102 protein-coding genes, 1 tRNA gene and 5 pseudogenes (1 of these 108 running past the window's edge) are annotated in these 113,536 nt (G+C 60.7%); 45 read left to right on the top strand and 63 right to left on the bottom strand.

What is annotated here, in order from left to right; genetic code table 11:
* Positions 1-93 precede the first annotated feature (93 nt).
* On the top strand, positions 94-741 hold the full coding sequence (locus tag N2A41_RS09895; RefSeq protein WP_017964283.1) for a MarC family protein: 648 nt from the start codon (positions 94-96) through the stop codon (positions 739-741).
* 120 nt (positions 742-861) lie between these two features.
* Here the strand turns inward: N2A41_RS09895 and N2A41_RS09890 are convergent, their stop codons facing one another.
* Complete coding sequence (locus N2A41_RS09890; protein ID WP_222383952.1) at positions 862-1,371, bottom strand: single-stranded DNA-binding protein; 510 nt, start codon at positions 1,369-1,371, stop codon at positions 862-864.
* 283 nt (positions 1,372-1,654) lie between these two features.
* On the opposite strand from N2A41_RS09890, the gene uvrA reads away from it, so the two are divergent.
* From uvrA to N2A41_RS09875, 3 genes are read left to right on the top strand one after another with little or no spacing between them, the layout of a single operon-like run.
* Positions 1,655-4,576 (top strand): excinuclease ABC subunit UvrA, encoded by a 2,922-nt coding sequence (gene uvrA, locus N2A41_RS09885; RefSeq protein WP_260110828.1) that lies wholly within the window; start codon positions 1,655-1,657, stop codon positions 4,574-4,576.
* Entirely contained in the window at positions 4,573-5,034 is a 462-nt protein-coding gene (locus tag N2A41_RS09880) for a GNAT family N-acetyltransferase (protein WP_260110827.1), read from the top strand. The genes uvrA and N2A41_RS09880 overlap by 4 nt, the downstream gene beginning before the upstream one ends.
* Positions 5,035-5,058: 24 nt before the next feature.
* On the top strand, positions 5,059-5,865 hold the full coding sequence (locus N2A41_RS09875; protein ID WP_222383949.1) for a DUF72 domain-containing protein: 807 nt from the start codon (positions 5,059-5,061) through the stop codon (positions 5,863-5,865).
* A 30-nt stretch (positions 5,866-5,895) separates the two neighbouring features.
* Here N2A41_RS09875 and N2A41_RS09870 read toward each other — a convergent pair whose 3' ends face one another.
* On the bottom strand, positions 5,896-6,915 hold the full coding sequence (locus N2A41_RS09870; protein WP_260110826.1) for a DUF808 domain-containing protein: 1,020 nt from the start codon (positions 6,913-6,915) through the stop codon (positions 5,896-5,898).
* A 257-nt stretch (positions 6,916-7,172) separates the two neighbouring features.
* The gene (locus N2A41_RS09865) at positions 7,173-8,645 is read right to left on the bottom strand and encodes an NAD(P)H-hydrate dehydratase (protein ID WP_260110825.1); all 1,473 of its coding nucleotides are present in this window, start codon (positions 8,643-8,645) and stop codon (positions 7,173-7,175) included.
* 343 nt (positions 8,646-8,988) lie between these two features.
* On the opposite strand from N2A41_RS09865, the gene N2A41_RS09860 reads away from it, so the two are divergent.
* The 3 genes from N2A41_RS09860 to hspQ all read left to right on the top strand — a co-directional run bounded on the left by N2A41_RS09860 (position 8,989) and on the right by hspQ (position 11,305).
* On the top strand, positions 8,989-9,327 hold the full coding sequence (locus N2A41_RS09860; RefSeq protein ID WP_015339877.1) for a P-II family nitrogen regulator: 339 nt from the start codon (positions 8,989-8,991) through the stop codon (positions 9,325-9,327).
* A 78-nt stretch (positions 9,328-9,405) separates the two neighbouring features.
* Positions 9,406-10,815, top strand: coding sequence for a type I glutamate--ammonia ligase (glnA, locus tag N2A41_RS09855; RefSeq protein WP_017964276.1), 1,410 nt, complete (start codon positions 9,406-9,408; stop codon positions 10,813-10,815).
* Between the two features lie 160 nt (positions 10,816-10,975).
* Positions 10,976-11,305, top strand: coding sequence for a heat shock protein HspQ (hspQ, locus tag N2A41_RS09850; RefSeq protein WP_222383946.1), 330 nt, complete (start codon positions 10,976-10,978; stop codon positions 11,303-11,305).
* Between the two features lie 113 nt (positions 11,306-11,418).
* Here the strand turns inward: hspQ and N2A41_RS09845 are convergent, their stop codons facing one another.
* On the bottom strand, positions 11,419-12,081 hold the full coding sequence (locus N2A41_RS09845; RefSeq protein WP_222383945.1) for an invasion associated locus B family protein: 663 nt from the start codon (positions 12,079-12,081) through the stop codon (positions 11,419-11,421).
* Between the two features lie 284 nt (positions 12,082-12,365).
* On the opposite strand from N2A41_RS09845, the gene N2A41_RS09840 reads away from it, so the two are divergent.
* Positions 12,366-14,168 carry an extracellular solute-binding protein gene (locus N2A41_RS09840; protein WP_260110824.1) on the top strand — a complete coding sequence of 601 codons (1,803 nt, stop codon included), beginning with the start codon at positions 12,366-12,368 and terminating at the stop codon, positions 14,166-14,168.
* A gap of 60 nt (positions 14,169-14,228) precedes the next feature.
* Positions 14,229-14,900 (top strand): DsbA family oxidoreductase, encoded by a 672-nt coding sequence (locus N2A41_RS09835; RefSeq protein WP_162118611.1) that lies wholly within the window; start codon positions 14,229-14,231, stop codon positions 14,898-14,900.
* 147 nt (positions 14,901-15,047) lie between these two features.
* On the opposite strand, the gene N2A41_RS09830 is transcribed toward N2A41_RS09835, so the two are convergent.
* The 4 genes from N2A41_RS09830 to N2A41_RS09815 form a co-directional block, all read right to left on the bottom strand.
* Positions 15,048-15,380: a DUF6572 domain-containing protein gene (locus N2A41_RS09830; protein WP_260110823.1), complete on the bottom strand. Its 333-nt coding sequence runs from the start codon at positions 15,378-15,380 to the stop codon at positions 15,048-15,050.
* 107 nt (positions 15,381-15,487) lie between these two features.
* Positions 15,488-15,955 (bottom strand): OsmC family protein, encoded by a 468-nt coding sequence (locus N2A41_RS09825; RefSeq protein ID WP_260110822.1) that lies wholly within the window; start codon positions 15,953-15,955, stop codon positions 15,488-15,490.
* A 15-nt stretch (positions 15,956-15,970) separates the two neighbouring features.
* On the bottom strand, positions 15,971-19,471 hold the full coding sequence (gene mfd / locus N2A41_RS09820; protein ID WP_260110821.1) for a transcription-repair coupling factor: 3,501 nt from the start codon (positions 19,469-19,471) through the stop codon (positions 15,971-15,973).
* Positions 19,468-19,773: an FAD assembly factor SdhE gene (locus tag N2A41_RS09815; RefSeq protein ID WP_012757428.1), complete on the bottom strand. Its 306-nt coding sequence runs from the start codon at positions 19,771-19,773 to the stop codon at positions 19,468-19,470. The genes mfd and N2A41_RS09815 overlap by 4 nt, the downstream gene beginning before the upstream one ends.
* 92 nt (positions 19,774-19,865) lie before the next feature.
* On the opposite strand from N2A41_RS09815, the gene recG reads away from it, so the two are divergent.
* Positions 19,866-21,971 (top strand): ATP-dependent DNA helicase RecG, encoded by a 2,106-nt coding sequence (gene recG, locus N2A41_RS09810; RefSeq protein ID WP_260110820.1) that lies wholly within the window; start codon positions 19,866-19,868, stop codon positions 21,969-21,971.
* An 81-nt stretch (positions 21,972-22,052) separates the two neighbouring features.
* Here the strand turns inward: recG and N2A41_RS09805 are convergent, their stop codons facing one another.
* From N2A41_RS09805 to pcsA, 14 genes are all read right to left on the bottom strand, one after another.
* Positions 22,053-22,760, bottom strand: a complete 708-nt coding sequence (locus tag N2A41_RS09805; RefSeq protein ID WP_260110819.1) for a DUF502 domain-containing protein — start codon at positions 22,758-22,760, stop codon at positions 22,053-22,055.
* Positions 22,761-22,895: 135 nt separating this feature from the next.
* Positions 22,896-24,722, bottom strand: coding sequence for a glutamine--fructose-6-phosphate transaminase (isomerizing) (gene glmS / locus N2A41_RS09800; protein WP_260110818.1), 1,827 nt, complete (start codon positions 24,720-24,722; stop codon positions 22,896-22,898).
* A gap of 109 nt (positions 24,723-24,831) precedes the next feature.
* Complete coding sequence (gene glmU / locus N2A41_RS09795) at positions 24,832-26,193, bottom strand: bifunctional UDP-N-acetylglucosamine diphosphorylase/glucosamine-1-phosphate N-acetyltransferase GlmU (protein ID WP_222279564.1); 1,362 nt, start codon at positions 26,191-26,193, stop codon at positions 24,832-24,834.
* Positions 26,194-26,357: 164 nt separating this feature from the next.
* A complete protein-coding gene (locus N2A41_RS09790; RefSeq protein WP_170258081.1) occupies positions 26,358-27,143 on the bottom strand; it encodes a FadR/GntR family transcriptional regulator in 786 nt (261 codons plus the stop codon).
* A gap of 15 nt (positions 27,144-27,158) precedes the next feature.
* Positions 27,159-28,127: a galactofuranose ABC transporter, permease protein YjfF gene (gene yjfF / locus N2A41_RS09785; RefSeq protein ID WP_260110817.1), complete on the bottom strand. Its 969-nt coding sequence runs from the start codon at positions 28,125-28,127 to the stop codon at positions 27,159-27,161.
* Between the two features lie 5 nt (positions 28,128-28,132).
* Complete coding sequence (locus tag N2A41_RS09780) at positions 28,133-29,137, bottom strand: ABC transporter permease (RefSeq protein ID WP_222279568.1); 1,005 nt, start codon at positions 29,135-29,137, stop codon at positions 28,133-28,135.
* A complete protein-coding gene (gene ytfR, locus N2A41_RS09775) occupies positions 29,134-30,657 on the bottom strand; it encodes a galactofuranose ABC transporter, ATP-binding protein YtfR (RefSeq protein ID WP_222279571.1) in 1,524 nt (507 codons plus the stop codon). The genes N2A41_RS09780 and ytfR overlap by 4 nt, the downstream gene beginning before the upstream one ends.
* 218 nt (positions 30,658-30,875) lie before the next feature.
* Positions 30,876-31,838 carry a galactofuranose ABC transporter, galactofuranose-binding protein YtfQ gene (gene ytfQ, locus N2A41_RS09770; RefSeq protein ID WP_017964262.1) on the bottom strand — a complete coding sequence of 321 codons (963 nt, stop codon included), beginning with the start codon at positions 31,836-31,838 and terminating at the stop codon, positions 30,876-30,878.
* Positions 31,839-31,981: 143 nt separating this feature from the next.
* A complete protein-coding gene (locus N2A41_RS09765) occupies positions 31,982-33,058 on the bottom strand; it encodes a BMP family ABC transporter substrate-binding protein (RefSeq protein ID WP_170262549.1) in 1,077 nt (358 codons plus the stop codon).
* A gap of 52 nt (positions 33,059-33,110) precedes the next feature.
* Positions 33,111-34,031, bottom strand: a complete 921-nt coding sequence (locus N2A41_RS09760; protein WP_017964260.1) for an ABC transporter permease — start codon at positions 34,029-34,031, stop codon at positions 33,111-33,113.
* Positions 34,028-35,113: an ABC transporter permease gene (locus N2A41_RS09755; protein WP_260110816.1), complete on the bottom strand. Its 1,086-nt coding sequence runs from the start codon at positions 35,111-35,113 to the stop codon at positions 34,028-34,030. Before N2A41_RS09755 ends, N2A41_RS09760 begins: the two co-directional genes overlap by 4 nt.
* Positions 35,103-36,671 carry an ABC transporter ATP-binding protein gene (locus tag N2A41_RS09750; protein WP_260110815.1) on the bottom strand — a complete coding sequence of 523 codons (1,569 nt, stop codon included), beginning with the start codon at positions 36,669-36,671 and terminating at the stop codon, positions 35,103-35,105. The genes N2A41_RS09755 and N2A41_RS09750 overlap by 11 nt, the downstream gene beginning before the upstream one ends.
* A 39-nt stretch (positions 36,672-36,710) precedes the next feature.
* Positions 36,711-37,691 carry a quinone oxidoreductase family protein gene (locus N2A41_RS09745; protein ID WP_260110814.1) on the bottom strand — a complete coding sequence of 327 codons (981 nt, stop codon included), beginning with the start codon at positions 37,689-37,691 and terminating at the stop codon, positions 36,711-36,713.
* A 10-nt stretch (positions 37,692-37,701) separates the two neighbouring features.
* Positions 37,702-38,430 (bottom strand): phosphatidylcholine synthase, encoded by a 729-nt coding sequence (pcsA, locus tag N2A41_RS09740; RefSeq protein ID WP_222383931.1) that lies wholly within the window; start codon positions 38,428-38,430, stop codon positions 37,702-37,704.
* A gap of 350 nt (positions 38,431-38,780) precedes the next feature.
* Between pcsA and N2A41_RS09735 the strand changes: the two genes are divergently transcribed.
* Positions 38,781-39,593 carry a ferredoxin--NADP reductase gene (locus N2A41_RS09735; protein ID WP_017964255.1) on the top strand — a complete coding sequence of 271 codons (813 nt, stop codon included), beginning with the start codon at positions 38,781-38,783 and terminating at the stop codon, positions 39,591-39,593.
* Positions 39,594-39,643: 50 nt separating this feature from the next.
* Here N2A41_RS09735 and N2A41_RS09730 read toward each other — a convergent pair whose 3' ends face one another.
* A complete protein-coding gene (locus N2A41_RS09730; protein WP_260110813.1) occupies positions 39,644-40,258 on the bottom strand; it encodes a GntR family transcriptional regulator in 615 nt (204 codons plus the stop codon).
* Between the two features lie 252 nt (positions 40,259-40,510).
* Here N2A41_RS09730 and N2A41_RS09725 point away from each other — a divergent pair, with 252 nt between their 5' ends.
* The 5 genes from N2A41_RS09725 to N2A41_RS09705 all read left to right on the top strand — a co-directional run bounded on the left by N2A41_RS09725 (position 40,511) and on the right by N2A41_RS09705 (position 46,391).
* Positions 40,511-41,464, top strand: a complete 954-nt coding sequence (locus N2A41_RS09725; protein WP_260110812.1) for a LysR family transcriptional regulator — start codon at positions 40,511-40,513, stop codon at positions 41,462-41,464.
* Positions 41,465-41,628: 164 nt separating this feature from the next.
* Positions 41,629-42,642, top strand: a complete 1,014-nt coding sequence (locus N2A41_RS09720) for an amino acid ABC transporter substrate-binding protein (protein WP_222383990.1) — start codon at positions 41,629-41,631, stop codon at positions 42,640-42,642.
* A gap of 50 nt (positions 42,643-42,692) precedes the next feature.
* On the top strand, positions 42,693-43,880 hold the full coding sequence (locus N2A41_RS09715) for an amino acid ABC transporter permease (RefSeq protein WP_222383930.1): 1,188 nt from the start codon (positions 42,693-42,695) through the stop codon (positions 43,878-43,880).
* A 1-nt stretch (position 43,881) separates the two neighbouring features.
* Positions 43,882-45,021, top strand: coding sequence for an amino acid ABC transporter permease (locus N2A41_RS09710; protein WP_260110811.1), 1,140 nt, complete (start codon positions 43,882-43,884; stop codon positions 45,019-45,021).
* A gap of 143 nt (positions 45,022-45,164) precedes the next feature.
* Positions 45,165-46,391: a MalY/PatB family protein gene (locus N2A41_RS09705; protein ID WP_260110810.1), complete on the top strand. Its 1,227-nt coding sequence runs from the start codon at positions 45,165-45,167 to the stop codon at positions 46,389-46,391.
* 15 nt (positions 46,392-46,406) lie between these two features.
* Here N2A41_RS09705 and N2A41_RS09700 read toward each other — a convergent pair whose 3' ends face one another.
* The 5 genes from N2A41_RS09700 to N2A41_RS09680 all read right to left on the bottom strand — a co-directional run bounded on the left by N2A41_RS09700 (position 46,407) and on the right by N2A41_RS09680 (position 50,398).
* On the bottom strand, positions 46,407-47,609 hold the full coding sequence (locus tag N2A41_RS09700) for an ABC transporter permease (RefSeq protein ID WP_222383927.1): 1,203 nt from the start codon (positions 47,607-47,609) through the stop codon (positions 46,407-46,409).
* Positions 47,599-48,315 carry an ABC transporter ATP-binding protein gene (locus N2A41_RS09695; protein ID WP_017964247.1) on the bottom strand — a complete coding sequence of 239 codons (717 nt, stop codon included), beginning with the start codon at positions 48,313-48,315 and terminating at the stop codon, positions 47,599-47,601. The genes N2A41_RS09700 and N2A41_RS09695 overlap by 11 nt, the downstream gene beginning before the upstream one ends.
* Positions 48,316-48,327: 12 nt before the next feature.
* A complete protein-coding gene (locus N2A41_RS09690; RefSeq protein ID WP_260110809.1) occupies positions 48,328-49,620 on the bottom strand; it encodes an efflux RND transporter periplasmic adaptor subunit in 1,293 nt (430 codons plus the stop codon).
* A 184-nt stretch (positions 49,621-49,804) separates the two neighbouring features.
* A complete protein-coding gene (locus N2A41_RS09685) occupies positions 49,805-50,179 on the bottom strand; it encodes a GFA family protein (RefSeq protein ID WP_170262558.1) in 375 nt (124 codons plus the stop codon).
* 9 nt (positions 50,180-50,188) lie between these two features.
* Positions 50,189-50,398 (bottom strand): hypothetical protein, encoded by a 210-nt coding sequence (locus N2A41_RS09680; protein WP_260110808.1) that lies wholly within the window; start codon positions 50,396-50,398, stop codon positions 50,189-50,191.
* A gap of 378 nt (positions 50,399-50,776) precedes the next feature.
* Here N2A41_RS09680 and N2A41_RS09675 point away from each other — a divergent pair, with 378 nt between their 5' ends.
* Positions 50,777-50,959, top strand: a complete 183-nt coding sequence (locus N2A41_RS09675) for a hypothetical protein (RefSeq protein WP_017964243.1) — start codon at positions 50,777-50,779, stop codon at positions 50,957-50,959.
* A 115-nt stretch (positions 50,960-51,074) separates the two neighbouring features.
* Here N2A41_RS09675 and N2A41_RS09670 read toward each other — a convergent pair whose 3' ends face one another.
* The 5 genes from N2A41_RS09670 to N2A41_RS09650 all read right to left on the bottom strand — a co-directional run bounded on the left by N2A41_RS09670 (position 51,075) and on the right by N2A41_RS09650 (position 58,147).
* Positions 51,075-52,154, bottom strand: coding sequence for an ABC transporter ATP-binding protein (locus tag N2A41_RS09670; protein WP_260110807.1), 1,080 nt, complete (start codon positions 52,152-52,154; stop codon positions 51,075-51,077).
* 50 nt (positions 52,155-52,204) lie between these two features.
* The gene (locus tag N2A41_RS09665) at positions 52,205-53,254 is read right to left on the bottom strand and encodes a carbohydrate ABC transporter permease (protein WP_017964241.1); all 1,050 of its coding nucleotides are present in this window, start codon (positions 53,252-53,254) and stop codon (positions 52,205-52,207) included.
* A complete protein-coding gene (locus N2A41_RS09660; protein ID WP_017964240.1) occupies positions 53,251-54,288 on the bottom strand; it encodes a carbohydrate ABC transporter permease in 1,038 nt (345 codons plus the stop codon). Before N2A41_RS09660 ends, N2A41_RS09665 begins: the two co-directional genes overlap by 4 nt.
* An 11-nt stretch (positions 54,289-54,299) precedes the next feature.
* The gene (locus N2A41_RS09655; protein WP_260110806.1) at positions 54,300-55,559 is read right to left on the bottom strand and encodes an ABC transporter substrate-binding protein; all 1,260 of its coding nucleotides are present in this window, start codon (positions 55,557-55,559) and stop codon (positions 54,300-54,302) included.
* Positions 55,560-55,624: 65 nt separating this feature from the next.
* The gene (locus N2A41_RS09650) at positions 55,625-58,147 is read right to left on the bottom strand and encodes a hypothetical protein (protein ID WP_260110805.1); all 2,523 of its coding nucleotides are present in this window, start codon (positions 58,145-58,147) and stop codon (positions 55,625-55,627) included.
* Between the two features lie 186 nt (positions 58,148-58,333).
* On the opposite strand from N2A41_RS09650, the gene N2A41_RS09645 reads away from it, so the two are divergent.
* Both N2A41_RS09645 and N2A41_RS09640 read left to right on the top strand, forming a co-directional pair.
* The gene (locus N2A41_RS09645) at positions 58,334-59,389 is read left to right on the top strand and encodes a LacI family DNA-binding transcriptional regulator (protein ID WP_260110804.1); all 1,056 of its coding nucleotides are present in this window, start codon (positions 58,334-58,336) and stop codon (positions 59,387-59,389) included.
* Between the two features lie 246 nt (positions 59,390-59,635).
* The gene (locus N2A41_RS09640; protein WP_260110004.1) at positions 59,636-60,574 is read left to right on the top strand and encodes an IS110 family transposase; all 939 of its coding nucleotides are present in this window, start codon (positions 59,636-59,638) and stop codon (positions 60,572-60,574) included.
* 235 nt (positions 60,575-60,809) lie between these two features.
* Here the strand turns inward: N2A41_RS09640 and N2A41_RS09635 are convergent, their stop codons facing one another.
* The 5 genes from N2A41_RS09635 to N2A41_RS09615 are packed head-to-tail and all read right to left on the bottom strand — an operon-like array spanning position 60,810 to position 65,925.
* Positions 60,810-61,553 (bottom strand): ABC transporter ATP-binding protein, encoded by a 744-nt coding sequence (locus N2A41_RS09635; protein WP_017964236.1) that lies wholly within the window; start codon positions 61,551-61,553, stop codon positions 60,810-60,812.
* Positions 61,550-62,395: an ABC transporter ATP-binding protein gene (locus N2A41_RS09630; RefSeq protein WP_260110803.1), complete on the bottom strand. Its 846-nt coding sequence runs from the start codon at positions 62,393-62,395 to the stop codon at positions 61,550-61,552. Before N2A41_RS09630 ends, N2A41_RS09635 begins: the two co-directional genes overlap by 4 nt.
* A complete protein-coding gene (locus N2A41_RS09625) occupies positions 62,382-63,284 on the bottom strand; it encodes an ABC transporter permease (protein ID WP_170258059.1) in 903 nt (300 codons plus the stop codon). The genes N2A41_RS09630 and N2A41_RS09625 overlap by 14 nt, the downstream gene beginning before the upstream one ends.
* Positions 63,281-64,309: an ABC transporter permease gene (locus N2A41_RS09620; protein WP_260110802.1), complete on the bottom strand. Its 1,029-nt coding sequence runs from the start codon at positions 64,307-64,309 to the stop codon at positions 63,281-63,283. Before N2A41_RS09620 ends, N2A41_RS09625 begins: the two co-directional genes overlap by 4 nt.
* Positions 64,310-64,329: 20 nt before the next feature.
* Positions 64,330-65,925 carry an ABC transporter substrate-binding protein gene (locus N2A41_RS09615; RefSeq protein ID WP_260110801.1) on the bottom strand — a complete coding sequence of 532 codons (1,596 nt, stop codon included), beginning with the start codon at positions 65,923-65,925 and terminating at the stop codon, positions 64,330-64,332.
* Between the two features lie 135 nt (positions 65,926-66,060).
* On the opposite strand from N2A41_RS09615, the gene N2A41_RS09610 reads away from it, so the two are divergent.
* The 3 genes from N2A41_RS09610 to kdgD all read left to right on the top strand — a co-directional run bounded on the left by N2A41_RS09610 (position 66,061) and on the right by kdgD (position 68,770).
* Positions 66,061-66,771: a FadR/GntR family transcriptional regulator gene (locus N2A41_RS09610; RefSeq protein ID WP_260110800.1), complete on the top strand. Its 711-nt coding sequence runs from the start codon at positions 66,061-66,063 to the stop codon at positions 66,769-66,771.
* 65 nt (positions 66,772-66,836) lie between these two features.
* Positions 66,837-67,811 (top strand): mannonate dehydratase, encoded by a 975-nt coding sequence (locus tag N2A41_RS09605; protein WP_260110799.1) that lies wholly within the window; start codon positions 66,837-66,839, stop codon positions 67,809-67,811.
* 32 nt (positions 67,812-67,843) lie between these two features.
* Positions 67,844-68,770 carry a 5-dehydro-4-deoxyglucarate dehydratase gene (kdgD, locus tag N2A41_RS09600; protein ID WP_260110798.1) on the top strand — a complete coding sequence of 309 codons (927 nt, stop codon included), beginning with the start codon at positions 67,844-67,846 and terminating at the stop codon, positions 68,768-68,770.
* 270 nt (positions 68,771-69,040) lie between these two features.
* Here the strand turns inward: kdgD and N2A41_RS09595 are convergent, their stop codons facing one another.
* The 6 genes from N2A41_RS09595 to N2A41_RS09570 form a co-directional block, all read right to left on the bottom strand.
* Positions 69,041-69,541, bottom strand: a complete 501-nt coding sequence (locus tag N2A41_RS09595) for a GFA family protein (RefSeq protein WP_130688225.1) — start codon at positions 69,539-69,541, stop codon at positions 69,041-69,043.
* A gap of 87 nt (positions 69,542-69,628) precedes the next feature.
* Entirely contained in the window at positions 69,629-70,387 is a 759-nt protein-coding gene (locus N2A41_RS09590) for an alpha/beta hydrolase family protein (RefSeq protein ID WP_222383915.1), read from the bottom strand.
* A 320-nt stretch (positions 70,388-70,707) separates the two neighbouring features.
* Positions 70,708-71,781, bottom strand: coding sequence for an ABC transporter ATP-binding protein (locus N2A41_RS09585; RefSeq protein ID WP_222383914.1), 1,074 nt, complete (start codon positions 71,779-71,781; stop codon positions 70,708-70,710).
* Positions 71,782-71,803: 22 nt separating this feature from the next.
* The gene (locus N2A41_RS09580; RefSeq protein WP_018241950.1) at positions 71,804-72,652 is read right to left on the bottom strand and encodes a carbohydrate ABC transporter permease; all 849 of its coding nucleotides are present in this window, start codon (positions 72,650-72,652) and stop codon (positions 71,804-71,806) included.
* Complete coding sequence (locus tag N2A41_RS09575) at positions 72,645-73,583, bottom strand: carbohydrate ABC transporter permease (RefSeq protein WP_260110797.1); 939 nt, start codon at positions 73,581-73,583, stop codon at positions 72,645-72,647. The genes N2A41_RS09580 and N2A41_RS09575 overlap by 8 nt, the downstream gene beginning before the upstream one ends.
* A gap of 79 nt (positions 73,584-73,662) precedes the next feature.
* Entirely contained in the window at positions 73,663-74,967 is a 1,305-nt protein-coding gene (locus N2A41_RS09570; RefSeq protein ID WP_017964226.1) for an extracellular solute-binding protein, read from the bottom strand.
* A 198-nt stretch (positions 74,968-75,165) separates the two neighbouring features.
* Between N2A41_RS09570 and N2A41_RS09565 the strand changes: the two genes are divergently transcribed.
* Genes N2A41_RS09565 through N2A41_RS09555 form a run of 3 tightly spaced genes read left to right on the top strand, consistent with a single transcriptional unit; the run spans position 75,166 to position 78,159 of the window.
* Positions 75,166-76,365 carry an ROK family transcriptional regulator gene (locus N2A41_RS09565; RefSeq protein ID WP_017964225.1) on the top strand — a complete coding sequence of 400 codons (1,200 nt, stop codon included), beginning with the start codon at positions 75,166-75,168 and terminating at the stop codon, positions 76,363-76,365.
* A gap of 33 nt (positions 76,366-76,398) precedes the next feature.
* Positions 76,399-77,499 carry a Gfo/Idh/MocA family protein gene (locus tag N2A41_RS09560; RefSeq protein WP_222383913.1) on the top strand — a complete coding sequence of 367 codons (1,101 nt, stop codon included), beginning with the start codon at positions 76,399-76,401 and terminating at the stop codon, positions 77,497-77,499.
* A gap of 18 nt (positions 77,500-77,517) precedes the next feature.
* A complete protein-coding gene (locus N2A41_RS09555; RefSeq protein ID WP_260110796.1) occupies positions 77,518-78,159 on the top strand; it encodes a ThuA domain-containing protein in 642 nt (213 codons plus the stop codon).
* Between the two features lie 185 nt (positions 78,160-78,344).
* On the opposite strand, the gene N2A41_RS09550 is transcribed toward N2A41_RS09555, so the two are convergent.
* Both N2A41_RS09550 and N2A41_RS09545 read right to left on the bottom strand, forming a co-directional pair.
* On the bottom strand, positions 78,345-78,821 hold the full coding sequence (locus N2A41_RS09550) for a DUF2938 domain-containing protein (protein ID WP_222383912.1): 477 nt from the start codon (positions 78,819-78,821) through the stop codon (positions 78,345-78,347).
* Between the two features lie 135 nt (positions 78,822-78,956).
* Positions 78,957-79,046: pseudogene (locus tag N2A41_RS09545) on the bottom strand (MarR family transcriptional regulator); the annotation flags it as partial.
* On the opposite strand from N2A41_RS09545, the pseudogene N2A41_RS09540 reads away from it, so the two are divergent.
* Positions 79,035-79,368 (top strand): annotated as a pseudogene (locus N2A41_RS09540) (FAD-dependent monooxygenase); the annotation flags it as partial. The pseudogenes N2A41_RS09545 and N2A41_RS09540 overlap by 12 nt on opposite strands.
* A 97-nt stretch (positions 79,369-79,465) precedes the next feature.
* On the opposite strand, the gene N2A41_RS09535 reads toward N2A41_RS09540, so the two are convergent.
* The 3 genes from N2A41_RS09535 to N2A41_RS09525 all read right to left on the bottom strand — a co-directional run bounded on the left by N2A41_RS09535 (position 79,466) and on the right by N2A41_RS09525 (position 80,287).
* The gene (locus N2A41_RS09535) at positions 79,466-79,732 is read right to left on the bottom strand and encodes a hypothetical protein (RefSeq protein WP_017964219.1); all 267 of its coding nucleotides are present in this window, start codon (positions 79,730-79,732) and stop codon (positions 79,466-79,468) included.
* Positions 79,732-79,902 carry a hypothetical protein gene (locus tag N2A41_RS09530; RefSeq protein WP_162039352.1) on the bottom strand — a complete coding sequence of 57 codons (171 nt, stop codon included), beginning with the start codon at positions 79,900-79,902 and terminating at the stop codon, positions 79,732-79,734. Before N2A41_RS09530 ends, N2A41_RS09535 begins: the two co-directional genes overlap by 1 nt.
* Before the next feature lie 127 nt (positions 79,903-80,029).
* On the bottom strand, positions 80,030-80,287 hold the full coding sequence (locus N2A41_RS09525) for a DUF982 domain-containing protein (protein WP_017964218.1): 258 nt from the start codon (positions 80,285-80,287) through the stop codon (positions 80,030-80,032).
* Between the two features lie 440 nt (positions 80,288-80,727).
* Between N2A41_RS09525 and N2A41_RS09520 the strand changes: the two genes are divergently transcribed.
* The gene (locus N2A41_RS09520) at positions 80,728-81,555 is read left to right on the top strand and encodes a nickel-binding protein (protein ID WP_017964217.1); all 828 of its coding nucleotides are present in this window, start codon (positions 80,728-80,730) and stop codon (positions 81,553-81,555) included.
* A gap of 282 nt (positions 81,556-81,837) precedes the next feature.
* Here the strand turns inward: N2A41_RS09520 and N2A41_RS09515 are convergent, their stop codons facing one another.
* Complete coding sequence (locus tag N2A41_RS09515) at positions 81,838-82,128, bottom strand: DUF982 domain-containing protein (RefSeq protein ID WP_017964215.1); 291 nt, start codon at positions 82,126-82,128, stop codon at positions 81,838-81,840.
* A gap of 859 nt (positions 82,129-82,987) precedes the next feature.
* Positions 82,988-83,467 carry a hypothetical protein gene (locus N2A41_RS09510; protein WP_026154139.1) on the bottom strand — a complete coding sequence of 160 codons (480 nt, stop codon included), beginning with the start codon at positions 83,465-83,467 and terminating at the stop codon, positions 82,988-82,990.
* Positions 83,468-83,742: 275 nt separating this feature from the next.
* On the opposite strand from N2A41_RS09510, the gene N2A41_RS09505 reads away from it, so the two are divergent.
* Positions 83,743-84,480: a hypothetical protein gene (locus tag N2A41_RS09505; protein ID WP_017964212.1), complete on the top strand. Its 738-nt coding sequence runs from the start codon at positions 83,743-83,745 to the stop codon at positions 84,478-84,480.
* Between the two features lie 18 nt (positions 84,481-84,498).
* Here N2A41_RS09505 and N2A41_RS09500 read toward each other — a convergent pair whose 3' ends face one another.
* Entirely contained in the window at positions 84,499-85,992 is a 1,494-nt protein-coding gene (locus N2A41_RS09500; protein WP_260110795.1) for an FAD-dependent monooxygenase, read from the bottom strand.
* A 658-nt stretch (positions 85,993-86,650) separates the two neighbouring features.
* On the opposite strand from N2A41_RS09500, the gene N2A41_RS09495 reads away from it, so the two are divergent.
* On the top strand, positions 86,651-86,878 hold the full coding sequence (locus N2A41_RS09495; RefSeq protein WP_017964209.1) for a hypothetical protein: 228 nt from the start codon (positions 86,651-86,653) through the stop codon (positions 86,876-86,878).
* 74 nt (positions 86,879-86,952) lie between these two features.
* Here the strand turns inward: N2A41_RS09495 and N2A41_RS09490 are convergent, their stop codons facing one another.
* The gene (locus N2A41_RS09490) at positions 86,953-87,156 is read right to left on the bottom strand and encodes a CsbD family protein (protein WP_026154138.1); all 204 of its coding nucleotides are present in this window, start codon (positions 87,154-87,156) and stop codon (positions 86,953-86,955) included.
* A gap of 685 nt (positions 87,157-87,841) precedes the next feature.
* Between N2A41_RS09490 and N2A41_RS09485 the strand changes: the two genes are divergently transcribed.
* Both N2A41_RS09485 and N2A41_RS09480 read left to right on the top strand, forming a co-directional pair.
* On the top strand, positions 87,842-89,773 hold the full coding sequence (locus N2A41_RS09485) for a membrane protein (RefSeq protein ID WP_020486083.1): 1,932 nt from the start codon (positions 87,842-87,844) through the stop codon (positions 89,771-89,773).
* 24 nt (positions 89,774-89,797) lie between these two features.
* Entirely contained in the window at positions 89,798-90,016 is a 219-nt protein-coding gene (locus tag N2A41_RS09480) for a hypothetical protein (protein ID WP_017964206.1), read from the top strand.
* Positions 90,017-90,432: 416 nt separating this feature from the next.
* On the opposite strand, the gene N2A41_RS09475 is transcribed toward N2A41_RS09480, so the two are convergent.
* Positions 90,433-90,660, bottom strand: a complete 228-nt coding sequence (locus tag N2A41_RS09475; RefSeq protein ID WP_017964205.1) for a hypothetical protein — start codon at positions 90,658-90,660, stop codon at positions 90,433-90,435.
* Positions 90,661-90,763: 103 nt separating this feature from the next.
* On the opposite strand from N2A41_RS09475, the gene N2A41_RS33315 reads away from it, so the two are divergent.
* Both N2A41_RS33315 and N2A41_RS09470 read left to right on the top strand, forming a co-directional pair.
* Positions 90,764-91,000, top strand: coding sequence for a hypothetical protein (locus tag N2A41_RS33315; RefSeq protein WP_085991555.1), 237 nt, complete (start codon positions 90,764-90,766; stop codon positions 90,998-91,000).
* Between the two features lie 91 nt (positions 91,001-91,091).
* Entirely contained in the window at positions 91,092-91,292 is a 201-nt protein-coding gene (locus tag N2A41_RS09470; RefSeq protein ID WP_017964203.1) for a hypothetical protein, read from the top strand.
* A gap of 395 nt (positions 91,293-91,687) precedes the next feature.
* Here N2A41_RS09470 and N2A41_RS09460 read toward each other — a convergent pair whose 3' ends face one another.
* The 3 genes from N2A41_RS09460 to N2A41_RS09450 are packed head-to-tail and all read right to left on the bottom strand — an operon-like array spanning position 91,688 to position 96,545.
* Positions 91,688-92,311, bottom strand: coding sequence for a TetR/AcrR family transcriptional regulator (locus N2A41_RS09460; RefSeq protein WP_311202880.1), 624 nt, complete (start codon positions 92,309-92,311; stop codon positions 91,688-91,690).
* Positions 92,312-92,319: 8 nt separating this feature from the next.
* On the bottom strand, positions 92,320-95,430 hold the full coding sequence (locus tag N2A41_RS09455) for an efflux RND transporter permease subunit (protein WP_260110794.1): 3,111 nt from the start codon (positions 95,428-95,430) through the stop codon (positions 92,320-92,322).
* Positions 95,430-96,545 (bottom strand): efflux RND transporter periplasmic adaptor subunit, encoded by a 1,116-nt coding sequence (locus N2A41_RS09450; protein ID WP_260110793.1) that lies wholly within the window; start codon positions 96,543-96,545, stop codon positions 95,430-95,432. The genes N2A41_RS09455 and N2A41_RS09450 overlap by 1 nt, the downstream gene beginning before the upstream one ends.
* Before the next feature lie 98 nt (positions 96,546-96,643).
* Here N2A41_RS09450 and N2A41_RS09445 point away from each other — a divergent pair, with 98 nt between their 5' ends.
* Positions 96,644-97,237 carry a TetR/AcrR family transcriptional regulator gene (locus N2A41_RS09445; protein WP_017964199.1) on the top strand — a complete coding sequence of 198 codons (594 nt, stop codon included), beginning with the start codon at positions 96,644-96,646 and terminating at the stop codon, positions 97,235-97,237.
* 229 nt (positions 97,238-97,466) lie between these two features.
* A pseudogene (locus N2A41_RS09440) lies at positions 97,467-98,275 on the top strand (oxidoreductase).
* Between the two features lie 216 nt (positions 98,276-98,491).
* On the opposite strand, the gene N2A41_RS09435 reads toward N2A41_RS09440, so the two are convergent.
* A tRNA-Lys gene (locus N2A41_RS09435) sits at positions 98,492-98,567 on the bottom strand.
* Positions 98,568-98,799: 232 nt separating this feature from the next.
* Here N2A41_RS09435 and N2A41_RS09430 point away from each other — a divergent pair.
* The 9 genes and pseudogenes from N2A41_RS09430 to N2A41_RS09390 form a co-directional block, all read left to right on the top strand.
* Positions 98,800-99,549, top strand: a complete 750-nt coding sequence (locus tag N2A41_RS09430; protein ID WP_260110792.1) for a cytochrome c biogenesis CcdA family protein — start codon at positions 98,800-98,802, stop codon at positions 99,547-99,549.
* A 227-nt stretch (positions 99,550-99,776) separates the two neighbouring features.
* A complete protein-coding gene (locus N2A41_RS09425; RefSeq protein ID WP_026154136.1) occupies positions 99,777-100,547 on the top strand; it encodes an SDR family NAD(P)-dependent oxidoreductase in 771 nt (256 codons plus the stop codon).
* Positions 100,548-100,570: 23 nt separating this feature from the next.
* Positions 100,571-100,936, top strand: a pseudogene (locus N2A41_RS09420) (alpha/beta hydrolase); the annotation flags it as partial.
* A 272-nt stretch (positions 100,937-101,208) separates the two neighbouring features.
* Positions 101,209-102,246 (top strand): LLM class flavin-dependent oxidoreductase, encoded by a 1,038-nt coding sequence (locus N2A41_RS09415; protein WP_260110791.1) that lies wholly within the window; start codon positions 101,209-101,211, stop codon positions 102,244-102,246.
* 493 nt (positions 102,247-102,739) lie between these two features.
* Positions 102,740-104,269 (top strand): aldehyde dehydrogenase (NADP(+)), encoded by a 1,530-nt coding sequence (locus tag N2A41_RS09410; protein WP_260110790.1) that lies wholly within the window; start codon positions 102,740-102,742, stop codon positions 104,267-104,269.
* A 378-nt stretch (positions 104,270-104,647) separates the two neighbouring features.
* Positions 104,648-105,439 carry an SDR family NAD(P)-dependent oxidoreductase gene (locus N2A41_RS09405; protein WP_260110789.1) on the top strand — a complete coding sequence of 264 codons (792 nt, stop codon included), beginning with the start codon at positions 104,648-104,650 and terminating at the stop codon, positions 105,437-105,439.
* A gap of 454 nt (positions 105,440-105,893) precedes the next feature.
* Entirely contained in the window at positions 105,894-106,382 is a 489-nt protein-coding gene (locus N2A41_RS09400) for a cupin (protein WP_260110788.1), read from the top strand.
* Between the two features lie 210 nt (positions 106,383-106,592).
* Positions 106,593-107,528 (top strand): MBL fold metallo-hydrolase, encoded by a 936-nt coding sequence (locus tag N2A41_RS09395; RefSeq protein ID WP_260110786.1) that lies wholly within the window; start codon positions 106,593-106,595, stop codon positions 107,526-107,528.
* A gap of 240 nt (positions 107,529-107,768) precedes the next feature.
* Positions 107,769-107,927: pseudogene (locus tag N2A41_RS09390) on the top strand (AEC family transporter); the annotation flags it as partial.
* Here the strand turns inward: N2A41_RS09390 and N2A41_RS09385 are convergent.
* From N2A41_RS09385 to cysG, 5 genes are read right to left on the bottom strand one after another with little or no spacing between them, the layout of a single operon-like run.
* Positions 107,895-109,106: a UbiH/UbiF family hydroxylase gene (locus N2A41_RS09385; RefSeq protein ID WP_260110785.1), complete on the bottom strand. Its 1,212-nt coding sequence runs from the start codon at positions 109,104-109,106 to the stop codon at positions 107,895-107,897. The pseudogene N2A41_RS09390 and the gene N2A41_RS09385 sit on opposite strands and share 33 nt — an antisense overlap.
* Positions 109,107-109,145: 39 nt before the next feature.
* Positions 109,146-109,658: a DUF934 domain-containing protein gene (locus tag N2A41_RS09380; protein WP_260111122.1), complete on the bottom strand. Its 513-nt coding sequence runs from the start codon at positions 109,656-109,658 to the stop codon at positions 109,146-109,148.
* Positions 109,659-109,668: 10 nt separating this feature from the next.
* The gene (locus tag N2A41_RS09375; RefSeq protein ID WP_222383903.1) at positions 109,669-111,339 is read right to left on the bottom strand and encodes a nitrite/sulfite reductase; all 1,671 of its coding nucleotides are present in this window, start codon (positions 111,337-111,339) and stop codon (positions 109,669-109,671) included.
* 8 nt (positions 111,340-111,347) lie between these two features.
* Positions 111,348-111,662: a DUF2849 domain-containing protein gene (locus tag N2A41_RS09370; protein WP_011651871.1), complete on the bottom strand. Its 315-nt coding sequence runs from the start codon at positions 111,660-111,662 to the stop codon at positions 111,348-111,350.
* A 2-nt stretch (positions 111,663-111,664) separates the two neighbouring features.
* Complete coding sequence (cysG, locus tag N2A41_RS09365) at positions 111,665-113,101, bottom strand: siroheme synthase CysG (RefSeq protein WP_260111121.1); 1,437 nt, start codon at positions 113,099-113,101, stop codon at positions 111,665-111,667.
* 269 nt (positions 113,102-113,370) lie between these two features.
* On the opposite strand from cysG, the gene N2A41_RS09360 reads away from it, so the two are divergent.
* Positions 113,371-113,536, top strand: partial view of a deaminase gene (locus N2A41_RS09360; RefSeq protein ID WP_222383901.1) — the 5' end (the start) only. Its footprint extends 422 nt past the window's final position; 166 of the gene's 588 nt are visible here — the first part of the coding sequence; the start codon lies at positions 113,371-113,373; its stop codon lies beyond the right edge, outside the window.

Here is a 113,536-nt window from a genome sequence, read left to right as displayed (position 1 = left end):
TCCGCCGCGGGCCGCCGCGGGATATTTGCCAAATCGAAATCCCCGCTTCACAATCATTTGAACCACGCACCCATATGGGGTTCCGGAGAGCCGATGGCAAGCGCCGACCAATTGATCAACGCCTTCACGACGCTGCTCGTCACCATCGATCCACCGGGGCTTGCGCCGATCTTTCTGGGCCTGACGACAGGCATGAGCCGGACCGAGCGCAAGCAGGTGGCGCTGCGCGGCTCGGTCATCGCCTTCATCATCCTTGCCGTCTTCGCGCTGTTTGGCGCCGGCGTGCTAGGCGTGCTCGGAATTTCGATCGGCGCCTTCCGCATCGCCGGCGGCCTGCTGCTGTTCTGGATCGCCTTCGAGATGGTGTTCGAGAGGCGGCAGGAGCGCAAGGAGAAGGCGACCGAGGCGGCGATCACCAAGGATCATATCGAGAATATCGCCGTCTTTCCCCTCGCCTTGCCGCTGATATCAGGTCCGGGTGCGATCTCGGCGACGATCCTGCTAGCCGGCACGCTCGCCACCTCGATCGGGAAAGCCCAGCTGATCGGCGTCCTTGCCGCCAATCTGCTGCTGACCTTCGTCATGCTGCTCATCGCCGAAAGGCTGGACCGTTTCCTCGGCGTCACCGGCCGGGCCATCCTGACACGGCTCCTCGGCGTCATCCTGGCCGCCCTTGCCGCACAGTTCGTCGTCGACGGGGCTAAGTCGGCGTTCAATCTGATCAGCGCGACGCCGCACTGAAACGGCCGTAGACGATTGAGGCCGCGGTCTGAACGATCTGCCGCGAGAACAAAGAAGAGCATGACGCCGTTATGGACGTCATGCTCTCCAGTCTTTCACAAAACTGCGAAAGCCTAACGATCAGAACGGGATGTCGTCGTCGAGATCCCGCGAGAAGTTGCCGCCGCCGCCACCGCCGCGGCTGGGTGATGAGGAGGGAGCCGGGGCGCCGTAGTCGTCGCCATAATCGTTGCCGCCACCGGCGCTGCCACGGCCGCCGCTCGCACCGCCGCCTTCGCCGCGGCCGTCGAGCATCGTCAGCGTCGAACCGAAACCCTGCAGCACCACTTCCGTGCTGTAACGGTCCTGGCCCTGCTGGTCCTGCCATTTGCGGGTCTGCAGCTGGCCTTCGATATAGAGCTTGGCGCCCTTCTTCACATATTGCTCGACGACCTTGCAGAGGCCTTCGTTGAAGACGACGATCGCGTGCCATTCGGTCTTTTCGCGGCGCTCGCCGGAATTGCGGTCGCGCCAGGTCTCCGAGGTTGCAAGACGGATATTGGCGATCGGCCGGCCATCCTGAGTGCGGCGGATTTCCGGGTCCGCGCCGACGTTTCCAATCAGAATTACCTTATTCACACTACCAGCCATGCTTCTCACCCTGCCTGCCGCCCTGCCCGGCGGCGTTTAATCGATCGGCGCACCTTAAACCATCACGGACCGCCGATGCGCATGGGCGGCATTTAATCCACATGTTTATCCATCAGAACGCCGCATGCATCCATCAGGATTTTTGTTCTTTATTTGTTCTAGGTTATCCGTATGATCCTGTCAACAGAATCGAAAACCTTGAGCCCTTGCGGATATTCAGCCTCGACTCGCCCGTCGGCATCACTAAATAAGGGCTGTTATCCAGAAAACCAAAGCAGAGACGATGAGCGAACTGAAGACGATCTCCATCCGCGGCGCGCGCGAGCATAATCTCAAGAGCATCGATCTCGATCTGCCGCGTAACAAGCTGATCGTCATGACCGGGCTTTCGGGTTCCGGCAAATCCTCGCTTGCTTTCGACACGATCTATGCCGAGGGCCAACGGCGCTATGTCGAGAGCCTGTCGGCCTATGCCCGGCAGTTCCTCGAGATGATGCAGAAGCCCGATGTCGACCAGATCGACGGGCTGTCGCCGGCGATCTCGATCGAGCAGAAGACCACCTCGCGTAACCCGCGCTCGACGGTCGGCACCGTCACCGAGATCTACGACTATATGCGCCTGCTCTTTGCCCGCGTCGGCGTTCCCTATTCGCCGGCAACCGGCCTGCCGATCGAGAGCCAGACCGTCAGCCAGATGGTCGACCGTACCCTCGATTTCGGCGAGGGCACCCGGCTTTATATCCTTGCGCCGCTCGTGCGCGGGCGCAAGGGCGAATACAAGAAGGAACTGGCGGAGCTGATGAAGAAGGGCTTCCAGCGCGTCAAGGTCGACGGCCAGTTCTACGAGATCGCCGAGGCGCCGGTGCTCGACAAGAAATACAAGCACGACATCGACGTGGTGGTCGACCGCATCGTCGTGCGTTCGGATGTCTCGGCACGCCTGGCGGATAGTCTGGAGACCTGCCTGAAGCTCGCCGACGGGCTGGCGGTTGCCGAATTCGCCGACAAGCCGCTGCCGCCGGAAGAGACGTCGGCCGGCGGTTCGGCCAACAAGTCGCTGAACGAGACGCATGAACGCGTGCTGTTTTCGGAGAAATTCGCCTGCCCAGTCTCGGGCTTTACCATTCCCGAGATCGAACCCAGGCTCTTCTCCTTCAACAACCCGTTCGGCGCCTGCCCGACCTGCGACGGCCTCGGCGCCCAACAGAAGATCGATGCGGATCTGATCGTGCCCGAGCCCGAACGGACGCTGCGCGACGGGGCGATCGCGCCCTGGGCCAAGTCGACCTCGCCCTATTACAACCAGACGCTGGAAGCGCTCGGCAAACATTACGGCTTCAAGCTCGGCACCCGCTGGAACGATCTCTCCGACGAGGCCAAGGACGTCATCCTCAACGGCACCAACGACAAGATCGAATTCCATTATGCCGATGGCGCCCGCTCCTATACGACGCAGAAGAATTTCGAAGGCATCATCACCAACCTCGAGCGCCGCTGGAAGGAGACCGATTCCGCTTGGGCGCGCGAGGATATCGAACGCTTCATGTCGGCTGCCCCCTGCCCTTCCTGCAACGGATTCCGCCTGAAGCCGGAGGCGTTGGCGGTGAAGATCGACACGCTGCATATCGGCGAAGTGACCGCGATGTCGATCCGCGTCGCCCGTGACTGGTTCGAGACGCTGCCGGCAAGCTTCAACGCCAAGCAGAACGAGATCGCCGTGCGCATCCTCAAGGAAATCCGCGACCGGCTGCGCTTCCTCAATGACGTCGGCCTGGAATATCTCAGCCTGTCGCGCAATTCCGGCACGCTGTCGGGCGGCGAAAGCCAGCGCATCCGGCTTGCCTCGCAGATCGGCTCGGGGCTGACAGGCGTGCTTTACGTGCTCGACGAGCCGTCGATCGGCCTGCATCAGCGCGACAACGCCCGGCTGCTCGACACGCTGAAGCACTTGCGCGACATCGGCAACACCGTCATCGTCGTCGAACATGACGAGGATGCGATCCTATCGGCCGACGACGTGGTCGATATCGGCCCGGCAGCCGGCATTCACGGCGGCCAGGTGATCGCCCACGGCACGCCGCAGGATATCATGGACAATCCAAACTCGCTGACCGGCAAATATCTGTCGGGCGAGCTCGGCGTTCCGGTTCCCAATGAGCGCCGCAAGCCGAAGAAGGGCCGCGAGATCAAGGTAGTCGGGGCGCGTGGCAACAATCTCAAGAACGTCACGGCGTCGATCCCGCTCGGGGTGTTTACGGCGGTAACCGGCGTTTCCGGCGGCGGCAAATCCACCTTCCTGGTCGAAACGCTCTATAAATCGGCGGCAAGGCGCGTCATGGGCGCGCGTGAAAACCCAGCCGATCACGACCGCATCGACGGCTTCGAGCATATCGACAAGGTGATCGATATCGACCAATCGCCGATCGGCCGCACCCCGCGCTCGAACCCGGCGACCTATACCGGCGCCTTCACGCCGATCCGAGATTGGTTCGCCGGTCTGCCGGAGGCAAAGGCCCGCGGCTACCAGCCGGGCCGCTTCTCCTTCAACGTCAAGGGCGGACGCTGCGAGGCCTGCCAGGGAGACGGCGTCATCAAGATCGAGATGCACTTCCTGCCCGATGTCTACGTCACCTGCGACGTCTGCCACGGCAAGCGCTACAATCGCGAGACACTCGACGTCACCTTCAAACAGAGGTCTATCGCCGACGTGCTCGACATGACGGTGGAGGAAGGCGTCGATTTCTTCACGGCGGTGCCTGCCGTGCGCGACAAGCTGCAATCATTGAAGGATGTCGGCCTCGGTTATATCAAGGTCGGCCAGCAGGCGAATACGCTTTCGGGCGGCGAGGCGCAGCGCGTCAAGCTTGCCAAGGAACTGTCGAAACGCTCGACGGGACGCACGCTCTACATTCTCGACGAACCGACAACCGGCCTGCATTTCCACGACGTCGCCAAGCTGCTCGAAATGCTGCACGAACTGGTCAACCAGGGCAATTCGGTGGTGGTGATCGAACACAATCTCGAAGTCATCAAGACGGCCGACTGGGTGCTCGATTTCGGCCCCGAAGGCGGCGATGGCGGCGGCGAGATCGTCGCGACCGGCACGCCGGAAGCAATCGTCAGGGAAAAGCGGTCCTATACCGGACAGTTCCTGAAGGAATTGCTGGAACGGCGCCCGGTGAAGAAGGCGGTTGCGGCGGAATGACGATGAGGCCAGCGTCGCCCGATGATCTGGAAACGATCGCGACGCTGACAACAGCCGCCTATCGGCCCTATACCGAACTCTTCGGCGCTCCGCCGATCCCGGTGACGGAGGATTACGCGCCGCGGATCGAACGCGGCGAGGTCTGGCTGCGCGAGATCGGCGGGCAAACGGCCGGTCTGGCGGTCGTCGAACGGCATTCCGATCACCTCATGCTGTTCATCATCGCCGTTTCGCCGGCCTTTCAGGGTGCCGGACATGGGCTGGCGATGCTGCGCTGGCTGGAGGGCAAGGCGCGGGAATTGGCCGTGCCGGAGATCCGGCTCTACACGAATGCGCGGATGGAGCCGAATATCGCGCTCTACAGCGCCTTCGGATTTCAGGAAACGGGTCGCCGACCGAACCCTTATCGGCCAGGATGGACGCTCGTCTACATGACGAAAGAGATCAATGCGGCCTGAGCGGCTGCGAATGGGGAGGACGACATGACGAAATCCGGCACTATCCGCACCGGCATCGGCGGCTGGACCTTCGAGCCCTGGCGCGGGCATTTCTTTCCCGAGAGCCTGAAGCAGAAGGACGAGCTGAATTATGCCAGCCGCCAGCTGAAGGTTATCGAGGTCAACGGCACCTATTACAGCACGCAGAAGCCCGCGGTCTTTGCCAAATGGGCGGCTGACGTGCCGGACGGTTTCATCTTTTCGCTGAAGGCGACACGTTTCGTCACCAACCGGCGGGTGCTTGCCGAAGCCGGTGAATCGATGGAGCGGTTTCTGTCATCGGGCATTAGCGAACTCGGCGATCATCTCGGGCCGCTGCTCTGGCAGTTCGCGCCGACCAAGAGGTTCGATCCGCAAGATTTCGAAGCCTTCCTGAAGCTGCTGCCTGCAAAGCAGGACGGGTTGACGCTCCGCCACGTGGTCGAGGTGCGGCACGATTCCTTCAAGGTGCCGGAGTTCGTCGCGCTGCTGGCGAAATACGGCGTGGCGCCTGTTTGCGCCGAACATTTCGAATATCCGATGATCGCCGACGTCACGGCCGATTTCGTCTATGCGCGGCTGCAGAAGGGATCGGACGATATCCCGACCTGCTATCCGGAAAAGGACCTGAAGGCCTGGGCAGACCGGCTGGAGACCTGGGCCGAGGGCAAGGTTCCTGACGACCTGCCGCTGATCGATGGAGATCGCAAGGTGAAGGTCGAGCCGCGCGACGTCTTCGCCTTCATGATCCATGAGGGCAAGGTCAATGCACCGCATGGAGCAATCGCCCTGCAGCAGGCGCTGGCGAAATAGGCGAGGCTTGCCCGCCGATAGCCGCAAGCTTCATTTCTTCCCGTTCGCCAGCGCCTCTTTCCGTCGGCGCGGCAGGAGCGATTTGAGGTACCGCCATATCGGCGAGACGGCGTAGCCTGTGACCGGAATCGCGATCAAGCCGGCGACGCTACCGACGATACCCGCGCCTGCGGCCTCGACGACCCAGCGCAGCACCGATGCCAGAACGGGAACCGCATGCGCAGTCGCCTCGCCGGCCTCGTGGATCAGATGCGCAAGGCCGCTGATGCCATAGGCTTCGAGGCCATGAACGATGATGCCGCCGCCGACCCAGATCATGGCGGCCGTTCCGACGATGCCGAGCACTTTCAGAAAATAAGGCATGCCTGTGACAAGCCCCTCCCCGATCGAACGCAAGGCGGCGCCCATCGGAGATGCCGTCCGCACACGCGCCAGCATCAGACCCAGATCATCGGCTTTCACGATAAGCGCCACGCCGCCATAGACCATGATCGTGATACCCAGTCCAACAACGGCAAGGATGACGGCTTGCGTGAACATGCTGCCTGAGGGCACCGCGGCGAGCGTAATCGCCATGATTTCGGCCGACAGGATGAAATCCGTCTTGATTGCGCCAGCAACCTTCTCGTCTTCTAGCGATTTGGCATCGAGGCTTGTCGTCTCGAGTGCCGATTCATGGGCATGGGCTGCATGCGGCAGCACCAGTTCGTAGACTTTTTCCACACCCTCGTAGCAGAGATAAAGCCCGCCAATCATCAGCAGCGGCGTGATCGACTGCGGTGCGACAAGGCTCAGGATCAGTGCTGCCGGAAGCAGGATCAGAAGCTTGTTCTTCAGCGAGCCGAGCGTGATCTTGCCGATGATCGGCAATTCGCGTGCTGCCGAAAATCCGGTGACGTAGCGGGGTGTGACGGCCGCATCATCAATGACGACGCCGGCCGCTTTCGCGCCCGCCTTGGCAGCCTGGCCGGCAATATCGTCGAGCGACGCCGCAGCCACCTTGGCCAATGCCGCGATATCATCAAGTAGGGCGATCAGGCCAATACTCATTCGAGCCTCCGTCGAAAGACAGACTTACGCAAAAAAACGGAAAGCCCGTCAACGAGACGCGGAATCCTCCGGCCGGAAGATGCCACGCAAGGGTCGCGACGACAATGGCCGTCATTCAGCCGGCATTCAGACTGTGCCACAGTCAGACATGTCGGATGACGGTCCAGATTCTGCGTTCAAGGTGCAGAAGACCAGCAGCGGGCAGATCCGCCGCCGGATGGCGGCATCCGCCCTCCGAAAGGACGCGCAGCGACGTTTTAAAACGGCAATACTTCGGCAGCAAGCTCCTCTGCCGTCAGCCCTTTGCCGGCGCGTTGACCTGCCTCTCCATGCAGCCAGACGCCGGCAGCCGCGGCCTCGAAGGCCGGCAGGCCCTGGGCGAGCAATCCGCCGATGATGCCGGCAAGTACGTCGCCGGAACCGGCGGTGGCAAGCCAGACGGGAGCGTTGGTATTGATGAGCGCACGGCCGTCTGGCGCGGCGATGACGGTATCGGCGCCTTTGTAGATAATCGCGGCATTGGCGCGGCGGGCGGCGGCCAAGGCCTTGGCCACCTTGCCGAGCGCTTCGTCGCCGCCGATATCGGGAAAGAGCCGCGCGAATTCGCCTTCGTGCGGCGTCAGCACCAGCCGCGGCTCACCCTCGAAAAGATCAAACAGCTGTTGCGGATCGTCCTTGAACGAAGAGATGCCGTCGGCATCAAGCACCAGATGGCGATCGGCAAGGGCCGAGACGAAGCCGCGCGCCCTGGCGCCGATGCCGAAACCGGGGCCGAGGACGAAGGTCTGCAGCCGCTTGTCGGAGAGCCAGTCGCCAAGGTCGGCCTCGTCGTCGATGGCATGCAGCATGACGGCGGTGAGATGCGCCGCATTGGCGGTCATCGCCGCGCGGGGGGCGGCGATCGTCACCAGGCCGGCGCCGGCCTTCAGACCCGAGATCGCCGACATGCGCGCGGCACCCGTCTTGTCGGCCTCGCCTGAGAAGACGACCAGATGACCGCGCTTGTATTTGTGGGTTTCCAACTGCTCGACCGGCAACACGCGCTTCCAGGCATCCGGCGTGTTCTCGGCGATGGGACCCCCCGCTTCAGCCCTGACGATACGAGCGGGGATACCGATGTCGAAGACCTCCAATTCACCGCAAAGCTCCCTGCCTGGCATCAGCAGATGGCCGGGCTTGCGGGTCATGAAGGTGATGGTGTTGCAGGCCCGGAAGGCGGCACCCAGCACCTTGCCGGTGCGGCCATCGAGGCCGGAGGGCAGATCGATGGCGAGCACGGGAATAGCGGCCTGCGTGACGCGGCCGATCAGCGCGCGCACATCGGCCGACACCGCGCGACCAAGCCCCGCCCCGAACAGGCCATCGATGACGACGTCGCCGGTTTCGGGCCGATAGAGGTCGAGTCCTTGTCCCTCCAATGCGCAGCTCCTGCGGGCGCGGGCGGCATCGCCCTTCAGCCTCACGGGATCGCCGAGGTGGAAGAGCGCCACCCTCGCCCCGCTCTGCTGCAGATGACGTGCTGCGACATAGGCGTCGCCGCCATTGTTGCCGGGCCCGCAAAGCGCGACGAAGCGCAGCGCTCCGGGATGGAGGCGCAGAGCCGCGGCGGCAACCGCGGCGCCTGCCCTTTCCATCAGGGCGAAGGAATCGATGCCGGACGCGGCTGCGGCCGTATCGACGGCGGCCATTTCGGCCGGCGTGAGAAGAAGGTCGGACAGGTTTTTGATCATCACCCTATTCAATCAAAAAACGCCTAAAAAACAACCGCCTGAAATACCAAAGAGAAGAACGACATTTAAGCATTTGCCTATCTTTTCATCATCGCGAGAGGTGTATTCGCAGTTGCGAAAATACCTGACTTTTTCCGTTTCGGGTGTGATTTTGATCGGAGACAATGTTTTTTCATCCGTTCTGCCACCAAAACCACATAGAATTCCCCGCAAACGTGCCGGTTTTGACAGAATCGACGTCTTTTTTCGATAAGATGGATTTCAAACTGGCACGATATCTGCATCATATTCGGCGAGCGGGAAAATTCCTGCCATAACAGGAGAAGCGGAGAGACATTTTCTCATGAAAAAGATCGAAGCGATCATTAAGCCTTTCAAGCTGGACGAAGTGAAGGAAGCCCTTCAGGAAGTCGGCCTGCAGGGTATCACGGTCACGGAAGCCAAGGGTTTCGGCCGTCAGAAGGGCCACACGGAACTCTACCGCGGAGCCGAGTACGTCGTCGATTTCCTGCCGAAGGTAAAAGTCGAGGTTGTACTGGCCGACGAGAACGCGGAAGCCGTCATCGAAGCGATCCGCAAGGCGGCGCAGACCGGCCGCATCGGCGACGGAAAGATCTTCGTTTCCAACGTCGAAGAGGTTATCCGCATCCGCACCGGCGAGACCGGCATTGATGCCATCTGACCACTTTGCCAATCGCGCAAAGTCCGTTACCGTCATCGCCGAGCCACACCGTCATAGCAAATCGGAGGAAACTACTTAATGGCGACCGCAAGCGAAATTCTGAAGCAGATCAAGGAGAACGACGTTAAGTTCGTCGATCTGCGTTTCACCGACCCGAAGGGCAAGCTGCAGCATGTGACGATGGACGTCGTCTGCGTCGATGAAGACATGTTCGCTGACGGCGTGATGTTCGACGGCTCCTCGATCGGCGGCTGGAAGGCCATCAACGAGTCCGACATGGTGCTGATGCCCGACACCGAAACGGTGCATATGGACCCTTTCTTCGCCCAGTCGACCATGGTCATCGTCTGCGACATCCTCGATCCGGTCTCCGGCGAGGCCTATAACCGCGATCCGCGCGGCACCGCCAAGAAGGCCGAAGCCTACCTCAAGGCATCCGGCATCGGCGATACGGTTTTTGTCGGGCCGGAAGCCGAATTCTTCGTCTTCGACGACGTCAAGTACAAGGCCGATCCTTACAATACCGGCTTCAAGCTCGATTCGACCGAACTGCCGTCGAACGACGACACCGATTACGAGACCGGCAACCTCGGCCATCGCCCGCGCATCAAGGGCGGTTATTTCCCGGTCCCCCCCGTCGACAGCGCCCAGGACATGCGTTCGGAAATGCTGACTGTGCTCTCCGAGATGGGCGTCGTCGTCGAAAAGCATCACCATGAAGTCGCGGCCGCCCAGCACGAACTCGGTATCAAGTTCGATACGCTGGTGCGCAACGCCGACAAGATGCAGATCTACAAATATGTCGTCCACCAAGTGGCCAACGCCTACGGCAAGACGGCGACCTTCATGCCGAAGCCGATCTTCGGCGACAACGGCTCGGGCATGCACGTGCACCAATCGATCTGGAAGGGCGGCAAGCCGACCTTTGCCGGCGACGAATATGCCGGCCTTTCCGAGAGCTGCCTGTTTTATATCGGCGGCATCATCAAGCATGCCAAGGCGATCAACGCTTTCACCAATCCGTCGACGAACTCCTACAAGCGTCTCGTCCCGGGTTACGAAGCCCCTGTGCTGCTCGCCTATTCGGCGCGTAACCGCTCGGCTTCCTGCCGCATTCCGTTCGGATCCAACCCGAAGGCCAAACGCGTCGAAGTCCGCTTCCCGGATCCGACCGCCAACCCCTATCTCGCCTTCGCCGCCATGCTGATGGCCGGCCTCGACGGCATCAAGAACAAGATCCATCCCGGCAAGGCCATGGACAAGGATCTTTACGACCTGCCGCCGAAGGAACTGAAGAAGATCCCGACCGTCTGCGGCAGCCTGCGCGAAGCGCTTGAAAGCCTCGACAAGGACCGCAAGTTCCTGACGGCCGGCGGCGTCTTCGACGACGATCAGATCGATGCCTTCATCGAGCTGAAGATGGCTGAGGTGATGCGTTTCGAAATGACGCCGCATCCGGTCGAATACGACATGTACTATTCGGCCTGATCGGCTCAGAACATGGAAAGTCCCGGCTTGCCGGGGCTTTCGCCTCCCTGGTCATGAACGGCAAATGGTGAGGATGTGACGTTCATGTGACGAACTCGCGCAAAAATCTTGATTTGCGCGACACCAATCACCAAATTCGGTGATGAAAGGAAGTCGTACCATGAAAGAAAGAACAGCAAAGTTCAGTATCGGCGAAGTGGTTCGGCACAAGGTTTTTCCGTTTCGCGGCGTCATCTTCGACGTTGATCCGGAGTTCGCGAATACGGAGGAATGGTGGAATTCCATTCCCGCCGAGGTGCGCCCGAGCAGGGACCAGCCCTTCTATCACCTGCTCGCCGAGAATGACGAAAGCGAATATGTCGCTTATGTCTCCGAGCAAAACCTGATGAACGACGAAAGCGGCACGCCGCTTCGCAACCCGCAGATCTACCAGATTTTCGATCAGGCCCCGTCAGGGCAGTTCAAACCCAAGATGAGCTTCGCCCACTAACTCACTGGTGCCGATCGTTGAATCAAGGCCTCGCTTCTCCCGGCGAGGCCTTTTCTTTACGCAACAAAAACCCGGCGTGAAGCCGGGTTTCTGTTTCAAAGGAGGTGACAGAATTACTGCGCCTTGGCTGCCTTCTGGGCGTCTTCCAGCTTCTTGCGGGCTTCTTCGGCCTTCTTCTGCATGCCTTCCTGGAGGCTGCGCTGGCTTTCAACGAGCTTGGATTCGGAAACCGGTTCGCCGTCATAAGCGCCGGTGAAGCCTTCAAGCGAAATCTTGATCGGGTTCGGGGCGCGGCGGAAGTTGATCGAGGTGAAGATCACGTCGCTGCCCTTCTTGAGGCTGGCGATCATCGCGTCGGTCAGCGGGATTTCAGCGGTGCACTTGTCCGGCAGGCAGACGGCGTAGTCGAGCTTCTGGCCTTTGCCGCCGTCGATCTGCATGAGGACGCCGGGAGGGACGAGGCGTGCCGTGGGAACCGAGACCTGCAGGAGCTTGCGGTTAATCTTGCCGGAAACCGAGATCAGGCCGACGGCCGTGACGAGCTGGCCGCCATTGGCGAGGATCAGGTTCTGGACAACACAGATGTCGTTGTCTTCCTGCTTGCTGCAGGTCTTGTACCAGCCGAGCTTCGGCGCTCCTGCGGCCTGTGCCGGGGCATCGGCCGGAGCCTGTGCCGCCGCATTCTGCGCGAAGGAGGAGACCGGAGCCGAAGCGCCGAACACCACTGCCAGAACGGACAGTGCTGCCCGCATTTTCTTTTCAGACTTGAACATCATAACGAATTCCGTCTCCTGATATCCGTTCGGGGCAACGTCTTGCCGCCCCAACCATCGGGTCGTTCGGCACTCCACCTCTTAAAAAAATAAGGCAAATGCATGACCCCTAAACTTCGGGTTCACCTGTTACATCGCAGCGTGCAAGATATCCAGCACTTCTTTGGCAATTTGACGCGCATTTCGTCGCGATGCCAAAGAAATCGCCGCTCCGTGTTGGAATCGGTCGACCCCATGATAATCTTGGCGTGAATCATGCCCCGTTTTCACGGATCAAGGATTGCCGAATGCTCCGTATCGTCGTCCCCCTCGTCCTCTCGCTGCTGTGCGGCACGGTCGCCGCCGAGCCGCTGCACGGCATCGCGATGCACGGCGAGCCTGCCCTGCCGGCTGATTACAAGCACTTCCCTTACGTCAATCCCGACGTGAAAAAAGGTGGCAAGATCACCTATGGCGTGGTCGGCACCTTCGACAGCCTCAACCCGTTCATCCTGAAGAGCATGCGCACGACGGCGCGCGGCATGTGGGATCCGGACTATGGCAATCTCGTCTACGAATCGCTGATGCAGCGCTCCAGGGACGAGCCTTTCACCCTCTACGGCCTGCTTGCCGAGTCGGTCGAATGGGACGACGATCGGAGCTTCATTCAGTTCAACCTCAATCCGAAGGCGAGATGGGCCGATGGCCAGCCGGTGACGCCGGAAGACGTGATGTTCACCTTCGAGCTGATGCGCGACAAGGGCCGCGTGCCCTTCGCCAACCGCCTCAACGTCGTCGCCAAGATGGAGAAGGTCGGCGAGCACAGCGTGCGCTTCACCTTCAACGACAAGGCCGACCGCGAGACGCCGTTGATTTTCGGTCTGTTTCCGGTGCTGCCGAAACATGCGATCGATCCGGCAACCTTCGACCGTTCATCGCTGACGCCGCCGGTCGGGTCCGGTCCCTACAAGGTGAAGACGGTGAAGCCCGGCGAGAGCATCACCTATGAGCGCGACCCCAACTACTGGGGCAAGGACATTCCCGCCAAGGTCGGCACCGACAATTACGACCAGATCACCGTCCAGTATTTCCTGCAGGATACGACGCTGTTCGAGGCCTTCAAGAAGGGCGATGTCGACATCTATCCGGATGGCAATCCCGGCCATTGGGCCAATGCCTATAATTTCCCCGCCGCCACCTCGGGGGTCGTGGTCAAGGACGTGTTCACGCCGAAATTGCCGAGCGGCATGCTCGGCTTCGTGTTCAATACGCGCCGGCCGATCTTTGCCGATCTCAAGGTGCGCGAAGGCCTGTCGCTGGTGTTCGATTTCGAATGGGCGAACAAGAACCTCTATTCCGGCGCCTACAAGCGCACGCAGAGTTTCTGGCAGAATTCCGAGCTGTCGAGTTTTGGCGTCCCCGCCAATGCGGCCGAGCTTGCCCTGCTCGGGCCGATCAAGGACAAAATTGCCCCGGAGATTCTCGACGGCACCTACAAGCTGCCAGTCACCGACGGCTCCGGCCGCGACCGCAATGTGCTGAAACAGGGCGTCGAGCTGCTGAAACAGGGCGGCTATACGATTCAGGGCGGCAAGATGCTCGATGCCTCCGGCCGCCAGCTCGCCTTCGAGATCATGACGCAGAATGCCGACCAGGAGAAGCTCGCCGTCGCCTACCAGCGTTCGCTGCAGACGATCGGCATCGCCGCTTCGATTCGCACGGTCGATGATTCGCAGTATCAGAGCCGGACGAACAGCTTCGACTACGACATGATCATGAAGTCCTACACGTCGTCGCTATCGCCAGGAAACGAACAGCTCGGCCGTTGGTCTTCGGCCGCGAAGACCCGCGAGGGCAGCGACAGCTTCGCCGGCGCTGCCGACCCCGATCTCGATACGCTGATCGATCACCTGCTCCGGGCGCGCTCGGCCGAGGATTTCACCGCAGCGGTGCGCTCCTATGACCGGCTGCTGCTGTCCAGCCATTACGTGCTGCCGCTCTATCATATGGATCAGCAATGGGTGGCGCGCAGCAAACGCATCGGCCATCCCGACACGGTGCCACTCTATGGCTACCAGCTGCCGCTCTGGTGGGATACGAGCGCCCAATAAGAACAGCCGAACCGCCCGGCTTACATGTCTCCCTTGGAGACCCATAGAAGGAAAATCATCATGGAGCGTATCACCATCGACGTCGTCTCGGATGTCGTCTGCCCCTGGTGCTATCTCGGCAAGGCGCGGCTGGAACTCGCCATCGCCGAGGTGCAGGACCAAATCGGCGTCGACATCAACTGGCGGCCGTACCGGCTCAATCCCGACTATCCCAAGGAAGGCGTCGACCAGAAGAAGGCGCTGGCCGAGAAGCTCGGCGGCGAGGAGCGCGTGGCGCAAGCGCACAAGATGCTCAGCGATTATGGCCGCGAGGTCGGCATTGCCTTTAATTTCGAGGCGATCAAGATCGGCCCGAACACGCTCGATGCGCATCGACTGATCCACTGGGCGATGATCGAAGGCCGCGAGAAGCAGGACAAGGTCGTTGACGCGCTGTTCAAGGCGAATTTCGAGGAAGGCCGCAATGTCGGCGACCATGCGGTGCTGCTCGATATCGCCGAAAAATCAGGCCTCGACCGCTCAGTCATCGCCTCGCTGCTTGCCTCCGATGCCGACCGCGATCTGATCGTCGCCGAGATCAAGGCGGCCCAGGAGATGGGCGTCAACGGCGTGCCGTTCTTCATCTTCGACCAGCAATATGCCGTCAGCGGCGCACAGACGCCCGACGTGCTGGCGAACGCGCTGCGCGATATAGCCAAGGCGAAGGCCGAGGCGCGGTCGGGGCTCAACTGACGTCGCCGAGCGCAGAACCGGACGTAGCGCACCTCGGCCTTCACAGGATTGGCGATGAAGACGCTAGAGGATGAAGCTGAAACGGTTCCTGACGGATGCGATGTTCGACAATGCTGTTTTTGAGCTGAGGTATTCGTCGCTAAAAAACTAACCTGCGCGAAACAATCGATGCTGGAGTTTTATTCCGGCACCTTCGACGATTTGTGCAACTTGGTCATAAAAGCCTCGGGCCTGCTGGCTCGGTGGATACTTGCACACAATGTCTATTAACACAGCCCTGCCTTTGACGTCGGGATATGTTCTCAAAATCTCACCGCTCTCAACAAAGCCCAAATAGGTATTCAGTTTTTCCTGCAGTAACCGAAGGTGCTCACTATCACTTCCTGTCCATGCAAGGTGATCCGTGATGGTCAGCACTAGCTCGCCTGTCGCATTATCGACTCCGATGGCATCAATGATATTCGTTTCATCCAAAGCCATCGCAAGTTAGCTTCCTTACGGCCCGATTATGTCGATCGCGGCGTCGGTGAAAGGTGAAGATGGTCCTAAAGCGACGCTGCGGGAATTCCGACTTGGCAACGGCCAGCTCAGCCCAGAATCGGAACGCAGCGCACCTCGGTCTTTACCGAATTGGCGATGAAACATTCGTCATGGGCGCGATGGTGCAGGGCTTCGAGCTCGCTCAGCGAGGGCTGCTTTTCACCGTTGAAGACGACATGCGGACGGAGGGTCACGACGGTCATGGCAAGGCGACCCTCGGCATTCTTCTCCATCACACCTTCGGCGGCATCAGTATAGCTGTCGACGCAAAAGCGCTGTTTGGCGGCGATCGACAGGAACCAGAGCATGTGGCAGCTGGAGAGCGAGGCGACGAAAGCTTCCTCCGGATCGACGGCATCTTCGGCCGAATAGGGCAACGGAACGACATGCGCGGAGGAAGATGCCTTCACCTCGATGCCGCCGTCGAACGTCCAGCGGTGGGCGCGGCTGTAGCGGTTGTCGGTGAAGGTCTCGCCGTTGCGCTGCCAGGCGATCGTTGCGCCGTATTTCGCCATTCCAACTTCCTCCGTTTACTTCGCGAATTCAGCCAGTTGCGTCATGATGACCGCTGCCCCCTGCAGGCGTTTTTCCGGCGTCGGCAGGTCTCGGGTCAGGAACAGGCTGTGGTCGGGACGGATCTTCGCCATCGTGCCCTGTTTGCCGATATAACCGACCAGGTTGGCCGGATTGGGGAATTCCTTGTTGCGGAACTGCACGACGACACCCTTCGGGCCGGCATCGAGTTTTTCGACATTGGCGGTGCGGCAGAGCGACTTGATGTAGACGATCTTCAGCAGATGCTGGACTTCGATCGGCATCGGGCCGAAGCGGTCGATCATCTCGGCGCCGAAGCCGTCGATCTCCTTGAGCTCGGTGATTTCGCCGAGGCGGCGGTAGAGCGCCATGCGCAGGTGCAGATCGGGAACGTATCCTTCCGGGATCATTACCGTCGTGCCGACGGAGATCTGCGGCGACCAGCCGGTGTCGTGGATCTCGTCGACACCCTTGACCTCGGCGACCGCCTCTTCCAGCATCTGCTGGTAAAGCTCGAAACCGACCTCCTTGATGTGGCCGGACTGCTCCTCGCCGAGCAGGTTGCCGGCGCCGCGGATATCGAGGTCGTGGCTTGCCAACTGGAAGCCGGCACCGAGCGTATCCAGCGACTGCAGCACCTTCAACCGGCGTTCGGCGGTGGCCGTCAGCACCTTGTTGACCGGCAGGGTGAAGAGCGCGAAAGCGCGCACCTTCGAGCGGCCGACGCGGCCGCGCAGCTGATAGAGCTGGGCAAGGCCGAACATGTCGGCGCGGTGGACGATCAACGTGTTGGCTGTAGGCACGTCGAGGCCGGATTCGACGATGGTTGTGGACAACAGCACGTCGTAGCGGCCTTCATAGAAGGCGTTCATGATGTCTTCGAGTTCGCCGGCCGGCATCTGGCCATGGGCGACGGCGACCTTCAGCTCCGGCACATCCGACTGCAGGAAGGCATGCACATCCTCGAGGTCGGCAAGCCTGGGGCAAACATAGAAGCTCTGGCCGCCGCGATAATGCTCGCGCATCAGCGTCTCGCGGATGACCAGGCTGTCGAAGGGCGAGATGAAGGTGCGCACCGCCATGCGGTCGACCGGCGGCGTGGTGATCAGCGACAGTTCGCGCACGCCGGTCATGGCAAGCTGCAGCGTGCGCGGGATCGGCGTTGCCGACAGCGTCAGCACGTGCACGTCGCTCTTCAGCTCCTTCAGCCGCTCCTTGTGCTTGACGCCGAAATGCTGCTCCTCGTCGATGACGAGCAGGCCGAGATTGGCGAATTTAATGCCGGCGCCGAGCAGCGCATGGGTGCCGACGACGATATCGGTCTTGCCTTCCGCCACCTCCTTCTTGGTCAGCGCCAGCTCCTTGGCGCCGACGAGGCGCGAGGCCTGCTGGATGCGCACCGGCAGACCGCGGAAACGATCGGAAAAGGTTTTGAAATGCTGGCGGGACAGCAGCGTCGTCGGCACGACGATGGCGACCTGGGCGCCGTTCATCGCTGCGACGAAGGCGGCGCGCAACGCCACTTCGGTCTTGCCGAAGCCGACGTCGCCGCAGACGAGGCGATCCATCGGCCGGCCGGCGCCGAGATCGGAGCGCACCGCCTCGATGGCGTTTTCCTGGTCCTCGGTCTCGTCATAGGGGAAGCGGGCGGCGAATTCGTCGTAAAGGCCTTCCGGCGTCGTCAGCATCGGCGCATGGCGCGTCAGGCGCTCGGCGGCGATGCGGATCAGCGCATCGGCCATATCGAGCAGGCGCTTCTTGAGCTTGGCCTTGCGCATCTGCCAGGCGCCGCCGCCGAGCTTGTCGAGCTGGGCTTCGGTGCCCTCGCCGCCGTAACGGGAGAGAAGATCGATGTTTTCGACCGGCAGGAAGAGCTTGGCCTCGTCGGCATACTGCAGCTCGAGGCAGGCATGCGGCGCGCCTGCGGCCTCGATGGTCCTGAGCCCGATGAAGCGGCCGATACCATGTTCGGCATGGACGACGATCGAGCCTTCGTCGAGGCCCGCGACTTCCGAGATGAAATCGGCGGCGCGCTTGCGGCGCTTGGAGCGGCGCACCATGCGGTCGCCTAATATATCCTGCTCGCCGATGACGACGAGGTCGCCGGCCTCGAAGCCGGCTTCGAGGCTGAGCACGGCAGCAGCCGCCTCACCTCTCGCCAGCGAGCCGACATCCTTCAGCGCCTCGATCAACTTGACCTTTTCCAGGCCATGTTCGTTCAGCACCTGCAGCAGGCGTTCCAGCGAGCCTTCGGTCCAGGCGGTGACGAGCACTTTCGCGCCGGCGGCGCGGCGATCGGCAATATGCTTGACGACGACGTCGAAGATATTGATGCGTTCGGCATCGCCGCCGCCTTCGGCATTCGAACGAGCCCAGCGCTGGCCCTGGCGGGCGTCGATGTTGACGACCCGCCGCGCCTCGCCCTCGTGCTCGTTAAAGGGGCTGATGCGGATCGCGCCGAGCGCATCGAGGGTTTTGACGAAAAGCTTGCTGTCGAGATAGAGCTGGCCCGGCGTCACCGGCTTGTAAGGCGTGCCCTGCGTCATCCCCTTGACCGGCTGGCCGGAATTCAGGCGGGCGTCGTAATAGTCAAAAACGAGCTTGGAGCGCTCTTCGGCTGCTTCGCGGACCGTATGATCGATGACGAACCGGAAGCCGCTCAAATAATCAAAGACGGTATCGAGCTTCTCGTAGAAAAGCGGCAGCCAGTGCTCCATGCCGGGGTAACGGCGGCCTTCGGAGACGGCGAGATACAGCGCGTCGTCACGCGTGGTCGCACCGAAAGCAGAGAGGTAATTCTTGCGAAAACGGCTGATCGTATCCGGGGTCAGCGTCACCTCGCTCATCGGGTTGAGATCGAGGGAGCGCACCTGCCCGATCGTGCGCTGGCTGGCCGGATCGAAGCTGCGGATGCTTTCCAGCGTGTCGCCGAAGAAATCGAGGCGGACCGGCTCTTCGGAACCCGGCACGAAGACGTCGAGAATGCCGCCGCGCACGGCATATTCGCCGACTTCGCGAACGGTGGCGACCCGCTCGAAGCCGTTGCGCTCCAGGCGGCCGGCGAGATCGTCCATGCGCAGCTGGTTACCGGGTCGGGCCGAAAAACTCAGGCTTTCGATGACATCCTGCGGCGCCACCTTCTGCAGCATGGCATTGGCGGTGACGAGCACGATTGCCGCATGCGGCTTCTTGCGATGGGCGATGAGGCCGCCGAGTGCGGCCAGCCGGCGAGCCGAGGTATCGGCGCTCGGCGAGACGCGGTCATATGGCAGACAGTCCCAGGCCGGCAAGGTGAGAACCGGAATGTCGGGGGCGACGAAGCCCAGCATCTGTTCGAGATCGGCCATGCGGTGGCCGTCGGACATGACATAGGCGACCGGCTCTCCCGTTCGCGCGAGCTCGGCGAGCAGCAGCGTTTCAAGGCCTGCCGGCACATTGCCGATCGTCAGCGGCTCGGCAATGGCCGCAAGCTTCTTCGCATCGAAACCAGGGATCATTCCGGCGTCCTGAGGGGCTTGTCAAAATCGGGCTTGTAGGCGGCGATGCGGGCAAACATCGGGGTCTGGAAACGCTCAGGCACCGGCCATGTTCCCATGATCCAGCGGACGAGATCATTGTCCTCTTCCGCCATGATCGTCTCGAACTCGTCGAGCTCGGCTTCCGACAGTCTGGCGACCTCGGCTTCGGCGAATTGGCCGAAGACCAGATCCATCTCGCGGATGCCGCGATGCCAGCAGCGGAAAAGGATCCGGCGGCGGCGCGGGTCGAGACCGGCACTGGTGAGCGTGACACCTGTCATGGCATTACCTTCCTGTTGATGCGCCTCTATAGACCCTGGAAAGCGGCTTGTCAGCCTTGCCAAGGCCGCATTGTTCATCGCATTTTGGCCGCATGCGCCCCGCCATTCTCGATCCGCTGTTCTCCCCTATTTCGGGCCTTCCGGGCGTCGGACCGAAGATCGCCGACCTGCTGGTCAAGCTGCTCGGGCGCGAGACGCTGGAGGATTGCCGGGTCATCGATCTGCTTTTCCACGCGCCCTTCTCGCTGATCGACCGGCGCAACCAGCCGGGCATCGCCCGCGCGCCACAGGGTGCGATCGTAACGATCACGGCGCGCGTCGACCGGCACCAAGTGCCGCCGCGCGGCAAAAGCAATATCCCTTACCGCGTCTTCCTGCATGATGAGACCGGCGAGCTGACGCTGGTGTTTTTCCGCGGACAGGCGGCGTGGCTGGAAAAGCAGCTGCCCGTTGACGCGGAGGTGACCGTCAGCGGCAAGATCGACTGGTTCAACGGCCGCGCCTCGATGGTGCATCCCGACTATATAGTCAGGGCCGACGAGACGGAGAGCCTGCCGCTGGTCGAGCCGATCTATCCGCTGACGGCAGGACTTTCACCGAAGACGCTGCGCAAGATCATCGACGCCGGCCTGCCGCGTTTTCCCGAGCTGCCGGAATGGATCGACCTGCCGTTGACAGAGAAACAGGGCCTGCCGTCGATCCGCGACAGCTTCCACATGCTGCACGAGCCGCGCGATCCAACCGATATCGACCCGCAGGCCCCTGCCCGGCGGCGGCTTGCCTATGACGAATTCCTCGCCGGCCAGCTATCGCTGAGCCTGGTGCGGCAGAGGCTGCGCAAGGTGGCGGGCCAGCCGGTGCATGCCACCGGCGCCATCAGCAGCAAGATCCTGAAGAGCTTGCCCTTCTCGCTCACATCAAGCCAAAACGAGGCAATCGCCGAGGTTTTGAAGGATATGGCCGGCAACGAGCGCATGCTGCGGCTGCTGCAGGGCGATGTCGGTTCCGGCAAGACGCTGGTGGCGCTGATGGCGATGGCAGCGGTGATCGAGAGCGGCGGCCAGGCCGTGCTGATGGCGCCGACCGAAATCCTGGCGCGGCAACATCACGCGACGATCTCGAAATTCACCGCAGGCGCCGGGCTCGGCGTCGAGGTGCTGACCGGGCGCACCAAGGGACGCGAAAGGGAGGAAATCCTGGAGCGCATCGGCTCGGGTGCTGCCCAGATCATCATCGGCACGCATGCGCTGTTCCAGGACAGCGTCGCCTACGCCAATCTGATGCTTGCCGTCGTCGACGAGCAGCACCGTTTCGGCGTGCATCAGCGCCTGCGGCTGACCGCCAAGGGCCTCTCGCCGCACATGCTTGTCATGACGGCGACGCCGATCCCGCGCACGCTGGTGCTCGCCGCCTTCGGCGACATGGACGTCTCCAAGCTCACCGAAAAACCGGCCGGTCGCAAGCCGATCCAGACGATCACCGTGCCGATGGAGCGGACCGGCGAAATCGTCGGGCGGCTGCAAAGCGCGATTGCCGAGGGCAAGAAGGCCTACTGGATCTGCCCGCTGGTCGAAGAATCCGAAGAGCTCGACCTGATGTCGGCCGAGGAGCGGCATGCGACGCTGGTCTCAGCGCTTGGCCCTGATGTCGGCCTCATCCACGGCCGCATGAGCGGACCGGAGAAGGACGCGGCGATGATGGCGTTCAAGAACGGCGAGACCCGGCTGCTCGTCGCCACCACCGTCGTCGAGGTCGGTGTCGACGTGCCGGATGCGACGATCATGGTGATCGAACATGCCGAACGCTTCGGCCTGGCGCAATTGCATCAGCTGCGCGGCCGCGTCGGGCGCGGCGACGAGGCCTCAACCTGCATCCTGCTCTACAAGGGACCACTCGGCGAGACCGGCCATGCCAGGCTTTCGATTATGCGGGAGACGGAGGATGGCTTCCGCATCGCCGAGGAGGACCTGAAGCTGCGCGGTGAAGGCGAATTGCTCGGCACACGGCAATCCGGCACGCCGGGTTTCCGCATCGCCAGCCTCGAGGCGCATGCCGACCTGCTCGAGATCGCCCGCAAGGATGCGGCTTACCTCATTGAGCGGGATCCGGAATTGACAACGGAGAGAGGAACGGCGGTCCGCACGCTGCTCTATCTTTTCCGCCGCGACGAGGCGATCCGTTTTCTTAGAGCGGGATAAAGCGCGCCGCGGCGCGCTTTAAGTCTTCCTTCCATGCATGTCGTTATCCCAAAACCGCTGAACACTTTTGGGCGACATGCATCATTCGGCCTTGGAAACTGCCACCGGCTTCGGCCGCGGCAAGTGCTTCTGCTTCGGCTCCGGCTGGGGGATTTCAGGAGCCACGAGACCGCCCGAAATCAGGAACTTGGCGGCATCCTCCGGCGACATGTCGAGCAAGACGATCTTCTCGCGCGGTACGAAGACGAGGAAACCAGCCGTCGGCACCGGCGTCGGCGGCAGGAAGACCGCGACCATATCCTGGCCCATCGCATTGAACTTCGAAGCGATTTCGCCTTTGGCGTCGGTGGCAACGAAAACCAGGGCCCAGAGACCGGGACTTGGATATTCGATGAGGCCGACTTTCTTGAAGGAGTTCGACTGCTCCTTCAGCACGGTTTCGAAAATCTGCTTCACGCTTCTGTAGATCGTCCGTACCAGCGGCATGCGCTGGACGACGGATTCGCCGAAACCGACGATGCTCTGGCCGATGAGGTTCTTGCCGAGGAAGCCGACGACGGTGATCAGGATAACGGCGGTCAGCAGGCCGAAACCGGGAATGGCAAAATTGAGATAGCTTTCCGGATTCCAGCGTGCCGGAATATAGGGCCTGACCCAGCTGTCCGACCAGTGGATGAAGGTCCAGGTCAGCCAGATGGTGATCGCGATCGGGGCGCAGATGATCAAACCTGCGAGAAAATTATTCCTCAGCCGGGTCGCGACCGGCATTCTGGCGGCGTTGTCGGCCATCGTTTCCAGATGAACTCCATCTCAGTCCTGGACAGGCCGGAACGCCGGCCCTTCCCCCTTGTCCGCAGACCAAAACTGCCAGAATTCTGGGCGTCGCACAATATGTTTCGGCGGCACGGTCGCGGCGTTACAGGCTTATTCCACAGTCACCGATTTCGCCAGATTGCGCGGCTGGTCGACGTCGGTGCCCATGAAGACGGCGGTGTGATAAGCGAGCAGCTGGATCGGCAGCGAGAAGATCATCGGCGCGATAATTTCGTCGACGACAGGCAGGGCGATCGTCGCCATGGTCGGCAGTTTCGAGGCAGCCGCACCGGCCTCGTCGGTGATGAAGATGATGCGGCCGCCGCGGGCTGCGACTTCCTGCATATTCGAGACGGTCTTTTCGAAGAAACGGTCGTAGGGGGCAATAACGATGACGGGCATGTTCTCGTCGATCAGCGCGATCGGTCCGTGCTTCAATTCGCCGGCGGCGTAACCCTCTGCGTGGATATAGGAAATTTCCTTGAGCTTCAGCGCGCCTTCCATGGCGAGCGGGAAACTGGTGCCGCGGCCGAGATAGAGCACGTCCTTGCACTTCGACAGCTCACGCGACAGACTTTCCATCTGCGGCTGGATCAGGTTCAGCACCCGGCTCATGATGCGCGGCATTTCGGCGAGATGGCGCACCAGCGCCCTCTCCTCATCGGCACTCACCGTGCCGCGCGCCTTGCCGGCGCCGATCGCCAGCGCTGCCAGCACGGCAAGCTGGCAGGTGAATGCCTTGGTGGAGGCGACGCCGATTTCGGGGCCGGCCATGATCGGGAAGACGGCGTCGGATTCACGCGCGATCGTCGATTCGCGGACATTGACGACGGCGCCGATCTTTAAGCCGTTTTCGCGGCAATAGCGCAAGCATGCCAGCGTATCGGCGGTCTCGCCGGACTGCGAGATGAAGAGCGCAGCCTGCGACGGCGACAGCGGCATTTCGCGGTAGCGGAATTCGGAAGCGACGTCGATCTCGACCGGCAGGCGGGCATAACGCTCGAACCAGTATTTGCCGACGAGGCCGGCGAGATAGGCAGTACCGCAGGCAGAGATGGCAAGGCCGGTCGCCACCTTGAAGTCGATCGCGGCGGCGTTGGCGCCGATGGTGTTCTCGGCGAAATCGACATAGTGACTGAGCGCGTGAGAGATCACCTCCGGCTGCTCGTAGATTTCCTTTTCCATGAAGTGGCGGTGGTTGCCCTTGTCGACAACATAGGCGGTCGCCTGCGAGGTCTGCCGGGCGCGCTTGACCGGCTTGCCGGCGAAATCGAGCACCGAGACACCATCCCGGGTGAGGACAGCGCAATCGCCGTCGACCAGATAGGTGATCTCGTTGGTGAAGGGCGAGAGCGCGATCGCATCCGAGCCGAGGAACATCTCGCCGCGGCCATAGCCGACGGCAAGCGGCGGGCCGGAACGGGCGGCCATGATCGTGCCGGGATCGGCCTTGAGCATGATGGCCAATGCATAGGCGCCGGTTACCCGGTTCAGCATCTTCAGCATGGCGGCGCGCGGCTCCAGGCCTTCGCGCAGGTATTTCGCCATCAGATGGGCGACCACTTCGGTATCGGTCTGGGTTTCGAAGACCGAGCCCTCTTCCGTCAGTTCGTCGCGAAGCTCGGAGAAGTTCTCGATGATGCCGTTATGGACGACCGCGACGCCCTCGACGAAATGCGGATGGGCATTGGTCTCGTTCGGAACGCCATGGGTCGCCCAGCGCGTGTGGGCGATGCCGACGGTGCCGGGCAGCGGTTCGCTGTCGAGGCGCTTTTCCAGATTGAACAGCTTGCCCTCGGCGCGGCGGCGATCCATCACGCCGTCATGGATGGTGGCGACACCGGCGGAATCGTAACCACGATATTCGAGACGCTTCAGCGCATCGACCAGGCGCCCGGCAACAGGCGCAGTTCCGACGATCCCCACAATGCCGCACATATAGTATCCCCATGAAGGCTTCGATGACGAGGCCAGTCCTAACGATTCCTGCTTATTTCTCAATCACCTCGGCGGTCACTTTCAATTTCCGCCGGTTACGCAAGGCCGGTCAGGCTTTCGCCTTCTTCGCCGCCTTGGTGGCAAGCGCACGCTCGCGCAGCAGCGTCGCACGGCCGGGCTTGATCTCCTGCCGAGCGCGGCCGAGCGCCAGCGCGTCGGCCGGAACATCGACGGTGATGACGCTGCCGGAGGCGATATAGGCGCCGTCGCCGATCGTCACCGGCGCGACCAGCGAGGAATTGGAACCGATGAAGGCGTTTTCGCCGATCACCGTCTCGCTCTTGTTGACGCCGTCATAATTGCAGGTGATCGTGCCGGCGCCGATATTGCTGCCGGCGCCGATGACGGCATCGCCGATATAAGTCAGGTGGTTGACCTTGGCGCCCTCGCCCAGCCGGCCGTTCTTGACCTCGCAGAAATTGCCGACTTTGGCGCCGCTGGCGAGATCGGCGCCCGGCCGCAGCCGCGCGAAGGGACCGACAGTCGCGCCCTGGCTGACATGGGCGCCTTCGATATGCGAGAAGGCGTGAATGACGGCGCCGCTGTCGATCACAGCACCCGGACCGAAGACGACATTCGGCTCGATCAGCGTGTCCTGGCCGATGACGGTATCGTAGGAGAGAAACACCGTTTCCGGTGCGATCATGGTGACGCCTGAAAGCATCATCTGGTGGCGGCGGCGCTCCTGCCAGAAGCGCTCGATGACGGCGAGTTCGGCCCGGGTGTTGCAGCCGGTCATCTCGATCTCAGGCGCATCGACCGCGGTGACGCGTCCGCCGAGCGAACGAGCGATCTCGACGAGGTCGGTCAGATAGAATTCACCCTTGGCGTTAGCGTTGCCGATGCGCGAGAGAAGATCGAGCGCCTTGCTACCGCTAATCGCCATCAGCCCGCTGTTGCACCATGTGACGGTGCGCTCGGCATCGGTCGCGTCTTTTTCCTCGCGGATGGCAATGAGTTCGCCGTCCTTGACGAGCAGGCGGCCGTAGCCGCTCGGCCGGTCGGTGTGGAAACCGATGACGACGACATCGCTGCCATCGGCAAGGGCCTGGCGGGCGGCCTTCAGCGGTGCGTCGGTCTGCAGCGGCACGTCGCCATAGGTGACGAGGATATCGTCATAGCCCTTGGCAATCGCTTCGCGCGCCGCCAGCACCGCGTGGCCGGTGCCGAGGCGTTCCTTCTGCAGGTAGGATTCGATGCTGATGCCGGCGACGCTTGCCGCCTTTGCCACGTCCTCGGCGTCACGGCCGACGACAAGGGCAACGGACGAGATGCCGGCAGAGGCGACTGCCTCGACCACGTGGGCGATCATCGGCCGTCCGGCGACCGGATGCAGCACCTTCGATTTCGAGGATTTCATCCGCGTGCTGTCACCGGCGGCAAGGATGACGGCAAGACAAGTGCGTTCCATGATTTGCTCCGCGAATCCGCGCCACGAGGCGGCTTTATCGCCTCATACTGCATAATTCCCTAAATCGGAATCGATTTAAGGATAAATTATGCAGCCATTCGAAGCGCTGCAGCGTCCTTTGCGCCTCTCGAAAAGATGCGCGGCGCTGCAGACAAGAACAGCCTTCACAAAGGTGAAATTGCGCTCGAAATCGACCCTGTGACGGGCTCGGAGCCGCGGGCCGCGAAGGCTTCATGCACATGATGGCGGCCGTCCAGGATGACGTCCTCCATCGCGCGGCGCGCAGCACTGCTATCGCCGGACACGATCGCATCGACGATGCGCATATGGGTGTCGGCGATATTGGCGAAGCCGTTTTCGGTTGGCGGCGTGCTCATCCGGAACATGCCGACGAGGGCTGCTTCAATGAGGCTGCCCAGTGTCCGCATGAAGGGATTATGCGAGGCTTCGGCGATCGCCAGGTGAAAACGAAGGTCGGCGAGTGCCAGGCTGTCGGCCGTATGACCAGCCGCCGCCATCTCGAGCGCCAGCCCGCGCAGCATCTCGATATCCTCGGCATTCGCCCGCTCGGCGACGAGCCCGGCGGCGAAGGGTTCGAATGCGAGACGAATATCGTAGAGCTGCAGCAGAAACTCTTCCGTCACGCCGTTGTCGAAGTGCCAGGCGATGATCTCGCTGTCGAACATGTTCCAGAGGTTCTTCTCGGTCACACGCGTGCCGACCCGCGCCTTGGCGACGACCATGCCCTTGGCGGCAAGCGTCTTCATCGTCTCACGCAAGACGGTGCGGGACACTTTGAAACGCTGCGCCAGTTCCGTATCGCCCGGCAGGATCGAGCCAACGGGATAGGTGCCGGCGACGATCGCCTTGCCGAGTTCGTCGACGACCTGGGCGTGGCTCGTCCGGGTTCTGCGCCCCGTCTTGCGTGTCTCGTCCAATTTGTAGCGCAAGCGATCCGTCTCCCCTCAGGCGTACCTCTTGTTCAGACTGGAAACGAACAGGATGGCTTTCTGCATCAGGATGAATGCAAACAGCAGAAGGCCAATCAGGATCTTGGTCCACCAGCTCGACAGCGTGCCGTCAAAGGTGATGTAGGTCTGAATGAGCCCCTGGATCAGGATACCGATCAAAGTTCCCGCCACGAATCCCGATCCTCCGGTCAGCAGCGTCCCCCCAATAACCACCGCCGCGATAGCATCGAGTTCGACGCCGACTGCTGCAAGAGAATATCCAGCAGAGGTGTACAGCGAAAAAACGATCCCGGATAGGCCTGCAAGAAATCCCGACAGCGCATAGATCTGGATTGTCGTGCGGCCGACCGGCACACCCATCAGCCGCGCCGTCTGCGCGCCGCCGCCGAGTGCATAGACGTTGGTGCCGAAGCGGGTGCGCTGGGCGATGAAGATGCCGACCGCAAAAACCAGAAGCATGATACCGCCGATCAGCGTCAGCCGCCCGCCGCCGGGCAGACGCCAATAGAGGCTCGTCAACGTCGAATAATATTCGTGATCGATCGGGATGCTGTCGATCGAGAGCACGAAGGCCATGCCGCGCGCCAGGAACATGCCGGCGAGTGTGACGATGAAGGCCGGCATTTCGAGATAGTGGATGATTGCGCCCATGACCGCGCCGAAGGCGGTGGTGATGACGAGCACAATCGTAAAGGCAAGCAGCGGATGGATCGAGGTCTTCTGCAGGATGACCGCGAGGAAGACGCCGGTGAAGGCAATGACCGATCCGATCGACAGATCGATACCGCCGGAGATGATGACGAAGGTCATGCCGACGGCGGCGATGCCGAGAAAGGCATTGTCGGTCAACAGATTGCCGATGACGCGCGTCGACAGAATGTTCGGATATTGCAGCGCGCAGCCGACATAGGCGAGCACGAAGATGACGACGGTCGCCAGCAGCGGCAGGTATTTGGAGTTCATTTCGGCTACTCCCTTCCGCTCTGCCGGCGGCTGGCGAAGATGGCGAGCGATTGCACCGCCGGCGACTGGATGACGAGGATGACGATAATGATGACCGCCTTGATGATCAGGTTGAATTCAGGCGGGAAGCCGGAAGACAGGATGCCGGTATTCACAGCCTGGATGATCATTGCGCCGATCAGCGATCCGAGAATGCTGAAGCGGCCGCCGAGCAGCGAATTGCCGCCGACGACGACGGCGAGGATCGCGTCGAGTTCCAGCCAGAGACCGGCATTGTTGGCATCGGCGCCCTTGATGTCGGCGGCGACGATGATGCCCGCGATCGCGGCACACAGCCCGCTCAGCATATAGACGGCCATCAGCAGCACCGGCGTTTGAATTCCAGACAGCGTGCTGGCGCGGCGATTGATGCCGACGGCCTCGATCAGCATGCCGAGTGCGGTGCGGCGGACGAGCAGGATGACGAGCAGGCCGACGAGAAACCAGATGACGACAGGCATCGGCAGCAGGGCCATGGAACCGCTGCCGAAGAAGGTCAGCCCATCATCGTTGAAGGTCAGGATAGCGCCCTCGGTGATCAGCTGGGCGATGCCGCGACCGGCGACCATCAGCACCAGCGTGGCGATAATCGGCTGGATATTGAGCACGGCCACCAGGAAACCGTTCCAGACGCCGCAGGCGATACCGATCGCCAATGTCAGGAAAATAGTGTAGGCCACTGAATTTCCTGAAACAATCGACGATGCAGCGACGGCGCCGCAGATAGCCACGACCGCCCCGACGGACAGGTCGATGCCCTTGGTGGCAATGACCAGCGTCATGCCGATCGCCAGCAGCGCCACCGGCGCGCCGCGATTCAGCACGTCGATGAGGCTGCCATAGAGGCGCCCGTTTTGAACCACGACATTAAAAAACTGCGGCGACGTTATGAAATTCAACAAGAGAATGACAACGAGCGCGATCAATTGCGGCGCCAGGCGATAGGCCAGCGCATTCCGGGAGGACTTCATGCTTCCTCCGTCTTGTGCTCGGCGGCAGCGATGGCATCGACGATGCCGGCGGCGGTGATACGTTCGCCCGTCAATTCGGCGATATGCTGCCGGTCGCGAAGCACGATGATACGTGAGCTATAGGCGACAAGCTCTTCAAGTTCCGATGAAATTACGATCAATGACATGCCTTCGGCGCAGAGCTGTTCGATGAGCCGGATGATCTCGGCATGGGCGCCGACATCGATGCCACGGGTCGGCTCGTCGAGGATCAGAAACTTGGGATTGGTCGCCAGCCAGCGGGCGAGGATCGCCTTCTGCTGGTTGCCGCCGGAGAGCAGCCGGATCGGCTTTTCGCGGTCCGTGGTGCGGATATCGAGCGCCTTGATGTAGCGGTCGGCAAGGGCATTCTGCTCGGCGCGCGAGAGCGGCCGGGTCCAGCCGCGGCGCGCCTGCAGGGCAAGGGCGATGTTCTCCCTGATCGACAGGTCGCCGATGATGCCATCGGTCTTGCGGTCCTCGGGGCAGAAGCCGAAACCCTTTCCGATCGCGGCGCGCGGGCTGGAGAGCGTCACCGGCCGGCCGTTGATCGTGGCGCTGCCGCTGTCGGCGTGTTCAACGCCGAAGAGCAGTTCGGCGGTTTCGGTACGGCCGGAGCCGAGCAGCCCGGCGACGCCGACCACCTCTCCGGCGCGCACCTCAAGGTCGAAAGGCTTGACCTTGCCGCGTTTGCCGTAGCCTGAAAAACGATATCGAACCTCGCCTGCCGCAAGGCTGCGTTCCCTGACAGTCTCTTCGACATGCGCCAGTTCGCGGCCGAGCATCATGGCGATCAGGCCCTGGCGCGGCAGATCGACGGCATCACGGGTGCCGACGAGCTTGCCGTTGCGCAGCACGGTAATGCGGTCGCTGATCGCATAGACCTGCTCAAGAAAATGGGTGATGAAGACGATGCCCAGGCCGCGCTTCTTCAGGTCTTCGATGATGCGGAAGAGCAGCGCGACCTCCTGGTTGTCGAGACTTGCCGTGGGCTCGTCGAGGATCAGCACCTTGCCTGAGAGATCGACGGCGCGGGCGATGGCAACCACCTGCTGGACGGCGACGGAAAAACGGCCAAGTTCGGCGGTAACGTCGATATCGATGCCGTAACCGGTGAGCAGATCGCGCGCCTGGCGGTTCATCGCGCGCATGTCGGTCATGCCGAACCGTCTTGGCTGGCGTCCGAGAAAGAGATTTTCGGCGACGCTTAAATTGGCCAGCAGGTTGACCTCCTGGTAGACGGTGCCGATGCCGAGCTTCTGGGCGGCGAGCGTATTGGCCGGATTGATTTCCTGGCCGTCGAGCGCCAGGCTGCCCTCGTCACGATGATAGGCGCCGGTGATGCACTTGATCAGCGTCGACTTGCCGGCGCCGTTCTCGCCCAGCAATGCGTGCACCTCGCCTCTGCGGAGCGTGAAATCGACCTTATCCAGCGCCACCGCGCCGGGAAAGAATTTCGATATTCCGGAGGCCGCGAGAACGTTCTCGAAATCGTGAGTCATAAGGGTCAGTTTTCCTGATATTGACGGCAAAAGCCGCGCCGCGGCCGGACATGATGTCCCAAGGCGGCGAGGCAGTTCCGCACCGGTCCATGACGGGCCGGTGCGGTTCTACAGCGCCCCTCGTCTTTTCAGACACCGACGCTGTAGCGCTTTGAATTGCTGCATGATCTATCCTGAAATCGATTCAGACCTCAGGAATTATGCAGTGTCAAATCAGATCAGTAGCCCTGGCCCTTCTTCTCTTCGTAGACCTTCATCGGGTCGTCGGCAGGCGTGTAGAGCTTCGACTCGGTCTGGATCCACTTCGCCGGAGCCTTCTTGTCCTTCAGATAGGCTTCGAGCGCATCGAAGGCCGGACCTGCCATATTCGGCGTCAGCTCGACCGTGGCATTGGACTCGCCTTCGGACATGGCTTTGAAGATATCGGGCACGGCGTCGATCGAGACGACGAGGATATCCTTGCCGGGCTTCAGGCCGGCTTCCTTGATCGCCTGGATGGCGCCGACGGCCATGTCGTCGTTATGGGCGTAGAGAGCGCAGATATCCTTGCCGCCATTCTCGGCCTTCAGGAAGCTTTCCATGACTTCCTTGCCCTTGGTGCGGGTGAAGTCACCGGTCTGGCTGCGAACGATCTTGAGGTTATCGTGGCCGGCAAGGGCCTCTTCGAAGCCCTTCTTGCGGGCGATGGCCGGCGATGAACCGGTGGTGCCCTGAAGTTCAACGACATTGCACTTCTTGTCGCCGACGGTCTTGACCAGGAAGTCGCCTGCGACCTTGCCTTCATGGACCAGATCCGACGTAACAGCCGTCAGGTAGAGATCGTCGGGAGCCTTGATGGTACGGTCGAGAAGGATGACCGGAATCTTGGCTTCCTTGGCTTCCTTGAGAACGTCGTCCCAGCCGGTTTCGACGACCGGAGCAATGAGAATGGCATCGACGCCCTGAGCAATGAAGGAGCGCAAAGCCTTGATCTGGTTTTCCTGCTTCTGCTGCGCATCGGCAAACTTCAGATCGATGCCGCGCTTCTTGGCCTGCTCCTTGGTCACGGTCGTTTCAGCCGCACGCCAGCCCGATTCCGAGCCGATCTGCGAGAAGCCGACGGTGAGGCCGGCGGCCGAAGCCGAACCGAACATGCAGGCAGCCAGAATCGTGGCACTCAAAAGTGCAGTCTTCAATTTCATGATTTCCTCCCAATGCCGCATCTCGCGGCGCAGGGTCAAAAAATCATATAGTATTACTTTTGTAAATCGGAATCTTGGGATGCATTGCAGCAAAAAAGAGCGCCAAGGAAGGCGCTCTTCGCATTTGCGAGATAGCTGCGGGATTATTTACCCGGCAGCTTATCGTCGACACCTTCAACGTAGAAGTTCATGCCGAGCAGGGTGCCGTCATCGGCCTTCTCGCCGGCCTTCAGCCAGGGCGTTCCGTCCTGCTTGTTGATCGGTCCGGTGAAGGGATGCAGTTCGCCTGATTTGATCTTGGCTTCGGTTTCCTCGGCCATCTTCTTCACGTCATCGGGCATGTTGGTATAGGGCGCCATCTTCAGGATGCCGTCCTTCAGGCCGTCCCAGCTCTGCTCGGACTTCCAGGTGCCATCCAGAAGAGCATGAACGCGCTTGGAGTAGTAGGCCCCCCAAGTGTCAACGATTGCCGTCAGCTGAGCCTTCGGGCCTGCTGCGATCATGTCGGACGCCTGGCCGAAGGCGTGGATGCCGCGTTCTTCGGCAACCTGCATCGGCGCGGTCGTGTCGGTGTGCTGCGTCAAGACGTCGACGCCCTGGTCGACCATTGCTTTGGCGGCGTCGGCTTCCTTGCCGGGGTCGAACCAGGTGTTGACCCAGATGACCTTCAGCTTGAAGCTCGGATCGACCGACTTGGCGCCCTGCTCGAAGGAGTTGATGCCCATGACGACTTCGGGAATCGGGAAGGAGGCGATATAGGCTGCCCCGTGATTCTTCGAGGTTTTCGCGGCGATCTGGCCGAGGATGTAGCGGCCTTCATAGAAGCGCGAATTATAGGTCGCGAGGTTAGGGCCGGTCTTGTAACCGGTGCCATGTTCGAACTTGACCTTCGGGAACTTGGCGGCGACCTTCACCGTCGCATCCATAAAGCCGAAGGACGTCGTGAAGATCAGCTTGCAGCCGGAACGGGCAAGGCGCTCGATGGCGCGCTCGGCATCCGGGCCTTCCGGCACGTTTTCGAGATAAGGCGTATCGATCTTGTCGCCGAACTCGGCCTGGACCTGCTGGCGGCCGAGATCGTGGGCCTGCGAATAACCGCCGTCGGTATGCGAACCGACATAGACGAAGCAGACCTTCGTCTTGTCCGCGGCGTGAGCGGCGGATGAGATGCCGATCACGGCGGCAGCCGAGGCGGCAAGTGTGAATGCTAACTTCTTCATGGGAACCCCTGTTGGTTTGAAGTTATTGCGGAAACCCGTTTTTGTTGTTGCTTTATCGCTCCGGAACGAAGGCTTTTCCGAGCGACGCGGGCGTATTGATCAACGTCGTGCGGCGATTATGGGAAATGATGATGAGAACCACAATAGTCGCGGCGTAGGGCAGCATCGAAAGAAACTGCGAGGGAATGCCGAGACCGAAGGCCTGCGCGTGAAGCTGCAGGATGGTGACTGCGCCGAAGAGATAACCGCCGGCAAAGACCCGCCACGGCCGCCAGGAGGCGAAGACCACCAGGGCCAGCGTGATCCAGCCGCGGCCGGCCGACATGTTCTCGGCCCATTGCGGGGTGTAGACGAGCGAAAGCTGCGCGCCGGCAAGACCGGCGCAGGCACCGCCGAACATCACCGCCAGATATCGCGTGCGGATGACATGAATGCCGAGCGCGTGAGCCGAACCGTGATTATCGCCGATCGCCCTGAGCTTCAGCCCGGTCCGGCTGCGAAACAGAAACCAGCTGACGCCGACCACGAGCGCGATCGACAGGTAGAAGATCAGGTCCTGCCTGAAGAGAACATGGCCAACGACCGGAAGATCCGACAGGACCGGAATGACGATCTCTCCCAGCCGGATGCCGGGCATGCCGACATAGGCTTCGCCAAGCATGCCTGAGGCGCCGAGGCCGAGAAGGGTGAGCGCCAGACCGGTCGCCACCTGGTTCGCCACCAGGGTCAGCGTCAGGAAGGCAAACAGAAGAGAGAAAAGCGCGCCTGCCGCAATGCCGCAGACGATGCCGACATAGGGCGAGCCCGAGATCTGCGCGCCGGCAAAGGCGGCAACAGCGCCCATGATCATCATGCCCTCGACACCGAGATTGAGAACGCCGGAACGCTCGGCCACGAGTTCACCGAGTGCGGCGATGACGAGCGGCGTCGAGGCGGTGATGACAGTCAGCAGAATCGCTTCGAAGATGCTCATGCCACCCTGCCCCTTAGCCGCGACCAGACAATGCGGATTTTGTAATAGATCAGCGTATCGCAGGAGAGCACGAAGAAGAGCAGCAGGCCCTGGAAGACGCGGGTGACCTTGTCGGAAACGCCGAGCGAAAGCTGGGCCGCTTCGCCGCCGAGATAGGTCAGCGCCAGCACCAGGCCTGATGCGATGATGCCGAGCGGATTGAGGCGGCCGAGGAAGGCGACGATGATGGCGGTGAAGCCGTAGCCCGGCGAGATCGCCGGCTGCAAATGGCCAATCGAGCCCGAGACCTCGGCTATCCCGGCAAGGCCGGCAAGAGCGCCCGAGAAGAGAAAGCTGAACCAGATCATCTTCTTCGACGAGAAGCCGGCAAAGCGCCCTGCCCGCTCCGATTGGCCGAGCACGACGATCTCGAAGCCTTTCAGCGTATAGCGCAGCATGAACCAGACGCCGAATGCGGCGACAATGGCGAAGATGAAGGCCCAATGGGCGCGGCCGGACTCTTCCCATATCGCCGGCAGCACGGCCTCCGGTGCGAAATCATGGGAAACCGGAAAGTTGAAGCCCTTCGGATCGCGCCAGGCGCCGCGGATCAGCCAGTCGAGGAAGAGCTGGGCGATATAGACAAGCATCAGGGACGTCAGGATCTCGTTGGTGTTGAAATGCGCCTTCAGCAGCGCCGGAATGGCGGCAAAAAGCGCACCGCCAAGCGCGCCCAATATCAGCATCAGCGGCAGCACGAGCGGCGAATGCCAGTCGTAGAAGACAATCGGCAGATAGGAGCCGGTGATGGCACCGATGGTGAACTGGCCTTCGGCGCCGATATTCCAGTTGTTCGAGCGATAACAGACGGCCAGGCCGACGGCGATCAGGATCAGGGGCGCGGCCTTGATCGCCAGTTCGTGCAGCGACCAGACCTCGAGCAGCGGCTCGACGAAGAAGGCGTCGAGTGCGGCGATCGGGTCCTTGCCGAGCATGGCGAACATGATGGCGCCGAACACCAGCGTCAGGACAAGGGCCAAGAGCGGCGAGACGAAGGCGAAGAGCTTCGAGACGTCGGGACGTTTTTCGAGTTCAATGCGCATGGGGCGCCTCCGGAGCAGAGCCGCTCTCGTGCAGGCCGCCCATCAGCAGGCCGATCCTTTCCCGTGTCAGTTCGCCCGCCGGGAACGGGCGGGAAAGGCGGCCTTCGCAGATGACGGCAATATCGGTCGCCACCTCGAAGATCTCGTCGAGATCCTGGCTGATGACGACGACGGCCGAACCAGCTCTTGCGAGATCGACGAGCGCCTGGCGGATGCGGCTTGCCGCCCCGGCATCGACGCCCCAGGTCGGCTGGTTGACGACGAGCACCGCCGGCTGGCGGTCGAGCTCGCGGCCGACGATGAACTTCTGCAGGTTGCCGCCTGATAAGGAGCCGGCGGCCGGGTCATCGCCGCTCTTGCGGACATCCATCGCCTCGGAAATGCGTCTTGCGGCGGATTTCACCGCAGCGTGGCGGATGATGCCGAGCAGGCCCAGAAACGCCTTGCGGTCCGACTGGCTGCGGGCAAGGACGAGATTGTCCGACAGTTTCATGGCGGAGACGGCGGCATGGCCATGGCGCTCCTCCGGCACGAAGCCGGCGCCGAGAAGACGGCGGGCGGTAATACCCTGATTGCCCACGTGCTTCTTGCGGATGACGATCGCCTCGGCCGAGGCGACGGGATATTCGCCTGACAGTGCGTCGAAAAGCTCGCTCTGCCCGTTGCCCGCGACACCTGATATGGCGAGGATCTCGCCGGAGCGCACCGCCATCGACACATCACGCAGGGGCATGGCGAAGGGGGTGCGCGGCGCGACGGAAAGGTTGGCGACGGCAAGCTGCACCTCGCCTTTGTCGCTGCGCTCCGGATGCGTGACGGTCGCCACCTCGCTGCCGACCATCATGCGAGCGAGCGAAGCCGGCGTTTCCCGCTTCGGATCGCAGGCGCCGGTCACGCGGCCATGGCGCAGCACGGTGGCGCGATCGCAGATACGCTGCACTTCTTCCAAGCGGTGGCTGATATAAAGAACCGAACGCCCCTCGGCGCGCAGCTTGAACAGCGTCTCGAACAGCTTGTCGGCCTCCTGCGGCGTCAGCACCGAGGTCGGCTCGTCGAGGATGATGAGCTTCGGGTTCTGCAGCAGCGCACGGACGATCTCGATACGCTGGCGCTCGCCGACCGAGAGATCGGCGACATGGGCATGCGGATCGAGAGGCAGGCCGTAGGCGACCGACAGCGCTCTCGCCTCCTCGGCGATTTTGTCGATCGGGATGGCGTCATCGAGCGACAGGGCGATGTTTTCGGCAACCGTCAGCGCCTCAAACAGCGAGAAATGCTGGAAGACCATGCCGATGCCGAGCTTGCGGGCTTCCCCAGGCGATGTGATCGCCACCGGCTGGCCCTGCCAGAGGATATGCCCGTCCGTCGGCTCGAGAACGCCGAACAGCATCTTCACCAGGGTGGATTTGCCCGCACCATTTTCGCCGAGAAGCGCATGAATTTCGCCCGGCGCGATATCGAGATCGATTTCATTGCAGGCAGCAAAGCCACCGAAGAACTTCGTCAGCTTCTGAACCGATAATAACGCACCGGAATCCGGCACATTCAATGGCGACACGTTCCCCTCATTTCTTCTGCCAACCGGTCCGTTCGGATCTCATGGAATCAGCAGCGTCGTTCCTGTTGTTTTTCTTGTTTCCAGATCCGCGTGAGCCTGCCCAACGTCACGCAGCGGATAGGTTTGATTGATATTGATACGCACTTTGTTGCTTTGCACAATATCAAATAGCGCTTTCGCACTGTCGATCAGCTCCTGGCGCGCGGCGATGTAGGTGAAGAGTGTCGGCCGCGTCGCAAAGAGCGAACCCCTCTGCGCCAACATCGCCAGGGTGAAATTCTCGATCGGGCCGGAGGATTGGCCGAAGGAGGCAAAAAGGCCGCGCGGCTTCAGACAATCGAGCGACTGTGGAAAAGTATCCCGGCCGATCGAATCGTAGACGACATCGACGCCCTTGCCGCCGGTGATCTCACGAACACGGTCGACGAAGCTGTCGCTCTTGTAGTTGATCACGTGGTCGTAGCCATGGGCGAGCGCCAGCTCGATCTTATCTTCAGAGCCTGCCGTGCCGATGACGGTGGCGCCGAGCGCCTTTGCCCACTGGCCGGCGATCAAGCCGACCCCGCCGGCAGCCGCATGGAACAGCAGCACCGTCTCAGGGCCGACCTTGAAGGTGCGGTTCAAGAGATATTCGGTGGTCATGCCCTTCAGCATCATCGCCGCCGCCGTTTTAAGTTCTATGCCGTCCGGCACATGCACCAGATGACGCGCCTCGATATTGCGTTCAGCGCTATAGGCACCGTCGGCGCCGGCATAGGCGACACGGTCGCCAACCTTGAAATCCTCGACGCCGGGGCCGACCGACGTCACGGTGCCGGCGCCCTCCTTGCCGGTGACGAAGGGCAGATGCGGGGTCTTGTAGGTGCCGTTGCGGAAATAGACGTCGATGAAATTAAGCCCGACCGCCGCCTGTCTGATCTGCACTTCGCCCGCCGACGGCGGGGGAAGGTCGATCTCGACATAGTCGAAAACCTCCGGCCCGCCCGTCTTCGAAAATGAAACAGCCTGCGTTTTGGTCATCTTGCCTGTCCTATGCTTCGCGTCCAAGGGCGGGGAAGAATTGCAGCACCGCGCCGATGACGTAAAGATAGGCTCCGGTCACGATAAAGAGAATGAGCGCCCATTCGGGCGTGTCGAAATGCATCAGCAGCGAAAAAATGCCGAGCGCAGACCACAGGAAAAAGACGCCAAGATTGAGCGGGCGCAGCCTTTTGACCCGGACTGGGTGAAGGAAATTGATCGGCAGGAAGGTCAGCACCACCGAGACGATGACAACAGTGAGCGCCGTCGTGGCGCTGGCATCGATGACGAACAGCGTGAAGACGATCATGTTCCAGACGACGGGGAAACCGGAGAAGAAATACTCATCCGTCTTCATGCCAATATCGGCATAGTAGATGGCGCTGGAGACGACGATCATGCCGGCGGCGACGAAGGACCAGGGCTCGCCGATCATGCCGCTCTGATAGAGCGCGAAGGCCGGCAGAAGCACATAGGTGACGTAATCGATGATATTGTCGAGCGTATCGCCCGACCAGTTCGGCAGCACTTCCTTGACACGCACCTTGCGGGCGATCGGCCCGTCTATGCCGTCGACGAGAAGGGCGAGACCCAGCCACCAGAACATGTCGATGAAGCGGTGCTCGGCGGCGGCAACGACGCCGAGAAAGGCAAGGAAGGAGCCGGAGGCCGTCAGAATATGGACGGAAAAAGCGCGCATCTCCGCATAAGGAACACGCTTGTAGTTGAAAATCTTCATATTCCCCGACCGCCCTATCGCGCTCGCCCCGGCAAGCATCTTTTTTTCACCACCATCGCCGGACCCTGTTGCGGGTTCGACGTCGTAGGTGTTTGTTGTCGCATCATTTTTGCCGAAAACCGGCATCCGTTTCCGGCGTGCTGCTCTAATATGCATCCTTTGCCGGGCTTCGCCAGCGGGAAATACGACATTCTCCGCCCGCCTCCGGTCGGCCATTGAATCCTGACCATGACATGCATATTTCCCTTTAGAAGCGTCGCGTGGAATGGAATGCCTTTAATTCCGGCCGGATTTGTAATATCTCGCTCGCATTCGAAAGTTCATCCGACGAAACGGGATCCGCTACCGAAATGAACGCGCCTGCAAAGACCGAAGACTTCGCCTCGTCCATCCCCGCCGGCGTCTATGCCGAGACGGTGCTCGATGTCACGCACTATACCGACCGGCTCTTCCGCTTCACGATGACCCGGCCGCAGGGCTTCCGTTTCCGTTCCGGCGAATTCGCGATGATCGGCCTGATGGTCGAGGGCAAGCCGGTGTTCCGCGCCTATTCGATCGCCAGCCCCGCCTGGGCCGAAGAGCTTGAATTCTTCTCGATCAAGGTGCCGGACGGTCCGCTCACCTCCCATCTGCAGGCGATCAAGCCGGGCGACCAGGTGCTGATGCGCAAGAAGCCGACGGGCACGCTGGTGCTCGATGCGCTGACGCCCGGCCGTCGTCTCTACATGTTCTCGACGGGAACGGGCATTGCGCCTTTCGCCAGCCTGATCCGCGATCCCGAGACCTATGAGAAGTTCGAGGAAGTGATCCTCACCCATACGACGCGTGATGTCGCCGAGCTGAAATACGGCTTCGACCTTGTGCACGAGATCCAGAACGACGAGTTGCTGAAGGAAGTCGTCGGCGACAAGCTGCGCCACTATGCGACCGTCACGCGCGAGGATTTCGAATATCGCGGCCGCATCACCGATCTGATCTCTTCCGGCAAGCTGTTCACCGATCTCGGCGTGCCGCCGCTCGACCCGGCGATCGACCGCGGCATGATCTGCGGCTCCTCGGCCATGCTGAAGGACACCAAGGAACTGCTCGAGAAGGCCGGCCTCAATGAAGGCGCCAACAGCAAGCCCGCCGAATTCGTCATCGAGCGCGCTTTCGTCGGCTAAAGCATTTCTAACAATCTGATCTGTCAACGGCTCCGGAAACGGAGCCGTTTCTACGCGTGGCTGAGATAATCGATCAGCAGCGCCGTGGTAGCGCGCGCCTCATCCGGCCTGCCCTGATGGATGGCGCGAATGACGGCGACATGCAGCGCGATGGCACGATCCATGCGCTCCGGGTTTGCCTTGGAGTACCAGAGGCGACGCGAATGCGTCTGCACCGGGCCGAGCGCTGCCGTGATGAAGCCGTTCGGGCAGGCATCTTCGAGGACTTCGTCGAAGGCCTTGTCGGCGGCAAAGAAGCCGGCGAGATCGGCGCTGACAGCGCATTCCTCCATCGCGCGGGCGCAGTCGAGGAGGCGCGCGCGCTGCTCGTCGCTCGCATGTTCGGCGACGAGTCTTGCCGCGATCGGCTCCAACTCGCGGCGCACCTGCATGACATTGCGATGATCCTCAGGCGCGATCTCGGCCACCTGCAGCCCGACGCGCGGCTTGACCAGGATCAGCCCCTGCCAAGCGAGCTTTTGGATCGCCTCGCGCACCGGCGTACGCCCATGGCCCGCCATATCGATCAGCTGCTTCTCAGTGACCAGCGCGCCGGGCTTCAACGCCAGCGTCACGATCAGATGCTCCAGCGCCAGATAGGCAAGATGGCTCTGTGACGTCTGCATGCAAACAACCGCTCCCCCACTGATATATCAAATCCTGGCATGCTGGAAACCGCACGGCAAGCCGTACTGATAAATGAATGGAGGGTCTCAAGATTGAGTGCTCCGAGGAAGGGGAGTTCTTCGTGGCAGCGCGGATCGGCGGTCCGCGCCATTGAATCTCGAACAGAATTTGACCCCTTGTCACCTTACGGTTGTCATGCGCCTGGCGAAATGCTTCGATGCTCCTCATGAACCGGTTTCATGGAGCTCGCAATGTCTCCCGACAACGTTGACCTTAATCTCCTGCGCGTCTTGGATGTGCTGATGCGGGAGAGGAGCGTTACGCGCGCTGCCGATCAATTGGGCCGGACCCAATCCGCGGTCAGTCACTCGCTCTCGAAGTTGCGCATCATATTTAAGGACGAGCTGTTCACACGCGACGGCGGATTGATGAGGCCCACGCCTCGCGCATTGGAGCTTATCGGGGACCTATCTGACTCTCTCGGAAAAATTCGCAGTTTGATTGGGCGGTATAATGTCTTCGACCCTGCAACGACAGAACGAAAGTTTCGCGTGGGGCTCACTGACTATCATGCGATGATCTTCATCCCAGGCCTTATTCGAGAATTCTCCAGACAGGCGCCATATGCGACCCTGAATGTCATACCCGCCAACCGGGCTGAAGCTGAAAGCGCAGACTACTTCCGCCAAGTCGACTGCACTTTGACGGGCGCGAGTCTGAAGGACGACCCCAACCTGACTAAAACCGAGCTCGGACAGGACAGAATCCTGTGCGCTGTTTGGAGTGGTAGCCAGATCGCCAGGTCTCCATTAGGTTTGGAGCAGTATCTTTCGGCATCTCACCTTCAAATTTCCGCCGATGGTCTATCTGAGGGTTTGGCAGATGGTGCACTTAAAGAGCGTGGGCTTAGGCGAAAGGTCGTCGCAACCATTTCAAACTACTTAGTGATGCCGTTGGCGCTCAGGGGGACGGACCTGATCACGCATTGTGGCGACGGCATTTTTCAGATTCTTGACGAAGCAAACGAGATTACACTTCTCTCGCCGCCCATACCCATTCCTTCCGTCAGCGCAAATCTCGTGGTTCACCGGCAGATGGCTGCCGATCAGGGAATCCTTTGGCTGCGTCGCCTTATAACTGAACTGTATCACGCGGCCCAGATCAGCAAAAATGAAGCCATATTGGCAACCAACGTAATCGCGTGACGAGGAATGCCAACTAGGCAGTCAGTTTTGACGCATTCATCCGGATTCCAGTGCTCTGATATTGTATGAATTTCATTCATAAATTGGATGTCGACAATCAATTTGACAGATTGGCCTTCAGCCAGTCACCCTCTTTGGCAGAATTCAAAAAAGGGGATCCTTCAATGCGAAATTTAATCGCCGGTATTCTCGGCGCGGCAATTGCCGCTTCTGCATATCCCGTTTGGGCGGGAACTTTGGACGATGTCAAAGCAAAGGGCTTCCTCACATGCGGAACGAATCCGGCAACGGCGGGTTTCAGCGTTCCTGACAACGATGGGAAGTGGACAGGCTTCGTCGTCGACTACTGCCGCGCCGTGGCCGCTGGCGTTCTCGGCGATGCAACGAAGGTCAAGTTTATCCCGCTCAACGCCAAGGACCGGTTTACCGCGCTCCAATCCGGCGAGATCGACATCCTGGCTCATAATGCGACGTGGACGTCCTCGCGAGACACTTCCCTCGGCATCATCTTCGCTGGCACTTATTTTTATGATGGCCAGGGCTTCATGGTTCGCAAGTCGGAGAATATTCAGTCCGCCAAGGGTCTGGACGGCGCATCAATTTGCGTTTCGCAGGGGACTACCGCCGAATTGAATCTGGCCGACTATTTCCGCATCAACGGCATGACCTATAGTGCCGTCGGTTTTGCTGATGAAGAGGCTGTCATCAAGGCTTATGAGGAAGGACGTTGTGACGTTTTCTCCGCAGACACTTCGAGCCTGAACGCTGCGCGTATCCGTATGGCGAAGCCCGACGAGAACGTCGTGCTCCCGGAAATCATTTCGAAGGAGCCGCTGGGGCCCGCCGTCCGCCAAGGTGACGACCAGTGGCTGAACATCGCCAAGTGGACTCTCAATGTCATGCTTGCCGCAGAAGAGTTCGGCATCACCTCGAAAAACGTCGACGAGAAGAAAAATTCCGCCGATCCGAATATTCGCCGCCTCCTGGGCGTCGAAGGAAGCTTCGGCAAAGACGTCGGGCTCGGAGAGACCTGGTCTCAGGACATCATCAAGCAGGTTGGCAATTATTCCGACGTTTTCGAGCGTTCGATCGGCAAGGAATCTCCCTTGAAGATAGAACGTGGTGTGAATGCGCTCTGGAATGCCGGCGGCCTTCAATACGCACCTCCCATCCGTTGATACGAGGCCGCTAGGAGAATCGGCGGCCTCTTCGTAGTTGGGAGGAACCAATGGTTGACATTTCTCTGCCTATGCATGTGCGTAGCACCTTCTCTATCTATGACAAAAAGCTTCGCGGGATCGTCTATCAAGCTGCTTTGGCTGTAAGCTTGGCGGTGGTGCTCGCGGCGGTTACAACCCAAACTGTTTCGAACATGAAACGGCGCGGCATTCCTCTTAGCTTCGACTTCTGGAAACAGACTGCAGGCTTCCAGATCAATCAGACGCTGATCCCCTACGACACCCTGTCCACCTATGGACAGGCATTTTGGGTTGGCGTGGCAAACACACTCCTGGTCAGCGTAGTGGGAATCGTACTTGCCACAATCATTGGTTTCCTGATCGGCATTTCACGCCTTTCCAAAAACTGGATAGCCGCCAAGGTCGCGACCTCCTATGTCGAAGTCATTCGAAATATCCCGCTGCTGCTTCAGCTTCTGTTCTGGTACAACGCAGTCCTGAAGCCGCTGCCTGCGCCAAAGGCATCGATCTCCCTTCCCGGGGGAATCTACCTCAACAATCGTGGGATCATAATGCCCACGATTGAGCTTCAGGCGGGCGCCGGCTGGGTAGGTGTGGCAATCGTCGCCGGGGTGGCTGTCGCGATTGCGTTCGGAGCCTGCGCGCTGACGCTCCAGAAGCGAACAGGCAAGCAGCTTCCGGTCCTCCTTGTCACGATACTCGCTCTCGTCGGGCCGCCACTGCTTGCTTGTGTAGCCGTGGGCAGCCCCTGGACCTTCACCTATCCGGAGCTGAGGGGTTTCAACTTCCGTGGGGGCCAGCAGATCTACCCTGAGTTCGCGGCCCTGCTCATCGGCCTTTCTGTCTACACGGCGTCATTTATCGCGGAAATCGTTCGCGGTGGCATTCAAGCCGTTTCCAAAGGACAGACAGAAGCGGCCCACGCGCTCGGTCTCCCACAGGGCAAAACATTGCGACTGATTGTCATCCCGCAGGCTTTGCGGATCATCATCCCGCCTTTGACCAGTCAATATCTGAACTTGATCAAAAACTCGTCGCTTGCCGTTTTCATTGGTTATCCCGATCTCGTTCAGGTCTTTGCCGGCTCCGTACTCAACCAAACGGGGGCGGCGGTGCAGGTGATGGCCATAACGCTCGGGGTCTATCTCGTCATCTCCTTGAGCACATCGGCCGCCATGAACGGCTTCAACCAACGTTTTGCGCTCGTGGAGCGATAAGATGAATGAAACTCTTCATGTGCCGGCTGCATATCGATATGAATACATTCCTGCTGTCGCTCCGCCGCCCGGAATCCAGCCCGGCCCTATGACTTGGGCGCAGAAGAACCTGTTCTCCAGTCCCTTCTCATGCCTTTTAACCGTGTGTTTCACCGGGCTGGCGGTTTGGCTCGTTTGGCAATTCCTGAGCTTTGCCTTGATAAATGCCGTGTGGAGCGGTGACAGCGAAACCTGCCGTGCCAATCCAGACGGCGCATGCTGGTCGTTTGTCGCCGCTAAACTGAACTATCTAAGGTACGGCGCATATCCGGCAACCGAGCGCTGGCGGGTCGACGTAACGCAGCTGATTGGTGCTGCCTTGGTCGGGTGGCTCCTATGGCGGAGCGCCCCATGTCGCAACATCGCAGCACTGCTGTTCTTCGGAATTTATCCCATTGTTGCGTTTGCGCTGCTTCGTGGTGTGGAAACGATTGGTCTGACGGTCATAGACACAACGCTATGGGGCGGAATGATGATCACGCTCTTGATGTCCGTTGTAGGGATCGTGTTTTCGCTCCCGCTTGGGATCATCCTCGCACTCGGCAGACGTTCTGAGCTTCCAATCGTCAAGGCCGTCTGTGTCTTCTATATCGAGATTGTCCGAGGCGTACCCTTTATCACCGTGCTCTTCATGGCGAACTTCATGATGCCTCTGTTTGTGCCTGAGGCACTAACGCCCGATAGACTTTTGCGCCCAATGATCGGCACTGCCCTCTTCTCGGCGGCTTACATTGCGGAAGTAATTCGTGCCGGGCTGCAGGCTATCCCCAACGGCCAATATGAAGGGGCTCAGGCCCTGGGCGTCGGGTACTTCACGAGCATGAGGCTCGTCATCCTGCCTCAAGCGCTCGCGATCGTCATTCCCGGCATTGTTTCGACGTTCATTGGACTTTTCAAGGACACGACGCTCGTCGCAATCGTCGGCATAGCAGACTTTCTGCGAGCAGTCGAAACCGCCCGTATCGATCCGAACTGGGCGGGACCGACTATCTCGTCAACCGGTTATCTTTTTGCGGCGGTTATCTACTGGATCTTCTGTTTCGGGATGTCTCGCTATTCCATGTCCGTGGAAAGTCATCTCGCGCGCGCTCACAAATCATAGGAAGTGCGGATGTTGAACAATCCGAAGTAAACGCCGCTGGCGACATCACAGCCGCCGCCGGGCAGTTCCTGCGACAAATCCTGACGTGATTGTCCCGCTCTTTCAATGCGCGGCTCGCGCACACAAATACTAGGACTCAAACGATGACACAGTTCCATGCACCGGCGACCAGGAAACTGGGCGCCGAGGAGACGAATTTTGACGTTGTTCATGACCGCAGCCAATTCGGTTCGGCGAAATGGGCCAATCAGTGGGACGAATTCTCTCCCCGCGTCCAGGGCGACGGATTGATATCGCTCTGGACGGCCGACATGGATTTTCGTGCGCCGGAACCGGTGATTGCACGCCTGCGCGAGGCCGTTGATCACGGCATCTATGGCTATACCAAGCGCGATCCGCACCATTACGAAATCATAAAGTCCTGGTTCAAGCGCCGCCACGGCTGGAATGTGGATGTCGAGACGCTGCTTCCTGCTCCGGCAATCATGCCCTCCGTCGCAGCTATCTTGCGGACCTTTACCCAAGCTGGTGACAGCGTCATCGTCCAGGCACCAGTCTATTCTCCATATTTCCAAGTCGTCCGCGAGAATGGCAGGAAGCTCCTGATCAACCGCCTGAGACTTGCGAACGGTGCCTACGAGCTCGATCTGGAGGATTTCGAACGGCAAGCTGCGAACGGCGCCCGCGCGTTTTTATTGTGCAATCCGCACAACCCTGCCGGAAAGGCCTGGACACGTGAGGAGCTGAAGAGCCTTGACGCCATATGTGAGCACTACGGCATCCTGGTCATCTCCGACGACATTCACTGCGACATTCGACTAAGCGATCGTCCTCATATCGTATTCTCCTCTCTCGGTGACGCCGCGGCGGCAAAATCCTTCATCTGCACAGCACCGACCAAGACATTTAATTTGGCCGGTGTACCTGCGGCTACAGTTTCCGTCGCTGACCGGAAACGTCGGGAGGAGCTGTTCCAGGTCATGCAAGCATCGTTCATGCTGAACGCTCATTATTTCGGACGGCTGGCTCTTGAAGTCGCATATAGCTCGGGCGATCAATGGCTCGACAGCCTTACACCTTATGTTCGCGAGAACGTCGATCTCGTCTCGAGCGTAGCCGGCAACAATCTTCCGGGTATCACACCGATGCGACCCGACGCGTCATATCTGGTCTGGCTCGACGCGCGAGAGTTGGACGAAAAGGTGGAAGGAATCCATCGATTCTTCGTCGAACGGGCCGGGGTCAACCTCTATGACGGGCGCGTCTATGGGCCGGGTGGAGAAGGATTCATCCGCCTAAACGTCGGTTGTCCGCGCTCAATCCTCAAGGAAGCGCTCGGACGCATGGCACGCGCCCTCGCAGCGCTATAGCGCTTGCGGCGTCTCTTACTCGTGCCGCAGCGCCTCGATGGGGTTCAACTGCGCTGCCCTTCTCGCCGGGAAATAGCCGAAGATCATGCCGATCGCCGCGGAGAAGAGGAAGGCGACGGCGACCATCAGGGGGCTGAAGACGAAGGGGACTTTCAGCAGCGTCACGGCGCCGAAGCCGAGGCTCAACCCCAGCACGATGCCCGTGACGCCGCCGAACAGCGACAGCGCCACCGCCTCGACCAGGAACTGGGTGAGCACCTGGTTTTCGAGCGCGCCGATCGCCAGGCGGATGCCGATCTCGCGGGTCCGCTCGGTGACGGAGACCAGCATGATGTTCATGATGCCGATGCCGCCGACGAGCAGGCTGATCGCAGCGACGGCGCCAAGCAGGCCAGTCAGCAGCGTCGTCGTGCCGGTCATCGCCTCAGCGATCTGCGTCATGTCGTTGACGTTGAAATCGTCTTGGCGGCCGGGCACGATCTTGCGGCGCTCGCGCAGGAGATTTTCGACATCGGACTGCACCTTGGCTGTGGAGACGCCGTCGCGCGCCGAGATGATGATCTGCGGCACGTTGCTGTTACCGCTGATGCGCCGCTGGAACACCTTGACCGGCATGATGACGACATCGTCCTGGTCGTTGCCCATGCCGGACTGGCCGCGCTTGGCAAGCACGCCGATGACGGGGCACGAGACCTTGCCGACGCGGATCTGCTGGCCGGTGGGGTCGGCGCTGCCGAAGAGCTGCGACCGCACCGTTTCGCCAATGATGCAGCGCGCCTGGCCGCGTTCCTCGGCAGGGGTGAAATTGCGTCCAAGCGCCAGGTTCCAGTCCTGCGCGATGAAATAATCATTAGTGGTGCCGGAGACGCTTGTCGAATGGTTCTGGCCGCCGAAAATCACAGTCGCGGTGGACTGGTTGAGCGGTGCCACCGCCCTCAACCCGGTGATCTGGTCGCGGATCGCCGCGACGTCCTTGATGCCGAAGCGTTTGGCCTCGGAACTCGCCCGGCCGGGGCCGAACTGGCCGGGACGGACGAACAGCATGTTGGTCCCGAGCCGCGACAGCTCGGTCGAGACTTCCGCGGTCGTGCCATTGCCAATCGTCACCAGCGCGATGACGGCGGCAACGCCGATGACGACGCCGAGCACGGTCAGGAACGAGCGCAGCATGTTGCGGCTGATGGCGCGCAGCGCCAGCTTCAGCGTCTCAAAGAACATGATCCGACCTCCTCCGATGCTCGACCTCAGTCTCCAGCTTGCCGTCGACGAAACGCAGAAGCCGCTGCGCATAAGCGGCAATATCTGGCTCGTGGGTGACCATGACGATGGTGATGCCTTGCTCGCGGTTCAGCCGTGTCATCAGATCCATGATTTCGACGCTGGTCTTCGTGTCGAGATTGCCGGTGGGCTCGTCGGCAAGCAGCAAGGCCGGCTCGGTGACGATGGCGCGGGCAATGGCGACGCGCTGCTGCTGGCCGCCTGACAGCTCCTGCGTCTTGTGATGTTCGCGACCGGACAGCCCGACCAGCGCCAGGGCTTCGCGGGCCCTTTCGCGCCGCTCGCGCACCGCCATGCCGCGATAGATCAGCGGCAGTTCGACATTCTCGACGGCCGAGGTGCGCGACAGGAGGTTGAAGCCTTGGAAAACGAAGCCGAGCATGTGGCGGCGCAGCAGCGTCAGTTGGCTGCGGTCGAAGCCGCTGGTCGGAATGCCCTCGAAGATATAGTCGCCGGCGCTCGGCACGTCGAGACAGCCGAGAATGTTCATCGCCGTCGACTTGCCGGAGCCTGATGGGCCCATGATCGCGACGAATTCATGGGCGTTGATCGCGAGATCGACGTGGTCGAGCGCGCGGATCGCCGCCTCGCCCTCGCCATAGACTTTCGAGACCTGTCTGAATTCGATGAGCGGCGGGCTTGCCATCCGTCTCTCCGCCTAGTTCGCACGCGCCGTGGCGTCGATCACCAAAGCGTCGTCTTGCTTGATGTCGCCGGAGACGACCTGAGTGAACTGGCCGTCGGATGAACCGATCTGGATGACAACAGGCACCGGGCGGCCGTTGCGCAGCACCCAGACGCGGCGCTGCGTGCCCGTCAGCGCCGAACCGGCATTGTTGTTCCGCTGGCGGGGCGGGCCGAAGATACCGAAAATGCCGCGGCCGCGCCTTTCCGCCTGCGCAGGCGCATAGCGTAGCGCGGCGTTCGGCACCATCAGAGTATCCTTGACAGCCTCGACGGTGACGTCGGCCGTCGCCGTCATGCCGGGACGCAGCAGCAGATCGGCATTGTCGACCGACAGGACCGCCTTATAGGTCACGACATTGTTGACCACTTCGGAGGCGAAGCGGATCTGCTCGATCTCGGCGGGAAATGTCCGGTCGGGATAGGCGTCGACCGTGAACTTCGCCTTCTGGCCGACGGCGATCTGGCCGACATCGGCCTCGTCGACATCCACCTGCAGTTCCATCTTCTTCAGGTCGCCGGCGATGGTGAAAAGGATCGGTGCCGAAAGCGAGGCTGCGACCGTGGCGCCCGGATTGACGGAGCGGGTGAGGATGACGCCGTCGATCGGCGAGATAATCTTCGCCTTGGCGAGATTGACTTCGGCAAGCTGCAGGTCGGCCTCCGAGGCGAGGACCTCGGCCTCGTTGATCTGTTTGGCGGCGACGGCGGAATCATATTTGTAGCTGGCATCATCAAGGCTCTGCTGGGTGGAGACGTTGCTCCTGACCAGGCTCTTCAACCGCTCGAGCGAGGTGCTTGCCGATTGCATATCGGCATCGGCCTTGACGACGTTCGCCTTGGCCGAATTGAGCTTGGCGCGCGAGCTCTTCACATCGGCCTCGAGCTTGTTCGTATCGAGAAGGGCGAGCACTTCGCCTGACTTGACCGTGCTGTTGTAATCGACGTTGACGTCGCGGACCGTGCCGGACAGCTCGCTCGATATATCCACCTGCTCGGTCGGCTGCACGGAACCGGTGGCGGTGACAAGCACCGTCAGATCGCCGCGTCTTGCCGGCTGGGTAGCATAGTTCACTTCGCTTTGCCCGCGGCCCACATAGAAATAGGCAGCAACCGCTGCGGCAGCGATGAGGATCAGCAGGATGATCAGGCGTCCGCGCCAGCGGCTGCGCTTGCCTTGCCGTCCCGATGCGGCAAGGACCGCTGCGAGATCGGACGCTGCGCCTGTCTTTTCTCCGGTCTCGCTGCCGCTTACGATTTTGTTCATGTCGTCCTCGATCCGTCAGTGACCGCTTGCGGCCTCTGCGGCGAAATAATCATAGCGCAGATGAACCGGCGATTAGCGTTGCCGCCGAACTGGCACGGAATTGCAGATGGGTGAAATGAAATATTGGTAAGGAAAGTCAAGTTTCGGTGCGTTTGATCTCGATGGCGACGCGCTTTAGCGCCCGTCAGTTCGCATCCTCGGCAAATTGGCCCGCGCCGGGCAAGGGATGCAGCCACAGTTCGCGCCGCTTGATCCAGACTTCATAGCCAGGCGCAAGATCCGTCGGCGGGCTGTCAAGCGAGCCCAGACGGATTTCCGCCTCGTCATCCCTAAGGCAGAAAAGCCTGCTGCCGCAGACGGAGCAGAAGCTGCGGCCGGAGAAAGTGGCGACCTCGCCGCTGTGGGAGAAAGCCTGGCGCGGCCAGACCGCGAAGAAGGTGAAGGCGGAGCCACTCGATTTGCGGCAATCGGCGCAGTGGCAAAGGCCCGTGCGAAGCGGTTCGCCTTCCACCCTGTAGGCCACCGCCCCGCAAAGGCAGCTTCCGGTTCGGATCTTCATGTCGGACCGTCAGGCGTCGAGATTGGTCGGCAGGCGAGGCGGGCGCCGCTTTGCCGCCATCAACAGGTCGAGTTCGGTAGCCGACGGGCCGAACTTGTCGTAGAGGCGCCTTGCCTCCTTGTCATCCAACCGGTATTTCCTGGCAAATTCGCCGATGCTGTAGGGGCGGCCACGCAACACTCTTCGCGCCGGGGTCGCCGTATTCGGTGCGTCGGTCATGGTTTTCTCCTTTCGTCACGTCCCTTTTAAGGTAGAGCGAGCTGTCGATTTGAAAAGAGCCGGCGAGCCGCATCGAAGCTTCCGGCGCGGGTGGATGCGGTTGTTTTCCTGGAACCTTTTCGCCGATATGCGCATTTCAGATCGAGGTTGCGGGCCGCGCCAAGCGGACGCGGCGGTGCTGGAGAACATCGGGATTTTTCCGCTTTCTCCCGATGGCCAACGAAATGGCAGGCGAGCTCCCTGCCCGCCCGGCCTGCTTCCTCGCTCCTCGGCTCGAGCGGCGATCACGAAATGTTAAAATGCGGAACGCATGTACCAGAGCGAGGTTGTCCACCCGAGGTCGACGTGGCCTCAGTTCAAAATCCAAGGAGAAACCAAATGGCAAACCAAGGTGGAACCCACGAACAGCACGTCAAGGCTGGACAGCAGAGTCACAAGAATGACTCCAATACCCGCAGCGCCTCTTCAAGCGGCCGCGACGCGCAGTCCAGCGGAACCCGCGGCGGCAGCCATGAGCAGCATGTAAAGGCTGGTCAACAAAGCCATAAGAACAGCCAATAACGTTGTGCTGATATGAAATTCGGCCCGCGCTGCGGCGCGGGCCTTTGTTTGTCCGGCTCATTGTTCCACGCATGTCGTTATCGCATAACCGCTGCACACTTTTGCGCGCCATGCTTTAGGATAAACGCCTGCCGTCCTCGCCGAAGAGGTGGAGTACCTCGGGGTCGAGATGCAGCGGCAGGCTGTCGCCCGATTTCATCCGCTGCTGGCCGGCAAAGACCGCAATCAGCTTTTTCCCGCCTGCGTCGGCGTGGACGACGGTCTCCGAGCCCAGTTCCTCGACAAGAGTGACGCTTGTATCCAGCCGGCTTGCTGAGGCCGCATCGGCAAGGGTGATATGCTGCGGGCGGATGCCGATGCTGACCCTTTCGCCCGCCGGGCGTGCCTCCTTGGCAATGACGGAAAGGCGATGGCCGCCGGCAGTTTCGACCTCGGCCAAACCGTCCTCGTGACCGACAACCGCGCCTTCGAGGAAATTCATGTGCGGCGCGCCGATGAAGCCGGCGACGAAGCGGTTGGCCGGCCTATTGTACAGTTCCAGCGGTGTTCCTACCTGCTCGATCTTGCCGCTTCTCAACACGACGATGCGGTCGGCCAGCGTCATTGCCTCGACCTGATCATGGGTGACGTAGATCATCGTCGCCTTCAGGCGGGCGTGAAGGGCGGCCAGCTCAGCGCGCATGCTGACCCTGAGTTCGGCGTCGAGATTGGACAGCGGCTCGTCGAGCAGGAAGGCATCCGGCCGCCGCACGATGGCACGGCCGATGGCGACGCGCTGGCGCTGGCCGCCGGAGAGCTGGCCCGGGCGGCGCTGCAGGAAAGGCTCGATCTCCAGCATGCGCGCGGCGTCGGTAATGCGCGCTTCGATCTCGGCTTTCGCCACCTTGGTGTTTTCGAGACCGAAGGCGAGGTTTTCCCTGACGCTCATATGCGGATAGAGCGCATAGGACTGGAAGACCATGGCCAAGCCGCGATCGGCGGCGCTGATAGCGGTAACATCCTTGCCGTCAATGGCGATGCTGCCGCCCGTGGGCTTGTCGAGGCCGGCAATCAGGCGCAGCAGCGTCGATTTCCCGCAGCCGGAAGGGCCGACGAAAGCGACGAACTCGCCGTCGTTGACCTCAAGCGAGACATCGCGAATGACCTCGACGGCGCCGAAATTCTTGACGATGTTCCTGAGCTCGAGCCCGCTCATGCATTCTCCTGTTTCATATGGAAGCTGGCCTCTTTCAAATTATAGCTGGCCTATTTGAGCCCCGAGCCGGCAATGCCCGTGGTGATGAAGCGCTGCAGGAAGACGAAGATCAGCACGACCGGGATCATCGAGACGACGGTCATGGCGAGGATATAGTGCCATTGCACATTGAGTTCGCCGGCATAGACGTTGAGGCCGACCTGCAGCGTATAGAGTTCCTTGCGCGAGAGCACGATCAGCGGCCAGAGGAAGTCGTTCCAGCGCCAGACCACCGAGAAGATCGCCAGCACGGCGAGAGCCGGCGCCGACAGCGGCAGGATGATGCGCCAGTAGATCTGCCATTCGCTGGCCTTGTCCATGCGCGCAGCGTCGAGCAATTCGTCGGGGATCGTCAGCATGTATTGCCTGAGCAGGAAGACGCCCGTCGGGGTGGCGACGGTCGGCAGGATGACGCCCCAGAGGCTGTCGAAGAGGTTCAACGTGCCGATGACGGAATAGAGCGGTACGACGATGACCGAGAGCGGCACCATCAGCGTTGCCAGGATCATCAGCATGACGGCGGTGCGGCCGGGGAACTGGTATTTCGACAGCGCGAAGGCGGCCATGGAATTGACGAGCAGCGTAATCGCCGTCGCCATGACGGTGACGAAGACGGAGTTGCGTAGGAACAGGAAGAAATCGAAGCGCTGGAAAGGTTCGGTGTAGTTGCCGCCGGCGAATTCGACCTCACGGACCGGCGTGCGGTCCTTGATATTGACCTTGACGATTTCACCCGGCTGTTTCGGATCGACCATCTGCCCCATGATGCCGATGCGGCGCACTTCGGCGAGCACACGCGTGCTGCCATCCGGCATTGCGACATTATAGAGCGGCAACGGCTTGTCGTAGCCCGGCACCACCGCCTGTTCGGTGACGTAGGGCAGGAAGGACGGCGGGAACTCGGCAAGGGCGGCCGGCGTCTTGAAGGAAGAGAAGACCAGCCAAACGGCGGGCCCGAACATCAGGAAGACGCCTGAGACCAGCCAGATCCAGGTGACGACATCGGTCCAATGCCAGCCTCGGCCGCGGCGGCGGAGCAGAAATGCAGAGACAGCGCTCATTGGCGTGCTCCCTTCTTCTCGTTGCGGCTACTGACGCCGAGCTGAACCAGCGTCAGGATGACGAGCACGATGCCCATCAGGATCGAGGCGGCAGAAGCCAGTCCCGGATTGCGCAGCGAACTCGCAAAGCCGGTCTCGTAGATATATTGGGTGATGTACATGGTGCTGGTGCCCGGCCCGCCGCCGGTCAACACGAAGACCTCGTCGAAGATCTGCACGGCGCGGATCAGCGCCAGCACCAGGACGACGATGAGGTTCGGCATCAGCAGCGGCAGGGTGATCCGCCGGAAGATGCGGGTGGGGCTCGCCTTGTCCATTGCCGCCGCTTCGTAGAGGTCCCGCGGGATTGCCTGCAGGCCGGCGAGCAGGATCAGCGCATAAAAACCCATATGCGCCCAGACCGAGACGAAGACGGCGAAGAAGAAGGCCCAGAAACGATCGCTGAGCCAGGAGATGGGTTCGAAGCCGAAGGGGCTCAACGCATAGTTCAACAGGCCCTCGCGCTGCAGGATCCATTTCCAGATCAGGCCGACGACGACGGGCGACAGCAGCACCGGGAAGAAGAAGACGGCGCGCCAGAAGCCGCGATTGGAAAGCTCGCGGTTGAGAATCAAAGCTGTGGCGAGCGCCGCAATCAGCATCGCTGTCACCTGGAAAACGACGAAGACGGCGGTGTTGCGCACGGCCGCCCAGAAAGTGTCGGCCGCGCAGGTCGAGGGATCGAGATACGAACGGCAATCGAAGAGAATGCGGTACTGGTCGGCGCCGACATAGGTCCTGTTCGGCAGGAAGATGGCGCTGCCGCCCGTCGTCGAATAGATGAAGTTGATGACCAGCGGCAAGAGCACGAAAACAGAAAAGATCAGCATGTTGGGCGCCAAAAAGACGCCCGCCATGCCATTCAGCCCCGTCAGCTTCTGCCAGGCGCGCATGGGAATGTCGATGAGCCCCATGACAAGCCGGACAGACGCCGAGAGTGCCTGCTGTAGACCGGTTTTCACCGGTGGTTCGGAAGAAACCGTCTTCGCCGTCATCTGCTTTTCCGTCAGTTGCCGGCGACCTTGGCCTTGATGTCTTCGTCGATGCGGGCATAGGCGTCGTCGAGCTTCATTTCACCGGCGATCACCTGGCTGATGCGTGCGACGATGGCGCTGTAATAGGCATCCGACCACTTCCAGCCCGGCAGCTTCATGGCCGGTGCCGCCGTCTGGCCGGCCGCTTCGACGAAAGCCTTCAGCGCCGCCTGCACATGCGGATTGTCGGTCTTGAAGTCCAGCTGGCCGGAGGCGACGCCTTTGTGCGCCGGGATGAACAGGCTGCGCTCGGCAAATTCCTTCTGCACATCGGCGCTTGCCAGGTAATCCATCACCTTGGCGACATCTTTCGGGTTCTTCGTGTACTTGACGGCCACCAGACCCGCACCACCCTGCATGCCGGAGCATGCCACCGGGCCGCAGGGGCTTCCCGTCACGACCCAGTCGAAATTATCGCCGATCTTCTGGGCGAAGCCCGAAACCTGCCAGCTGCCGGAATAAAGATAGGCGAGGCCACCATTGATGAAGTCCTCGGCAGCAGAGCGGTAGGTTGAGCCGGCAGCACTCACCCAGACGTCCTTGTTGATGATGCCCTCCTCGTTCCACTTGACGAAGCGGCTGAGGAAGTCCTTGGCGCCCTGATCGAGCGGCGCGGGCTTGCCGTCGGCGGCGATGTAGTTGGCGCCGTAGGAGATGTTCGGGCCGGAGACGCGGTGGCCGGAGCGGTCGATCGCCATGGCGAAGACCTTCTGGCTGTCGGCGACCTTCTTGGCTGCTGCCGCCCAGTCGTCCCAGGTGGCCTTCGGACCGGGAATTTCAACGCCGGCCTGCTCGAACAGTGTCTTGTTGGCGAAGCCCCCGGTCAGCGTCAGCTGCGTCATGAAGCCGGTAATGGCATTTGAGCCATCGGGACGCATCCAGTCAGCTTGGGCGCCGAAATTATCGTCCCAATATTTCGCGTCGGTGAGGTAGGGGCGCAGATCGAGCCAGTGCTGCGCCGGCGCCTTCAGGTTGGTGACACGGGCGATATCCGGCCCCTGCCTGGCTTCAAGCTGCACCGGCAGCTGTTCCTTGACGACATTGTAGGAGACTTCGTCGAGGATGACGTTGACGTCGGGGTTGGCCTTCGAGAAGCGCGAAAGCAGATCCTTGATCACCTCGCCTTCGCCGCCGTCGGAATACCACATGATGCGCACGTCGCCGGCATGGGCGGCAACGGAACTCAAGAGAACTGCAGCAAAAGCCGCGCCGATCGATTTCATTCTGGTCATTTTCTCCTCCTCTTGACCGATGAATTCCTGTGTCCGGCCGGTCCTCCACCTGCCGGACACGTCGTCTACGAGGCCGCGCGCCGAGGCTGCCTGCCCGGTATCTTCAGATGTACCGCGTCTCCCCGCACCGGCCAGTCCGTCGGACGAAGAATGCGGCCTTCGGCGCGCACGGTGCCGTTCTCTTCGAAGACGACCGGGCCATAATCCGGATCGATAACGATCAAGGCGCCCTCGTCGTCGCGGCGGGCCGAGAGCGTGGCGAAACGCGCCTGCATGCCGTCAAGATCAGCCTCGCGCCCGAGATCGGAGAGACGGACGATCCAGCGGCCCTTGCGGCCGGACAGCCGCAGCTCGATATCCGTCGTCGGCCCTTGCCTTACCGGCTCCAGCGCGCCGTTGCCGATCAGCATCGCAATGCCGTCGCCCGACCGAGCGAGCGCCAGATTGCCGTCAACCACCGTGTCGTCGAAAGCCTCGAGCGGGAACCAGGCATGGGTGAAATCCGGCTGGCCCTCATGGATCTCGAAATCGAGGATCGCCAGATCGCGATACTGATGCACGCGCGGCAGTGTTCCACAGCCGCCCCAGAAGCTCGGCCGGCCATACCCGAACTGGATGGTTTCGCCGGGATGATTAATCCAGATCTGCGCTTCCGGCCGGGTTCCCAGACGCAGATGCAGCACCGTCTCCTGGTAGCCCCAGGCGCCGGGACGATAATGGGCGATCGTGCCGAGCGCGGTGTCGCGGGTCTTATAGTGGTAGAGGGCGGCGAAACGGTTCTCGCCCTGGGAAAAGGTCCATTCCTGCGCATCGTCCGACTGATGCGCGGCGATTTCGGCCAGCGCTTCTGGAAAACGCAGGCCATGATCGCGAATGCAGACGGCCAGCTGCGGCAAAGCGTGGACACGCCGGCCGTACCAGCCGCGGCCCCAGAGCAGCCGGGCGATGGCGGAGAGTTCGACCGATCGGCCGGGGCGCAGCGTATGTTCGTAGGAACGGCCCTGGCTGCCGGTCAGCATGCCGTGATGGGCCGAGCGGGCAACGATCTCCATCAGGCGGACGATGCTGGAACTTGCCCGGTTGCGGATCGTCTCATCCGACGCGCAGGCGGCGAGCGCCGTCAGCCCCTTGAGATCGATCGGGAAATAGGGAACGGAATTCCACTCGGCCATTTCCCAGCGCTCGAAGTGATCGAGCCAGGCGCGGACACGTTCTTCGCCGACCCGCATCTGCTCGGCGCCGGTGCGGCCGGAACGGACGAAGACGGCATCGGGGAACAACCTGCCGCCGAGATAGGCGGCCGTATGGAAGAGAAGCGCGTGGTTTTCCGAGAAATACCACTGAACGTCGTTGCCGGGCTCATCCATCCAGTAGCGGTAATTGAGGACGGCGTGCTCGATCCTGTCGCGCAGCGCCGGTGATAGCAGATCGCTCCAGCGGGTATAGGCAAAGAGCAGCGGCACCAGCACGAAATCGGCGCAGTCGTGACAATCCTCGATGACCGGCAGCATGGCCGAGATCATCGCCTCGGTTTCCTCGCCGCCCTGCCCCAGCGCAAGACGGGCGAAAGCACAGACCGTATCGGGTTCGGAATGGGCGGCAACCTCGGCCAGCGCCTCGGCGACGCGGTCCTCAAGGGCGGCGGGTGCCTCCCCCTGGCGCTCGGGATGACAGATCTCGACGCCGAGCGTGCGACTGAGCGAAAGCGCGCCTGTTGTGAAGGTGATGCGGAAATGGCGGAAATCGGCGGGCATATCAGCCGAGGTTCCGAGCGTCAGTTTCGTTGCTCCCGCTTCCAGCTCGAAATCATAATCGAAGCGCTCGATCGACATGAAGTCGCCTTCGATCTCGACATGGCTGCTTAGCGCCACCGGCAGCGGCGCGGGGAAAAGGATCGTCACGTCTTCGCCGAGATAGGCGGTGCGGTCGAAGCGCATGCCTTCGAGGATCGCCTCCAGCACATCCGCATTACCGGCGGCAACGGGAACAGGCAGGGCAGTTTCAACTTCCGGCCCTTCGACATAATCCAGCTGGAAATAGAAACGGGCGTCGCGCTCGGCGAGATCGTCGAAATAGACGCGGATCTCGTTGAGGCCGGCGACCAGATCGACCTCGAAGAGCTGCTGGGCTTCGAGATTGCGCGCATAAGGCGCCATGAAGCCCTGCTCGCGGCCATTGACGAAGAGGATCGCGCCGCCGCAGGTCGACAGGCGAAGCGTGGCAGACCCCGCCGAGCGGGCATCGAGGAAGGTGCGCGCCCAGCAGCCGATGCGTGTCGGGCGAAACCAGAAGCCGGAAAGATCGACGCGCGGGGAGGCAAAAGGAAGCCACCAGCGGACGGCCTCGAATTCGGCAGCCGGCTGCGGCCGTCGGCCGGAGAAGGATTTTTTGAATTCGGTGCGGCAGGGATATTCATGCGGGATGAAATTCTTCGTCTTGGTGACGAAGAAGAACGGATCCATGCTGCCTTCCATCGGACGATCGGCGACGTCGTAGCGCTGCTGCCACAGATGGGCGAGCTGCCAGTAGACGATCGGGCTGGCCTTCGCCGTTGAACGGCGGAGATGGGATTGCTGCTCAGCGGTCATATTTCAGCCCGCTCAAGCCTTGGGACGCCGGGTAAAACACCGACGCTTGGACTGGCCGTCTTGCCACATTTCAAAGCCTCCCTGCTCTGCCGCTTGTCGCGGACTCCTCAAGGACAATTGTGCATAGGCATTCCATTTGCGCAATCTGAAAGATTTTTGCATAGTAGCTGGGAGCGAGGAGACGACATGGCGGCGGAAGAGAAAAAAGGCAGGCGGACACGCCTCGACGACATTGCGGCCAGATGCGGCGTCTCGATCAGCACGGTGTCTCGTGCGCTGGCCGGCGAAAAGGGCGTCAGGCCGGAGATCCGCAAGCTGGTGCTGGAAACGGCAAGCGCCGTCAGCTACGCGCTGCCGGCGAGCGTTGCCGGCAAGAAGGTCATGCTCGTCGCCTCCGGCGCGGCGATGATCGACTATGTCCGCAACCAGTTCACGCTCTATGTGCTCGAAGGATTGAACGCGCGTGCCGCCGTCCTCGGCGTCGAACTGGCGATACGGCCGGTCGCCGACAACGGGGATGAGGTCCGCGTCCTCGCCGAGATGCGGGATGATCCCAGCTTCGGCGGCATGCTGATCCTGACCGTCGACGAAGAGGAGATGCTGGCGGCGGCCGCTGATCTCGGAAAGCCCGTCGTGCTGGTCAACAGCGACGATCCCTATATGCGGCTTTCGAGTGTGACGCCCTGCAATCGCTCGGCCGCCTTCATCGCCGCCGAGCGGCTGATCAAGGCCGGGCATGAACGCATCCTGTTCATGCTGAGGCCGGGACGGCGGACGATCGAGCGGCGCCTCGAAGGCTGGCGCGATGCCCTGCAGCATCATGGGCTGGCCGCCGATGCCGATCTGGTGCTCGAGGTTGAAGACTGGTTGCCGGAACTCGGCGCCGAAGCGGTCACCCGTCTTATCCGCGAGAAAGGCCTCTCCTTCACCGCCATCCTGACGGCTGGCGACAGTCTGGCCAACGGCGCGGTGCGCGGACTGCAGGCGATGGGTTATGCCGTGCCGCAGGACATCTCGGTGATGGGCATAGACGACCTGCCACAGTCGGCCTTTCTCAATCCGCCGCTCTCGACGGTGCATATTCCGATGCGCGAACTCGGCGCCACCGCGCTCGATCTGCTGCGCGACATGATGCTCGGCCTTGCGGCCCCACGGCGGCGGGTCGAGCTTGCCTGCCATCTCGTCGAAAGGGGCAGCGTCGCGGCGGTCAGGCATGTCGGTGCCGTGACGGAAGAGCGCTGAGGATTCTATGCCGGAGGATAGTCTGCTCTGGAGATTGTCGATGGCAGCCCCTTGTATCTGCATGTTAGATTTTATGTGCGATGGAAGCGATTGAGCCTCTGGCTGGGTGGCCACCCAGCCAGAGGCGTGACGAAGTCGCCCGTTTCCCCCTCCGGTTACAACCGTGGATGAGCCTGGGATCTTCGTCATCGTCACGTACGACCGAATAGTCGCTTGGCTTCAACCGCACGCACAAGGCAGGTTACCGTGAACAGAGTTATATGTGGAGTGGATGTTTCGAAGGACTGGCTGGATGCGTTTATCCGCCCGTCCGGGGTTTTTGAGCGTTTCAGCAACGATGCGGCCGGCATCGGCGCGCTGGCTGCGCTCTGCCGGGAGCAGGGTGTCGAGCTCGTCGTCATGGAGGCGTCGGGCGGCTACGAGCGTTCGGCCTTCCTGCTGTTGTGGGAGTTGGGGATCGCCTGCGCGCTTGCCAATCCGCGCCATGTGCGCCGCTTTGCCGAGGCCATGGGCTTTCTGGAAAAGACCGACCGGATCGATGCGGCGATGATCGCCGATTATGCCGAGGCCAGGCGGCTGTCTGCCCTGCCGCCGCCGAAAGCCGCGCAGCTGCGGCTGTCGGCGCTGATGACGCGGCTGTCTCAGGTCACCAGCGATCTGACCGTCCAGAGGCAGCGCCGCAGTGCTGCCCGCGATCAGCAGAGTGTGGCAAGCCTCGACGAAGTGATCGCGCTTCTGGTGCGCCAGAGCCGCACCCTTGAGGGCGAGATTGCCTCGATGATCGACGACGATCCGCTCTGGGCCTGCCTCAACCAAGCCTTTCGCTCGATCAAGGGGGTGGCGGACCGTACCGTTGCCCGGCTGATGGCCGAACTGCCCGAAATCGGCCGAATCTCCAACAAGGCGATCGTCAAACTGGCCGGCCTGGCGCCGATTGCCAACGATAGCGGCAAACGCAGCGGACCCCGGCCGGTGCGCCGCGGGCGCTCCGGACCGCGTGGCATCCTGTTCCTGGTCGCCGCCACCGCGGCCAGGTACGATCCGCATTTGGCTGCCTTCAGGCAAAGGTTGCAGAGCGCTGGCAAGCCAAAAATGGTTATCCGCATTGCGCTCGCCCGAAAACTGCTGGTCATTCTCAATGCAAAAGCACGGGATGCGCGAAGAGAATTCGAATGCGCAACTTGACAACCCAGATAGTCGCTCATCCGGCTGCCGCCACCTTCTCCCCGTAAACGGGGCGAAGGGACCATGCCGCGACCTCTCCGCTCCCTCCTCGCTCTCGCAGGGCACGTCCCCTCGCCCCGTTTTTACGGGGGTCCGCAGGACGGGTCGAGACCAGTGGCTCGACCCCGCTAAGGTTAGGGTGAGGGGCAACCATTAGCGCAAACCGGGCAATTCCACGCCACCGCGATCGAGGATATCAAGCCTCGATAAAGCTCGCTTCGAACAGTTCGCGCGCATAGGCATCATGCGTGGTGCCGGCCTGCAGATCCGCTTTAGTGAGCTCATCCACAAAGCAACCGTTCTTCATGATCAGCACCCGGTCGCACATATGGGCGATGACTGCGAGGTCGTGGCTGACAAGCAGATAGGTCAGGCCCTTTTCCTCGCGTTGATCGGCCAGCAGGTTGAGGATTTCGGCCTGGACCGAGACATCGAGCGCCGAGGTCGGCTCGTCGAGCAACAGGATGGGCGGCGACAGGATGAGAGCCCGGGCGATTGCCACCCTTTGCCGCTGACCGCCGGAAAGCTCGTGCGGAAAACGGTTTGCGAAGCTCGCCGGCAAACCGACCTGGATCAATGCCTTTTCGACCTTGGACCAGATCTCGGAATGGCCCATGGCGCGCAGCGGTTCCGCCAGGGCGGTGCCGATACGATGGCGCGGATGCAGGGATCCGTAAGGGTCCTGAAACACCATCTGCGCGAATTTCAGCTCCTCGCGGGAGCGCTTCTTGCCGATCGGTTTGCCGCCAAGCTCGATGTGACCGGTCCAACCGGCCTCCATGCCGGCAAGGCAACGCAGCACCGTCGATTTGCCGCATCCGGATTCACCGACAATGCCAAGGGTCTCCCCCTGGCCAACCTGAAAAGTGATGCCCCTGACGACATGGTTGCTTGATTTGCCGGAGGCAAAGACGACATCGAGGTCACGCACATTGATCATTGCGCCATCTCCAGATCGAGTTTCGTCCTGTCGAGGACCGCGAGCCGGCGAGCCGGATTCCTTGGGTCGGGCAGCGCAGCGATCAACCCACGGGTATAGGGATGACTGGCGTCCTCGAGACTGGTCAGCGTTTCCACGATCCGGCCGGCATACATGACGATGATGCGCTCGCAAAAGGCTGCCACCATGCGTATGTCATGGCTGATCAACAGCAGCCCGGAATTGTTCTCGCGGACCAGTTCATCGAGCAACAGCAGCACGTCCTTGCGGACGCTGACATCAAGCGCCGAGGTCGGCTCGTCGGCGATGACAAGCTTCGGCCGCGCCAGCAGCATCATGGCGATCATCACGCGCTGGCCCATGCCGCCCGAGATCTGATGCGGATAAAGCGCCATGACCCGATCCGGATCGCTGATGCGCACGCGCTCCAGCATGGCGCGGGCAGCCTCATGCGCCTGTTTCTTGTGAAGACCGAGGTGAAGGCGGGCGGCTTCGGCGATCTGCTTACCGATCGAGAGCACCGGATTCAGCGAATAGCGCGGATCCTGCATGATCAGCGCGATGTCCTTGCCGCGAAGCGCTCCCATCTGACGCTCGCTCTTTGCAAGCAACGAACTGCCGGCGAGATCCAGACGCTCGGCCGAGACCACTGCAGCCGGCGGCAGAAGGCGCATGATGGCGCGACCGGTCGTCGATTTGCCGGAACCGGATTCTCCGACAATCCCGACACGTTCGCGCCCGACGTCGAAACTGACATTGGAGACGGCGGGCACGGCGCCTCGGCCGAAACGGACGCTCAAACCTTCGACGGAAAGAACGGGCTGCAGATCACGATCTTGCATGGCGAGGATCCAGAATGTCGCGCAGAGCATCTCCGGCGATGTTGAAGGCAAGGCTGGTGAGGAGGATGGCGATACCCGGCATCACGGCAACCCACCAATAATCGAGCATGAACTTGCGGCCGCTGGAGATCATCGCGCCCCATTCCGGCGCCGGCGGCTGGGCGCCAAGCCCGAGAAAGCCAAGCGAAGCGGCCGTCAGAATGATACCCGCCATGTTGAGCGTCAGGCGAACGATGACGGACGGGACGCACATCGGGGCGATATAGAGGAGAAGAATGCGCATCGGCGAGGCGCCATAAAGGCGGGCGGCGACCACATAATCGGCGTTTCTGACGACAAGCGCCTCGGCGCGCGCGAGTCTGGCAATCGGCGGCCATGCGGTCAGCGAGATCGCGATGATTGCGGTGGTCAAGCCCGCACCGAGTGCCGCAGCAAAAGCCAGAGCCAGGATCAGTGACGGGAACGACAGGACGATATCGGTGGCGCGCATCAGCAGCGCATCGGTGCGCCCGCCGAAGAAGCCGGCGACAACGCCGATCAACAGGCCGATCGGCCCAACGATCAACGAGATCGACAGCACGGTCTGGATGGTGATGCGCGTGCCGAAGATGAGCCGGCTCAAGATGTCGCGGCCGAATTCGTCCGTGCCTGCCAAGTGCGCGAGGCTCGGCGGCTGCAACGCATCGCCAAGCGCCTGTATCGCCGGATCGTAAGGCGCCAGCAGCGGCGCGAAGATCGCGATCAAGCAAAGCAGACCGAGGATGACAAACCCTCCAAGACCAAGCGGCTCGGCCGCCAATTTGCGGCCGGCGCGCGCAAACGACGCCGCGATACGGGTCGACACACTTGGAGGGCGGATCTGAATTTCGCTGCGGATAACGTCGCTCATCGCACCGCCTCCCGCATGCGCGGATCAAAGACGGCGTAAGCGACGTCGGCCAGGAAGTTCAACAACATGAAGATAAATCCCACAATGATGGTGCCGGCGACGATGGCGTTCATATCGCCGATCATCAGCGCATTGGTCATGTACTGGCCAATGCCCGGCCAGGAGAAAACGATCTCGGTCACGACAGCGCCTTCGAGCAGACCGCCATAGGAAATGGCGAGAATGGTGATCAGCTGCACCGCAATGTTCGGTAGCACATGGCGCCAGATCGTGCCGAGCGGGCTCACACCCTTGGCTCGGGCCGCGATGACATAATCCTGGCTCAACTGCTCCAGGGTGAAGCTGCGCGTCATGCGGGTGATGTAGGCCATCGCCGCATAGGCAAGGATGACGGCTGGCAGAATGATATGGCCGAGCGCATTCCAGAAGATTTCCGTCTCGCCCTGCAGCAGGCTGTCGATCAACAACAGCCCGGTTTGCGGCATGACGAGGCCTTCGTAAAAGACATCGATCCTACCCGGCCCACCGACCCAATTGAGGCCGGCGTAGAAGATGACGAGCCCGACGATGCCGAACCAGAAAACCGGGATCGAATGACCGACGAGCGCGACAACGCGGGCCGTCTTGTCGATGAAGCTGTCGCGAAAGAGTGCTGCGACCAGCCCGAGCGGGACACCGACGAAGGTCGAAATGATCACCGCCAACGTCGCCAGTTCGAATGTTGCCGGAAACGCCTGGGCAAGGTCCGAAGAGACGGGATTGCCGGTGAGGACGGCCGTGCCGAAATCGCCATGCGCCAAGCCGTTCAAGTAGAGGAAAAACTGCTGGTAGATCGGCAGATCGAGCCCCAGGCGCGCCCGCATCGCCGCATAGGCAGCGGGATCGGCGAGCTCGCCGACGATTGCGCCGACCGGATCGGTGGGCAAGACGCGGCCGATCACGAAGGTCACACATAAGAGGATGAACAGGCTGACCAGCAAATGCGCCAGGCGTCGGCCAAATTCGGCTACGGAGAGTTCCTTCATGATCGGCTGTCCTGGGAGTATTACTGGGTTTCGACCTTGGTCACGTTCTCGAGACGCGTCAGCTGAGACGGATGCCCCACATATCCCTCGACCTTGCCGTTGAGGACGATCGGCTCAAAGCGCTCGAAGAGCGGAAGCACCGCGGGCTTCTGTTCGACGAACATCTTCTGCATCTGAACATAGAGTTCGCCACGCTTCTTGGCGTCCGGCTCCATCGATGCTTTGGCCGTCAGGGCCGTGAGTTCCGGGATGTCCCAGGCCGAGCGCCAGACAAAATTGCCGGCATTGTTGGCTTCCTTCGAGTTGTCGGGATTGGAGGAAAACTGCTCCATCGAGCCGAGCACGTTCGGCATGTAGGCGCTGGTCTGCGGAATCAGCAGATCGAAATCCCTGGCGCGATGGGCGGCGATGATTTCCGAACCGTTGCCCTGCTGGATGTCGACCTTGATGCCGATCTGGGCCAGCGATGCCTGGATGGCGGTAGCCAGATCGATGCGCGGCGTTTGCGCGATGGTCTTCAGCGTCAGCGAAAAGCCGTCCTTGAAGCCTGCCTCGCTCAGCAGCTGCTTGGACTTTTCGACATCGAGATGCCAATCGGGGTTGGGGATGGCGTAGTCGAAATTCTCCGGAACGGGAACGTTTCTCGCCCGGCCGTAAGGGCCCATGATGGTCTTTTCGATGCCCTTGTAGTCGATGCCGTAGGCGATGGCTTCGCGAACCTTCGGATTGGCGAGGTATTTGTTGCCGGCATTCATCGACAGCACGTAGAAGCCGCCCGTCGGAATACGCTGGATGGCAAATCCCTTCTTGCTCTGGAAGGTCGCGAGATCCGATGCGGTCAAGGCGCTGGCAATATCGATATCGCCGCGCTCGAGCATCAGCCGCTCGACCTGGCTTTCGGGCACATGCCGGACGATGACGCGACGCATTTTTGGCGCGCCGGTCACATAATCCTTGTTGGCGTCGAGGATCACCAGTTCGTTCGGAGACCAGCGATTGAGGGTGAACGGACCGGAGCCGGCAGAATGCGTTCGCATCCAGGCGTTTCCGTAGTCGTTGTCGACGGCGTGGCTCTCGACCTCGACGCTGTCGACCACGCTGGTGGTCGTCGTTGTCAGCCGGTAGAGCAGAAGCTCTGCCGTCACCTGGTCGGAGAGATCGATCCGCACCGTCTGATCGTCGACGGCCTTGACGAGCTTTTCGACATTGTCCTTGTCGTAGCCGACGCGCTTGAGGTTGGCGGCGGCGGCCTGGTCCATCTTCAGGAGCCGCGCCAGCGAGTAGACGACATCCGTCGAGGTGACCGGGTTGCCGGAGGCGAAATTGGCCTTGCGCAGCGTAAAGGTGATGCCCTTGTCGTCGATCTTCCAGCTTTCCGCCAGCTGCGGAAGGATCTTGCCATCAGCCGTGCTGGCGACCAGCCGATCGTACAGATTCGACATGATCTCGACCGCCTTGCCTTCGGTCGCCTGCTGCGGATCGAGCGACAGAACCTGCGCCAGCGAAGTGCCGACCACCAGCTGGTCCTGCGGCGTGGCGGCCTGCATTTGCGGTGCAGCGATCGTCAGGGCGCCGATGACGGCACCGACGAACAAGCTCTTAGAAAAATGCTTCATTGTCACTCCTCCCTGGATTACTATAGGAAACATATTATGTCGCCCGTATGTCGTATTATGATTTAACGAAGTCCGATAAGATTGACAAGACCCGGGCGGCAGAGACTTGGTCCGAGGGGATTTGGGGGAGCCGAAATGACGACACTCAGCCGTGGCCGGCAAAGACTGGCGCAACAGGTTATCGATCAGCTGCGGGCGCAAATCGAGACGGGAAAGCTGCGCGTCGGCGACCAGCTGCCGACCGAGCCGCAGCTTGAAGCGACATTCGGCGTCAGCCGCACCGTGGTGCGCGAGGCCATTGCCGATCTGAGATCGGCAGGCTTCGTCAAGCCGATCCAGGGCAAAGGCGTCTTTGTCGCGGATCCGAAGGCGCATTCGGTCCTGTCGCTGACGCCGGTGGAAATCAAAAGCATTCCGGAAACCCTGGAATTGCTGGAGTTTCGCATGGCCGCCGAGGGTGAAGCGGCGGCGATCGCCGCCTATCGCCGCACCGCCGAGCAAGAGGCGACAATCCGCGACGCCAACCGCAGAATGGCGAACCTGATCGAAACCGGACAGCAAACGGTGGAAGCGGATTACGCCTTCCACATGGCGATTGCCGCCGCTACGAACAACCGATTCTATGTCGATGTCCTACGCCATTTCGGCCCCAGAGCTATCCCCCGCGGCCAATTTCCGACGCTGCCGGAAGCCAATGACCGCGACTATCTTCAGAAGGTTTATGCCGAACATGTCGAAATCCTCTCGGCAATCGCCGATCAGGATCCCGAACGCGCCCGCCAGGCGATGCGCGCCCATATGCTGGCCAGCCAGCGCCGCTACCGCATGCTCGCGGAGCAGCAATAGGGCTCGACACCCTTCAAAATTCATATTATGTCATATGACGTTGGATAATTTCGAAAGAGACTCAAATGTATCTGGGAACACAGGTCGCAGCGCGGGATGACGACGACTATCGTATCTTCGCGCAACTGGGTGTGAAGCATATCAACGCCGACCCGCCGGGAAAGCCGAGCAGTTGGACGCTCTCCGATCTCGAACAGCATCGCGACAAGGTCGAAAGCTTCGGCCTGATTCTCGACATGATCCAGTTGCCGCTGCCCTCGCAGCCAATCGAGAAGGCTTCCTATCCCGATATCCTGCTTGCCGGCCCCGAGCGCGACAGACAGATCGACGCCGTCTGCAAGCTGATCGAGAATGTCGCAGCCGCCGGCATTCCTGCGGTGAAGTACAATCTCAACCTGATCGGCATTCCCCGCACGCCGGATGAACCGGGACGCGGCGGATCGCTGAATGCCAGCTTCCGCTGGGACAAGACGGATCAGCAGGCCGAGCCCGGCCTTGCCGGCGTGCTTTCCGAGGACGAAAACTGGGAGCGGATCGACTATTTCCTGGAACGCGTCGTTCCTGTCGCTGCAAGCAACCGCGTCCGGCTCGCCTGCCATCCGCACGATCCTTATACGCCGCCGGGTTATCGCGGCGTCACGCGGGTGCTGGGTACGGTGGAAGGTCTGAAGAAATTCGTGCTGATGCGTGAAAACCCGTATCACGGCCTCAATTTCTGCCAGGGTTCGATCGGCGAGATGCTGGAAAATCCCGGCAAGGAAATCGACGATGTCATCCGCTGGTTCGGCCAGCGCGGCAAGATCTTCAATGTTCACTTCCGCAATATTCGCGGCGGCAAGCTGTCCTTCATGGAGACCTTCCCTGAAGAAGGCGACATGGACATGGTCCGCTCCGCCAGGATCTACAAGGAGGTGGGCTTCAAATACATGCTGATGCCCGACCATGTGCCGACCGTCAGCGGCAAGGATCCAACCGCCACCGCATTTGCCTTCTGCTACGGCTATATCGCCGCACTTCTGCAAGTGCTCGACAGCGAGTGAGCCGGTTTTCAACACGTCAAGAATAGGACTTCATGATGAACCCGATTGAATTGAAGAAGGCCGTCGGTAGTGGTCTCCTGTCGTTCCCCGTTACGCATTTCGACGACCAACTGAAATTTGACGAAGCGAAGTACTGCCGTCATGTCAAGTGGCTTTCCGGTTATGACGCTGCTGCACTGTTTGCCGCCGGCGGCACCGGTGAATTCTTCTCGCTTAATCCTGCCGAGATTCCGCAGGTGATCCGGGCGGCCAAGGCGTCGGCGGGCAAGACGCCGATCATTTCGGGAACCGGCTACGGCACCTCGCTCGCCATCGAGATCGCAGTCGCGGCCGAGAAGGCCGGCGCGGACGGGCTGCTGCTGCTGCCGCCCTATCTGATGTTTGCCGAGCAGGCGGGTCTCATCGCCCACGTCAAGGCGGTCTGCCAATCGGTCGGCATCGGCGTCATCGTCTATAACCGCGACAACGCCGTCCTGACCGCCGACAGCATCGCGCGCCTGGCGGAGGAATGCCCGAACCTGATCGGCTTCAAGGACGGCGTCGGCGATGTCGACAAGGTGATCGAGATCACCACCCTGCTTGGCGATCGTCTCGTCTATGTCGGCGGCATGCCGACCCATGAGGTTTATGCCCAGGCCTATTTTGCCGCCGGCGTGACGACCTATTCATCGGCCGTGTTCAACTTCGTGCCCGCGCTTGCCCAGCGCTTTTACGGTGCCCTACGCACCGGCGATCAGGCAACCGTCGATGAGATCCTCAAAGGCTTCTTCTTCCCCTTCGTCGCCTTGCGCAACCGCAAGAAGGGATATGCCGTCTCGATCATCAAGGCCGGCCTTCGCGTCCTCGGGCAGAATCCCGGCCCCGTGCGCCCGCCTTTGACGGATCTTACCCAGGAAGAACTGGCGCTGCTGGAAAAGATCATCCAGGCCAACGGCGTCACACGGGTCGCGGCGGAATAATATATCGCGGCAATCGGCCGCCGGGATGGCCCGGCGGCTGTCCCGTTCGCACCAACAACGGACATCGGCTCGGCTCGGATGGACGACCGCTACAGGGCCGGAACTGACGGGCTGCGTCGAGGCCCGAAATAGCTAAAGAGCAAATCTTTAGGCACCCTGCGTGCATAATCTTGAAAGTAAGCTGTTGCCGCTGTCGTTGGTTTCCGGCACGAGGGCCTTTCGAAATAGCGGCAAGGGACAGCGCCGCACTGGCGACCGCCGGATCAGGACTCAGCCATCACGCCCCCTCACCGCCCATGAGGCGGTATCATGATCGGGGTGCTGGTTGTTGCTCTCCTTGATCGCCGCGGCCCAGTCGGCGCCGTTGTTTTCGGTCGCACCGGTATTTTCTATGCCCGTGATCGTATCGAACCATGCCACCATGTTCTCGGTGCAGGTACTGGCAAGCGGCGCGAAGGCGTGCGGATCGTCAAGCGAACCGATCATCAGGTTGGTGCGACCGTTTTCGAGGTGGTGGAAGAACAATGGCGTGCCGCAATTGGCGCAGAAGCCGCGCTCGACAATCTCCGAACTCTTCCAGATGCTTGGCTTGCCGCGTGTCCAGCTGAGCGCATCATCGGGCGCGGCGACGAGCGCGGCAAAGATGTTGCCCGAGGCTTTCTGGCACATGCGGCAATGGCAGAGATGCGAATTGTCAAGCATAGCGGTTGCGTGGTAGCGCACGGCACCACACTGGCAGCCGCCGCTCACCTCCATCTCGATGCGTTTCATTTTTTCTCCTCCTTCAAGAGGCAGGGTTTGGGCTTACCTCTTTTAGGTTTTCGTCACTTTCCCGCTGCCCGAAGCTGTCTTGCGGCCTTAGTGGTACGTCACGACGGGATTGAACACCCTTTGCAGGAAGGGCCTGAGAGCTGCCTGCATGTGGTTCCTCGGAATTTGATGTCCACACTCAAAGACGTGAAGCGTCGCCAGGACTCCGGCATTGGACAGAGCTTTTGAGAAGAGTTCGGCATGGGCAACCGGAGCACGGTCGTCATGCTTTCCATGCAGCAATAGCGTCTCAGACCGAACTTCGGGCGCACAATGCAAAGCAGAGCGAGCCAGAAAGGCCTCTCTCGATAGGCCCGCCTCTTTCTCGATAGCCCACCGCAAACCGTCTGAACTCTCGTGATAAGCGACTTCAAGATCGTAGACGCCGCTGGATAGAATGACTGCTCGCAGATCAGAAACCTGGGTGGCGACCATTGCCGATGCAACGGCACCACGACTGTTTCCACAGAGAACAATTCGGTTAGGATCGACGGAAGGCTGGTCCCGCAGGAAGGCGAGAGCAGCTATGATCGCTTGCTGGGTTTTGGGACCGCAGAAATCTGAAGGGCCATCTGACGCCCCAAAACCGGGCTGCGAGACTGCCGCAGCAGTAATATTCAAACCAGAACAGAACCGAAGCAACGCGCCGCTGTTGACCGTCTCTATCCCTCCAAGCAGACGGCCACCCTGATTGCCGTGGACAAATAGGATTGCTCCTGCGGGCGTTTCGCTTGCGGCTTGAGCTTGAAAAAGCTCGACCGTGGCTCCGTCCCCCCGGTCAATGAGATGTCGAGTTACTACCGGCATTAACCACCATCAGGTTTTCGCGTGCCGGACAGACAATAGTGCAACTTGTGGCATTGGCAACGTCCGGCGGCGGCGGCTGTTTCGGTCTTTTGAGCAGGTAGGTGCTGGCTATCCGCCCTATTCATTGGCCCCAGTAGGGAGCAACGCGGCCGATTCCCCCGGCGGCCCTATCGGCATCACCTGTATGCGCGACACCATCGGATTTGTTCATCCCAGAAATGGTCGCGATCACCCACGGCAAAGGTGGCAGCAAACCGGATGAGGGACTGGTGTCGACGATCTCCTGGACCGAGGATTCGCATGCCCTAGCGGTTCTTGTGCTAAAGCGCCACACCAGTACCGCGGTCGAAGACGTGCACCTGATCGCTGGTGATGCTTGCCTCGAAGACGGCGCCGTAACGGGCGGGGTATTCGCCGTCGACGATGGCGGTCACCTGCTGTCCGGCGAGGTCGAAGACGACATGGGTCTGGGCGCCTGTCGGTTCCACCAGCATCGTCCGGCCGGCAAGCGCCGTGCCGGCGGCAACACCGGGAACGAGATGTTCGGGGCGCAGGCCGATGGTGATGGCCTGGCCGGCCTTGACCTTGCGGTCGGGCGCGATGCGGATTGCCGTACCGTCCCCGAGGCGGGCGGCGGGTTCACCATTTTCGCCGTCGACCGTGCCTTCGAGCATGTTCATCGCCGGCGATCCGATGAAGGCGGCGACGAAGAGATTGGCGGGTTTCCTGTAGAGTTCGAGCGGTGTTCCCTCTTGCTCCACCCTGCCCTGATTGAGCACGACGATGCGGTCCGCAAGCGTCATCGCTTCGATCTGGTCGTGGGTGACATAGATCGAGGTCGTCCTGACCTTCTGGTGCAGCGTCTTGATTTCCGAGCGCATCTGTACGCGCAGCTTGGCATCGAGGTTGGACAGCGGCTCGTCGAACAGGAAGACGGCGGGATTGCGCACGACGGCACGGCCCATGGCGACGCGCTGGCGCTGGCCGCCGGAGAGCTGGGCCGGCTTGCGGTCGAGCAGATTGCCGAGATCCAGCATGCGGGCGGCTTCGGCCACCCGGGCTTCGATCTGCGGTTTGGCAACGCCGGCGAGCTTCAGATTGAAGCCCATGTTTTCCGCCACCGTCATGTGCGGATAGAGCGCGTAGGATTGGAAGACCATGGCGATGTTGCGTTCCCGCGGCGTCATGGCGTTGACGACCTTGCCGCCGATGGCGATCTCACCATCGGTGATCTCCTCAAGGCCGGCGATCATTCTGAGCAGTGTCGATTTTCCGCAACCGGACGGCCCGACGAGGGCGACGAATTCGCCATCCTCAATATGAAGCGAGATGCCGTGAATAACGTCGACGGCGCCATAGGTCTTGCTGATATCGGTGAGTTCAACGGATGCCATGATTGCACTCCAACGGTTCGGCTCAGGACTTCACGGCGCCGGCGGTCAGACCGGCGATGATGTGTCTCTGGGCGACGAAAAAGACGATGATGGTGGGAAGGATGGTCAGCGTGATGAAGGCCAGCACCAGCTGCCATTCCGTGCCGTACTCGCCGCGATAGACCATGATGCCGAGCGGCCAGGGATATTTCGATTCCGAGTTCAGCATGATCAGCGGCAGGATGTAGCTGTTCCAGCTGCCGACGAAGGAAATGATGCTGACGGTGGCGACGATCGGGCGGGAGAGCGGCAGCGAGATATGCCAGAAGAAGCGGAGATAACCGCAGCCGTCGACGAAGGCCGCCTGAAACAATTCTTCCGGAAGATTGCGGAAATAGTTTCGAAACAGCAGGATGCTCATGCCGAGACCGAAAGCCACCTGCGGCAGCACCACGCCCCAATAGGTATCGAGCAGGCCGAGATCGCGGATGCGAATGAACAGCGGCAGGATCGCGGTCGCCGCCGGAAACATCAGGCCGAGCAGGAAATAATTGAGCAGGAAGGACGATCCGAAAAAGCGGACATGGGCAAAGGCGAAAGCCGCCATCGACGAGACGATCAGCGTCAGGAGGACGGTGAGCGACGCGATCACCAGCGAATTGCCGATCTGCAGCCAGTAGCGTTCACCGAAGAGAATATCTGTGTAGTTCGCCCATTGCCACTCCGTCGGCAGGCCGAAGGGATTGGTGCGCAGGTCGCCCAGCGTCTTGAAGCCACCGAGTGCGGTCGTCAGCAGCGGTACGAGCACGATCGCGGCAATCAGGCTCAGCGACGCGTAGAGATAGACGCGTGTTGACGTGCTCATGCGGATGGAGGAGCTCATATCAGTCATGGCGCATGAATATCCTTTTGTAACCGAAGGCGAGCGTCACGCAGATGATGAAGAGCACCACGCCGACGGCGCTGCCGAGGCCGACCTGCATGCGCATGACGCCGTAGGTGTAGAGGAAGGTGACCATCGTCTGGGTGGAGTTGGACGGCCCGCCGCCGGTCAGCGGCATGATCATGTCGAAGAGCTGCAGCGAGCCGACGACGGCAAAGAAGATCGAAAGACGCAAGGTCGAGCCGAGCAGCGGCAGGGTGACATAACGGAACTTCTGCCAGCCGGTGGCGCCGTCGATTTCGGCTGCCTCCAGCACGCTCTTGTCGACGGATTGCAGGCCGGCGATGAACAGCATCATGTGGAAACCGAAATATTTCCAGACGATAACGCCAAGCACGGCATAGATCGCCACGTCCTTGTCGGCGAGCACGTAAGGGTTGGCGAAGCCGAAGAAGTTGGAAACGGCGGCAAACGGGCCATAGTCGCCATCATAGACAAAGCGCCAGATGAGGCCCGCGGCAACGTCCGCCAGCACATAGGGCAGGAAGAAGATCAGGCGGTAACCGACGACACCCGGAATGCGGTGCGCCAGCATGGTGGCCAGCCAGATGGCGAGCGGCACCTGGATGCAGATCGAGATCACGATGATCAGGCCGTTATTGACCAGCGCCTGGGTGAAGGCCGCATTGCGGAACAGAACTTGGAAATTACGCAGCGCGATGAACTCGGTCGGCGTGCCATAGCCGTTCCACTTGTAGAGGCTATACCAGGCCGCCTCGCCCATCGGCATTATGACGAAGAGCGTGAAGAGCAGCAGCGCCGGCGGCAGAAAGATGAACAGCACCGTCAGCCGGTCGTGGGCGACCGAGCTTTTCCGGTTTGCGGCCCGTCTTGCCGGTCTTGCGGCCGATGTCATCGAGGGTACTGAAATATTGGCCATGGGTCCTGCTTTCGTTCGTCGGCAGCAATGCCGGCGCTCCACTTGATCGAGAGCGCCGGGAAGGCTCTGCGGGCGCTGGTTATTGTTCCAGCTCGAAAGCGTCCTGGATCATCTGGGCACCGTCCTTGGAATTCATCTGGCCGGAGACGATTTCCACGGAGACGTCGTTGACGACACGGCCGACGGCCGCGCCGAGATCCTGGTCGAAGAAGTTCTGATGCCAGGTCGAACCGGCAAGCTGTTTGGCCGATTCGGCCAGCAGCGGATTGACGACGCCGTCATCGGCGCCGACGGCAACGGGAAGCAACATGCCGGCCTTGGCCATTGCCCGCTCGTTTTCCGCATTGGTGAGGAAGGCGAGGAAATCGAGCGCTTCCTTGGAGGCCTTCTTGGTGACGGCCCAGCCGTTCAGGCCGCCAAGCGTATCGGTCGGTTTGCCGGCGCCGCCTTCGACCGTCGGGAAGACGAAACGGCCGATATTGTCTGATGAAAGCCCCTTGCCGTCGCCGGCATTCTTGCGCTGGTTGGCCTCGGTCGCTTCAAAGCCGAGGATCATCGCAGCCTTGCCGTCGCCGAAAACGCCGAGCGTTTGCGGCCAGGTCGCACCGAGATAGCCGGGCTGGAACGGCTCGAGCTTGCCGAGTTCGGTGAGGTCGTCGCCGGCCTTGATGATAGCCGGATCAAGGAAACCTTCGCCCTCGCCGTTCTTGGCCGCTTCGAACACCTTCTGGCCGCCCTCGCGCATGACGAGATAGCTCCAGTAGAAATGGATAGGCCATTTCTCACCACCGCCGCCGGCGATCGGCACGATGCCGGCCGCCTTGATCTTCTGAACCGTGGCGAGAAAATCGCTCCAGGTCTTGATGTCTTCGGCTTTGACGCCCGCCTTGGCAAACAGCGTCTTGTTGTAGAAGAAGCTGACGAGACCGACCTTGTAGGGAATGGCCCAGGTCTTGCCGTCGAAAGTCAGGCCATCGACCGAAGACGGGGTATAGGCGCTGCGCAGCTTGCCGCCATCGCCATCAAGCGCTGCCGTCACATCCTGGAGCGCGCCGGTCTCGGACTGCTGCTTCAACACGCCGCCGCCCCAGCTGAAAAAGAAATCCGGCACGTCGTCGGACTGGAGCAATGTCGGAAGCTTGGCCTTGAAGGCCTCGTTTTCGAGGAACTGCATCTGGATGTCGACGTCGGGATGCTGGGCTTCGTATTTCTTGACGATGTCTTCCCAGGCCGCGACGTTTTTCGGGTCGAGCTCGAGATGCAGCCATTTCACCACCGTCGTCGCCGAGGCGGCGCCCGCTCCCGCCAACAACAGGCCGGCTGCCGCAGCCATGGATACAATGCGCCTGCCGCCGAAAGCGGCGTTCTTCAGCATAAAATTCATTGATTTTCCTCCCAGGGGTCTATCCTCACAATTTTTCCCCTATGCGGATTAATTCAGCGGAGCTTTGCCCGGATGTCAACCCAATCGCTGCTATTTTTACCAAATACGCTTGACAGGCCCACGGGATTGCCTGCTATTTATTTCGTAACCCGTTAAAAATATTGGGTTCCGCCCAACAAACGATGCCGGCTAGTTTTTATGAAGACCGCAGATCCAGAATTGATGCGCGCGATCAATCGCTTGAACGTGCTCGATACCATCCGGCGCCATGGTCCGATCTCGCGCATCGAGATCAGCGAACGCACCGAGCTTTCCACCACCACCGTTTCCGCCATCACCGCGTCGCTGCTCGACGACGGGCTGATCCTGCCGCGCCATGAAGGCGACATCCGCAACGAGGCGGTGCGCGGCAGGCCGCGCGTGGCGCTGGAGCTCAATCCGGATGCCGCCCGCGTGGTGGGCGCCAAGATCGCCGCCAACAGGATGGTCTTCGTCGTCACCAATTTCCGCGGCGACGTGCTGTCGAAGCTCGCCTTGCCGATCCGCATCGACCGGCAGCCGATCGGCGTCATCGCCGATCTCGTCGAGGACGGCGTCAGGCGTTGCGTCGTCGATGCCGGGCTGTCGCTCGAGGATGTCGACAGCGTCTGCCTCGGCTTTCCCGGCGTCATCGAGCACCGCACCGGCTATATCAGAAGCAGCCCGATCTTTCGCGACACCAACGTCGATTTCGCCGCCGAGATGTCGACGCGGCTGGCAACGCCGACCATCGTCGAAAGTGATGCGCACGCCATCACGCTTGGCCATCACTGGTTCGGAAAGGCGCGTGATCTCGAGGATATGGTATTGATTTCGCTGGAACAAACGTTGGGGCTCGGCGTGCTGCACGGCAACGGCCTGTTTCGCGGCGCCGGCGGCCTCAGCCACAATCTCGGCGACCTCGTGCTCGGCATGGGGCCGAACGGCGTCATCCGGCTTTTCAGCCAGGCCGGCGAAAGCGCCATCCTCGGCGAACAACCAGCCGACGGGCGTTTTGCCGAAGCGATCCGGCTCGGCCGCGGCATGAACCATGCGCAGGCGCTGATCAAGGCCGATGACGACCGGCTGATAAGCGCCGCCATCCGCGCCGGCGAAGCGGTGGGATTGACCATCGCCAACATCGTCACGCTGTTTGCGCCGCCCCGCGTCATCCTTGTGGGCTCGAGCCTGGCGCTTGGCGAACCCTTTCTGAACAGCCTGCGCGATGCCTATGCGCTCGCCATTCCGCCGTCGCTGAAGGGGGTGAGCGAACTCGTCTTCGACGATTCGAGCGATGATTTCTGGGCGCAGGGCGCGGCTGCCGTGGCGCTCTACGAGCTTTACGAGTCGCCCTGGAGCACGACCGGGCCGGCGCTCTGACGGGCGCCACAATCACAATCAATGGAGGAATTCATGGAGAGAGTCGGTATCGGCATCATCGGATGCGGCAATATTTCAGGCGCCTATCTCACGGCGATGGCATCCTTTCCCATTCTCGATATTCGCGGCGTTGCCGATCTCAATCGGGAGCTGGCCGAGGCGAAGGCTAAGGAATTCAACGTTCCCGCCCGATCGATCGAAGAGCTTTTCGCCGATCCGAAGGTCGAGATCATCGTCAATCTGACGATCCCGAAAGCCCATGTCGCGGTCGCGCTGCAGGCGCTCGAGGCCGGCAAACATACCTATTCGGAAAAGCCGCTCGGGATTAATTTCGCGGAAGGGAAAAAATTGGCGGATGCCGCCAAGGCGAGGAATCTGCGCATTGGTGCTGCCCCCGACACCTTCCTCGGCGGTGGCCACCAGACGGCCCGCGCGCTGATCGACCAGGGCGTCATCGGCCAGCCGGTCGGCGGCTCGGCGAGCTTCATGTGCCCGGGCCATGAGCGCTGGCATCCGAACCCGGACTTCTATTACGAAGTCGGCGGCGGGCCGATGCTCGACATGGGTCCCTATTACATCACCGATCTCGTCAATCTTCTCGGACCGGTTTCGCAAGTTGCGGGTTTTGCGACGACGCCGCGCGCCGAACGGCTGATCACCAGCGAACCGCGCAATGGCGAGCGCATTCCCGTGCATGTGCCGACCCATGTCGCCGGCATGATGGCCTTTGCCAACGGCGCCGTCGTCCAGATCGCCATGAGCTTCGATGTCGCCGGCCACAAGCATGTGCCGCTTGAGGTCTACGGCACCGAAGGCACGCTGATCGTTCCCGATCCCAACAAGTTCGCCGGCCCGGTGGAATATCTGAAGAAGGGTGGGCCGTTCGAGGACCAACCGGTCACCGCGCCCTATGCCGACGGCAACTACCGCTCGCTCGGCGTCGCCGACATGGCGCATGCGATCCGCTCCAACCGGCCGCACCGCGCCAATGGCGACCTGGCGCTGCATGTGCTCGAAGTCATGGAAGCGTTCCACATCGCCGCCGCGACCGGCCGAACGGTCGCGATCACCACGGCGACGGAGCGCCCTGCCCCGCTGTCCGATTCCATCGTCGACGGACGGCTGGCGAAATAAGTTTCAGGAGGAAAGACTATGCGTGAAGCACTGATCGTCTGGGGCGGCTGGAGCGGGCATGAGCCGCAGGAGTGCGCCGAAATCATCAAGACCATGCTCGAGGAAGACGGTTTCAAGGTCTATCTCGAACACGGCACCGAGGCGCTTGCCGACCCTTCCGTCCATGATCTCAGCCTCGTCGTGCCGATCATGACGATGTCGAAGATCGAGAAGGAGGAGGTCAAGAACCTCGCCACGGCGATCGAAAGCGGCGTCGGCATCGCCGGCTATCACGGCGGCGCGGGCGATGCCTTCCGCAATTCCGTCGACTACCAGTTCATCATCGGCGGCCAGTGGGTGGCTCACCCCGGCAACATCATCGACTATACCGTCAACATCACCCGGGCTGACGATCCGCTGATGGAGGGTATCGCCGATTTCCCCTATACATCAGAGCAATATTACATGCATGTCGACCCCTCGAATGAGGTTCTGGCGACGACGAAGTTCACCGGCGAACATGCCTACTGGATCGACGGCGTCGTCATGCCCGTCGTCTGGAAGCGGAAATACGGCAAGGGCCGGGTCTTCTATTCCTCGCTCGGCCATCAGGCCAAGGAATTCGACGTTCCCCAGATGAAGACCATCTTCCGCCGCGGCGCCAACTGGGCGGCGCGGTGAGGCGAGGCTGTTCGGTTCGTGGGTATCCAAGAAAGGCCCCTCCCCAACCCCTCCCCACAAGGGGGAGGGACTAACCCGGAGCGCCCACCTCGTTCTTCTTGAAACGTCGCAGATCTAGAAAGCGGGTGCGGCATCTTAGCCCCTCCCCCTTGTGGGGAGGGGTTGGGGAGGGGTTTTGGCTGATCTCAGCCGATGATCAACGCCGTCCCATAAAGCCCCAGCGCGAAAACAGTGTGAGCCAGCAGATTGAAGCACCGGACCTTGTTCGGGGTCGGATGTTTGGAAGCGGCCCAGCCGATGCCGAGGCCCGGCTGCAATAGGAACCACCCTGCCCCGACGGTGATAATGCCGAAGATCCAGGCGGGTAGAAATGCCGGGGCGGCCAGCCAGGCCGAGCCCATGATGATGGCGAAGATCACCCCATAGAGGATGCCGACGGCGTAGTGGCTGATCCAGCCGAGCGCCAGTTCTTGGGCATAGGGCTCGGCATCGGCAATGCTCTCGTGAAAGACCTTGCCGCGGCCAAGGTGCCAGAACCAGCGTCCCACAGGTGCCCAGTTGGGCGCCGCCTGGCCGAACCGGGTGAGCAGGATCGCCCAGAGGTCCATCAGGATGGTTGCGCCGGCGCCGATCACCAGGCCGCGCCACAGAATGTCGAACATTGGGAATCACCGGAAAACGTTGCGATTGCACGACGCTACAAGATCATCGCCGACGCGCCGGCGCAATGGCTCCGATGAATTCAAAGGCCACATTCCGGAGTGATTCAGAGGCTAATCCGCCTGCGGTTCGCCCTCGCCCATCCGCTCGCGGGCGATATCGATGCGATCGGTCATTGCCTTGCCCTTCGGGCTGATGACCGCCTCGCGCACGCGGCGGTCGGCGGACAGGGCCTGAATACCAGCGTTCAGGACGCCTATAATCTCGGATGGAAACTGGCGGCGGTTGCTGCCAGCCCCCTGACGCGCTGCTCGACAGCTATGAGGAAGAGCGCCGCCGCCGTGCTCGGTCTGGCGACCAATCTTCTCGACGCCATGAAGCGCGGCAATATGCGGGCGCGGCCGTGATGTGCATCAACTCGATATCGGCTATCCCAATTCCTCCCTCGCGCTGGAAAAGCCGGAGCGGAACGCCGGCCTGCTTGCGGGCGACCGTGCGCCCGATGCGCCGCTCAAAGCTGTCGCCGGCCAGCCGACGCGTCCGTTCGAAAGCGTTGCGGCAGATCCTTCGAGGCTCCGCCCGATGGGCAACGTATAAGGATGAGGAGCGTTAGAGGTGCCGCGCTATAAACGGGGCACACGGATCTTTAGAGGGCATCCCGCTCGTATCGCGGCGCCCATCCGCGGGCCATCCCGCGGCTCATCACGCTTTCCGCCAGCGCCAATTGCTGGCGGAGATGTTTGCAGTCATCGAGCAGCGAGCGTATCGCCGCCTTGGCATTGTCGTCATGCCAGGCAAGCACGGCTTCGACTTCCCAAGCTTGATCTGGCCAGGCTTGATCGGGCCAGGTTTGATCAGGTCCAGTTTGTTCGGGTCGAGGCCGATGGGGTTCCAAGACTTTTGCCGGCTGCATCAGTTCAGCGCCAACGGCAATTGCACAGGGCGCGGCAATGGCGGCAGCGGCCGGCTGAGTTCGACCTTTCTCTGCCAGGCGGCGCGCCGCTGTTGATCCCGCTCGCGGGCTGCGCGGGACGCTTCGACGAGCGCGAGGGCGTTGGCGATCACCTGTTCCGTGTGCGTCATGATCATCTCCAATGTTCCTGTTTTGTTCTACGTTAGAACTTCGGCAGGAAAAGTCAAGCGTTTGGATGATATGGCTTTGAGGACGGGTGTGGTCAGGCGGAGGCTGGGGTCGAGGCGAGCCAGATACTCAGTCGGCCGCTTCTATGACGGCGATGCCGGCCTCCTGTGCTGCCCTGATGAAGGCCGCCCGCACGTGTTCCGGTGGGAGATCGCCGATGATCGCATCTAGGCACGACTTGACGGCCTCGAAATACTCTTCACCGTCGTCTACCGGCCAGTCGCGCAGCAGCGTGCGCGCGGCGTCCCACACGGAGTTAATAACGGCATAATGGCCGATCCCCATTGAGGCCAAGCCAACCGGTCGAAAATGTGCCGTCTGTCTCACTTTGCTACAGCTTTTCCCAATTTCAGTGGAGCTCATGGGTACGATGCAAGTTGCGTGCCGTTGGTAGGCCGCGTCACCAGCCGAAGGGTGGCTTCACGGGATTTGATCTTGGTCAGCGATGCTCGCAGTGTAGGCGTTCCTTTCGTCCCCTCCAGATCCCCTGCAGCCGCTGCTTTTGAGAACATGGAGCCTGAACTGGGATCCTGCGATCAGTCATTAAGCGACTGATTATGGTAAATATCGGGCTTCCCCTCCCAGGCCTGCTGATTAAAACTCAGTCTTTCCTTTTATACTCTACAAGGATTACAGCAACTCATATGCATTGCCGGAAGCAAAAACCCCTATAATCATTCATGGATTGTCCCAGAGGTGGACGGAGTTTCATCCGGGTCGTACAATGCCATCTATCCTGCACGCGGCGGATCTGGGAGGAGCGCGCGATGCCTATCTTCATGGACCGGCACTTTCTTGAAGGAACGTCAGCCGCCGACGTTGCCAGGGCGCATCGCATGGATCTCGATATCCAGGACAAGTACGGCGTCAAATTCCTGACCTACTGGTTCGATCAGCGGCGCGGGACCGCCTTTTGCCTCGTGGATGCACCGGATGCCGAAACCGCGCAATGTGTGCATCGCGAAGCGCACGGCTTCGTCGCCGCCGAGATCGTCGAGGTTGCCTTGTCGGCGGTCGAGGCTTTTCTCGGCCGAATTCACGATCCTGAGCCGGCACCCGGTCAGTCGTCCAGCGACGTCGATCCCGGCCACCGAGCAATCCTCTTTACCGACATCGTCGGATCGACAGCGATGACATCGCGCCTCGGCGACCGGATTGCGACCGAAATGGTCAGAGCCCATGATGCCATCGTGCGCCGATGCCTCGGCCAGAATTCGGGCCGCGAAGTGAAACACACCGGCGACGGCATCATGGCGGCCTTCGCCGCGACAACAGCAGCCGTCGAATGCGCAATGGCGATCCAGCGGGAATTCAAGCGTTACAACGGCGGTAACACCGAACCGATCCACATCCGCATTGGACTGGACTGCGGCGAACCGGTCGAGGACAGCAACGACCTCTTCGGCTCGACCGTGCAACTTGCCGCGCGTCTCTGTGCGGCAGCCTCCAGCGACCAGATCCTCGTCTCGGAGAACATTTTTCGCGAATACGGCGCCGCCGATCTCTTCGCTCACGTAGCGCGCCGACGGTTCAAGGGGTTTTCGAAGCCCATGCTGGTCTTCCGATGCGATTGGGCCAGCGCCGGCCTTGGCTAAGATTTGTCGAGATCCAACACCCGAACAGGCATCTGCCTCTTGGCAGGGCTTGCCGCGCCGCGCGCTTGGTGGCGAAGAAATAGGCGATCATCAAAGCATAGGGCGCAAAACTGTGCCGCGATTTTGCGACAGCGACATGCGTGAAAACAAAGAGCTGAAGACGAAGAGCGAATCTGGAGTTTGCGACCACTTCAGGCCAGCAGACGTTGAGACGAGAACGCACCGCAAAGTGGCGGCGCGTTCTCGTCTGCTATCGGATAGCCTCGTCAAAAGCCTGTCTTGCTAAGCATTGCCCATATGCTCGTTCATCAGCCGCTCGAATTTGGGGCCACCCTCGACCTTCGCCAGCACGCCCGACATCTTGAGGAACCGACGGAAATTCTCGCGTGCAGCGCTCAGCGGGAAACGCCCGTTGGCGGTATCTCTGCACGCCTTCAACAGCGTTTCATATGCCAAACCCCGTTTGTCCTCCGGCCACTCCTCCAGAACATCGAAGATTTCATCGAGGCACGTGACCTCATCGATGAAATGTTGACGATGCAGCAGAATCGGATCAAACCGAGTTGACGACATAGTATCCTCCCATTTATATTACTATTTTATGGCGTAATTCTACTGAAGAACCCCGATTTATTCAAGTCAAAATCAAATTCGCCTGACTATTAACGGCCACGCAACTACTTCCATAACGGCAGAATAGCCCGATCAGACTAGACTGAAGCGAAGTTGATCATCGGCTGAGGTTCGACCCATCACGATTTGAGATTGGTTGATCAATCATACGAATGTTTCGGCTCAGCTGAGCGTGCGTCTAGCGCCCCAGAAGTTTTCGCATAGGCTCGTGTTGGCATGGTAGATTGCCACCATGACAACCTTGCGAGGAGACGTTCAGATGAACCAATTTTTTACGTTGGTAGCGGGAGTGCTGATCGGCGTATCCGCGATCACGTCTTCCTGTACGTCGCCTGCAAGGCAGGATCACCAGGATTATCAATATCAGCGGAATACATCGGTAAACCCGGCATGCGCGGATGGGTTCAGACCCGGCAATGCTCGCTCGTGCAGCTATTGAAAGATTTAGAACCGAAATTGGTTTTGCACCAGGGGCGGCACGCGACAGCAATGGGCCGTTCGGGAACTCCTAACCTGCTTCACCGTTATGTGATCGGGCCACAGTTGGCCCGATCTCAAACAGGAGAACGGTTTCCCATGAACAATTTGATCTGGCTCGTCGGCGCTGTCGTTATCGTGCTCGCGATTTTGAGTTTCTTCGGATTCCGCTAAATGCAGACGTGCTGATGGAATGTGGCGACTGAACCGCGCCTTCCCTACCCGGCGATCGGATGGACGACGAACTCCTCCGCGCCGATGATCGACAGGGAGTGGGAGCGCCTCAAACCGCGGAAGGCTTGAGCGGCGTCAAAGTCGTCGATTACCTCTCGCAGATCTTCGCGATGTTCTTCTCGAGACTTCGGCGCAGCGCGTCGGAAATCTCGGTCTGGAGTCCTTTGACAACATCGCCGAAGCGACCGCCAGTCTGCACGATCTCGATCGAACTCTCGGCGGTCTTGCAAGTCGCAAGGTCGACCTGCAGATGGACTTCCGCGGTCGCCGAGAACCCGCCTTTGACGAGAGCTTCGTCCGATGTCTTGCAGGCCAGCGTGCCTCGGGCACTGGCCTCCGCAGCGTCGCCATTCACCGACACCTGGAGGTTTTCGATCTTCACGGAATCGAGCTTGTCGACGCCGACCTGCACGGTAATCCCAAAACTCGAGACCTTCGCCTTGAGCGACCTGCAAGGTTGCGCTTCTGCGATCGCCCGCTCCAGCGCATTTGCTGCTTGCGCTTGTGAGACTGTGAGCGGTTGCAAGACAAGAGCACCTGCCGCAAGCAGGCCCAGCCAATTACGCATCTCTTTCTCCGTTCCGTATAGTCCGATGAGCAGTCCGCGGACGCACCGCATCATAAGCGTGGAACAGGCCATCGGCAAAGCAATGCCGGTCGCCGCGACACACCCGACACCCCTGGCAAATTGACCGACACGGCCGGCGCAACCCGCGACGAACCGCCATTTCGAAAATCCACAGAATGACGTGTAAGCAGCGCCAAAAGTAGATGATCACCCCCGCGGCCTTCCTTTATCATTAGTCGTTTCGGCCTCCCGAGGCAGATCGTGAAGGAAAATCGATGGATCGCCTTGTTGGCACAGATGAAGCGACGCAATCGGAGAAGCGGGCTGCAGAAGCGGATCGGCCGGAGGGCTTGGCGCGGAATGTTGCGGTCATCAAGATCGGCGACTGTCTGCTGGGTTACAAGGCCGTCCAGCGCCGCATGCGGGCCAGCCGTTGGAACCATTTCCGCGGCCGGATGCGCGAGATCGAAAAACTGATCAGGCATCGTCACGGAGACATTGTGCTCGAGGCCGACGACGCATTGATCTATGTCGAGGTGATCGCCAGCCTCGCCCTGGTCGAATTCAAGAAAGAGTTCGTCGAAGTGGTGCTCGGCTGGGCGGCGCGATGGCTTCCCTGGGCTGGGAAAGGCGACATTGAGGAGGTCATCTACGAGCGGACAAAGGTGCGCTTTTCCCCGTTGTCGGCCGACGCTCTCGGTCATGCTCTGCACCTAAGCTACGTAGAACGGAGCGCCCTCAATATCCGCACCATCGGTGCCTTCGATGTGCCGAAGCGGAAGCGAGAAAAATTGCAAAAGGAAATACGGCGGCAGCGAGACCGAAGCCGGAAAGAGAAGCAGCGCCGTGCCGTCGGCGCGCGTTCCAGAGCCGACTATCTCGCCCATTCTTTGAGTGCAGCCCGCCCCTGGGAGGCTTTCGGCATTAGCCGCCGGACGTGGGAACGTCGCGGCAAACCGATGCCGGATCCCGCGACGATATCGGATTGCGGTTCGATCTCGCTCGCCGCCTAGGTCGGAGCTTCTCGGCCTTTAGCAGGGTGGTCCGAACCAGCTATTCACAGCCTCTTGCAATCCATCCTGCATCCCGTTACCCGCCCACGCCACATATCCATCGGGCCGGATCAACACTGCGGTGGGCGCGGAGACCGCACCCAGCGCAGGCAGCTCCCATGCACCGTCATATCCGGCGTCGACCAGCTTGATGCGATCAGACCACGGCGCGATGTCGAAGCTGCCGGGCGCGTCGAGGTTCAAGAACACAGGCCGCGCATCTTGGAGCAGCGTAAAGAGACGCAGAGGACCATCAGGTGTGGTGAGGTCAAGGTCAGGCATGCGGCGGCCGAGCAGCGGATGCCCCTCACCGAGGTCGTAATGGATACCCAGTCCCGACATTTCGGCCGCGATCCGTTTGCGCGGTTCCTCCATGCCAAGCAGCTCCGTCACGATGTCTCGCAAGGCTTCGGTGCGATCGTCGGTCCGCTGCAACGCGACCTGCGCCATCGTCGTGCGCAACAGGCGGGCGGCAACCGGATGCCGCTCGGCGTGATAGGTGTCGAGCAAGGCTTCGGGCGACGTGCCTTTTACCACCTGGGCCAACTTCCAACCGAGATTGACGGCATCCTGCACACCGGTATTCAGGCCTTGTCCGCCGACTGGAGAATGCACATGGGCGGCATCGCCGGCGAGGAGTACCCGGCCCTTGCGGTAGGCCGTTGCCTGCCTGGACATGTCGGTGAACCTGGAAATCCAGTTGACGCGATGGAGTCCGTAATCCGTTCCGAAGGCGGCGATAAGTGCGTCCCTGAGATCCCCGAGGGTCGGCTCGGTCCTGGCGCCGGCATTCTTCTCCGGCACCATCACGCCGACCGGACCTTCCTTGGCAAAGACGATCTTGCCGTCGTGGATTTCATACTCCTCCCTGCCAAAGGCATAAATGCCAAGGGCCGTGCGATGGATGCCCAATGGCGGCTCCTCTTCCATCTCCACTTCGGCGAGAATGTTGCTGGTCGTCGGATCCCATCCTTCAAACGCAATGCCGGCAGCCTTGCGAACCAGACTGCGGCCGCCATCGCAGCCGACGAGATAGCGTGCCCTGAGCGAAGCGCCATTGGATAGCTCAATGGTGACGCTGGTGTCGTGCTGCGCAAAACCCGTTACCTCAAGGCCGCGATAGATCGGCACCTCGAGCTCGCCGACCCAGCCGGCCAGAATGCGCTCGATATGCTTCTGCCTCAACGCCAGCCCGTAATTGTGCCGGGTCGGAAAATCGCTGATGTCCAGACGTGTGACCGCGAACCCCGTGACCTGGGCTATCTGCCCTTCCGCAAGGAACTGGTCGACAACGCCACGCTGATCGAGAACCTCGAGCGTGCGCGCACTCAGACCGCCGGCACGCGTACCGGCAAGCTCCTGGTTGGGTCGGCGCTCGACAATGGCGACGTCGACGCCTGCCAAGGCAAGCTCGCCTGCCAGCATCAGGCCCGTCGGCCCTGCCCCTGATACCACGACTGCATGTTCCCTCATCCGCAGACTCCCTTATTTCAATTGTTCCAATGCGATCTCTCAGGGTCTAATGAGACCTCGTCTCACTGCACCACCCCGATCTCATCGGTCCTGCGCAGCTGGCGATTTTCTCTGTCGCAGGTTGTTCTACCTATAATTATAAACCTCATACTGGTTGGAAGGACTTGCGACAGGATTCCTGGCTTGCTCTCTAAAGCCATGTTCTTTGCCACTTGCAGGTCTCTTGCTGTGGAGCTTGAGCTTTTCAATACGACCTGACCGGGTGGGCGCCGGATCTGGCAGGCGCCCACCCGGGGTCGTTCCTCTCGAAGGGGATCAATCAATTGCGGAACGACGTATCTTACTGCGGAGCCGGAGCTTTTTGCGGAATCGTATCGGCCGCTGGTCGCTCAGACGGATCAGCGGGATGGCCATAGATTGTGTACACGGCCCCCGCCAGCACCCCCAAAAAGAGGAGCGCGGCTACGTACAACATCATGCTACGGATTGCCGTCTTTGGTGTCTCGTTCATTGGGGATCTCCAGGATTACTCAACGGTCAAATTCAATGCGGGCGCTGTTGGTTCCGAGGTGGAGGTTGTTCAGGTGAGTAGCCACTCACGGAACGATCAGGTCCGGATCTGGTTTAACCAATATGCTCATCGCTAGCGGAGGCCATCATGTGGGCAATCCTGACCGGAGCCGCACTCATCATCGGCGGACTTCTTTTTCTCTTTACGTCGGCGCTTGGTCGAAGACCGAGTAATCCGCATCAAATGCCGCAAGGCGGCACCACGCTGGAACCACGACGCCAGGGCCTCAGATTCCTCGGCGTGTCGCAAAACTGGCCAGCGCTGGCCATAATCGCGATCGGCGCACTTCTTCTGGCTTTTGGCGGATATTCATGACGTCCGACAACCCTTGACGGCACTAGCTCCTTCCACAGCAAAAACCCGGCTTTCACCGGGTTTTTGTTCAGGCACTACCAAGTCTGGCGACTGGTCCAGTCATCGATGTCGCGTCTGACACGATCCTTTTGGAGGCCATACCGCTCCTGGATCTTGCCTTCCAGCTGCTCGCGCTTGCCCGCGATCTGGTCGAGATCATCGTCAGTGAGTTTGCCCCACTGCTCCTTGATCTTGCCCTTCGCCTGCTTCCAGTTTCCTTCGACACGATTCCAATCCATGGTCGATTTCTCCTGTCTGTTGATGAGGAGAAAACGGAGCGCAGCGGAATTTGGTTCCTGTGTCATAGTCGATTTCATAAACCATCGCGCTATCTGCATCGACGCTCGTAGACGACATCCAAGGCCATGCTCGCCAACAGTTGATCGCCATCGGCCTCAATCTATTCCGAGAGCCTCCCGAAGCAGCGGGACGACTGCCTAACTGATTATAGATCCTTCACTTGCCGCCGCCCTGCGACGCCTTTTATCCTGTTGCACTTCGGCGTTTGAGCAAATGGGACCTATCGTGCCGACTCTAATGCGGAGATCATCTTTTGACCGTGGCGGCGAAAGCCGTAGCAGGCAAGAAAGTCCCTCGGCTCAGGCTGTCGCTTTGACCCGCCATTGGGCAATCCAGGGGCCCAGCGCAGGAGCCCTCCGATTCGCGTTTTCCAGCCATCGCGGTGCCAGTGAGTGCATCTATAATCATCATCTTATATGGAATTCTCTTTAAAGATAATTTGGCCAAGCCGATTGCGAAATTCGTTTCTCCCGTTAACTTGGAAAACGTAGCATACGTTTTCCAGGTACTATTGAATTTCATGGCGCATTGGGAAAAAGTCCGCCGCGAGTGCGACTTCTGCTGGCGCAATACACACACTGCGCTTTCGTGCAGACGCAGAGATGTGATGACTTGAAGGGCAAAATGGCGCTTGTTCTGAAGACCTTCGGTAGGTTGCAGCTCGTTGACGAGGACGGGAATGGGGTCGCGTTTCCGGAGAAGGGCCTGCTGCTTCTCGCCTATTTGCTCACCACCGACCAAGGTTCGGCGGATCGAACAACATTAGTGAGCTTTCTGTGGGGCGACGCCGATAGGGACGATACGCTTGCGACTTTGCGTAAGTTGATTTCGAGAATGAAGGCCCGTCAAATTGAACTCGGGATAAATATCCTTTCATCCCAGGGCAACATGGTCACCCTCGACCGGGAGTCTCTGTCTTCCGACATTCTGCTATCCGGGACAGAGGAAGAGGTTGAACCGTTCTCCCGGCTCAAGCATCTCGTGAAGCTCATGAACCAGCCTTTTCTGGGGCCGGTTCACAGTCATAGCCGTCAGTTTCAACGGTGGCTCGCCGAGCGAGAAATTTGCCATATCGAGCTTCTCGGTAATACATTGAGAACGGCGTCCCGACTGCCGCAGTCGCAGAAGGAATCCGAACTCCTGAGGAAGGCTGCAGTTATCCTCTTTCGGACGGAGCCGAAGGATCCCGATACACTGCAAATGCTCATACAGATATTCCAGGCGGAAGAGGAAGTTGCGTCCCTTCGGAACCATTTTGAACAGCGGCGGAATTCGATTTTGCGAGGAATCGCCGCGCGCGCCAGATCCGGTGACGATGACGCAAAATCCCTCCGTCCGACATCAGCGCCTGCAAAGCCGAAACTCGAGGCCGCTCTTCCCGTTGAGCCCGAAGATATCCGGATTGCAATTCCCCGCCTGGTGCTGCTTCCGCCCAAGAACCAATCCGCGCGACCCCAAGCCGGTTTTTTAGCCGCATCTTTGGTGGAAGATATCACAATCGGATTTTGCGCCTTCAACAGCCTGGAGGTCATAGCCCCCTATTCGGCGGTTCAAATCGGCCACCACATGGAGACGCAGAAAGCCTTCTTTGAACGGCATCGCGTCAATTATATTCTCGATACCCGGATCAGCAACACGGACGATGACGTCACCCTGTTCGCCCAACTGATCTTTTTCGACCAAAATCAAATAGTTTGGGCGGAAAGATTCAGCCTTGATCATATGGATCTCGTCAAAGATCGGAGAACTGTCGCCCGACGGATCGCTCTCTCGGTGTCCAGTGAAATCGAGCGCCATGAGACGTTGCGCGAAGATCTGAACCCGATCGCTTACCATCGATATCTTGTCGGCAGGCGGCACCTGGCGCGATTGACGCTTCCGAATCTGCGGCGTGCGCGCAAGGAAATGAAAGCCGCACTCAGCGTCAGCCCCGATTTCGCGCCGGCGCTGAGTTCGATGGCCCGGACCTACTCGAAGGAATGGTTGTTGACGGCCAGGGGTGATGCCGATCTTTTGCAATCGGCGGAGATTTTGGCAAAGCAGGCCACCGAGACGCGTCCGGACTTCGCTGATGGATATCGCGAGTTCGGGGTCGCCAAACTGTTACAGGGGGCATTTGACGAAAGCGCCGAGGCAATGGAAGTGGCCGAGAGCCTTGCTCCACACTATGCCGACGTGATTGCCGACTATGCAGACACCTTGGTTCATTGTTCGCTCCCCGCGATGGCCTTGCGAAAGATCGAGCGGGCAATCGAGTTGAACCCGCTTGCTCCCGACACTTATTTTTGGACCGCCGCGGGAGCGAACTACGCCCTCGGAGCTTTTGAAGAGTCCCTGGATTACATCGGGCAGATGGCCGATCCGAGTCTCGCGGATAGGCTATCTGCCGCAAGCTGGGCTATGCTGGGCCGTCAGGACAAGGCGCGGGTCTTCGTCAGGAGGTTTCGCGAAGGCAACCCGGCCTTCGATGTGGACAAGTGGTTGTCTGCTGTTCCAAGTAAAGAGCAGTGGCATAAAGATCTTTATCGTGAAGGCCTGAAGAAAGCTGGATTTTAAACATCAATCCTTGGAGGGAAAACCATGGCTACAGTTGTTATTATTAGTGTTGACGGCCGAGACGAACTCTGGATCGCTGATCTGGACAACGGCACCGTCGTGCCGCTCCCGGAGCCCAAATCAGGCGGCCTGAAAGTGGTGACCGATCTTCGCGCGACCGGGACAACCTTGACGAAGGGCGTGAATATCGCCGTGGTTGTCAAATCTGCGGAGGCAGCACTTTCGGGCCATTATGATGGCTGAACGCCGATAACCTTAGCGGCGTGAGGCTGGAAGGCGGCAGCACGCTGGAACGAGGCTTCAAGTGGTCGATATTAATGGCATCCGACGGCGCTTGGCCGTACCAGGAGCACCCGAGGTGGCTGGAAGCGCCTTAGTTTCTTCGACAACAAAAACCCGGCTTTCACCGGGTTTTTGTTCAGGCATTGCCACGTGGAAGTTGGTTCCTGTGTCTTAGCCGACTTCATCAAGCGTCGCGTTATCCTGCACCGACGCACGTAAACGACATTCCAGGCCATGCTCGCAAGCGCTCGCCAGCGGCTGATCGCCGGCGGCTTCAATCTCTTCCGAGGGCCTTCCGAAGCAGCGGGACAACTGGTGTGACTGATCATCGATCCTTCACTGGTCTTCCCCTGAGATGCCTTTCAGCCTCCTCCACTTCAGTGTTTGAGCAAATGGGTACCTATGGTGCCGACCATAATGCGGAGATCATCTTTTGATCGTACTCCATGTTCGAACATGGAGATCAACTCTTGAGCTGCTTTGATCGCACTTAGGCTATCCTTGGGGCAGCAGCGTGCGGCGCACCATTCGTCATAGATGTCCTCGATCATTGCGAGGTCTTCTGGACCCAGCGCCGACTTGGAGCCGTGCATACCTTGAAACATCGCAATCCTCCCAGATGCTGACGTGACACGTAACAACGAACTGATTTTATGCCAACTTCCGGAGACTTCAATGTGCGGTATAGGACAGAGGGAAGCTCAATTGCTGCGGCAAAGACGCAAGGCCGCTGCCCACGTCAAAAATACCCACGGCCTGGACCCGCTTAACGTTTCTCTGCGGAGCCTGTCGGATGAAGAAGGCCTTGGCGCGTTACTCTCGCTTGAGATGATAGGGTACGAAGTGATCTGGAATGCCTGGAGAAAGCCGGCTTCTGCATATGTGTGGAGCGGCCCGAACGAACACTGGTTGTCGGATGGGAACAAAGACCTATCCGGAAAATAGAGATGAGACCTCACGAGCTTGTGTCTCCCTTCATGCCCTTTAAAAGGAGATGTTCCATCCCATTATCGTTCCGAAAGAAGTGAGAGCGATCATGATCCGATCCCAGATAGCCGACGCACAAACCGTGTTGAGCGACGAAGAAATAGCCCTCTGCCAGAGAGTATTTGACCACATCAGCTCGGTGCGACAAATCACAACGGATACCGAGCGCGAAGATCTGGCTCGGCGGGTGATTCATTCGTACCAGCATGGGGTGAAGGACGAGGGCGCGTTGCTACGACTGTTAATCTGAGATTGCGGCAACTATCTTGATGACTAGAAAAGGTGGAAGCGTCGGGGTTCGAACCCCAAAAAATTTCCTAGATGTTTAGTGTCCCGGCATTTGATGGCGCGGATCGAAGGTGAAGCGCTGGAGTTGTGAAGCCCGTGCTTTGCAAATGAACTCGTAGGGGTGAGGCCTTGATGGTTCGGTTCATACTCTCGACTTGACCGCGGATGCCTCGGCTTGGTCGTGGGGTGCTCGATATCGCTAGTGGCGCAGGTGTATTCAAGGTGATGCGTTCGCCATTGGCGATTGCTTCAAACGAGGTGTGCAGTGCCACCAGGCACATCGCCTGAGCGACGTATTCCTCGTGCGATGCTGCGCATGTAGGTCGCCTTTGTTGGTCGCGCGAGCAGCGACTTTCGTCATTCCCACCAAAGTGCTTGCAGGATAAACGAGATCTGTTCACCAAGGCCCTCTTCAGCATTCCCGGCGTTTCGAACCCGCTCCTCGACGAGGACCGGGTGGTAAAAAGGCACGAACGCATTCATCGCACTTCGGGCAGCTAGGGCTGCATCGATGACATTAAAATTGCCGGCGTCTGCCCCTTCTTCGATAATATTTTCGATGATCGCCACAAGACGAGCGCTATGGGCGCTAATAACTGGCCAGCTCTCCACCGTTGCAGCGACGATCAAGTCATGGACCGGCTTCTCTTCAACGAAGTTCTTTCTTCTCTCCTCATGGAGCAGCTTGAAAAGACTTTCGAGCTTCTCGTGAGCCGGCGCCTCTTGCCGGGCGACTGCATCCGCCAACCGAGCAGCTTTCTCGATGAACCGGCCGCAGATCGACTTGTTGATCGCTGCCCTCGACGGGAAGAACCGGTAGATGTTGGCACTGCTCATCCCGAGGCAAGATGCGATATCTGCGACAGATGTCTTCTGGTAACCGATGCGGCGAAAATGCTCTTCCGCCACATCGAGGATACGCTCGCGCCACATTTCGACTTCAGTGCCCGAGCGGCCCTGTGGGATCACGATACGTGGCACGGACGCCCCTATTCTGCCGCCAGCGCTATCGGCCGCGCCTGATGTTCGACCGCTTCCTCTTTCTCAACTGCTTTGGGTGGTTTGATCCGAAACCACACAGCATAGAGGGCCGGAAGGAAGAGCAGGATCATCACGGTGCCTGCCGCCGTTCCGCCGATCAGGGTATAGGCCATCGACCCCCAGAACACTGAGTGGGTTAGAGGTATGAATGCCAGGATCGCCGCGAGTGCAGTCAGGATAACAGGTCTTGTTCGCTGGACGGTCGCTTCGATCACGGCATGGTAGTCGTCGAGCCCTGCCGCCTGGTTCTCCTTGATCTGCTCTGTCAGGATAAGCGTGTTTCGCATCAGTATGCCTGCGAGCCCGATCAAGCCGAGGATGGCGTTGAAACCGAAGGGTTGATTGAACAGCAGCAAGGTCGGAACCACCCCGGCAAGACCAAGCGGTGCGGTCAGCATCACCATTGTCATTGTCGAGAGACTGCGAACCTGCAGGATGATGATGATCAACATGGCAGCAATCATCAGCGGGAAAACCTGCGCAAGCGCAACATTGGCTTTCAATGACTCCTCGATGTTGCCGCCCATCTCGATACGGTATCCAACGGGAAGCGATGCGATCAGCGGCTGGAGGGCCTTCATTACCTGTTGCGACACCTCCGGTGGCTGCGTCGCCTCGTTGATATCAGACCTTATAGTGATGACCGGGGTCCGGTCACGACGCTTCAAGATCGGCTCTTCGAACCTGATCTCGGAATGCCCGATCTGATCGAGGGGAACCTGGCGGCCATCCCGGCTCATCAGCGAAAAGTCGGCAAGTCGTGACGGGTCGAGGCGGTTTTCGCCAGCACTTCGAGCAACGACAGGCACGTTGCGGATGTTGTCGCGCACCTGCGTGACAGGGATGCCGGTGAGCAGCATCTGCATCTGCTGGGCAGCCTCCGACGGAGAAAGACCAATCAAATTGAGCCTCTCCTGGTCGGGGACAAATCGCAGAACAGGTGTTCGGTTGCCCCAGTCACGGTTGGCTTGGCGGACATCGGGAACGGTCTTCATGATCGCCAGAGCCTGCTCGGAAATCTTATAGAGTTCATCCTGATCAGGCCCCATGATCCGGAACTCGACCGGGAACGGCGTGTACGGACCAAACACGAGTTGAGTGACGCGCACAGAAGCTTCGGGAACAAGACCCTCCGAAATAGCGGCACGAAGGCGGTGTTTCAGTTCTTCGCGCGCATGGGCGTCGGGCGTGAGAACGACGACCTTGGCGAAGGCGGGATCCGGCAATTCCGGTGCCATAGCAAAGAAGAACCGGGGTGCGCCCTGCCCTACGTAACTTGTGACGATATTGGTCTCGGGCTGGGTCTGTAGCCAGTCTTCAACCTTCTTCACCGCGGATGTCGTCGCCTCGATGCTGGTGCCCTCGGGCATGCGCACTTCAACCAGGACCTCCGGGCGATCCGATGTCGGGAAGAATTGCTGCTTCACGCCGCCCATCCCAACAACCGAAACGGCCATGGTGATGCCTACCACGGCGCAGACCATGAACTTATGGCGGACAGCGAACTCGATGCCGGAACGCAGACGACGGTAGTTCGGCGTGTCGTAGATGGCGTGATGACCGCCCTCGACCGGCTTGATGTTCGGCAGCATCTTGACGCCAAGGTAGGGCGTGAAGGTAACAGCCACGATCCAGGATACGATCAGGGCAAAACCGACGACCCAGAAGATGTTACCGGCATACTCGCCGGCCGTTGATTTTGCGAACCCCACGGGCATCAGCCCGATGATCGTCACCAGCGTGCCCGACAGCATTGGCGCCGCAGTATGGCTCCAGGCATAGGCGGCCGCCTTGATGCGGTCCATGCCCTCTTCCATCTTCACGACCATCACCTCAATGGCGATGATGGCATCGTCCACAAGAAGGCCCAGCGCAAGGATCAAAGCGCCGAGCGTGATGCGGTCGAAGAAGCGCCCGGTTTCCAGCATGATGAGAAAGACCACGGCAAGTGTGAGCGGCACGGCAAGCGCGACGACAATGCCAACGCGCCAGCCGAGTGCGACTAGACTTACGAACAGCACGACGCCAAGCGCCATGGCGAACTTGAGCATGAACTCGCCGACGGCCTCCTCGATGTTGACAGCCTGATCGCTGACCTTGGTGAGCGTCATCCCCAGCGGCAGTGTCTCCGCGATCGTGGCGGATCGAGCCTCAAGCGCTTTTCCGAGATCGAGTCCGTTCCATCCCGCCTGCATTACGGCACCCAACATAATTGTCGGCTCGCCTTCATGGCGGATAAGGTAGGTGGCAGGATCTTGATAACCGCGCCGTACATCCGCGATATCGGAGAGTTTCAAAGTACGGCCAGCGGCCACGATCGGCGTGTCGGCAACGGCCTGCACACTGTTGTAAGCTCCGTCGAACCGGATGAATACCTGTGGCCCCCTGGTGTCGATCGAGCCGGCGGGTGTGACCGTGTTCTGTCGCTGCAAAGCAGCAGCGATATCTTGCGCCGATATGCCGAGTGTCGCGAGCTTCGCGTAGGAGAACTCGACGAAAATCTGTTCGGGACGTTCCCCGACGATGTTGATTTTCTTGATACCAGGAACATGCAGCAGGTCCTGCCGGATGACCTCTGCCTGCCGCACGAGATCGCGCATTGGCAGTCCCTTTGCCTTCAATGCATAGAGACCGAAACTCACATCGGAGTATTCATCGTTGACAAACGGCCCGATGACGCCCTGAGGGAGATTGCGGGCTTCGTCACTAAGCTTCTTGCGCGCCTGATAGAATTCTTCTGCCACGGCACTTGCCGGGGTGTTATCCTTGAGGGTGACCGTCAGGAAAGCGTAGCCCGGTCGGGTTGTCGTCTCGACGCGGTCGTACCATGTGAGTTCCTGAATGCGCTTTTCAAGCGGCTCGGCGACAAGGTCCTGCATTTCACGGGCAGTGGCACCTGGCCAGACCGAAGTAACAGTTAGGGTCTTGATTGTGAAAGACGGATCTTCGGCGCGCCCCAGCTTGACGAAGGCGTAGGCGCCAGCGGCGGCCAGCAGCACAATAAAGAACAGGGTGATGGCACGTTCGCGAACGGCGATGGCTGACAGATTGAAGTTCATTACTTTTTTGCCTCCTGCTGCGAGGCAATCCTGATGACCGCGCCGTCGGCGAGGAGATGCGCGCCCAGCGCGACAACCTGCTCTCCAGTTCCAATTCCCGTGACGAATGCCATCTCCTCGCCAATCTGCTGAACTTTGACCGGAGTGAACTTCACCGTTGATGTTGTGCCGTTGACGACCCACACTCCAGTGCGACTACCGTCATCCAGAATTGCGCCCACTGGTATAGCAACCTCCGACTGGCGGTCAGCATCGAGAATTCCAATCGTCACTGTCGAGCCAAGCGGGGCGGAAGCCGCATCGCCTTCGAGAACATAACGCGCCTCGTAGGTACGGGTTTGCGGATCGGCGGAATCCGAGATCTGCCGAAGTTTGGCCTTTCCGCTTAAACTTCCGCCTGCATAGACGCTGGTCTGCGCTTCGGAGCCAATCTTGGGCCGCAGGGTCTCCGGAAGCCAGATAACAGCCTCGCGCGGGCCCGCCTGCGCCAGTTGAACGACCGTCTGGCCCGCTGCCACGACTTGTCCCGGATCTCCAAGGGTCTGGGTTATGGTTCCATCAGCGTCGGCAACAAGAAGCGTGTATGCAGTCCCATTTTCGGCCACCTTGGCGTCGGCCTCTGCCGCAGCAAGCTGAGCAGAGGCTGTGTCGAGTGCTGCTTTTGCCTGTTCATAACGCTGCGGAGTAGCTGCCAAGCCATTTTTTACCAACGCCGCATAGCGCTTTTCGTCTGCTTGCGCCTGAACCAAGACAGCACGTGCTGCGGTAACGGTATTACGCTTTGCTGTCAGCGCGAGTTGGAGATCGGTCTCGTCAATGCGCATCAGCGCCTGGCCTTGCCTCACCTGCTGCCCGACGTCGACCATCCGCTCGACGATTTTGCCGGGAACACGAAAACCAAGGTTGCTTTGCACCCGGGAAGCGACAGTGCCTGTGAAAGAGCGCTCAGCCGCACCGGTGGTCGTTGCCTCCACCACTCTTACGAGCGGTGACGCTGTTCTTGGATCAGCGGCCACCGCTTCCTGCTTGCTGGGTTCAAAAACCACGAAAAAGGCCCCGGCTGCGCCGGCCGCTGCCACGAGACCTACGAAAGTCAGGACAAGTTTGCGTTTCATTTGGGTTTCTCTTCTTGACGGACGACACGGATAATTTAGATTGCGATCTAAATCTATTTTTGTTATAGATGTCAAACAAAATCTAACCGGAGGTCGATATGAGAGTGAGCCGGGCACAGGCTGAAGAGAATCGCGAAACGGTGATCAACGTCGCAAGCCGTCTGTTCCGAGAACATGGCTTCGATGGAATTGGGCTAAAAGATCTGATGAAAGGGGCCGGCCTGACCCAGGGAGGTTTCTACAAGCAGTTCGCGTCGAAGGACGACCTCGCCGCACTAGCATCGCGGCGTGCGATGGAAAGCGCCACACGGAGATGGTCTGCAGCGGCGGCAAACAGCTCCGATCCCCTTGAGGCAGTCATGGCGTTCTATCTTTCATCGGACCACAGAGGTGAAAAGTCAGAAGGCTGCCCACTTGTGGCGCTGGGATCGGACGCGGCTCGCCAGAGCAAAGAGGTCAGGCGCCCATTTGAAGACGGGATCCGGGCTCACTTCGAGGTTCTGGATGAACTGATGGCCAGCGACACGAGCTCTAGTCCCAGCGGCGGGGCGATGGCCATACTGTCTCTCATGGTGGGCGCCGTCACGCTGTCGCGGATTATGGAAGACGAGGACCTTTCACGAGGCATCCTTAACGCAGCGGCTGGCGAAGTCAGGCGCATTGCGCGCGGCGACGATGTCGCTGAAGGCTAAGCCGGGTTCAATGACCTGGCGCCGAAAAGTGCCGAAGTTTAGCTCCCGCCCGGCAAGGTGAGTGTGTCCTAAGGCTCCTGCATAAGCCGCATATTTAGGGAACAGGCCAAAGCGGTATCCGTCGACTGCCTGACGACATCGTCGGAGACCTCCCTTTTGCTTGTAAGTCGCAGAAAGCCTACCCGAGTTTTAGAAGCAGCAGCTCATCACACAGAAAGAAGTGATTTCCATGAACAAGAACAATCTTGGCGTAGCCTTGGTGACTGGGGCATCCACCGGCATCGGGTATGCAACGGCCGCAGCCCTGCAGAACGCGGGCTTTCGCGTGTTCGGAACCAGCCGCCGCCCCGCAACCCAGAGGAGCGACGGTGTATCCATGCTGACATGCGACGTGACCGACGACGCGTCGGTGGCGAAACTGGTTGATGACGTGCTCGCAGAGGCCGGCCGCATCGATCTTCTTGTCAATAATGCTGGCATGGGGCTGCTTGGTGGCGCGGAGGAGTCCTCAACGGCCCAGGCCAAGTCGTTGTTCGACGTGAACGTCTTCGGCGTGTGACCAACGCGGTGTTGCCGATTATGCGACGCCAAGGGAAGGGCAGAATCGTGAATTTGAGCTCGGTACAGGGGTTCATCCCCGCTCCCTATTTCGCGCTCTACTCGTCGACCAAACATGCCATCGAGGGTTATTCCGAATCACTCGATCACGAATTGCGCGCCTTCGGCATTCGCGTTTCGCTGGTCGAGCCAGCCTACACCCGGACGTCGTTCGAAGACAATCTCGCCAAGCCGGATCAGGTGCTCGATATATATGACTCTGCGCGCGCTGGCATGAATGTAGTCGTGCAGAAAGCAATGGAAATAGGCGACGCGCCCGACGTGGTGGCAAAGGCAATTATTGCCGCTGCGACTGATCCCGCTCCAAAGAGGCGTTATACGGCCGGAAAAATGGCACGACAGGTCAGTTTTCTGCGCCGCTTCGTCCCTGCATTCGCATTCGACAAGAGCCTCCGAAAACAACTCGGGCTGCCGGTCTGAAACCGACGACATCCTGTTCCGCTTGATGAACAGGCGTCTGGGCGCATTTCAGAAGATGACAATGGCAGCATCGACGCAGGAAACATGCCGCCCTGTTGGCGCGAACGCTTGCCGCGGCGCCATCGGCGGGGCAAGGGCAACGTCTGTCCAGTGAACTTCTTCAAGTATCCGTCGCGCGGATGCCTACAAACCTACGCCTGCCTCCCGGATGACACTTGGTGAGAGCGTCGGGGTTCGAACCCGAGACCTACTGATTAAAAGTCAGTTGCTCTACCAGCTGAGCTACGCTCTCCCTCTCCGCGGGTGTGCCCACCCCGGCTGGAAGTGGGCGGAACATAGGCAGGCGACCCATTGCGGTCAACCGAAAAATTTGCCTTTTTTCCGGCGGTCGGCACATTTCTTGCCAAGCGCAAGACAGATGTCTTGCGTGCAAACACAGATTTCCTGCGTGCGCAAAAAGGTGATTGGCAATCCCTGGCCTGCAAAGCTAGGAACATCACGCAGATTGCAGCCGGAGAGAATGCGTGTCGATTGCCGATATTTCCCTGTGGAGCGCGTTGATAGCCGGGGCGCTTTCGTTTCTGTCGCCCTGCGTGCTTCCCCTCGTCCCGCCCTATCTCTGCTATATGGCCGGAATCTCGGTCGAGCAGTTCCGCGGCGGCGGTGCGGTTGCGGTCGCGCCTGGTGTCAGGCGCGGCGTCTTCTTCTCTGCCCTCTTCTTCACGCTCGGCTTTGCGACCGTCTTTGTGGCGCTCGGCGCCGGTGCTTCCAGCATCGGCATGGCGCTTCGCCAGCATCTCGACCTCCTGTCGAAGATCGGCGGGCTGATCATCATCGTCATGGGGCTGAATTTCCTCGGCCTCTTCCGAATCGGGCTGCTGACCCGCGAGGCGCGCTTCCAGGACGGCGGTAATCCCGGGACGCTGACGGGCGCCTATGTCATGGGGCTTGCCTTCGCCTTCGGCTGGACGCCCTGCATCGGTCCCGTGCTCGGCGCCATCCTCGGCGTTGCCGCCTCGCGCGAGACGGTCGGCTCCGGCGCCGGGCTGCTCGCCATCTATTCGCTCGGCCTTGCCATCCCCTTCTGGATCGCCGCCGGCTTTTCCGGCGCCTTCATGCGCTTCCTCTCGCGCTTCCGCCGCCATCTCGGCACGGTGGAAAAGGTGATGGGTCTCTTCCTCGTGCTGACCGGCCTCGCCTTCCTATTCGGATGGGTCAGCAATGTGGCGATCTGGTTCCAGCAGACCTTTCCGATCCTGATGCAGATCGGCTAGGCTGCCGGCTGCCGATTTTCCTGGCCATGCAGCAGGTGCGTGGGCTCCTGCGCCGTCCGTCGCCGGTACCGATGGGCAATGCGGCTTTTTGCGCGGCCTATCGGGAACAGCGTCCCACGTTGCGGGATAGGCCATTGGTCAAAGGGACACTCCTCAGCATGCGCAGAATATCTGGCATCCGCACGCCGACGCTGCCATAAATGAGCTTCATCGAGGGAGGCATCGTGATGCAGAAGAATGCGCCGGACTTCAGCCTTGAGGGCAAGGTGACCTTAGTGACGGGAGCGAGCCGTGGGATCGGTCGAGCTTGCGCACTTGCCTGTGCCGCAGCAGGTTCTGATATCGTTTTGGGTGTGCGCGATGTCGCAGCGTCGGCGGCCCTGGTTGCCGAACTCGAGGGAGTGGGACGAAAGGTTCTCCCTGTTGAACTGGACATTCCCAACAAGGCCCATATCGCACAAGCCGTCGACGCAGCGTTGACGACATTTGGTCGGATCGACGTCCTGGTCAACAATGTCGGCGTGGCTCCAGGCAATCTCGCGGAACTCGTTGAGGAGAAGGATCTTGACGAGATACTCGATGTCAACATCAAGGGCACCTTTCTGATGACGCAGGCTGTGGGCCGGCACATGATCAAGCGCAATGGGGGCCGGATCATCAACATCAGCTCACAGGCCGGTACCGTGGCACTGCGCGGCGAGGCAATCTATTGCATGAGCAAGGCGGCCATCAATCACCTCACGCGCTGCCTTGCAGCCGAATGGGCACGCTATAATGTCACTGTAAACACCGTATCGCCGACGTTCATCCACACGGATGGTACAGCACCTTTTCTATCCGATGCCGACAATCGCGAAGCGACGCTCGGTCACATTCCACTCGGCCGGATCGGTGAAACCGATGATGTGGTGGGTGCCGTGGTCTTCCTAGCATCGCCGGCTGCGAGCCTGATCACTGGCGCGAACCTGCTGGTGGACGGTGGATGGTCCGTCGCCTGAGGCCGAGGCGCCCCTGCAGCACCAGGCTCATCTGGAAACTCGCCTCTCCTCGGTGGAAACTCGACGACAACACGTTTGAACGAAGTGCCGCGGCATTCGCCAATCCGGACCATGTCGCGATCGGTTGGCGGCTCCGACTGACGGAGGGAGAGAAGCGGTTCGACGAGTTCGAAACCAAGCTCGCATCCGCTCCCGGCATCCACGTGCCTGCGATCACGATGGAAGGCGATGCCAATGGGGCACCGCATCCTGGTCCGAAGGCCTATGCCGGAAAATTCAAGGCCAAATACGAACACCGTCTGATCGAGGGCGGTACAGGTCATAATCTCCCGCAGGAGTCACCAGAGGCTTTCGCTCAGGCAGTCATCGACGCGGACGCATGGGCATAACCACCGTCATCGGTGGACGGCTTTTCCGAGGATTGTCATGACAATAGGTAGGAAGGAACTCACCTATCGGATATTTGGATAGTATCCATCAGAAAATGACGGGTAGTGGGACGCCTGTCATCGTGTGATGAAGCGGGAGGCGCTTTCTGCCAGATAAACACCGTCCTGTCCGCTCCATCGCGGCGCCAAGGCGAGTCATTCAGAAGCTGGAAGCGCCGAAACTCAGCGACCACCGCGGTTGGGTGGCAACAGTGCCTCGAAAGGATCCTTCGTTGGAAATCGGTATCGATAGTTTTGCGATGCTGCTGAACGACCCCGCTACGGGACGACTGCAGTCAGCCGTCGATCGCATGGAGAGCGTACTTGCAGAGGTCGAGCTGGCCGATCAAGTCGGTCTCGACGTCTTTGGCATGGGCGAACATCATCGAGAAAACGCACTTGATTCCGCGCCAGCCGTGATCCTTGCGGCCGCTGCGGCGCGCACGAAGTCGATCAGGCTGACAAGCGCTGTTGCCGTCCTCAGCGCCGCCGACCCCGTGCGGCTCTTTCAGCAGTTCGCCACATTGGATCTGATATCGCGCGGGCGAGCGGAAATCGTAGTCGGCCGCGGCTCGTCGGTCGAGGCCTATCCGCTGTTCGGATTCGACCTTCGGGACTACGATGCCCTCTTCGCGGAGAAGCTGGACCTGTTGCTAAAGATCAGGGAAAAGCCCGGTATCGAGTGGCAGGGCCGCTTTCGACCGCCCATCGGCGGCCAGGGTGTCTTTCCCCGTCCGCACCAGCCAACCTTGCCAATCTGGCTGGGTGTCGGCGGGACGCCCGAATCCTTCATCCGCGCCGGAACACTTGGCTTGCCTCTGATGGTCGCTATCATCGGCGGTAGTTTCGAGCGGTTTCTGCCGCTGGTCGAACTCTATCGACGTGCATGGCTCGCCGCGGGCCACCCAACCGAGGAACAGAGAATCGGCGTGCACGCTCTCGGCTTTGTCGGAGAGACTGACAAAGCAGCCAGGGAAGCATTCTTTCCTGGCTGGTTCCAGATGTTCACGGACGCTGGACGGGAACGGGGCTGGCCACCGCCAACGCAGGCGCAATTCGACTTCATGTGCGGCCCGGACGGGGCGTTTCTGGTTGGCAGCCCGCAGACAGTTGCGGCAAAGATCGAGCATGTCAACAGGACATTGGGCGGAGTTTCTCGCCTCACCTTCCAGATGAGCACCGCCGCCTTGGAAACCGAAGCAATGCGCCGGTCGATCGAACTCCTTGGCACCGATGTCGCACCGATCATTCGCGGACACCGTCTCAGCTAGCTCACGAGTCAGCGTTTCCGCGCCGGTCCTCGAAGCGAGTTTCGCGGCCCCGTCCCGACCACATGTTCGTGAAATCGTCGCGCGAGGCCGCCTCCGCCTTCGCCCTGATAGGAGCGAGCGCGGCGGCGGCTGTTGGAAATGCAGGGACGCCTTCCGAGATGGGGGCCAGCTCGCGCACGAGCCGAGCAACGCATCAATCGGAAACCAAAGGGAGCGCGCGCCGCAAGGTGAACAAAGGCTACCCCCGTCGCCTAAACGGAGGCAGGCATGCGCGTGCCCAAAAACCGTGATCAAGGATCATCAGCATTCGGCGGTCGCAAATGCGCGCGCCGAATCTAGCACGACTTGAAAAGTAATACTTTTGATGAGCGAAGGCTTGGCATACCGGCCGTGGATGCCTATGTGAGTTCGACAGCCATACTCAGACGGTTACGCAAAGCCTCCATTCAGCATGCGAGGGCGGCCATGGCTTCTCATTTTGAAAGGATCCACGATGACACTCTCCGGCGACCTGATTATCGGCGGCGCAAACGTACGTGGCGCGGCCGCGGCATTCTCCGCAATCAATCCCGCCAACGGCAACCCGATGGAACCGCGCTTTGCCGGCGCGACGAAGGAGCAGGTGGAAGCGGCCACGAGTTTGGCATGGGACGCCTTCCCGATCTACAAGGAGACGTCGCTCGACGATCGAGCTCGGTTCCTGGAAGCAATCGCCGAAGGCATCGTCGCAATCGGCGACGATCTCGTCCTGCGCGCAATTGACGAGACTGGCCTGCCACGCGGCCGTATCGAGGGAGAGCGCGCCAGGACCGTCGGCCAGCTTCGCCTGTTCGCCAAGGAGGTTCGCGACGGCAGGTTTCAGGAACTTCGCTTCGATCCGGCTGATACGGAGCGCAGGCCAGTTGCAAAGCCGGACCTTCGGCTGCGAAACGTTGCTCTCGGCCCTGTCGCGGTGTTCGGGGCATCGAATTTTCCCCTCGCTTTCTCTGTCGCTGGCGGTGACACCGCCTCCGCCCTCGCCGCCGGCTGCCCGGTTATCGTCAAGGCGCACTCCGCCCATCCCGGCACGTCCGAGCTGGTCGGCAGAGCCGTCGCGGACGCGGTCGCAGCATGCGGCCTTCCGCGGGGGACGTTTGGGCTTTTGTTCGACGCGGGATTCGAGGTGGGCCAGACCCTCGTCGCCGACCACCGCATACGCGCCGTCGGCTTCACAGGCTCGCGTCGTGGCGGCACCGCGTTGATGAAGATCGCCTCGGAGCGGAAGCAGCCGATACCGGTCTACGCCGAAATGAGCAGCATCAACCCTGTCATCCTCTATCCCAATGCACTTCGCAGCAGAGGAGCGGAGATCGGAAAATCGTTCGTCTCCTCTCTGATCCTCGGCGCTGGCCAGTTCTGCACCAATCCTGGCCTGATCATCGCCGTCGAGGGTGCGGGCCTCGATGCCTTCATCGGGAGTGCCGCCGCAGCGCTTTCGGAATCGCAGGCTCAAACAATGCTGACTGGTGGCATCTGTGATGCATATCGCAATGGTGTCGCAAGGCTGTCGTCATCGTCTTCCGTCTCGCAAGTGGCCGCGGGGAAGGAGGGGACGCCCCATCAGGCCGCGGCGGCGCTCTTCGAGACAACCGCGGCTGCATTCCTCGCGAACCCGGAACTTCAGGAAGAGGTTTTCGGCGCGTCGGGACTGATCGTCCGCTGCCGGGACGATGAGGAGTTGCGAAGGGTCGTGGGATCGCTGGAAGGTCAGTTGACCATCGGCCTGCACGTAGATGCCGGGGACATCGGGGCCGCCTCGCCGATGATCTCGCAGTTGGAGCTTCTGGCCGGCCGACTTCTCGTCAACGGCTTCGGAACGGGGGTCGAGGTATCCCCGGCGATGGTCCATGGCGGACCCTATCCAGCCACATCGGACGGACGATCGACCTCAGTAGGGACCTTGGCGATCTACCGCTTCTTGCGCCCGGTCTCCTATCAGGACTTTCCGATAGATCTGCTTCCCGAGCCGCTCAAACCATTCTAAGCGCGTTTAGCCTCGGGCAACAGAACGTCGTGGATGCGATCGACGCATCCACGACGCAGGTCAGAATACCGCTGTTCTGGCGACCATCCTAGCTTTTTGCCCGCCACCACCCGCGATGATCTGCGCGGTGTTTGTGACCAGGGGTTGGCTGGCATTCTCGTCGTGAAGCGCCAAAAAAGCCCGCCGTAGTGAAGAAGGTGCGATCATTGTCTTCCAGGCGGGCCGGATCGGCGACTTCGATAAACCTGGCGAGAGCTACTTCGGTTCTAGGCCCCGCGGCCGCCCCAATGGAAGGGGAAGGATTATCCGCATCATAGGCTGTTGCGCGATCGGTCGCCAGTTCATACGTTCTCTCATCCAACCTCACAGGAGCAGAAGATGCAGATCGACCTCACAGGCAAGACCGCTCTGGTTACCGGATCCACTGAAGGCATTGGATACGCAATCGCCCGCCAGCTCGCGAGGGCGGGTGCGGACGTGGTTGTCAACGGCCGGTCCAAGGAAAAGACCGCGAAGGCCGCCGACCGCCTGAAAGGCGAAGGCGCCAAGGGAAGCGTGACCGCGGCGGCAGCGGATCTCGCAACCGCTGGCGGATGTGACGCTCTTGTCGCCCAAGTTCCCCACGTCGACATCGTCATCAACAACGCGGGCATCTTCCAGCCCCTAGACTTCTTCGATGCGAACGACGAGGTATGGGACCGCCACTGGCAGGTGAACGTCATGTCCGCCGTCAGGCTTTCGCGCGCATATCTTCCGGGCATGCAGAAGCTCGATTGGGGCCGCGTCATCTTCATCGCGTCGGAATCCGGCTTTAACATACCCGTCGAGATGATCCACTACGGTGTCAGCAAGACCGCAGACATCGCGGTTGCCCGCGGCCTTGCCAAGCGCATGGCTGGCACCGGCGTCACCGTGAACTCCGTCCTTCCCGGCCCCACGCTGTCCGAGGGTGTCGAGGCGATGCTCGCAGAGGAACGTGCGAAGACGGGGAAACCGATCGAGGAGGTGGCGGCGGACTTCGTCAAGAAGCACCGCGCCGGTTCGATCATCCAACGCGCCGCGAGCGTCGAGGAAATTGCCAATCTCGTCACCTATCTGGCCTCCCCTTTGGCGTCCGCAACGACTGGAGCTTCGATGCGCGTGGACGGAGGCCTGATCGACACGCTCTGACGGACTCCACCGACCCGCCACTGCACCGTCTTCGTCGGAAGTTGTCTCCGCGATGCGCTGCGGTGGCGGGCATTCGGCGACCTTTCCAAAGCCTTCCAATTCTCACCCTTTCGCAGACCAGTCGCCTATCGAAAAGACGGTGCTCGAAGGCAAGGTGCCTCCCGGCAGCCTGTAAAACGGCATCATGACCGGCCTGGACCGGTTCCCCACATTGGTGGCCGCCGCCGGCGATACCAACATCATTGATGAGCTTAAAAAGGGGGGAACACCTCCAATGCGTCGTCTCCGAAACCACGGCACGTCAAGGAACCGTTGGCGACCGCCAAGGTTTAGACTCGAGAACATCAGCGCAGATGAGTTCAATGGAGAAGGCGCGAGAGACTTGGGCGAACAACCGTCGACGGCTCGATGGCCGTCGCGTCGCGGCAATCGACGACTAGCTTGGGAATTCAGCATGAACACCGAGACGATCATTTTCGGGCCGAGCGACTGGGTCCCGAACAACCCGCATCTTCCTGTATTGCTTTACAGAGGGCTGTTTGCCGACGGCGGACCGATCGATTTCGAGCGTCGCTTCGCGGCAAACGGTTGGACAGGCATCTGGACAAACGGTGTCTTCGATTATCAGCACTACCATTCCGGTGCCCATGAAGTGCTGGGAATTGCACGTGGTAGCGCCACGCTGCTGATTGGTGGTCCCGGCGGTCAAGCAATCGCGGTTGCGGCCGGAGACTGTCTGGTGCTTCCAGCCGGGACAGGGCACCGAAATCTCGGTTGCACGTCGGACTTCCAGGTCATCGGCGCTTATCCTAAGGGACAGCATGCCGACATTCAGACTTCGGCTGCTTCAACCGAGACGCTGACGAAAATCTCGTCAGTTTTCCTACCCCACACCGATCCCGTTCAAGGACCATCGGGATTTCTCATCGAGAAATGGCGGTAGCAGGCTTGCCGCGTTCGTTGATCTGATCGACTCTGCCTCCATCAGCGCGCCGCCGGCAGCACAAAGCGAGGCCCGCACCTATGCCCTGGTATGGCTTGCCCTGTCCCTCGGCCCCACCCGCCCTTATCCCTCGACCCAATCGATCGCAAACACGCCTCCCTGTAGCGTCGTCGATGCCGTGTTTAGGGCGGCGGTCAGAAGGAGACGAACATGAACCTTGAGACAAAGATGAGCCTGGAAAACACCGCACACCCCGGCAGACCTCGGCTCGACGAATTGGTTCCGTCGCGCTACGCGGTGCAGGTCGGCGAGATTGAGGTGCTGGTGGTCAGCGATGGAGTGCTACCGCTCCCAACCGCGATGCTGGGACACAACGCCGATCCGTCCGTCCGAGCGGCCTGGCTGAAAGAGATGTTCCTGCCGCCGGACGCTTTCGACTGGGCGCTGAACGTGGTCGTGGTGCGCAGCGGCGACCAGACCATACTCCTCGATGCCGGGCTGGGGATCGACCCGGACCTGCACCTGCCGCGGGCCGGGCAGCTGATCAAGCGGCTGGAAGCCGCCGGTATCGATCTTGCGTCGGTGACCGATGTGGTCCTGACCCACATGCACATGGACCACATTGGCGGGCTGCTGGTCGATGGGGTGAAGGACCAGTTGCGTCCGGACCTGCGGATCCACGTGGCGGCGGCCGAGGTCAAGTTCTGGGAGGCGCCTGATTTTTCCCGTGTCTCCATGCCGCCGGGCTTCCCGGACGCGCTTCGGGCGACCGCCGAGCGGTTCGCCAAAGAGTATCGCAGCCATTTCAGGCTGTTCGACGACGAGTACGAGGTGGCGCCGGGCGTGGTCGTCTCTCGTACCGGCGGCCACACCCCCGGGCACAGCGTGATCCGCCTGGCGTCCGGCGGCGACCGGCTGATGTTTGCCGGCGACGCCGTATTCGCGGTCGGCTTTGAGCACCCCGACTGGTTCAACGGCTTCGAGCACGACCCCGAGGAGGCGGCGCGCGTTCGGGTCCGTCTACTGCGGGAACTGGCGGAGACCGGCGAGCAGCTGGTGGCCACTCACCTGCCGTTCCCGTCAGTCGGCCGGGTAGCTGTCGACGGCGACGCCTTTCGCTGGGTAGCGGCCTTCTGGGACTACTGATCGCTTGCTGGGTTGGGATCTTAGAGCGTGTGCTCATCGCGTGAATGAGTCCACGCTCTACTGGTTTGTTTTTTTGAGCAATTCCGGACGCAAAAACCGCTACACACTTTTGCTGGAATTACTCTTGTTTCTGCGCAATTCCGGACGCAAAACCGCGACACACTTTTGCTGGAATTGCTTAAGTCAGATCCTGACCCACCGATCATCCTCGCTTCCTGGAAGATCTCTTGGCCGAAATCGTCAGCGACTAATGTCTTCGTCATCAGCCAGCAATATGGCGTCTGACAGGAGCGCGCTTCGGCGACGATCCTAATCACCACGGCGTTTTCGGTGGTGACTGTTTCGCTCTGGCTGATCGTGATCCGATCAGGCCTTCTTCCGCTTCAGCTTTTCCCGTAGCGCATCAGGAATATCGCGGAAGCCGCGGCCGGGCTCGATGCCCTCGCGCATGACGATGTTGCGCAGCGGCGGTATGGCCGAGAGGATATGCAGGCCGGCAGCCCGCAGCATCTGAACCGGCAAAAAATCCGAGAGCAGCGACCGATTGAGAAGATCGACACTGGCCGTGCGCGTCATGATATCGGCGCGGCGCCTTCGGTCGAAGCTTTCGCCGGCATCGGCCGGCACCGGTAATTCCGCCCTGTCGCAGAGGATATCGGTGAGCGCCATGATATCGCGAAGGCTGAGGTTCAGTCCCTGTGCCCCGATCGGCGGGAAGACATGGGCTGCCTCGCCAATCAGCGCGATGCGTCCCTTGCCGAAACGATGCGCCATCATGCCGGAGAGCGGCCAGACTTGGACGCCCTCCTCGACATCAACCTTGCCGAGCATGGACTGCATGCGCCCCTCGACGAGAGCGCCGAGTTCGGCAAGCGGCAATTCCATGCGGCTCGCCGCCTCAGCGGGATCCTGCACCCAGACAAGACTGGAGCGGCTCCCCGGCAGCGGCACCTGGGTGAAGGGCCCATGTTTGGTATGGAATTCAGTCGAGATATTCTGGTGCGGCAGCGAATGGGCGAAATTCAGCACCATGGCCGATTGCGGATAAGACCAGTTGCGCACGGCAATGCCGGCGGTTTCGCGCAGCTTCGAGCCGCGGCCATCGGCGCCGACGGCAAAATCGGCCGACAGCGTCTCGCCGCCGGCAAGTGTGATCGAGACCACTTCGGCTGATATGTCGATCGATTCGGCCATATCGGTGAAGCGGGTGATATTGCCCTCGCCGGCAGCGGCCTCTTCGAGGATATCGATCAGCGCCCTATTAGGGAAATTGTAGCCAAAGGCATCCAGGCCGACATCGGCCGCGCGGAAGGTGGTGGTAGGCGCGCGCAGCAGCCTGTCCGTGCCGTCGACTATGCGCATGCTGGAGAGAGGGGCGGCTGCGGGGCGGAGCTTTTCCCAGAGCGCCAGGCGGTCGAGGAAGCGGATCGACTGATCCATCAGCGCCGTGGTGCGCCGGTCTTCTTTCGGAGCGAGAGGCGCTACCAACGCGACGTTGCGACCGCCGCGCGCCAGCGCGATTGCGGCGATCATGCCGGTGAGACCGCCACCGATCACAGCCACTTCGAATGTCTTCATGCTATCGTTCCGCCATAGTAATAAGGACGGAGCGACCGCTTATGCGGCCGGCTTCGCCTGTCGGCGCCAACTATAGCCCTTGCCGGCTTCGGCGTCACGCACCGCCGGCTGATAATGATGGGGAATGGCGGGAAGACGGTTTTCGCTCAGCCGCTTCAGCGTCGTGGCGTTGCTGACGGAAAAGCTGTCGATGCCGACGCGCAGCATAAGCGGAACCTGGTCGATCAGTACATCGCCGACGGCGCGCAGTTCATTGGTGTAGCCGAGCCGCTGGCGCAGCAGCGAAGCATGGCTGAAGGCGCGGCCGTCGTTGAAAGCGGGAAAGGCGACGGCGACGATTTCCAGGCGATCGAGATAGGGCGCCAGCCGGCGCACATCGTCGGCCGGCTTGATCAGCACGCCGAAGCCGACATCGTTGCTTTGGTCGGCCTTGGCGATCAATTCGTCGAGGCCGAGCAGCGGCTTCTGCTCCCCGGTCGCCTTGACCTCCTCGGTTTCAATCACCCAGGGATCGTTTTCGACAAAACCGGTTTCTTTCCAGATCTTCGTCATCATCCCCTCCTTATGCCGCTTCGGCGGCCGAGCCGTAGAGCGCAGTCTTGAACGGCTGAGGTCCGACACGGCGATAGGCGGCGAGGAAGTTCTCGGACTGATCGAGGCGCAGGCCGAGATAGGTGTCGACGATCGTCTCGATTGCGTCCGTCACCCGGTCCGGCTCGAAGCCGCGGCCGATGATCTCGCCGATCGAGGTATGTTCGTCGCCGGAGCCGCCGAGCGTGATCTGGTAGAGTTCGGCACCCTTCTTTTCCACACCGAGCAAGCCGATATGGCCGACATGGTGATGGCCGCAGGCATTGATGCAGCCGGAGATCTTGATCTTCAGCTCGCCGATCTCTGCCTGGCGTTCGGCATTGCCGAAACGCCGGGAGATTTCCTGCGCCAGCGGAATCGAGCGCGCATTGGCGAGCGCGCAGTAGTCCAGCCCGGGACAGGCAATGATATCGGTGATCAGGCCGGCATTGGCTTCCGCCAGATTTATGGCGACGAGGCCGCGATAGACGGCTTCGAGATCGGCAAGCGCCACATGCGGCAGGATCAGGTTCTGCTCATGGCTGACGCGGATTTCGTCGAAGGCATATTCCTCGGCAAGATCGGCGATCGCATCCATCTGCGCATCCGAGGCGTCGCCCGGAATGCCGCCGATCGGCTTCAGCGAGATCGTCACCATGCCGTAATCGGGGTTCTTGTGCGGCTGCACGTTCTGCTGGACCCAGCGGGAAAAACCGGAATCAGCTTTCTTCCAGCGGGCAAGGTTTTCCCAGCCTTCGGCGCGTTCGGGCAGATCCGGCGGCGCGAAATAGGCAGCGATCGCCTGGACGTCCTTTTCCGGCAGCCTGAGCTCGGTATCCTTCAGCGCGGCGAATTCGGTTTCCACCTGGCGCGTCAGCTCCTCGGTGCCGGTTTCGTGCACGAGGATCTTGATGCGGGCCTTGTATTTGTTGTCGCGGCGGCCGTGCAGATTGTACACGCGCACGATGGCCGTGGTGTAGGAGAGCAGGTCTTCCTCGGGCAGGAAGTCGCGGATCAGCTTGGCGATCATCGGCGTACGGCCCTGGCCGCCGCCGACATAGACGGCAAAGCCGATTTCGCCCTTGTCGTTCTTCTTCACGTGCAGGCCGATATCATGGACCTGGATTGCCGCGCGGTCGCGCTCGGCGCCGGTGACGGCGATCTTGAACTTGCGCGGCAGGAAGGAAAATTCCGGGTGTACCGACGACCACTGGCGCAGGATTTCGGCGTAAGGACGCGGATCGGCGATCTCATCGGCGGCGGCACCGGCGAAGTGATCGGCCGTGACGTTTCTGATGCAATTGCCCGAGGTCTGCAGGGCATGCATTTCGACGCTCGCGAGGTCGGCCAGCGCATCAGGAATGTCGGACAGTTTCGGCCAGTTGAACTGCAGGTTCTGGCGCGTGGTGAAGTGGCCATAGCCGCGGTCATAGGTGCGAGCGATATGAGCGAGCATACGTAGCTGGCGGGCGCTCAGCGTGCCATAGGGAATGGCAATGCGCAGCATGTAGGCGTGGAGCTGCAGGTAGACGCCGTTCATCAGGCGCAGCGGCTTGAACGCGTCCTCGGCGAGCTCGCCGGAAAGGCGGCGCTGAACCTGATCGCGAAACTGCTCGACGCGCTCGGTAACAAAGGCATGGTCAAATTCGTCGTAACGGTACATCGTCTTCCTCAGACTGCAATGAATTCGGGATCGGCAGGAGCGTAGCCCGGGGCATATTCCATGGTCGGGCCTTGTGCGCGGATGCGCTCGCGAAGGCGAAGCGGCCAGAGAATGCCGTTGGTTTCCTGAACGTCAACGACGGCGACGTCAACGACCTCGTTGTCGGCATAGGATTTCTTGCCGATCGCCTCAAGCGCCGCAACGGCCTCGGCATGACGGGCAACGAGCGCCTCCTGCAGCGAGGTCGACCACTTCCCATTCGCATCCAGCCAGACGGCAATGCCGTCCGTCAGCCGGTTGGCGGTCAGAACCTTGTCACCCATATTCAGCTCCTTGCAAGTTCCTCGAGCCGGGCGTTTGCGCGCACCAGGGGCTCGGACAGTTCGAAATTGGCGCCGGCGACCGCATCGCCGATGATGACCATGACAGGCCCGGTCAATTCGTCGCGGTGCTGCAGATCGGGCAGATCGGCAAGCGTGCCATGCAGCAGGCGGCGCTCAGCGCGGCTGGCATTTTCGATGACGGCGACGGTGGTCTCAGGCGGAATGCCCGCCTGCATCAGCCGCTCGGCGACGGAGGCGGCAACCGTGCGGCCCATATAGACGGCGATCGTGGCGCCGGAAACGGCAAGGCTTGCCCAATCGGGCAGCACGTCGCCGGTGAGATCATGGCCTGTCGTGAACACCAGCGACGAGGCGACGCCGCGCAGCGTCAGCGGCAGCTCGAAATCGGCAGCGGCGGCGAAAGCCGAGGTGATGCCGGGCACGACCTCATAGGTGACGCCGGCAGCGCGCAGTGCCGCCATCTCTTCCCCTGCCCGGCCATAGACCAGCGGATCGCCGGATTTCAGGCGGACGACACGCTTGCCCTGGCGGCCGAGATCGACCAGCAGTTCGTTGATCTCTTCCTGGGATTTCGAATGGCAGCCCTTGCGTTTGCCGACGGAAAGCCGCTCGGCATCGCGGCGGCCCATATCGACGATCGCCTGCGGCACGAGCGCGTCATAGACGATGACGTCGGCTTCCATCATCACGCGCTGGGCGCGCAACGTCAGCAGATCCTCGGCACCCGGACCGGCGCCGACCAGCCAGACGTGGCCGGCGACCTTGTCCATCGCGTGCAGCAGCCGATCGGCGGCTTGGCGAGCCTGCGGCAGGTTGCCGTTGGCGACCGCACCGGCAACGGCACCGGAGAAGAAGCGGCGCCAGAAGACCCGGCGGGAGACGCCGCGCGGAATCAGTTGTTCGACGGCCTTGCGGTAGCTCGTCGCCAGCCCGGCAAGGCGGCCGAGCGAGGGCGAAAGAAGCTGATCGATCTGCGCGCGGATCATCTGCGCCAGAACCGGCCCTGCCCCTTCGGTGCCGATCGCAACGGCGACGGGCGCGCGGTTGACCAGCGCCGGCGTAAAGAAATCGCAGTAATCGGGCTGATCGACGGCATTGGCCGGAATTCTGGCCGCACGGGCGGCATCGACGATGCTGCGGTCGTCGGCTTCATTGTCGGTTGCGGCGAAGACGAGCGCCGAACCCTCGACCTGTTCGGCTGAGAAGGCAGCGCGCACGGTCTCGATCCGGCTGGCGATCAGGAAGGCGTGGTAATCGGCTTCCGGCCGATCGGCATAGGCGACAATCCGCGCCTTCGTGTTCAGCAGCAGCCGCACCTTGGCGAACGCTTCGTCGCCATTGCCGAAGACAGCCGTCTTCTGGCCTTCCACGCGAAAGAAGGCGGGAAATACCGAAAGCTGTTCTGTCTTGGAAGGCATCATCAATCCACTTCGAGGTTGCCGGAATATGCCCTTGATCGACAAGGGATTGAAGGAACAGAAATTCGAAAGCCCAGGCAAGCGGGTATTCTTTTGCTCGTGCCGTCAGTGATTTGAGAAAAGTCACCCGTGCTGCCAAAAAGCCGCATATTTCTCAGCCCGCTTGGGGCAGCGCAGTATAAAGCCTGTGGCAAAAGACGTCCACCGGCGCCTGACGCATTTCATCCGCGCCGCCAAGGCGATAGACTGAAGAAAACTGGAGGGCCGTCATGCCTGATAAGACTATTGCCTCCCGCCTGCTTTCGGTCCTGGAGGAGGATATCCTGCCGCTGACGGAGCGTGGCGTTTCGCTTGGCAACAAGGTGTTCGGTGCAGCGATCTTAAGGAAAACCGATCTTTCGCTCGTCGTCGCCGAGACCAATAACGAGCTGGAGA

Origin of the sequence: Rhizobium sp. SRDI969 (assembly GCF_025152725.1) — a bacterium.
GTDB lineage: Bacteria > Pseudomonadota > Alphaproteobacteria > Rhizobiales > Rhizobiaceae > Rhizobium > Rhizobium leguminosarum_I.
The sequence above is the reverse complement of the archived record's forward strand: the minus strand, read 5'-3'. Positions and strand labels throughout refer to the sequence as shown.

Bases quoted from the DNA above. Each gene is read 5' to 3' on its own strand.
- N2A41_RS09590 (WP_222383915.1), bottom strand. From the start codon at position 70,387: ATGCCGGTAGTAACTCGACATCTCATTGACCGGGGGGACGGAGCCACG.
- N2A41_RS09485 (WP_020486083.1), top strand. From the start codon at position 87,842: ATGGCGCTTGTTCTGAAGACCTTCGGTAGGTTGCAGCTCGTTGACGAG.
- cysG (WP_260111121.1), bottom strand. From the start codon at position 113,101: ATGCCTTCCAAGACAGAACAGCTTTCGGTATTTCCCGCCTTCTTTCGC.
- pcsA (WP_222383931.1), bottom strand. From the start codon at position 38,430: ATGAAGATTTTCAACTACAAGCGTGTTCCTTATGCGGAGATGCGCGCT.
- N2A41_RS09500 (WP_260110795.1), bottom strand. From the start codon at position 85,992: ATGAGGGAACATGCAGTCGTGGTATCAGGGGCAGGGCCGACGGGCCTG.
- N2A41_RS09725 (WP_260110812.1), top strand. From the start codon at position 40,511: ATGTCTCCCGACAACGTTGACCTTAATCTCCTGCGCGTCTTGGATGTG.
- N2A41_RS09835 (WP_162118611.1), top strand. From the start codon at position 14,229: ATGGAGCGTATCACCATCGACGTCGTCTCGGATGTCGTCTGCCCCTGG.
- N2A41_RS09450 (WP_260110793.1), bottom strand. From the start codon at position 96,545: ATGAAACGCAAACTTGTCCTGACTTTCGTAGGTCTCGTGGCAGCGGCC.
- N2A41_RS09380 (WP_260111122.1), bottom strand. From the start codon at position 109,658: ATGACGAAGATCTGGAAAGAAACCGGTTTTGTCGAAAACGATCCCTGG.
- mfd (WP_260110821.1), bottom strand. From the start codon at position 19,471: ATGATCCCTGGTTTCGATGCGAAGAAGCTTGCGGCCATTGCCGAGCCG.
- N2A41_RS09535 (WP_017964219.1), bottom strand. From the start codon at position 79,732: ATGCAGCCGGCAAAAGTCTTGGAACCCCATCGGCCTCGACCCGAACAA.
- kdgD (WP_260110798.1), top strand. From the start codon at position 67,844: ATGATGAACCCGATTGAATTGAAGAAGGCCGTCGGTAGTGGTCTCCTG.
- N2A41_RS09375 (WP_222383903.1), bottom strand. From the start codon at position 111,339: ATGTACCGTTACGACGAATTTGACCATGCCTTTGTTACCGAGCGCGTC.
- N2A41_RS09555 (WP_260110796.1), top strand. From the start codon at position 77,518: ATGCGTGAAGCACTGATCGTCTGGGGCGGCTGGAGCGGGCATGAGCCG.
- N2A41_RS09570 (WP_017964226.1), bottom strand. From the start codon at position 74,967: ATGAATTTTATGCTGAAGAACGCCGCTTTCGGCGGCAGGCGCATTGTA.
- N2A41_RS09585 (WP_222383914.1), bottom strand. From the start codon at position 71,781: ATGGCATCCGTTGAACTCACCGATATCAGCAAGACCTATGGCGCCGTC.
- N2A41_RS09685 (WP_170262558.1), bottom strand. From the start codon at position 50,179: ATGAAGATCCGAACCGGAAGCTGCCTTTGCGGGGCGGTGGCCTACAGG.
- N2A41_RS09645 (WP_260110804.1), top strand. From the start codon at position 58,334: ATGGCGGCGGAAGAGAAAAAAGGCAGGCGGACACGCCTCGACGACATT.
- N2A41_RS09745 (WP_260110814.1), bottom strand. From the start codon at position 37,691: ATGACCAAAACGCAGGCTGTTTCATTTTCGAAGACGGGCGGGCCGGAG.
- N2A41_RS09510 (WP_026154139.1), bottom strand. From the start codon at position 83,467: ATGCGTAATTGGCTGGGCCTGCTTGCGGCAGGTGCTCTTGTCTTGCAA.
- N2A41_RS09445 (WP_017964199.1), top strand. From the start codon at position 96,644: ATGAGAGTGAGCCGGGCACAGGCTGAAGAGAATCGCGAAACGGTGATC.
- N2A41_RS09675 (WP_017964243.1), top strand. From the start codon at position 50,777: ATGGCAAACCAAGGTGGAACCCACGAACAGCACGTCAAGGCTGGACAG.
- N2A41_RS09480 (WP_017964206.1), top strand. From the start codon at position 89,798: ATGGCTACAGTTGTTATTATTAGTGTTGACGGCCGAGACGAACTCTGG.
- N2A41_RS09385 (WP_260110785.1), bottom strand. From the start codon at position 109,106: ATGAAGACATTCGAAGTGGCTGTGATCGGTGGCGGTCTCACCGGCATG.
- N2A41_RS09780 (WP_222279568.1), bottom strand. From the start codon at position 29,137: ATGAAGTCCTCCCGGAATGCGCTGGCCTATCGCCTGGCGCCGCAATTG.
- N2A41_RS09730 (WP_260110813.1), bottom strand. From the start codon at position 40,258: ATGCAGACGTCACAGAGCCATCTTGCCTATCTGGCGCTGGAGCATCTG.
- N2A41_RS09425 (WP_026154136.1), top strand. From the start codon at position 99,777: ATGCAGAAGAATGCGCCGGACTTCAGCCTTGAGGGCAAGGTGACCTTA.
- N2A41_RS09660 (WP_017964240.1), bottom strand. From the start codon at position 54,288: ATGACGGCGAAGACGGTTTCTTCCGAACCACCGGTGAAAACCGGTCTA.
- N2A41_RS09680 (WP_260110808.1), bottom strand. From the start codon at position 50,398: ATGACCGACGCACCGAATACGGCGACCCCGGCGCGAAGAGTGTTGCGT.
- glmS (WP_260110818.1), bottom strand. From the start codon at position 24,722: ATGTGCGGCATTGTGGGGATCGTCGGAACTGCGCCTGTTGCCGGGCGC.
- N2A41_RS09575 (WP_260110797.1), bottom strand. From the start codon at position 73,583: ATGGCCAATATTTCAGTACCCTCGATGACATCGGCCGCAAGACCGGCA.
- ytfQ (WP_017964262.1), bottom strand. From the start codon at position 31,838: ATGAAATTGAAGACTGCACTTTTGAGTGCCACGATTCTGGCTGCCTGC.
- N2A41_RS09690 (WP_260110809.1), bottom strand. From the start codon at position 49,620: ATGAACAAAATCGTAAGCGGCAGCGAGACCGGAGAAAAGACAGGCGCA.
- N2A41_RS09665 (WP_017964241.1), bottom strand. From the start codon at position 53,254: ATGAGCGCTGTCTCTGCATTTCTGCTCCGCCGCCGCGGCCGAGGCTGG.
- N2A41_RS09710 (WP_260110811.1), top strand. From the start codon at position 43,882: ATGAATGAAACTCTTCATGTGCCGGCTGCATATCGATATGAATACATT.
- N2A41_RS09895 (WP_017964283.1), top strand. From the start codon at position 94: ATGGCAAGCGCCGACCAATTGATCAACGCCTTCACGACGCTGCTCGTC.
- N2A41_RS09580 (WP_018241950.1), bottom strand. From the start codon at position 72,652: ATGACTGATATGAGCTCCTCCATCCGCATGAGCACGTCAACACGCGTC.
- glmU (WP_222279564.1), bottom strand. From the start codon at position 26,193: ATGGAACGCACTTGTCTTGCCGTCATCCTTGCCGCCGGTGACAGCACG.
- uvrA (WP_260110828.1), top strand. From the start codon at position 1,655: ATGAGCGAACTGAAGACGATCTCCATCCGCGGCGCGCGCGAGCATAAT.
- N2A41_RS09515 (WP_017964215.1), bottom strand. From the start codon at position 82,128: ATGTCGTCAACTCGGTTTGATCCGATTCTGCTGCATCGTCAACATTTC.
- N2A41_RS09755 (WP_260110816.1), bottom strand. From the start codon at position 35,113: ATGCGCATTGAACTCGAAAAACGTCCCGACGTCTCGAAGCTCTTCGCC.
- N2A41_RS09715 (WP_222383930.1), top strand. From the start codon at position 42,693: ATGGTTGACATTTCTCTGCCTATGCATGTGCGTAGCACCTTCTCTATC.
- N2A41_RS09625 (WP_170258059.1), bottom strand. From the start codon at position 63,284: ATGAGCGACGTTATCCGCAGCGAAATTCAGATCCGCCCTCCAAGTGTG.
- N2A41_RS09410 (WP_260110790.1), top strand. From the start codon at position 102,740: ATGACACTCTCCGGCGACCTGATTATCGGCGGCGCAAACGTACGTGGC.
- N2A41_RS09875 (WP_222383949.1), top strand. From the start codon at position 5,059: ATGACGAAATCCGGCACTATCCGCACCGGCATCGGCGGCTGGACCTTC.
- N2A41_RS09840 (WP_260110824.1), top strand. From the start codon at position 12,366: ATGCTCCGTATCGTCGTCCCCCTCGTCCTCTCGCTGCTGTGCGGCACG.
- N2A41_RS09615 (WP_260110801.1), bottom strand. From the start codon at position 65,925: ATGAAGCATTTTTCTAAGAGCTTGTTCGTCGGTGCCGTCATCGGCGCC.
- N2A41_RS09765 (WP_170262549.1), bottom strand. From the start codon at position 33,058: ATGAAGAAGTTAGCATTCACACTTGCCGCCTCGGCTGCCGCCGTGATC.
- N2A41_RS09705 (WP_260110810.1), top strand. From the start codon at position 45,165: ATGACACAGTTCCATGCACCGGCGACCAGGAAACTGGGCGCCGAGGAG.
- recG (WP_260110820.1), top strand. From the start codon at position 19,866: ATGCGCCCCGCCATTCTCGATCCGCTGTTCTCCCCTATTTCGGGCCTT.
- N2A41_RS09595 (WP_130688225.1), bottom strand. From the start codon at position 69,541: ATGAAACGCATCGAGATGGAGGTGAGCGGCGGCTGCCAGTGTGGTGCC.
- N2A41_RS09620 (WP_260110802.1), bottom strand. From the start codon at position 64,309: ATGAAGGAACTCTCCGTAGCCGAATTTGGCCGACGCCTGGCGCATTTG.
- N2A41_RS09400 (WP_260110788.1), top strand. From the start codon at position 105,894: ATGAACACCGAGACGATCATTTTCGGGCCGAGCGACTGGGTCCCGAAC.
- glnA (WP_017964276.1), top strand. From the start codon at position 9,406: ATGGCGACCGCAAGCGAAATTCTGAAGCAGATCAAGGAGAACGACGTT.
- hspQ (WP_222383946.1), top strand. From the start codon at position 10,976: ATGAAAGAAAGAACAGCAAAGTTCAGTATCGGCGAAGTGGTTCGGCAC.
- N2A41_RS09520 (WP_017964217.1), top strand. From the start codon at position 80,728: ATGCCTATCTTCATGGACCGGCACTTTCTTGAAGGAACGTCAGCCGCC.
- N2A41_RS09700 (WP_222383927.1), bottom strand. From the start codon at position 47,609: ATGTTCTTTGAGACGCTGAAGCTGGCGCTGCGCGCCATCAGCCGCAAC.
- N2A41_RS09560 (WP_222383913.1), top strand. From the start codon at position 76,399: ATGGAGAGAGTCGGTATCGGCATCATCGGATGCGGCAATATTTCAGGC.
- N2A41_RS09455 (WP_260110794.1), bottom strand. From the start codon at position 95,430: ATGAACTTCAATCTGTCAGCCATCGCCGTTCGCGAACGTGCCATCACC.
- N2A41_RS09880 (WP_260110827.1), top strand. From the start codon at position 4,573: ATGACGATGAGGCCAGCGTCGCCCGATGATCTGGAAACGATCGCGACG.
- N2A41_RS09565 (WP_017964225.1), top strand. From the start codon at position 75,166: ATGAAGACCGCAGATCCAGAATTGATGCGCGCGATCAATCGCTTGAAC.
- N2A41_RS09825 (WP_260110822.1), bottom strand. From the start codon at position 15,955: ATGGCGAAATACGGCGCAACGATCGCCTGGCAGCGCAACGGCGAGACC.
- N2A41_RS09670 (WP_260110807.1), bottom strand. From the start codon at position 52,154: ATGAGCGGGCTCGAGCTCAGGAACATCGTCAAGAATTTCGGCGCCGTC.
- N2A41_RS09805 (WP_260110819.1), bottom strand. From the start codon at position 22,760: ATGGCCGACAACGCCGCCAGAATGCCGGTCGCGACCCGGCTGAGGAAT.
- N2A41_RS09395 (WP_260110786.1), top strand. From the start codon at position 106,593: ATGAACCTTGAGACAAAGATGAGCCTGGAAAACACCGCACACCCCGGC.
- N2A41_RS09815 (WP_012757428.1), bottom strand. From the start codon at position 19,773: ATGACAGGTGTCACGCTCACCAGTGCCGGTCTCGACCCGCGCCGCCGC.
- N2A41_RS09695 (WP_017964247.1), bottom strand. From the start codon at position 48,315: ATGGCAAGCCCGCCGCTCATCGAATTCAGACAGGTCTCGAAAGTCTAT.
- N2A41_RS09635 (WP_017964236.1), bottom strand. From the start codon at position 61,553: ATGATCAATGTGCGTGACCTCGATGTCGTCTTTGCCTCCGGCAAATCA.
- N2A41_RS09505 (WP_017964212.1), top strand. From the start codon at position 83,743: ATGGATCGCCTTGTTGGCACAGATGAAGCGACGCAATCGGAGAAGCGG.
- N2A41_RS09630 (WP_260110803.1), bottom strand. From the start codon at position 62,395: ATGCAAGATCGTGATCTGCAGCCCGTTCTTTCCGTCGAAGGTTTGAGC.
- ytfR (WP_222279571.1), bottom strand. From the start codon at position 30,657: ATGACTCACGATTTCGAGAACGTTCTCGCGGCCTCCGGAATATCGAAA.
- N2A41_RS09845 (WP_222383945.1), bottom strand. From the start codon at position 12,081: ATGATGTTCAAGTCTGAAAAGAAAATGCGGGCAGCACTGTCCGTTCTG.
- N2A41_RS09655 (WP_260110806.1), bottom strand. From the start codon at position 55,559: ATGACCAGAATGAAATCGATCGGCGCGGCTTTTGCTGCAGTTCTCTTG.
- N2A41_RS09610 (WP_260110800.1), top strand. From the start codon at position 66,061: ATGACGACACTCAGCCGTGGCCGGCAAAGACTGGCGCAACAGGTTATC.
- N2A41_RS09870 (WP_260110826.1), bottom strand. From the start codon at position 6,915: ATGAGTATTGGCCTGATCGCCCTACTTGATGATATCGCGGCATTGGCC.
- N2A41_RS09735 (WP_017964255.1), top strand. From the start codon at position 38,781: ATGAACGCGCCTGCAAAGACCGAAGACTTCGCCTCGTCCATCCCCGCC.
- N2A41_RS09530 (WP_162039352.1), bottom strand. From the start codon at position 79,902: ATGACGCACACGGAACAGGTGATCGCCAACGCCCTCGCGCTCGTCGAA.
- N2A41_RS09890 (WP_222383952.1), bottom strand. From the start codon at position 1,371: ATGGCTGGTAGTGTGAATAAGGTAATTCTGATTGGAAACGTCGGCGCG.
- N2A41_RS09370 (WP_011651871.1), bottom strand. From the start codon at position 111,662: ATGGGTGACAAGGTTCTGACCGCCAACCGGCTGACGGACGGCATTGCC.
- yjfF (WP_260110817.1), bottom strand. From the start codon at position 28,127: ATGAACTCCAAATACCTGCCGCTGCTGGCGACCGTCGTCATCTTCGTG.
- N2A41_RS09495 (WP_017964209.1), top strand. From the start codon at position 86,651: ATGTGGGCAATCCTGACCGGAGCCGCACTCATCATCGGCGGACTTCTT.
- N2A41_RS09405 (WP_260110789.1), top strand. From the start codon at position 104,648: ATGCAGATCGACCTCACAGGCAAGACCGCTCTGGTTACCGGATCCACT.
- N2A41_RS09760 (WP_017964260.1), bottom strand. From the start codon at position 34,031: ATGAGCATCTTCGAAGCGATTCTGCTGACTGTCATCACCGCCTCGACG.
- N2A41_RS09830 (WP_260110823.1), bottom strand. From the start codon at position 15,380: ATGGCTTTGGATGAAACGAATATCATTGATGCCATCGGAGTCGATAAT.
- N2A41_RS09605 (WP_260110799.1), top strand. From the start codon at position 66,837: ATGTATCTGGGAACACAGGTCGCAGCGCGGGATGACGACGACTATCGT.
- N2A41_RS09860 (WP_015339877.1), top strand. From the start codon at position 8,989: ATGAAAAAGATCGAAGCGATCATTAAGCCTTTCAAGCTGGACGAAGTG.
- N2A41_RS09490 (WP_026154138.1), bottom strand. From the start codon at position 87,156: ATGGATTGGAATCGTGTCGAAGGAAACTGGAAGCAGGCGAAGGGCAAG.
- N2A41_RS09550 (WP_222383912.1), bottom strand. From the start codon at position 78,821: ATGTTCGACATTCTGTGGCGCGGCCTGGTGATCGGCGCCGGCGCAACC.
- N2A41_RS09865 (WP_260110825.1), bottom strand. From the start codon at position 8,645: ATGATCAAAAACCTGTCCGACCTTCTTCTCACGCCGGCCGAAATGGCC.
- N2A41_RS09475 (WP_017964205.1), bottom strand. From the start codon at position 90,660: ATGTTTCAAGGTATGCACGGCTCCAAGTCGGCGCTGGGTCCAGAAGAC.
- N2A41_RS09720 (WP_222383990.1), top strand. From the start codon at position 41,629: ATGCGAAATTTAATCGCCGGTATTCTCGGCGCGGCAATTGCCGCTTCT.
- N2A41_RS09650 (WP_260110805.1), bottom strand. From the start codon at position 58,147: ATGACCGCTGAGCAGCAATCCCATCTCCGCCGTTCAACGGCGAAGGCC.
- N2A41_RS09470 (WP_017964203.1), top strand. From the start codon at position 91,092: ATGATCCGATCCCAGATAGCCGACGCACAAACCGTGTTGAGCGACGAA.